The following is a 90547-nucleotide window of genomic DNA, read 5'->3' on the forward strand; positions in this document are numbered from 1 at the left end:
CCTTGCCGTTTTCCAGCGAGATCAGGGTGGCCAGCGTCTCGCAACGTTGCGTCATCAGCTCAAAGCAATTTCTGAGGATTTCGGAGCGCTTGCGGGGCGCCATCGTGCGCCAGCCATCGGCGGCCTTGGCCGCAGCCTCGACGGCGGCCGCGGCATCTTCGATCGTCGCATCGGGAACGGCGGCGATCACTGCTTCCGTGGAAGGGTCGACGACCTGGATTTCCCTGCCGTCGGCGGATTGGCGCCATTGGCCGCCAATATACAAGCCGTGGGAGAATCTATGGAAGCCGGCAGTGTCCTGCTCGTCCTCCAGCAGCTGATGAGATATGTTCATGGCCTGCTCCTCGATTGCTCACATGACAGAGGTGGCGAGGTCGCCATCATAGGCGGCCTGGATCAGGCCCCGCATGGCTGCCAGATCGAATGGACGCGGATTGTTCTTGATGAGACGGTCAATGCCAAGCGCCTGTTCGGCCGTCCAATCGAGCTTGTCGGCGGGAAGCCCGAGCTTGGCCAGCGTAGGCGTGATCCCGATCGCTGCAAACAGCCGGCCGATCTCGTCGATCGTCGCGTCGGCCATCTCAGCGGTGCTCCGGTCCTTGCCGTCGAGACCAAGGGCAAGGCCGATCTCGGTCATCTCGGCGGCCGCGGCGGTCTGGTTGTACTTCATGACATACGGCAGCATGGTGGCGACACCCAGCCCGTGAGCGGTGTGGGTAAGGGCGCCGACCGGATATTGCACCGCGTGCGCCGCCGCCGTTCCGGCCGTCCCGAACGCACAGCCGGCTGCAAGCGCGCCCATCATCACATCGGCGCGAGCGTCCTCGTCGGCGGGGTCGCGGTATGCCTTCTCGAGACTGCGGCCAAGCAGCTTGATCGCGAGCAGCGCAAAATGATCGGTCAGCGCGCTCTTGCCGATGAAGACATGCTGTTGCGGCAGGCTGGGGTCAGTGCCGCGCCTGGCGGCGGTGAAAGCCTCGACCGCATGGGTCAGCGCGTCTGCGCCGGCGATCGCCGTCAGCCCCGGGGGACATGTCATTGTCAGTTCCGGGTCGCAGATGGCGGCTGACGCGATCAGATGCGGGCTGGAGATGCCTACCTTCATGGCGCGATCCGGATCAGAAATCACCGCGACAGGGGTCACTTCCGAGCCGGTGCCGGCTGTCGTTGGCACCGCGATCAGCGGCAGCGTCGGACCGGGCACCTTGAACTCGCCGTAGTAGTCCTGGAGCAGGCCGCCGTGACTGATGAGCAACGCGGCGCATTTGGCCATGTCGAGACAACTGCCGCCGCCGATGCCGATCACCATGTCGGGCGCAAACTCCTGCGCCTCCTCGACGCAGACGGCAACCGTGTCGCGCGGCACATCGGGCTGCACACGATCGTGCACCAGCACAGCGATCGATGCGCCCTCGAGTGCCGCGATGATCTCGGTGAAGGCGACGGTTGCGGCAAAGCGCTCGTCCGTGCAGACGAGAGCGCGACGGCCGAGCCTGGCCGCAACGGTCGCAATGACATGGCGCTGGCCGTTGCCGAAGAGGATTTCACGCGGCAGCCTTATGGCAGCGAAAAGGCTCATGTTCTTGCGTCCCTCGATGATGGTGGAAAGCCGAAAGCTCGCCGAACTCGCCCAAAAATATCCTCTATTAAATCGTATATGATATAGGATTGTATTGAGCGAAGCATCGTGTTAGCCAGTGATCCTGTCAAGAGGCAAAGATGCAGGTCACGAACGCAAGCAATGCCCGAGAAGTCGACCCCGCCGGCGGGCGCATCCAGCGATCCAACAGCCTGGTTGAGGACGTCTATGAAGCGATCTTCGCGCAACTCATGTCGCTGAAGATCGCGCCTGGCTCACGGATCACCGTCGACAGTCTGGTCAAGGAACTCGATGTATCTCACACGCCAATCCGTGAAGCACTTGGCCGCCTCGAAGGCGAAGGCCTTGTGCTGAAGACACATTTGATCGGCTACCGCGCCGCGCCGCAGATAACCAGGCGCCGATTTGACGAACTCTACGAGCTTCGCTTGCTGCTCGAGCCGCATGCGGCGGCCAAGGCAGCCGCATTGATGGATGAGGCGAAACTTGCGGTGCTTCAGGAGTCCGCAGGCGGCATGGCGCGCCGCGAAGGCAAGGATGAACGCCTGCGTTACTCCAACTTCGCGCGGCAGGACGCCATTTTCCACGATCGGATCATGGAATTTGCAGACAACGGCCTCGTGCGCGAGACTCTTGCGTTCCAGCATACGCACTTCCACATCTTCCGCCTGATGTTCCATTCGCGCGTCACCGAGGAAGCGCTCGACGAGCATCAGGCCATCTTGGCCGCCTTCGCCGCCTCCGACCCCGCGGCGGCGGAACAGGCGATGCGCCGTCATATCGAGCATTCCCGTGATCGTTTGTTGCCGGCGTTCGATTGAGGCTGGCACAATGTTCGTCACCGTCGGGAGCGGCGCCGTCAAGCTGAACGCACCGTCGTCCCGGATCCCCTTTTCTAAAACCCGCGCCGCCGGGCGCGTGCAATGCCCTCCCGCCTTCCATTCACAAAACCCTTTCATCCACAAAACGAGGAACCGACCATGCCAGGCAAGAAAATACTGATGTTGACCGGTGAGTTTACCGAAGAGTACGAGATCTTTGTCTATCAGCAGGCGATGGAGGCGGTCGGCCACATCGTCCACGTTGTCTGTCCCGACAAGAACGCCGGCGACCTGATCAAGACGTCGCTTCACGATTTCGAAGGTGACCAGACCTACACCGAAAAACCCGGCCACTATGCTTTGCTGAACAAGACCTTTTCGGAGGCGGAAAAACAGCTCGACCAGTATCATGCCGTCTACTGCGCCGGCGGCCGTGGCCCCGAGTACATCCGCACAGATAAGCGCGTGCAGGCGATGGTCCGCCATTTTCACGAAAACGAGAAGCCGATCTTCACGATCTGCCATGGCGTCCAGATCCTGATCGCGGTCGACGGCGTCGTGCGTGGCAAGAAAGTAGGTGCGCTGGCCGCCTGCGAGCCGGAAGTGACCCTCGCCGGTGGAACCTATATCGACCTGTCCCCGACCGAGGCCTATGTCGACGGAACGATGGTCTCGGCAAAGGGCTGGACCGCGCTTGCTGCGTTCATCCGCGAGTGCCTGAAGGTGCTGGGAACGGAAATCCGCCACAACTGACTCAATCGGTCCGATGCATTCCAGACGGGATGCGTCGTGATTGCCAGGTCTGTCGCTGCAGGCGGGGCGCGGCAGGCCTGAGATGCGTCACGGCTGCGTCGGCGGCGTGGCGGCCGCCAGGGCGTCGATGTCGTCGTAGAGCGCCTGGCTGTGGTGGTAGAGCTGCTCGAAAACCGGTTGGGTGCGCCTGTAGATCTCGGCCCATCCGGGGTCCGGGAGGATTTCGGCGCCGTAGCTCACGAAGCGCTCGGCCGCCTGTTCGACGCGCGAGAAGCGGCCGGTCGCCGTCGCGGCCATCGCGGCACAGCCGACAATGCCGCATTCGGGCTCCCGCGGGACCAGGATCGGAATGTTGAAGGCACTGGCCTTGATTTTCAGCCAGAGTTCGGTGCGCGCCCCGCCGCCGGCGGCGATGACGCGCTCCAACGGCTTGTTTGACGCCTGTTCCATGATGCGGATGTGGCGCGTCATGGCAAAGGCGATGCCTTCCAGGATCGAGCGATGCAGATGCTCCATGCCATGCGCGGCGCCCAGTCCGAAGAACTGTGCGCGGGCGTTGCGGTGGCGCCCCAGACGCTCGCCGGTGAGAAAGGGCATGAAGAGCAGTGCGTCGCAACCGGCGGGCGCCTCGGCGGCGCGGGCGACGATCTCGTCATAGGACAGCGCGTTTTCGTGAAAGGCGCGACGTGCCCAGCGCATGCCGTCGCCGCCGGTCTCCAGCAGCACGAATTGCGCCCAGTTGCCTTCGATCGTCGCAACGTTCGAGATTTCCGGGTCAAGCAGTGGCCTCTCCGCGATCACCGTGATGATGGCGCCCGTGCCGGTGCTGTCGGAACCCATTCCCGGGCGACAAGCGCCCGAACCGAGCAGTGCCACGGGATAGTCGGCGCCGCCGACAAGCACGGGGGTTCCAGAGCGCAGGCCGGTGTCGCGCGCCGCCTGTTTGGTGACGTGGCCGAGGATATCCAGCGGATTGCGGATCGGCGGCAGCTTGGCGGCGTCAAGACCCATGCGCTCGATCATCATCGGCGACCAGTCGAGCCGCTCTGGGTTCATCAGGAAGCTGCAGGACGCGTCGCCTGTATCCATAGCAATCTCGCCGGTCAGCCGGTAGTTGATATAGTCCTTCGGCATGATGGCGACTGCGCTGCGGGCGTATGCGGCAGGATCGTTGTCTCGGACCCATTGCAGTTTGAAGCCCGGCCATGCGGGGGTCGGCGTGTTGCCGCTTTCGGGCAGGTAGCTGTCCGGCTCGTTCGCTTCCTCGAAACGACGGACGAGATCGATGGTGCGCTTGTCGTTCCAGAGCGGGGCTGTGTCGCGCGTCAGCGCTCCGTGCGCGTCGAGCAGGACCAGCCCGTGCATCTGCCCGCAGACGCAGATAGCTGAGATGTATTCGCGGGCGCCTTCGACGCGGTCCAGCACCGTCTTGACGCTCGCTCGCGCACCCTCCCACCAGTCGACCGGCCGCTGTTCGGCCCAGCCGAACTCCGGCACGATCTGGTCGTGCTCTCGCGACGCAAGTTCGAGGATCTTGCCGGTGACATCGATCAGTGCGGCGCGGACGCTGCCGGTGCCGACATCGATGGCGAGGAAAAGCTCGCCGCTCATTTCGGGAGAGTCCTGAGATGGGCAAACATGTGACCCTCCGTCTATTGGTCAGAGCGAGCACGGCGTGACGAGACCCACGGCATCAGCCTTTCGCCGCTTCGATGGCGATGCGCGACATCTCGTCGAAATCCGGCCCTGACACCGGGATCGCGATGTCGAAGACCTCTGCGATCACCTGCGTCCAGCCATGCAGGAAATATGTCCAACCATCCTCGATCTGCAACTGCTGTCGGGCCTGCTGCCGCCTGGCCTGGTCGAGGAAGATCAGGTCGCCGCGATAGTTGAGATCCCAGGCGATGCCGCGCTTGGGGAACACGCCGCCATCGGTGATCGGCGAGCCGGGCGCGTCCTTGCCAAGTCCGGTCGCGTTGATCGCCAGCGAGCCTGGTTTCAGCGCCGCCAGCGTCTCGTCATTGATCTCGGGTCGGTCTGCCAGGACATATTCGATCTCGACCGTCGACATCATATCTTTGTGGATGCGCTCGATTTCATCAAGACGCGGCTGCCAACGGTCGCTGACAATGATGCGCGAAGGCAAGTCGGCGCCACGCTGCTTGCGCATCAGGTGCCATGTGATCGCTATCGTCGATCCGCCGGCGCCCATCGACAGGACTTCCGCGCCGGTGTCCGCAAAATATCCCGCCGGAATGAAACCGTCTATCGCAAGGCCCGAAGAGATCGGATCCTTGGCATGGCAGATCAGCTTGCCGCCCCGCTTCGACAGGCAGCTGGTTTCGTGCATCAGGCGGGCGTGCGGATCGATCACGTCGAACAGGTCGCGCGCTGCGTTGAAAAGATCGATCTTGTGCGTGGTGACCAGCGCGCCAAGCGACAGCGGGTCGGATTTTATGAAGGAGACGACCTCACGGTAGGCCTCCGGATCGGCATGGAGTGGAAAGTCGATGCCCCTGAGAACCGCATCCCTAAGAACCGCATCCTTCAGCCCGAGGTGACGCGCCCATGCCGGGAAAACCCGCATGATCGAACTGCTCATCGTCGTGACGCCGATAAAATAGAATGTCGGCTGGGTAGCCGGCCGATAGCGGCTCATTTGCCGGTCTCCCGAATTTTCTCCGCGCGCAGTGCAGCACTGCGACGTGAAGCAGCGATCTCGAAGCGAGCCTTCATGCCGGCACCGTGCCGGATTGCCCATAGAGGGCGGAGATCAGCTTCGCGTCACGCGGTCGCCAATCCGGGTTGTCGACTTGCCTCCAGCCTCCATCGCCAGCGACGACGCGCGAGCGCATGCCTCCCGATCTCGCGATGATCTCGTAGTCCTGCCCTGAATCGGCGGGGTAGCAGAACAGCATCACCAGATCGTCGTCCCCGACATTGATCGAGCGGTGGATCCAGAACGGCGGAACATAACAGACGGTCTGAGCGTCGATCGGCACGATACGAACCTCGCCCTCCGGCGACTCCATCAGCATGAGGCCGTGCCCCTTCTGGCCATAGTAGATCTCGGGCCGGTCGGCCTGCCTGTGGATATGACCGCGCGTCATGAAATACTCGTCGCCGACCTTGCCGGGCGCCATGCGCGTGACGCCGAAAATCAGATCGCCCGACTGGTCGGTCGGTCGGAACTCGGAGACTTCGTAGACGATGCGCTCGCCCCATGTCGCGCGCATCGCTTCGAACGCCGCGGCGTCAGCATAGAGCCCGTCCAGATCGCGGAAGCGCTTCTGGTAGCTGCCGGTTGCATTTGCCATCGCACCAGTCGACAGATCGACCTTGCATCCAATGGGCTCAAACAATCTCGTCAAAGGACTACCTCATATCGCAGGTGGCATCGGCGCTGATCTGGCCCGCACCTCTGCTTTCGACAAGAACCACACTTGCTTTGCAGGGTACGATTGCACTCCCTATGCAGACCAGCTTGGAGGTTGCTGGATTATGGCAGATTTCGACTACGAAGCACACGACAGTAGGTTGGGCGTTGCCGTCATGCCGCACCAACTGTCTTAAGCGATCCGAGAGAACCGCCTTGCTCCTCCAAAGTCGCCTTAGACAAGCCTGAAACTGGAGGTCAACACGCTGGGCGAAGTGGTGCGGACTGGCCAACGGCTTATGGTGATCGTGCCGGATGCCACGGCACTCGAGATCGAGGCGATGCTGCTCAACCGCGACAAGGGTTTTGTGCACGAAGGGCAGGACGTGCGGGTCAAACTCGAAGCTTTCCCCTTCACAAAATATGGCACTTTGAGAATGGCAAGGTTCTGACTGTGTCCAATGATGCCATCCCGGCCGGCGCGCCGCAGGCATCCGCGGCCAAGGAAGAGACCGCGCGCGATGCCGCCGGGCCGCTCGTGTTCCCAGCGCGCATCACGCTCAACGAAGCGTCAATCCGCGTCGAAGACAAAGATGTCGTTTTGACACCTGGCATGTCGGTGACGGCGGAGATCAGGACCGGCAATCGCCGGGTGATCGAGTTCCTGCTCGACCCGCTGATGGAGATGACGGATGAGGCGTTTCATGAGAGGTGAGTTGGCCACAGTTGCTCGGAAAGCAGTGCCCTTTGCGGCGAAAATACTGTGTCTTGGCGGGCGGTGGGCAGCTTGCGCTTGGTCTCCGAGGTTGTAGTCTGGTCAAGAAGTGCGTGGCAATCTCCGACCCACAAAATGAAAAACAAAGCGTTCAAAGCGGCATCTTGCGTTATGCGCAGGGGGCGCAGCGCAGCCGGCGGCCAAAACATCAGAAGGACTCGTTGAATGGAGTGGTTATTTAAAAATCTGTGGGTGAAGATACCAGCAATAGTTTGTGCTATTAGTTTTTCTACGTCTCTAACTCTGTTCGTTTCTTGCTAATTGTACGATATGAACATATATATATGGTTGTATAACTAGATATGGGAGAGGACGCGACTAAGTAATTGATATCTTGTTTCTTGATGCCTTTTTAACCTTGGCGAACTTTCACGCCATGCTCAACGTTGACAGGCAAAATGCGAAATACACAAGCTTAGGCTATAATATTATGACCCGAGATGCTATTCGACGCGCTCAAGCTGTTGTCTCCATATTTCTTGCACTTCTATGCGTAGCTGTCACAATTGATGTTTGTCTAAACGGGAGGTGAAGATGGGTGCGGGGGCTCTATGGGGCGTAGCAGGAATTACGGTGACAGAGCACTTTTCCCCATGTTTGCCCGGCTGTGGCTGTGTGTAGATCGAGCGCCTAGCTCGATTTGCAGTAAGCCTCGCCGGTGCCGGCACCTGGACGGCCGGTGGACAGCGAAGCACTTCCGGCCAGGCGCCGAGCAAAACCGGAAAAGCCATGAAATGGGGAACCCGCCAGGCGCAAAGCAAAATGGTGCGCTGTCACCGCATTTTCTTTTTCGTCGGTTTTGCAGCGTAATGTTGTGGCCTCCACCGGAGTGGGGCGCTGTGCGCCTAATTTTTCCTGGAAACTGGATTCCACGCATATGCCGCCAAAGAGAGTAGGTTTCTATGCTTTAGGCGGTGGGAAGACGTGCCGCCGCCTTCGGCGCGACGGTCATCGTCGACACCATCACCGAGGCGGGCAAGGCAGAATTGCTTCCCTTGAACGCTGTCTTCCCCGAAAGCTTCGGCTACGTCGCGGTCCACTCGCCAACCGATGCGCGGCTGGCGGGCAACACCTCCACGTCGCATTTTGACGCCGTGAGAAAGATGCATGATCGCGGCTTTCTGGTTTCGCTCGCCGGCGGGATCGGCCCCGACACGCTGCAAGCGGTGATCGCAGTCGAGCCCGAAATTCTCGTGGTTGGCAGCGCCATCACAGAATCCGCAAGCCCGAAAGAGGTAGCACGATGGATTCGCGACAGATTGCCCAATCCAGGCCGTGGCTGGCCGTGGGACAGGAGATAACCGACCTTCTTGGCCGGATCGACGCCGACGCCTTCGCAAAGCTGGTGCAGGCGTTCGATGATCCCGATCAGCGATGGTTCTTTTCCGGGCAGGGACGCTCCGGCCTTGTCGCGCAGATGGGTGCGATGCGGTTCATGCATCTTGGCCGGATGGTGCATTTCGTCGGTGAGGCATCGGCGCCATCGATCCGCAAGGGCGATGCGCTGCTGATCATCTCCGGCTCCGGGGAGACGCCGGTCAGCATAGGCTTTGCCCGCATCGCCAAGGCGGAGGGCGCCAAGGTTGTTACGCTGACGCATAAGCCAGCCGGGACCCTGGCCGGCATTGCCGATGTCACGCTGCATGTCCCTGTCGAGAGTTCGAAACAGTTCGGCGGCAGCCTGTTCGAGCAGTCCTGCCTCATCCTGCTCGACAGCGTTGTGCTCGGCCTGGCGAAGCAGATACCCGAAGCGCACAAGCTGATGTTGCAGCGCCACACCAACCTGCAGTGACGCCCATGCCGGTGGTGAGCACCGGTGACGGGATTGTCGATGCGGTGGAGTTTTCTCAGCCAAGATCGAGGGGGGGTTCCTGGCGGCGGCGCGCTAAAACCGCTGCGTGCTTTGGGCGACATGCATTAGCCGGGAAGCCCGCTGGGCCCTCACCTTCCGTTGCGGCAAGGCACTGGACTCGCTGCGCGATGCCGATATTGTGCTTGAGGAGCGTTGGTGCCGTGCTCTGGCGACGGCAGCCGACGGGGAGATACCGGCGGCTTGGTTTTCGCAGGAACAAGTCCCGGTCAACACGGGAGGAAGTCTGATGAGAATTGGGGTCTTTCTGGCCGGCTTTTCGGCTTTTGCCGCGCTGGTCGGCGCACCTGCCTTTGCCCAGGACAAGCCGTTTGCGGGGGTTACCGTGAACGTCATTACGCAGACCGGTGCGATTCAGGAGCCGCTACAGAGGCGCGCGCCCGAGTTCGAAGCGCTCACCGGCGCCAAGATCAATGTCATCGCGGTGCCCTTCTCGGATCTCTATCAAAAGATTCTCACCGACTGGGCGAGCGGCACCAACTCGGTCGACGCCGGCGTGTTCGCCCCGCAATGGATGGTCGACTACATCGCCGGCGGCTACCTCGAGGACCTGACGCCGCGGGTCGAGGCCGACAAGGACATCCAGCAGGACGATGTGGGCGCGTTCTTCCGAGACTTCTCCGAGAAGTACAGCGGCAAGACATACATGATCACGCTCGATGGTGACTTCCACATGATGTACTACCGCAAGGACGTGCTGGAAGCGGCCGGCCTGGCGGTGCCGAAAACCTGGGACGAGTATCTCGAGGTCGCCAAGGCCACGCACGGCAAGGACATGAGCGGCGATGGCACGCCGGATTTCGGCTCGTGCATCGCCAAGAAGCGCAACGCGCAGAGCTACTGGTTCGTCACCGATGTGGTCGGCTCGATGACCCAGTCCAAGGGAACCAGCCAGGGCACCTTCTTCAACACCAAGGACATGACGCCGCTCGTCAACAACGACGCCTTCCGCAAGGCGCTCGACTTCCTGGCTGAATCGACCAAATACGGCCCGCCGGACGAGCTGAACCTCGACGTCAGCGATACAAGGCCGCTCTTCGCTTCCGGCCGCTGCGCGCTGAACCTCGACTGGGGTGATGTTGGCACGATCTCGATCGATCCGAAGCAGTCCAAGGTGATGGGCAAATGGGGCGCGGCGATCATGCCCGGATCCAAGGAGGTCCTGAACTGGGACACCGGCAAGCTAGAGGCCTGCACGGCAGAAAACTGCCCGCACGCGATCGACGGAGTGAACCATGCACCATTCGCCGCCTTTGGCGGCTGGGGCGGCGGCATCAACGCGGCGGCCGATCCGAAGGTGAAGGACGCCGCCTACGCCTACTTCTCGTTCATGACGCAGCCGGCACAGTCGAACGCCGACGTCACCGTCGGCGGCACCGGCTTCAACCCGTACCGTACTTCGCAGCTCGGCTACAGCGATCTTTGGAAGAAGGCCGGCATGAGTGAGGAGGAGGCCAAAGTCTACCTGGGCGCGATCAACGACAGCATGAGCAGCCCGAACATGATCCTCGACCTGCGCATCCCACAAAATCAGAAGTACCAGCAGGTCGTGCTCGACGAGGCGGTGTCGCGCTTCCTCGCCGGCGAAATCGACAAGGAAGCGACCGTCGCGGCGGTCGAGGAAGGCTGGAATGAGCTGAACGAAGAGGTTGGCAAAGACGAGCAGCTCAAACTTTACAAGGCGACCATCGGCGCCAAATAGGCGACAAGCAATCGACCCGGCGTGGCATCGGTCCGCGCCGGGTCTCGTGCGCACCACACGTTCCCGGGTTATGATGACCGCAACCGACACGATGCCAGAAGCTGCCGACCGCCGCAGCTGGGCCGAATGGCTGGACGGTCACTCGGGCCGGATCATGGTGCTGCCAGCCGTCATCGTGCTTCTCTGCTTCGCGATTTTTCCGCTCATCATCTCGGCCTATCTCGCGCTTTCGCGTTTTGCGCTCGCGTCGGGCGGATTCACGCTGAAATTCATCGGACTTTTGAACTTCCGCAAGCTGCTGGTCGGCTCACAGCAGTATCACCTGCTCGGCAAGTTCGGCACGTTCGGCTTTGTCCAATGGGCTTTGCTGGCGTTGATCGCGGCAGCGCTGCTGTTTCTTCTCGCCCGCTATCTCAGGCGCGGCAGGCCGACGATCGCCGGCATGATTGGTCGCCTTGTCGCGACGGCAGTGGCCATGGGGCTGGCGGTGCTTCCGCTGGTCACCATGGCGCCGGGCGGCGTGCCAGGGACTGTCGTCAACACGCTTCTCTACGTGTTCGTCGGCGTGTCCGTGCAGTTCGCACTGGGGCTCGGCCTCGCGCTGCTGTGCGGCCAACCGATCCGCGGCCGGAATTTCTTTCGCGTCCTCTTCTTCATCCCGCTGATGGTGACCCCGGTCGGCATCGCCTACACGTTTCGCATGCTCGCTGACATGCAGAAGGGACCCTTCGCCCCGCTCGTGCGCGCTTTCGGCATCAGCGAGTGGTCGTGGGCGACAGAGGCCTGGTCGGCGCGGCTGATGGTGTTGGTCGGCGACACCTGGCAGTGGACGCCGTTCATGTTCATCGTGCTGCTGGCGGCCATTGAAAACCAGCCGCGCGATCAGGTCGAGGCGGCGCGGCTCGACGGAGCCAACGGCTTTCAGATTTTTCGAGACATTACCTGGCCAGCGATTGCGCCGATTGCCGCTACCGTCGTGCTGATCCGGCTCATCGAGGCTTTCAAGATCATCGACCTGCCTAACGTGCTCACCGGCGGCGGCCCTGGCCTGGCGACGGAATCAATGACGCTCCATTCCTTCATTTCCTGGCGCACCCAGGATCTCGGCGGCTCCGCCGCTATCGGCTACATGCTGCTCTTCATCTCGACGATCATATGCGTCTCGTTCTTCAACTTCGTGGTCCGGCCGGCGCGCCGGTTCGAAGCATGAGCGCCGAGCCGCGCTCACTGGCGCGCCGGCTGTTCGAGCCGGCTTCGATCGACAGCCAGGCGCCGGTCGCCAGGATCGTGACCTATACGCTGCTGTTCCTGTGGGCGCTGGTTGTGGTAATTCCTCTCTACTGGGTGTTGATCACCTCCTTCAAGGGGCCCGGCGAGGTCGACAACGGGCCGTTCTATCTCCCGTTCATCGACTTTGCCCCCTCGCTGCAGGCATGGGACTTCATGCTCGTGCAGAACTACACGCTGCGCCCTTACATGAATTCGGTCGTTGTCGCGGTGGCCAGCACTCTGCTCGCAGTCCTGATCGGCTCGCTGGCGGCCTACGCGCTCGTGCGTATCCGCTTCCAGGCGAAGCTCGCCGCCGTTGCGATCTTCCTGATCCTGCTCACCGCAATCATCGTGGCGGTGGCCACTTTCGGCGTGCGGTGGGAGATCGCCATTGTCGTGGCGGCGGCTCTCTTCATCATTGCGCTGTTCACACTCGTTGGACGCACGCAGCTTGCCGTCGGCAACAACGACATCGAGTTCTGGATCATCTCGAACCGCATCATGCCGCCGATCGTCGCCGTGTTGCCGATCTACGTGATGTTTCAGCAGATGCGTCTGCTTGACACGCAGGTGGCGCTGATCGCCACCTATACCGCCATCAACCTGCCGATCGTCGTGTGGCTGACGCGCGATTTCTTCGCCGGCATCCCGCTCGACCTCGAGGAGAGCGCACAAATAGACGGGGCTTCCAAGTTCCGCGTTTTCTTCACCATCGCGCTGCCGCTGGTGCGGTCCGGTCTGGTCGCGACCTTCCTGCTGGTGCTGATCCTTGCCTGGAACGAGTATCTGCTGGCCCTCTTCCTTTCCAATGCCGACGCGCAGACCATGCCGGTGCTGGTATCGGCACAGAACACGACGCGCGGGCCGCAATGGTGGAACATGTCGGTGTTGATCACCGTGATGATCGCCCCCGTGATCGTCATCTCCAGCATCCTGCAGAAGCACATCGCGCGCGGACTGCTGGTCGGCGCAGTGAAGGGCTAGTCGATATGCGGGTCACCCTATCCGATATCTACAAGTCCTTCGGCGCGGTCGAGGTGGTCAAAGGGCTCGACCTGGAGATCGAGGACGGCGAGTTCCTGGTGCTGCTCGGCCCTTCGGGATGCGGCAAGACGACGGCGCTGCGCATGGTCGCCGGGCTTGAATCGGTGAGTTCAGGCCGCGTCCTCATCGGCGACCGCGACGTGACCCACGTGCTGCCCAAGTACCGCGACGTGGCGATGGTGTTCCAGTCCTACGCGCTCTATCCGCACATGACGGTCGCGGAGAACATCGCATATCCGCTGAAGCTGCGGCGCGTGCCGCGCGCTGAGCGCGACGCCTCCGTCCGCAGCGCCGCCGCCAAGGTCCATCTTGAGGAGTTCCTCGACCGCTATCCGCGGCAGCTTTCCGGCGGTCAGCGGCAGCGGATCGCACTCGCCCGCGCCATGGTGCGGCGGCCGAGCGTCTTCCTGATGGACGAGCCGCTCTCCAATCTCGACGCCAAGCTGCGTGGCCACATGCGCTCGGAGCTGAAACGCCTGCAGGCCGATCTGGGCGTGACGACGATCTATGTCACCCACGACCAGATCGAGGCCATGACCCTGGCTCACCGGGTTGCGATCATGAACCGCGGCGTCGTGCAGCAGATCGCGTCGCCCCGACAGATCTATGACGATCCGGCGAACCTTTTCGTCGCCGGATTCATCGGCTCGCCGCCGATGAATTTTCTCCAGGGCGAACTGGTCGAGGGAACCTTCGCCTGCGCGGAAGGACGATTTCCGACCAGCGTTGCCGAGAGCCGGAACAAGGTCACTGCCGGCCTCCGGCCGGAGGATTGCCGGGTCACCGGCCCATCGGAGGGCAAGATCGCGGCGCGGGTCTACGCTGTGGAACTGATCGGCGACCATACCTTGATCACCTGCCAGTTCGGTGGCGCCACCGTAACCGTGAAAGCCGACAAATCGGCGCACTACGATATGGATGAGCCGATCGGCATCACCTTCCAGGACGCCGCCGTCTTCCTGTTCGATGCGGAAACCGGAGCCCGCATCGGCGGCCGCGCCGGTAGACAGGCGGCCGCGTGACTCTCGCTAATTCTCCTCCACAAACACCTCTTCGCGCTTCTTCTTGACCGCCGGCAGGAAGACGATGACGAGGACGGCGAACGCGATGAAGAGCAGGCCGGCGCTGATTGGCCTGGTCACGAAGGTGGTCGGGTCGCCGCGCGCGAGAATCATGGCGCGGCGGAGGTTTTCCTCGAGCAGCGGGCCGAGCACGAAGCCGAGCAGCAGCGGCGCCGGTTCGCAGCGCAGCTTGGTCAGGAGGTAGCCGAGCAAGCCGAAGAAGGCGACGGCGTAGAGGTCGTAGATGTTGGTGTTGACGCTGTAAACGCCGATCGAGCAGAACGCCATGATGATCGGGAAGAGCACGTAGTAGGGGATCGTCAGCAGTTTCACCCAAAGCCCGATCAGCGGCAGGTTCAAGATGATCAGCATCAGATTGCCGATCCACATCGAGGCGATGATGCCCCAAAACAGCGCCGGCTGTTCGATCGCGACATTGGGGCCGGGCACGATGCCCTGGATGATCATCGCGCCGATCATCAGCGCCATGACCGGGTTGGCCGGAATGCCGAGCGTCAGCATCGGGATGAAGGAGGTCTGCGCACCGGCATTGTTGGCCGATTCCGGTCCGGCGACGCCTTCGACGGCGCCCTTGCCGAATTCGCCGGGGTTTTTCGATATGCGTTTTTCGACCGTGTAGGAGGCAAAGGCTGCAAGGATCGCGCCGCCGCCCGGCAGGATGCCGAGCGCCGAACCGATGATGGTTCCGCGCACGATCGGCGCCGCCATGCGGCGAAAGTCGTCGCGGGTCGGCATCAGGCCGGAGACGCTTCGGATCATCACCGAGCGCTCGTGCTCGTTTTCGAGGTTGCGCAGGATCTCGGCGACGCCGAAGACGCCGACCGCCACCGCGACGAAATTCAGCCCGTCGGCATATTCGCGGATGCCGAGCGTGAAGCGCGGCGTGCCGGTGTAGATGTCGGTGCCGACGATGCCGAGCAGCAGGCCAAGCACGACCATCGCCAGCGCCTTGACAATCGAGCCGTGGGCGAGCGCGACGGACGAGACGAGGCCGACGATCATCAGCGAAAAATACTCGGCCGCGCCGAATTCCAGCGCGATCGCCGTCAGCGGCGGGGCAAAGACGGCGACGAGGAAGGTCGACACCGTGCCGGCGAAGAACGAGCCTATCGCCGCGATCGCGAGTGCCGCCCCGGCGCGGCCGTTCTTGGCCATCTGGTAGCCGTCGATGGCGGTGACGGCCGACGACGATTCACCAGGCATGTTGATGAGGATGGCGGTGGTCGAGCCGCCATATTGCGCGCCGTAATAGATGCCGGCGAGCATGATAAGGGAGGAAACCGGGTCGCCGATCTGGAAGGTGATCGGCAACAGCATGGCGATGGTGGCGGTGGCGCCGATACCGGGCAAAACGCCGATCAGCGTGCCGAGAAGGACGCCGATCAGGCAGAAACCGAGATTTGCCAGCGACGAGGCCGTCGAAAAACCGAGCGCGAGGTTGTCGAGGAGTTCCATGTTCATCTCCTCAAAACTGCAGCCACGGGCCGAAGCGCCGGAACGGCAGGCCGAGCGCATAGCTGAAGACGAGGAACGCAAACAGCGTCAGGCCGGCGGAGAGCACGAGCGCGGTCAGCGGCCTCATGCGGCCGCTGGCAAACGATGCGATCAGCGCCGTCAGCAAGATCGAGGGGAGGAAGCCGAGGCCGCGCACGGTCAGGCCGAAGAAGATCGGGGCAGGCAGGATGAACAGCATGCCGCGCCAGGCTACATGGCCGATCGGCTCGCTTTCGAAGCGCACCGCTTCGACAAGGATGACGACGCCAAGCAGGATCAGCACAATCGCCAGGACCAGCGGGAAATAGCCCGGTCCCATGCGGAAAGCGGTGCCGATCTCCAGGTCGAGCGACTGCAGCGCGAAAAATCCGCCGAGGAAGATGAACAGCGCGGCGCATATGCCGTTGGTCGTGTCGATTGTGAAGGGTTTCATGACGTCCTCCCAGGCCCGCGCCGCGGGCGCGCTGGTTCCGGTGTGAAAATGGGCCGGTGTGAAAAAACGGGGCGCTGGTGGGCGCCCCGTTCAAAATCTTAGTCGGCGTACTGGCCGGCGGCTTCGATGATCGGCTTCCAGCGCGCGATCTCGCCTTCCAGCTTGGCCTTCAGCGCGGCCGGAGTTGCGTCAGCTTCAGATGATGGCTTGGTGCCGAGTTCGGCGAAGCGGGCGACGACATTCGGGTCCTTCAGTGCGACCTGAAGCGACTTCGAAAGCCGTTCGGTGACCTCGGCCGGCGTGCCCTTGGGCGCGTAGAGGCCGTGCCAGATGCCGACCTGCACTTCCGGAAGACCGGCTTCCGTCGTCGTCGGGACGTCCGGCAGAACATCGAGGCGTTCAGCCGAGGTTACGGCGTAGGCCTTGATCGTGCCGCCCTGGATCTGCTTGGTGGTGTTGGTCGACTGGTCACACATGATGTCGACCTGGCCGCCGAGAAGGTCGGTCATGGCCGGTCCGGTGCCCTTGTAGGGCACGGTGACCAGCGGCGTGCCGATCGCGCTCATGAACAACATGCCGCACAGATGCGAGGCCGCGCCTATGCCGGCATTGGCGACGGTGACGGTATCCTTGTTGGCCTTGGCGTAGTCGACCAGCCCCTTCAGGTCGGTCGGCTCGAGGTCCTTGCGGCCGACGATAGTCATCGGCACCTCGGTGACGAGACCGACATATTCGAAGCTGTTCAGCGTGTCGTATGCGAGCTTTCGGTACAGCGTGGCGCTGGTCGCCATGCCGATATGATGGAGGAGCAGCGTATAACCGTCCGGCTCGGCGCTCGCGACGCGACCGGCGCCCAGTGTGCCGCCGGCGCCGCCGACATTCTCGACGATGATCTGCTGGCCGAGATCCTTCGACATGGCTTCCGCGACGAGGCGCGTGACCGTATCGGTCGGGCCGCCGGCCGAAAACGGCACCACCACGGTGATGGTGCGTTCGGGATAGGTTTGCGCGCCCGCGGCGAACGAATGCAGCGTGACGGCTGCGGCGGCGGCCAGAGCGGCGGCGAATTTTCTCATCTTGATTTCCTCCCAGGATATGAATTCCCAACCGCCTGGAGTTCTTCTCAACACCGGCTGCGGGTGGACCAATAACTAACGTAACCTAGCGGATTGCAATCGGACTCAAGCCGCATGTTGCTATTATACACAAGTCCGCGCAAATGGGTGAAAAGCTGCCATCGAGCCGGAGGCGGACTGCCGGACGCCAATGGTCGAACGATGGCATGTTTAACGAGCACAGGTCACGGACCGGCCTGTGCCTTTCCCTCTGGATTATGCGGTGTAAGTTGAGATCGGCTCGCCTGATGTCGACCTGCGAATGGCATGTTCGACGCCGCGGAGCTCGGCCAATCCCTTGAGCCGGCCGATGGCCGGATAGCCAGGCTGCGCCCCGCGCGTCAGGTCATCGAGGATATCCTGGCCATGGTCGGGGCGCATCGGGATGACGGCGTCCTGGCGCCCTTCCGTCTTACGCCGCGCTTCCTCGTGGAGCAGCGCCGCCACCACCGCCACCATGTCGGTGTCGCCGCCAAGGTGCTCGTCCTCGTGGAACGAGCAGGGGGTGCCGGTCGCTTCCTTGCGCACATTGCGCAGATGGGCGAAGTGGATTTTTGGCCCGATCCGCTCGATCATCCCAGGCAGATCATTATCCGGTCTTGCTCCGAGCGATCCGGTGCACAGCGTTGCGCCGTTGGCCGGGCTGTCGACCGCGCCCAGAATGTAGCTGTAGTCGGCCTCGGTCGACATGATGCGCGGCAGACCGAGCAGCGGAAACGGCGGATCATCGGGGTGGCAGCAGAGTCGCAGGCCGAGGCGTTCGGCCGTGGGCACGACCTCCGCCAAGAAATCGACGAAATGCCGGCGCAGGGTTGTTGCGTCGATACGGTCATAGTTTGACAGTTGAGCCGCGAGGCCGTCGAGAGACGTGTCTTCGGTCGAGCCGGGCAGGCCGGAATTGACGTTTCTTGCCAGAATCTTGCGCGCACGGTCATCCATTTGCGCATATCGGCGCTCCGCCTCGGCGGCGATGTCTGGTGTGTAGTCGCCGAGCGCCGCTTGGCGTTTCAGGATATGGATGTCGAATGCGGCGAAGTCGATCAGATCGAAGCGCATGGTCGTGCCGCCATGCGGCAGGCGCCAGGCAAGATCGGTGCGGGTCCAGTCCAGCACGGGCATGAAATTGTAGCAGATGACCGAAATGCCGGACCGCGCCAAGTTTTCCAGCGATGTCCTGTAGTTGGCTAGATGGCTGCGCCATTCGCCGACCTGCGTCTTGATCGCTTCGGAAACCGGCAGGCTTTCGACGATCTCCCAGTTCAGTTCGCTTGCGCTTCCATCCGGCAAACACGCGACTTCGCGCTGACGCCTTTCGATTTCGGCGGGCAGCCAGACGGCGCCGTGAGGAACGTGGTGAAGGGCCGAGACGATGCCTTGCGCCCCGGCTTGACGCGCATCCGCAATGGTCACCTTGTCGACCGGGCCGAACCAACGCCACACATGTCTCATTCGAACACTCCGTTAAAAAGAATCGCCGCGCGGCTGCCCGCCCGGCTCCTGCTGCGGCGCTTCGCCATGCCTGGATTCAGGCTCGGCTGACACCGATGCCTGATCGGTTCGGCGGCTGGCGCATGTCGCGAACGATGCCCATGGCAATGGCCAGCAATATGCCTAGAGCAAAACCGGCGAAAGCTCCCAGGCCTGCAGTCAGAGGGGTGCGGGGCGGCCACGAGCGCCTCGGTGGCGGCACGGCGGTGGAAATCACCTGCACGTTCGTGGTGTCGATCTGCTCGCGCTCGGTGATTTGGCGCGCGCGAGCCAGGAAGCTTTCATAGACCGCCCTTCTCGAGGCGGCGTCGCGTTCAAGCGCACGCAGGGCGACCCGGGACTCGCTGTCGGTGAAAACGTTGTTCTTCAGATCGTTCATCTTGGAGGTGAGATAAGCCAAAGAGGCGTTGGCCTTGTCCAGGTTGGCTCTTGCCGTGCCGACCGTGCGGGAGAACTCTACCCTGAGTTGAGAACTGACGGTTTCGAATTCTGTCCTGAGCCGGACGATCGTCGGGTGGCGCGGACCAAAGGTCATGGACTGAGAATCGATTTGCTGCCGCAAGCTATTTGCCTTGTCGCGCAATGCTGAGAGTGCTGCCCAAACCGCGGGGTCAGGATTGGCCCCATTGACACCGGAAGCAACCAAGGCGTCGTAACTTGCCTGCGCCGCGATGACGCGCGATTGCGCCTCTCCAATTTCGCTATTGAGCTGCGTCATCGTCTGCGAACTGACAAGCTGGCCATTGCTGGCCGACAAATCGTGGCTGCGCCTGTAGCTCTCGACCTTCTCTTCAGCTGCCTGCACGTCGCGCTTGAGTTGGCCGAGCTGGCCCTCAAGAGCAACTGCGGTACGGCCAGCGCCAGCAGCATCGGCTTTGGCCAGTTCTTCCTGGAAAGCCTTTACTATGGCTTGCGAGATCAGGATCGCCTTGCCGGAGGTTTCGGCCGATACGCCGAGGGTTGTGACGAACGACGTTTCATCTGCAGCGACGCTGACCCGCTCCGCCAGGCTTTTTTGGGCGATTAGCTTCGGATCGGACTTGCCGCCACTCGCTGCAGCACCAGAGGTGGAAGCGGTCTGGTTCGGGTCGAAAAACTCCGAATCGTTGGCCAGACCGAGTTCGTCCACCACACGTGCAAGCACGTTGCCGGAGGTCAAGATGCGCTGCTTGCTGCGCGCGTTCAGTATTTGGCTGTCGACCTGGCCCGGTTGCGAGTAGACATCGTTTTCCACAACCTGCAAATTGGCAGGATTGATGAGGATTTCCGTCGTAACGGTGTAACGCTGTTTGCTCAGCAACCCATAGGCGGCACCGATGACGCCGCCGGCCGCTGCCAGCATCAATGCCCAGGCGAGCCCGGCACGCAGCCAGACAAACAGGCGTCGAAAATCGAGCTTGAGGAAATCGCCGATCTTGTCGAGCGTCACCGTTGGGACACGCTCGGGCGTGGGCGGAGTGACAGGGGCGGAGGTGCGTGCCATGACTGGAGCATCCTGTTGCAGCCTTGCCCTGCTGGCGCGCCGCGCATTGGCGGTCCGCTCGAGTGCGCTGATACCGGAATCCGCTGCAGGGGGAGGGGTTGTGCCGGAAGCGGTGGACATGGCGCTAACTCTGGTTATTCGCTACGCGGACCAGCACTACAGAAAGTTCGTTGACGTGTCATTTTCCAAGTTGGCATATTTTGCCGAGTCACGCACCGCGTCCGTTGTACGTGGTCGTCGACTATACGGCCGACGGTAGCTCATTCTACGGGAAACTGCATCTCGGCACCTGCTATGTTTCTGCTGCAGGGCGACGAAATTGGAATATTCAAGGGCTTTGATACCGCTCACAGTGCCGATTGCGTCTGAGATGGAACGACCCGCCAGACCTTGTTGCCGACATCGTCCGCCACCAGCAGGGCGCCGCGCCGGTCTATCGCCACGCCCACAGGACGGCCAAAAGCCTTGTCGTCCTCGCTCAGGAAGCCGGTGAGGATGTCCTGAGGCGGGCCTGAGGGCCTACCGCCGGCAAACGGCACGAAAATCACCTTGTAGCCGCTGTGCGGCCTGCGGTTCCACGAGCCATGCTGCCCGACGAAAGCGCCATTCCTGTATTGAGGACCGAACAGGTCGCCCGTGTTGAAGGTCAGTCCCAATGAAGCCGTGTGCGCCCCGAGCGCATAGTCCGGCTTGATCGCCTGGGCGACGAGGTCGGGCCGCTGCGGCTCGACCCGATCGTCGACATGCTGGCCAAAATAGCTGTAAGGCCAGCCATAGAAGCCGCCATCCTTCACCGAAGTCATGTAGTCCGGCACCAGGTCGCTGCCGATCTCGTCGCGCTCGTTGACGACGACCCAGAGTTCACCGCTTTCCGGGTGCCACGACAGGCCGTTCGGATTGCGCAGGCCGGAGGCGAAGAGACGCGTCTGTTTCGAGGCGAGATCGATCTCCAGAACGGCGGCGCGGTTCTGCTCTTCCTCCAGGCCGTTCTCGCCGACATTGGAATTGGATCCGACCGTCGCATAGAGCATCGTGCCGTCCTGCGAGGCGGTCACGTCCTTGGTCCAGTGGTGGTTCCTTCCGGCGGGCAGGTCGACGATCTTCTCCGCTGGTGCGGTGATCTCGGTCGCACCCTCCTGGTAGGGAAAGGCCACAATTGCATTGGCGTTGGCGACGTAGAGCTTGCCGTTGAGCAGGGTCATGCCGAATGGCGAGAACAGCCCGGTGAGAAAGGCGGTTTTGGTTTCCGCCACCCCGTCGCCGTCCTGATCGCGCAGCAGCGAGATGCGATTGGCGCTAGGCGTCCCCGCGCCGGCCTGACCCTGGAAGAAATCGACGAAGAAGCGGCGTATGCTGAAGCCCTCCTCCGGCCTGGGCGGCGCATTGCTCTCGGCCACCAGCACGTCGCCGTTTGGCAGCACATACAGCCAGCGCGGATGGTCGAGCCCGCCGGCAAACTCGTTGACTGCAAGTCCCTGGGCCGCTGTCGGCTTGGTCCCCTGCGGCCACGGCACGGCCTTGGCGACATGGACGGTCGGCAGCCAGGTCGGCTTGGGCTCCGGCAGGGTCGGGTTGGGGCCATAGGTCTCCGCGATCGGAACGGTCGCCTCTTCGCGCGACAGGAAGAAGATCGCTCCTCCGGCGATTACAAAAACAATGATCAGCATGAGAACGGCGGTAACCAAGTTTTTCACCAGAACCTCGAAAAAGTCGAAAGAATCCAAACGCACTTATCGCGTTGCGGTTGCGGACGGAGCGGCCGATCGGGAGAAGGAGGCCGCAAGCGCGCGGACGTCGTCGTCCGTCAGACCCTTCGCGGCATTGGCCATGAGATGGCCGAAGCGCGTTCCGCCCCGCTTTCCCGCCCTTTGGGCCGGAAGTGGCCGGAGCTAATGGCGCCGCAGAGGCTACGGACCCTTCGTCGACAGCAATCCCTTGATCATAGTTTCTGTGACCAGAAATCCTTGTGGCCGGTTACGATCTCTTCTTCGAGTTCAGGGAATGGGCCACGGATTGCTACATGGCGCCCTCCGGCGGCGAACACCTGATGACAACTCAGATCGAGGGTCAGATTCTGCGGGTTGTCTCCGGTCAGCTCGGCCAGCCGCCTTTCGCTGAGTCCGTAGACGACGGTGCCGATGCCAGCCCAGTAACAGGCCCCGGCGCACATGCAGCACGGCTCGACCGAGGTCACCAGCGTGCATCGCTCGAGAAAGGTCGGGTCGTACTGTTGCGCGGCCGCCCGGGCCACGTTTGCCTCTGCGTGGCCAACGCCGCGATCCCGCGCGTAGGTGTTGCCCGACGAAAGCAGCACGTCGCCTTCCGGCCCGACCAGGAGCGCCCCGAAAGGATGATTGCCACCGGCCCGGCTCTCGGTGGCGATCTCCACGGCGAGACGTAGATATTCGGTATCGCTTCTCATGGCCGCCTCCTTGGGATGCCCGTTCGTAACTGCACGCGTAAAGGCCCTTCGCCTGGTTTCTATGGTCTTGGAGCGCTTGGCAGCTGTCCAGTCATGGGCATTAAATTCATGGGCATTAAAGTCATGGGCATCAAATTCATGGCTGCGCAACCTGGCATGGATGTCGGTCGCTTTGTTCTCAACTGCCTCCGTCCGGGCGGTCGTTTTCCTCGCGATACAGTCGCTCGGTGGCCCGATCGCTTTCTCTGCGCTCTGCAGGCCCACGGCGTCGCCACGTAAGGAGTGCGTAGGCGAGCAGGATTGCCAGCAGCAGCGGGCCGCCAGCAACGACGATCAACCACATACTGTTCTCGAACATGGAACATCTCCTTCCCTCGTTTCCGAGCAGGAGCGAAACCGTTGCTGCCGGTGCAGGGTTGGACACCGCAGTGCAGCTCTCTTCGCCGAATCACCTGTGCGTCGCCATTCAACCTGCTAACGCGGGCAACCTGCTGAGCGCGGGCAACTGCTGAGCCCGGGCGGTTTATTCCTTCAGAAAGGCAGCTTGTACCCAGCCGGCTGTTGCACTCGGCAAGCGGTGGTGGAAGAATGGACTTCCCTCGGAAACGTTCCATTGTGCGAGCCATTCGCTGGCTGACTTCCAGGCGTTCACGATATCTGTCTCGACCCCTAACATCCGGTCGCAGACGCACTACGTGTAATAGGGAACCACAAAGGCTTTCCGACAGTTGAATGAAGAGGCGACAGCAACCAGACCGGCCGGGGCGAGGAATACCATGCGCGAGAACCACTCCGACGTCTTCGATCTGTTTTCGGAGATTTATACGAATGCGGCGCAGGAGGAGATAAGCATCCAGCAATATCTCCTTGCCTGCCGCGAGGATAAATCGATGTACGCCTCGGCGCCCGAGCGGATGGTCGAGGCGATCGGCGAGCCCACCCTGATCGACACCAGCATGGATGAGCGGCTTGGCCGCATTTTCTCGAACAGGACAATCAAGGTTTATCCCACCTTCTCCGAGTTTTATGGCATGGAGGACACGATCGAGCGCATAGCCGGCTATTTCCGCTATGCTTCTCAAGGGCTCGAGGAGCGCAAGCAGATCCTCTATCTGCTTGGCCCTGTCGGCGGTGGCAAATCCTCGCTCGCCGAACGGCTGAAGAAGCTGATGGAGGAGCGTCCGATCTATACGCTGAAGGTCGGCGACCAGATCAGCCCGGTTTTCGAATCGCCGCTCGGGCTTTTCAATCCTGACCGCATGGGCGACCTTTTGGAGGACAAATACGGCATCGCGCGGCGCCGGCTGAACGGCCTTATCTCGCCATGGGCGGCCAAGCGCCTCGACGAACTGTCCGGCGACATCTCCAAGTTCAGCGTCGTCAAGCTGATGCCTTCGCGGCTACGCCAGATCGGCATCGCCAAGACCGAGCCAGGTGATGAGAACAACCAGGACGTTTCGGCCCTGGTCGGCAAGGTCGACATAAGGCAGCTCGAGCATTTCAGCCAATCCGATCCGGACGCCTATTCCTACAGCGGCGGCCTTAACCGGACGACGCAGGGGCTGCTCGAGTTCGTCGAGATGTTCAAAGCGCCGATCAAGGTCCTCCATCCGTTGCTGACCGCTACCCAGGAAGGCAGCTATAACGGTACGGAAAACTTCGGATCTTTCCCGTATCAGGGCATCGTCGTAGCCCATTCCAACGAATCGGAATGGCTGCAGTTCAAGAACAACAAGAACAACGAGGCGTTCCTCGACCGTATCCTAGTGGTCAAGGTGCCGTATTGCCTGCGGGTCACCGAAGAAAGGCAGATCTACGAGAAGCTGCTGCGCGAAAGCGAATTGGCCTCCAGTTCCTGCGCGCCGGAGGTTCTCGACATTCTCAGCCGGTTCACCGTCTCGACCCGTCTGGCCGAGCACGACAATTCGCCGCTCTACACGAAGATGCGGGTTTATGACGGCGAGAACCTCAAGGACATAGATCCCAAGGCGAAGTCGGTTCAGGAATACCGCGATGCCGCCGGGGTCGATGAAGGCATGAACGGCGTCAGCACGCGCTTTGCCTTCAAGATCCTGTCGCAGACCTTCAACTACGACACCAAGGAAGTGGCCGCCGATCCCGTGCATCTGATGTACATTCTGGAGGAGGCGATCAAGCGCGAGCAATTTCCCAAGGAAACGGAAGCCGCCTATCTCGACTTCATAAAATCGGAATTGGCCACGCGTTATGCCGAGTTCATCGGCCATGAAATTCAGAAAGCCTATCTGGAATCCTACAGTGAATACGGGCAAAACTTGTTCGATCGCTACATCGCCTATGCCGATGCCTGGATCGAGGACCAGGACTACAAAGACCCCGATACCGGCCAGATCCTCAATCGCGAGGTGCTGGACAACGAACTGTCGCAAGTCGAAAAGCCGGCCGGCATCGCCAACCCCAAGGACTTCCGCAACGAGGTCGTGAAGTTCACGTTGCGCGCCCGGGCGAGGAACCATGGCCGCAACCCGTCCTGGACAAGCTATGAAAAGCTGCGCGAAGTCATCGAGAAGCGGATGTTCGGCCAGGTCGAGGATCTGCTCCCGGTGATCAGCTTCGGCTCCAAGCAGGACAGCGTAACGGAGAAGCGGCATACTGAGTTCGTGCATCGGATGGTCGGACGCGGTTACACCGAACGTCAGGTCCGCCGGCTGGTGGACTGGTACATGCGGGTGAACAAGGCGGGCTGAGTCCGGCCAGGATGGTTCCATGCCGATCTTTGTCGATCGCCGACTGAACCCAAAGGACAAGAGCCTCGGCAACCGCCAGCGCTTCCTGAAGCGTGCGCGCGAAGAGCTGAAGCGAAGCATCCGGGATCGGATCCGTACCGGCAAGATCGCCGATGTCGACAGCGAGCACGCCGTCTCGATCCCGGCGAGGGGCACAAGCGAGCCGAGCTTCAGCGATGCGAAGGACAGCGGCAGGCGGCAGCACATCCTGCCGGGCAACAAGCATTTCGCCCCGGGCGACCGGGTCCCCAAGCCCGGTCAGGGCGGCGGCGGCTCGTCTCCCGGGAAAACGGTTTCGGAGGACGATTTTCGTTTCGTGCTCTCGCGCGAGGAGGTGCTCGACCTCTTTTTCGAGGATCTCGAACTTCCCGACATGGTCAAGCTCAACCTCAAGGAGATACTTTCCTTCAAACCGCGCCGCGCCGGATTCGCCGCGACTGGTTCGCCGACCAACATCAATGTCGGGCGCACGATGCGAAACAGCCATGGTCGCCGGATTGCGCTCAGGCGCCCCAAGCAGGGGGAGCTTGATGCGATTGCGGAGCAACTCGCAATCCTGGAGGCAGAGCCGCAGAGCACGGCGCCGGCACGCCAGCGCATTGCAGCGTTGCGGGAAGAGTTTGAGCGACTTGAGCGCCGCCGCAAGCGGATCGCCTATGTCGATCCCGTCGACATCCGCTTCAACCGTTTCGACGCCCAGCCCGTGCCGAACGCCAATGCGGTCATGTTCTGTCTCATGGACGTATCCGGCTCGATGGGCGAACGCGAGAAGGATTTGGCCAAGCGCTTCTTCGTGCTGCTGCACCTGTTCCTGAAACGGCGCTACGACCGCACCGAAATCGTATTCATCCGCCATACGCACGAGGCGCAGGAGGTGGACGAGGAAACCTTCTTCTACAACACGCAAAGCGGCGGTACGGTCGTTTCCACCGCACTTGAGGAAATGCACCGCATCATCGCGCAGCGCTATCCCAGCAAAGAGTGGAACATCTATGCCGCCCAGGCGTCGGACGGCGACAATTTCGTCACCGATTCCGAGCGCTGCATCGGCCTGATGGACCGCCAGATCATGCGCCTGTGCCAGTATTTCGCCTATGTCGAGATCATCGACGAACGCGAGAGCCATATTTTCGGCAGCACAGACAATGGGACTTCGCTCTGGCGCGCCTACAGCGTTGTCAACCAGAGATGGCCGAATTTCCAGATGAGCCGTATCGCCAACGCAGCCGACATCTATCCGGTTTTTCGCCAGCTCTTTGCCAGGCAGCCGGTCTTGCAGAAAAGCGCTTGAGGGGAGCCGATGGCAAACCAGACCAGCATATCCGGCCAGATCAGCAAATCCGGCCAGACCAGCAAGTCGGGCCAAACCAGCAAATCAGGCCAAACCAGCAAATCAGGTTTGCTCTTTTCGGGGTCCGACTGGGATTTCAAGACACTGTCGCACGCCTACGAAGCGATCGAGGCGATCGCCATCGAAGAGCTTCACCTCGACATCTATCCGGTGCAGATGGAGATCATCTCGTCCCAGCAGATGCTCGACGCCTATTCCTCGGTCGGCATGCCGCTGATGTATCGCCACTGGTCCTTCGGCAAGCATTTTCTCTACCAGGAATTGCTCTATCGCAAAGGCGGGCGGGGGCTCGCCTATGAGTTGGTGATCAATTCCAATCCTTGCATCGTCTACCTGATGGAGGAAAACACCATGGCCCTGCAGGCTCTGGTGACAGCTCATGCGGCGCTTGGCCATAATCATTTTTTCAAGAACAACCATCTGTTCCGGCAATGGACGGACGCCAGCGCGATCCTGAGCTATCTGGACTTTGCCAAGGGTTACATTGCCCGTTGCGAGGAGCGGCACGGCGTCGCTGCGGTGGAGGCGATCATCGATGCGGCCCACGCGCTGATGGAACAGGGGGTGTTCAGATATCGCCGGCCGCCAAAACTGTCGTCGGAGCGGCAGCGTGAAGGCGTTCGTGAGCGCCTGGAGTACGAAGAGCGTTCTTACAACGATCTGTGGCGCACACTGCCGCGGTCGAAGGGCGGAGACAATGTTGGGGAAAGGAATTCCAACATCGCGGAGCGAAAGAAAACGCTCAAGCTGCCCGAGGAGAACCTGCTTTACTTCCTGGAAAAAAACAGCCTGGTCCTGGAACCCTGGCAGCGTGAAATCGTCAGGATCGTCCGCGTCGTCGCGCAATATTTTTATCCGCAGCGGCAAACCCAGGTGATGAACGAAGGCTGCGCCACCTTCGTGCACTACACACTCATGAACATGCTGTTCGATCGTGGCCTGATCAGCGAGGGCGCGATGCTAGAAATCCTGCGCAACCATTCGAACGTGATCTTTCAGCCGGGCTTCGACGACCCGCGGTTTTCCGGCATCAATCCTTATGCGTTGGGCCTCGACATGATGCAGGACATCCAGCGCATATCGACCGAGCCGACCGCCGAGGATCGTGACTGGTTCCCCGATATCGCCGGCAACGGCAATTGGCGCGAAACCCTGCTCGACGCGTGGGCGAACCATCGCGACGAATCTTTCATCCGCCAGTATCTGAGTCCCGCCCTGATGCGGAAATGGCGGTTCTTCATCCTCGCCGACGCCGCCAGCGAGCCGCATTACGAAGTCGCGTCGATACACAATGAGCGTGGCTACGAAAAGATACGCGCCGGGCTCGCCCAGAGCTACGACATCGGCGCGAGCCGGCCGGATATCCAGGTGGTGGATGTGGATCTGCTCGGCGACCGACAGTTGCGATTGGAGCACAAGGTGAAGAACGGCATCATGCTGGAGGAGGCCAGTCGCGACGCCACCCTGCGCCATATCCGGACCCTGTGGGGCTATGAGGTCAGCCTGGCGGCGATCGACGCGCAAACCGGCGGGACGCTCAACGAACGATCGACCAGCCAAATCGGGGAATGACCAAAACCGGAATGCCAAAACCGGAATGGCCGGCGACGGCGTCGTTCTACAGCCGGGTTTCCACGCTTGGGTCCAATGCTCTGGGGTCCAATGCTCCGGGGTCCAATGCTCTGGCCGTCGGACCGGGGAAGGTCGGTTCCGTAGGAATCTCCGGTGGTATATCGGGAGGAATTTCGACGGGTTGCCTTTCGGGGCTGGGAACGGGATCAGGCGACGGCGGAGGAACGCCCGGAGGCTCACCAGGCGGAGTCTCCGGCGGAGCAGGCGGCCGGGCAGGCCCGGGGTTGGGATTATCCGGTATCGGCACGGGATTGTTCGGATCTGGATCAGGATCAGTCATTGGACAAGGCTCCGAAGTTTGCTTCACGTCTCGTCGACGCCGATGTCTTCCAGCTCAATAGCTCCTGCGCTTGGGAGTAACGCAAACCGTGACTCGTTACACCCAGCCCATGCTACTTGTTCGTCCGCATCTTTTGCCTTGGATTGATCCCGCCAAGGGCGTTCGTGTCGTTCTCGACATCGCCTTCAATGGTGTTTTCGCCTTCGAGCAAGAGTTCGTCGCCTTCCTTGATCGTGCCCTTCGAGGTCCCGATACCGGGATTGTTCCTCAGATCGGCGTCGCTCGGCTTTTTCCACTTTGGATGTTTGGTTCCGCTCATGGCACAACTCCTTCGAAAAGGGTCCTGCTCTAGAAACAGCAGGGCCTGATGAATGTTCCGCCGAAACTCACCTTGACGCGACCCTGTCCGAGAGGCGGCTAAAGCGCGCCGCATTTGACCGGCCTCACGCGACGCGCTTTAGGTTGTTGTTTATGCATGTCGTTATCGCAAAACCGCTGCACACTTTTGCGCGACATGCATTAGAGCCCGAACGGATAGGTGTCGGGAACGCCGGTTCCGACATGCTCCGGCCCAAGCGGCGTCACCGCGACGGTTTCGTCAAACCAGACGAACGCGTCAAACTGCTGGGAAAGAGAGGCATCCGCGTAATGGCTGCGCAGTTCGGTTTCCGGCCGATAGATCACGCCGATGAAGCGCTCCAAGCGACGCTCCAGAAGCCGCTCGCGCAGCGTATCGTCGCGTTTGATATCGAGCAGGAAACGCGAGACGCCGCTATCATGGCAAAGCCGCTCGTAGCTGTCGTTGTGGGAAGGCCGCACCCGCTTGATCTCCATCTCGCTGTCCCAGTCGGAGGCCGCGGCGACTGTCCCGGAATGCGTGCTGAGCCCGATCAAGGCTGCCTCGTCGCCGAAGCGCTGGCGGCAGAGCTGGCCGATATTCACTTCGTCCCTGACAATCCCCATTTCGGTGTAGCGGGCGTCGCCGATATGGGAATTATGCGCCCACACGACCGCCTTGGCGTTGGACCCGCGAGCTTCCAGCAGATGCTCGAGCGTCTCGAACATATGGGTGTCGCGTAAATTCCAGGACTGTGCGCCGCCATAGTACATGATCCGGTAGTAGCGTTCGGCGGAAGCGATCAGCCGGGCATTCTGGGCCGCATCCAGGTAATCGACGCCGTCCTGCTGGGCATAGTCGAGCTGCCTGGCAAGCAGCTCGCGGCATTGTTCGAGCACGGCCTGCTCGCATTTCTCATACCCGGAGGTGAGCGCGACACGGCCGTAGGTGGATGGTTCATTTTGCCAAGGCGTCAGGCAGCCATAGCGTTCACGCGCGATCTTTGCTGCCTGCGGATCGACCCGGTCGAGATATTGCAGAACCGCGGCGATCGATCCGCTCATATTGTAGATGTCGAGGCCATAGAACCCCGCCAGTCGGGACGACAGCCTGATGCGCTCATCGTGTTGTCGCATCCATTCGACGAACGCGGCAACGTCGGTGTTGCGCCACATCCAGGTGGGAAACCGCCGGAACGGCAGATCGGCATTGGCGCGTGGCGGCCGGTGGCGGACGTAGCGATCGATTGTCGCCGCATCGGGCCAGTCGGCCTCGACCGCGACGATGGTGAAGCCGTGCTTCTCGATGAGCCTGCGGGTGATCGCGGCGCGGGCCCGGTAGAACTCCGACGTGCCGTGGCTCGCTTCACCGAGCAGCACCACGCGCCGGTCGCCAAACCGGTCGAACAATTCGCCGAATGCCGGATCGTCGAAGCCCGGCAGCGGTTTGGCCGCCGCGGCGATCATCTCCGGCAGGCTGCGCGTGCGTGCGCGTCCGGACGGACGATCATTCGCGATACGGTTGCCGCTCTCAGGCCAGCCCTGCTCGCCGATGAGAGGGACAAACCGCACGCCGCCAAAATCCTCCTCGCTGTAAGTTGCAGCGCCGGTTCGGGTGACCTTGAGGAGGCGCTGATCATGCGGCTCGTCGCCGACCGGGATGACGAGCCTGCCACCGACGTCGAGCTGTTCCTGAAGCGCAAGCGGCGCACCGGGTCCGCCGGCTGCGACCAGAATGGCGTCGAAGGGCGCTGCGTCCGGCCAGCCTTTAGTGCCATCGCCGGTGCGGACTTCGATATTGTCATAGCCAAGCTCTTCGAACCGCTGTCTCGCCGTTTCTGCCAACCCGGCGTGGCGTTCGATCGTGTAAATGTGTTCAACGATCCGGCTCATCACGGCAGCCGCGTAGCCGGAGCCGGTGCCAACCTCCAGGACATGGTCGCCCGATCCGATTTCTGCCATCTCGATCATCAAGGCGACGATATAGGGCTGCGATATCGTCTGACCCTCGGCGATCGGCAACGGCCCATCCTCGTAGGCGAATTCTTCAAAGCCGGGAGCGACGAATGCCTCGCGCGGAACCTCGCGCATCGCTTCCAGCACCTCGCGGTGCTGGATGCCACGTCGGCTGAGATGGACTTCGACCATTCGGTTGCGTGCGTGGGAAAGATCGAGCATCTTTTTGCTCCTCTTGCGAGCTGACGGGTCCGCGCCAATCGTGGCCAACGGCTCCTCGGCGACAATCCATTGATCGGCGTGCGCTCGGCAGCGCTTGATGTCATTTTCGGCGGCTCGTCTCCTTAATCGTTGGCGAGCTTCCAGGTTCCTGCAAAAGAGCGATTGGCGGGCACAACAGCGGCTCCAGCCGAACTTATTTCCGTGAAAATCCTTTCTCCAGGGCGATGTCACTCCAGATATCGACGGGCGAACGCATTCCGGAGACGTTTCGATGAACGATGAGGCTCAGAAAACTGCGACTACAACAGGTCTTTATCAGGTCGATCTCATGGACCGCTATTGGCGGGCCGCGAACTACATTTCGGTTGGCCAGATCTATCTGATGGACAATCCGCTGCTGCGCGAGCCGCTGAAAGCCGAACACGTCAAGCCTCGGCTGCTCGGCCATTGGGGCACGACGCCTGGCCTCAACTTCATCTACGTCCACCTGAACCGCGTCATCCGTCAACGCGGTCTCGACGTTCTGTTTATCTGCGGCCCGGGTCATGGCGGCCCGGCGATGGTGGCGAACACCTGGCTCGAGGGCAGCTACAGCGAAATCTATCCCGAAATCGGCCAGGGCGAAGACGGGTTGAGGAAACTTTTTCGGCAATTCTCCTTCCCCGGCGGAGTGCCGAGCCACGCTGCTCCGGAAACGCCCGGCTCGATCCATGAAGGCGGAGAACTGGGATATGCGCTGGTCCATGCTTTCGGCGCGGCCTTCGACAATCCCGATCTGGTGGTCGCCTGCGTCGTCGGCGACGGCGAAGCGGAAACCGGTCCTCTCGCGGCGGCATGGCACTCCAACAAGTTCCTCAACCCGGCATCCGACGGCGCTGTCCTGCCGATCCTGCATCTCAACGGCTACAAGATCGCCAACCCGACGATCCTTGCCCGCATGGATGACGTGGAATTGCGAGCCCTGTTCGCCGGCTATGGCTACGAACCTTTTTTCGTCGAAGGTCACGAGCCGATTCTCATGCATCGGTTGATGGCCACGAAGCTGGACACCGCGCTCGACAGAATCCGCTCAATCCAGAAGCGCGCCCGTACGCCGTTCTGGCAAGGAGAGCGTCCGCTGTGGCCGATGATCGTGCTGCGCAGCCCGAAGGGGTGGACGGGACCGAAGGAGGTCGACGGCAAGAAGGTCGAAGATTTCTGGCGCTCGCATCAAGTGCCGGTGTCGAACGCCCGCGGCAACGAAGGACACCGCAAGATCCTCGAAGACTGGATGCGGAGCTACGAACCGGAAAAGCTGTTCGACGACAGCGGGCATCTTCTTCCAGAGCTGGCGGCGCTTGCGCCAACCGGGCCCAAGCGCATGGGCTCAACCCCCTATGCCAATGGCGGATGGCTGAAACGCGACCTCGTGCTTCCCGATTGGAGAAACCTGGCGCTCGATGTGCCGCGTCCGGGTGGCGCCAAGGCCGAGGCGACGCGGATTCTCGGAAGCTATCTCCGCGACGTCATGCGCCTGAATGCGGATGCCAGGAATTTCCGGCTGATGGGGCCGGATGAGACATCCTCCAACCGCCTTGACGACGTCTTCGAGGTCACAAACCGGGTCTGGATGCAGCGGATCGAGCCCTATGACGTCCACCTCTCCCGTGACGGCCGCGTCATGGAAGTGCTCAGCGAGCATCTTTGCCAGGGTTGGCTGGAGGGCTACCTGCTGACCGGCCGCCATGGGCTGTTCTCATGCTACGAGGCGTTCATCCACATCGTCGATTCCATGGTCAACCAGCATGCCAAATGGCTGAAGACATCCCGTGAGCTTGCCTGGCGCAAGCCGATCGCCTCACTCAATTACCTGCTGACCTCACATGTCTGGCGGCAGGATCACAACGGCTTCAGCCATCAGGATCCGGGCTTTGCCGATTTCGTCGCCAACAAGAAGGCCGATACGGTCAGGCTCTATTTCCCGCCGGATGCCAACACGCTGCTGTGGATCACCGAGCATTGCCTGAAAACCTACAACCGCATCAACGTCATCACCGCCGGCAAGCAGCCAGCGCCGCAATGGCTGTCCGTCGAAGACGCAGAAGCGCACTGCAGGGCGGGCGCGGGGGCCTGGGAATGGGCTGGGACGGTTGCCAAGGGCGAGGACCCGGATGTGGTCATGGCCTGCGCCGGCGACGTGCCGACACTGGAGACGCTCGCTGCCACCGACATTTTGCGTTCGGCGCTTCCGGACCTGAAGGTTCGCGTCGTCAACGTGGTCGACCTGATGACGCTGCAGTCGAATTCAAAACATCCGCATGGTCTCGCCGATGAGGATTTCGACGCACTGTTCACGAAAACCAAGCCGGTCATCTTCGCCTATCACGGCTATCCCTATCTCATCCACCGCCTGACCTACCGACGCGCCAACCATGACAACATGCATGTGCACGGCTTTCGCGAGGAAGGCACCACCACAACGCCGTTCGACATGGTCGTACTCAATGAACTTGACCGTTTTCACCTGGCGCTCGCCGCGATCAAACACGTACCGGGGCTCGCCGAACGTGCGAAAGACCTTGCCGCCGAACTTCAAGCGAAGCTCGTGGAACATAAGGCCTATGTTCGCGAGCACGGCGAAGACATGCCCGAGATTCAGAACTGGAACTGGCCCGAAAACAGCGCGACGAAGGCTGGCGATTGATGCGACAGGCAATTCTTGCACTGAACGCCGGCTCCTCCAGCATCAAGTTCGGACTATACGACCTTGAGCCCTCCGCCGAGCTGCAACTCGTCTCGCGTGGCACGCTGGATCTAGGAGATGCGCCGAGGCTCAGCGCGAAAGCGGCCGACGGAACAGTGCAGTGTGATCGGCGGCTTGCCGGAGACGCACGCGATACGGGCATCGGCGATTTGCTCCGCTGGATCGAGAGCGAACTTGGTGGCAGGAAACTGGTCTCCGCCGGTCACCGCATCGTGCATGGCGGGCGCGAGTTCGTCGAACCCGTCCGCCTGACGCCGGTCGTGATCGAGGCCTTGGACAGGCTGACGCCGCTTGCGCCGCTGCACCAGCCCCGCAGTCTCGCGCCGATCCGCACCCTTGCCGCGCTGCGGCCGGATCTGCCGCAGGTCGGCTGCTTCGACACAGCCTTCCATCAGACGATCGATTCGACCGTGAGCCGCTTCGCGCTGCCGCGCAAATACGATGCGGACGGAATCCGCCGTTACGGGTTTCATGGTCTTTCCTACGAGTACATCGCCGGGCGGCTCAAGGCGATGTCGCCCGCACTTGCAGCGAAGCGGACGATCGTCGCCCACCTCGGCAACGGGGCGAGCCTGTGCGCCATGCGCGACGGGAGAAGCTTCGACACGACGATGGGCTTTTCGGCGCTCGACGGGCTGGTCATGGGCACGCGTTGCGGCGCCATCGATCCGGGCGTGCTTTTGTACTTCGTCCTGGAAAGAGGCATCGCTGGAGAGGCTCTGCAGCATATGCTCTATGAGGAATCCGGACTGCTTGGAATATCCGGCATCTCGGGCGACATGCGCACGCTGGAAGCGAGCGACAACCCGCACGCCCGCGAAGCGGTAGAGCTTTTTGCCTTCAGGGCGGCACGGGAAGCTGCCGCGCTCGCCAATACGTTGGGCGGCCTCGAATGTCTGGTGTTCACCGCCGGCATCGGCGAGCGCTCGGCGCCGGTCCGCAAAGCAATATGCGAAAGGCTTCATTGGCTTGGCGTGGCGATCGACGAGCCATCCAATGCCTCTCATGCCTCGATTATAAGCCAACCGGACAGCAAGGTCGAAATACGCGTCGTCGCGACCGACGAGGAAAGCATCATTGCACGCCACACGCGCATGCAGCGGAATGCTTGATAACGCATCAACGCTGCGGTTTTCCAAAGGCAAGGAACCCTGCGCGTCCGCGACCGTTCCCCTGTCTCTGATATCAGAAGGAGAGATCCAATGGCCGAAACCGCTAACACCGCCGGCGCCTCAAAGGCGGCAAACGACGCCCAGGAGGCGATGAGGAAACAGATCGCCGAGCTTCGTCGCGAAATCACCAAAATAAATCGGACCCTTTCCGACCGCGCAGAAGAGGCACAGGGCTGGTACGAGAGCGCCGCCGAACGGGCCTCACGCGCAGCCCGGCAATTGCGTAGCCAGGCACACACCGTGACTGAAACCGTCCAGCAGAATCCAGGCACAATCTCTTCGGCGATGATGCTTGGCGGCGTGCTCGGTGTTCTCTTGGGAACAGTGATTGCAAAGAGCTCCGAGCCTGAACGGCGGTGGTTCTAGAGCATTTTGCAGCCAAACGTCTTCGTTTGGCGTCCGACAAAATGCGTAAAACAAGGAGTTAGAGCGCGGTTTTGGGTCCACGAAAACGCAAAGCGCTCTAGGGACAGATCACCACCTTGCGATGCCCAGCCTAGTGGTCAAAATCTGACACTTGGTACCGGAGCCGTAGGGCCGCTCAGGGTGGAATGTTGCCATTCGTCTCGTCGACCGGAACGAGCAGGTAGCGCCATCTGCGGACCTTCAGGGGCGCTCCATCAAAGTGACGCTTTCAGACGTGAAGCGGTCGTTGACTTGGCGGCTGGCGCTGCCTCGCAAATCCTTTGTGAATGACGACGAACGCCAAGGCCAGCCACAGTCCGCTGGATTCTGGTTTGAACAGCCCATTGCCTTTGTGGTTTGAGTCGCCCATCGAGCGCCAGCGGGTCCGAGACAAATGGGAGCCGTGCGCTATGCCTCATCTCTGCAGTGTTGATTTTTCATCGTTGACTTATCGTTGCACAACTCTGGGTCACTTTTACAGACTGAGCAGTCAACCACTACGTTACCAACGTGAGATCGCATTCGCCAGCTTTGAAAGAAAATTGAGCAAGGCTCTACGAACGGAAAGTCGCTAGACCTGACCTGATTTCCGGTTCAGCGTCCACGCAAGTAGTCGAGAGCTTGGTTCGCACCGGGAAGCGACAGTCTAGATATTCACCGAGGGACAACGGAAGACTAATACCAATTAACATCAAGCAAATTCGTTTGAACATGAAGCTTAGGTTCTTTGCTTAAGCAACTCAGCTCTGACCGGATGTTAGGATAGCACGATGGACGCACTTTTTACATCGAAGCCCCTGTTGGAAATCATTCTCGGAACCTTGGGCATGATACTAGTAATCTTCGTGCACGGGATTGGAATCAGAATCATCAACCAGCGCTTCATCGGATCGTGGATACGAATAAGTGAGATCACGCCGCGGTGGAGAATCAACATAGTGCTAGCCTTCACAATAGGTTCTCTCGGCGCTCTCCACTTCTTGGAAACACTTTTCTGGGCAGTCCCTGTGTCTGCATCTGGGTTGATTCCGTCAATGCGTGACAGCTACTTTTTCGTGCTGGAAAGCTACACGACCCTGGGCGAAGGCAATGTCAGTCTGCCCGATCAATGGCGTCTGATCGGACCCATAATAGCCATGTCGGGGCTCTTTACGTTCGGTTGGACGGGCAGCGTCTTGGTCAACATAATGACGGAATTTGGCAAGGCCGACAGGAAGCGCGCTGAAGCGCGAAGCAACCGCCGATCCGGTGAATGACGACCTGCGTGACAGTCTCCAAGGTTCTCGCGCCCGGACCCCGTAGCCCGGACCCCGCAGAGTGTGGGGTCTCCAAGCGTAGAACGGCTAGTCCCAGCATCGCGCTGATGTACCCGCCCATCAGACACCCGTATCGGCCTTCACCCGGCCCGAGGCGACGGCGGCCTGGAGCGCCGCGAAGTCCAGCTCGTTCTGGTCGGCGTACGTCTCGGCGAACGAGGCCATCGCCCGGTCGAAGGCATCCGACTTGCCGAGGTACGCGCTGATCGCGATCCGGTCGCCCGAGCGTGCGTGGGCACGCGCGAGCGCCCAGCCACAGGCCTTCCCGTACGCGGCCAGGGCGGGCGGGCTCATCGCCTCGATCACCAGTGACATCTTCCAGTCCTTCAATTGGCGCACGTAGAAGTCTCGTTCCTGCCCGTCGAGCGGGGACTTGATGTGCTGCCAGCCGAGGAAGATATCGGTGGCGGCTTGCATCAGCTGCTGCCCTGCGACGACCCGCTCGCCGTGGGTTGCGTATTCGCTTTTGCCCACGAACCGCTCGAGTACCGACGGTTGCGCCTCCTTAACCTGTAGGAAGAGCGGATCTCGGTCGTCGGCGCCCAGGAAGAGGGCGATACGGTCGCGGGTGCCGACGCTCCCGACCCCGACCACCTTGCGAGCTTGGTCTACGTAGCGAAACTGCTCGAGCAGGACGCGCCGGTCGCTGGCCAGCGAGCGCCGGTAGGCACCGAACAGGTCTCGGATCTCATTCTCTATCTGGTCGCGGCTCTCGCCCGGGGGTATCAGCTCGACGGTCGGCACGATGAGCGGCGGGTCATTGATGATGCGGGGTTCGCCATCGACGAGGTGGGTCAGCTTCTCGTAGGAGTGCATGCTGTCGCGCGTGCGTGCCTTGGCGACGTCGGCCTCTGCCCGCTTAAGCTGTTTCACGTCGACCCCGGCCGAAAATTCGCGCAGCACCTGCTCCATCGGGAGGCTCGCGTACCAGACCTGAAGGTTGCGCATCGCGGCAAAGCCGTGCATCGCCTCCCGGTACGAGCGGATCGTGGCCAAGACGGTATGTGCTCGTTCCTTGTGCGAGAAGCTGTTGTCGCGGCCCGCGATCGCGAAGCTCGCCGCCAGGCGCTTCACGTCCCACTCCCACGGCCCCGGCGTTGTCTCGTCGAAGTCATTGACGTCAAAGACGAGGGTCCGCTCCGGCGAGCCGAACGCGCCGAAGTTGGAGAGGTGCGCATCGCCGCACAGCTGGGTGCGGATGCCTGAGTTGGGCGTCCGCGATAGATCCGTCGCCATGATCAGCGCGCCGCCACGATAGAAGGCGAACGCTGACGCGAGCATCCGACCGTACCGGGTTGGCACCAACTCGGGCAAGCGCGTGACAGCCTGCTCCTCGAGCAAGGCAACCGGATCCCGATCCTTTGAGATCTCGATCTCTGCATGGAGCGCCCGCGGTATCTCGACCCGCGCTGCCTTGCCGCGCGCCGCACGCTCGGCCGCGGTGAGGTGCGGGACGACCTTGGGCCGGCCTGCCTCGGCTCTGCTCATCGGCCCCCCTTTCTTTGTGGCGATGCCGTGCTCGAACTATCGCCCTTTGCCGTGCCGCCGTCAAAGGCTCCATCCGATCGCGCGCGCCCGCACGCCCAGCCGCCGGACGGGTGGCGTGCGTTGACGGAGCGTGAGGTGGCGAAGCGTCGGTCAGTCACCTTGCGACACGTGGAGGGCGAAGATCCATGGTGACAAGCCTCCCGCTCTCCGTTTCACGGTTGACCGCGTGCGGCTCCTTGCGTAGCGTTGTGCTATGCATACCTTAGGCCCGATCGTTCATCGAATTGCTGACGCTCACGTCCCCGACTGACGAGTAGAAGTCACTGTGATGAGTGCTCCTGACCAACATCTTATCCAAAGGTACGAGCAGTCGTTGGTCGACACGTTCGCGAACTTCGCCGATCCGAAGCAGGAGTGGCGCAGGCTGTTCTCCGAGGTGCTGGGGACGTTTTTCCTCGTCCTCGTCGCCGCTGGCGGCGGGATGATGGGGCAGGCGTTTCCCAACACCATCGACCGTAGCTCGGCAGTGGTCGCGCCCGGGCTGATGGTGATGGCGATCATCCTGTTTATGGGCAAAGTCTCCGGCGCTCACTTGAATCCCGCCGTCAGCGTTGCCTTCTCGCTCCGCGGCGACTTCCCGTGGCGCCGTGTGCCCGGGTACATCATCGCGCAGCTGATCGGCGCCACCCTCGCGGCGCTGTTCCTGCACGCTGTGATCAACGTCTCGGCGACCTACGGGTCGAACCATCCGGCGGCAGGCTACTCGGCGGGCAGCGCGTTCCTGATGGAGGCGGTGCTGACGTTCGGGCTCGTCAGCGTCATTCTCGGCACGGCATCCGGAGCGCAGAACATCGGCGTTTTCGGGGCGATCGGGGTCGGGGCCTACATCGCGCTCGCGGGCCTCTGGGGAAGTCCGATCTCCGGTGCGTCGATGAACCCCGCGCGCACGTTCGGGCCGAATCTTGTCGGCATCGATTTCACGAGCTACTGGGTCTACGTGGCGGGTCCACTGGCCGGCGCGATGCTCGCGGTGGGAGCGGCATGGGTGCTGCGAGGGCCGGGCGGGGGCCGCGCAGGGTCAGGCGCCGCCCAGGGCGACCTCTACACCGAGATCGAGCACCCCGACAAGGCCTGAAGCGGTATCGGGTCCGTCACTATTTTCCGCAATTGTGGGGGCTTTCCGGTACTTTGGAAGCTCACTTTTGCCTTTCGCGAATGCGAAGGTTCGACCCTCTCCTGACCTTCCCATCTACCCAAGGGAATGTCAGGGTTGGGTCATGGGCGTGAATTCAGCTGGGGGCGACCGAGCTTCCGCTTAGGGTCGGAACAGGTAATCCGTATCGGGTACCAAGCGCCAGATTTCTACCACTAGCGGCGCTCAAGCATGGCTTTTGCGCTGTCAGCATCCGTTACGACGACCGTCGCCAACCCGGCCCGCGCCACAGCTACAAGAATGGCACGTTTGTGCGTCCCGCCTGAGGCGATGATACGGCAGGGAATATTGCGGTAGTCGTCGAGCTCCGGCGAAAGCACCTGGCCGGTTGAGAGTGTGGTCGACAGGCTTGCCGTCGGCATCGGGATAGCGGCCCGGCCAATAGAACTCAACCGGAAAAACGCGCTGTTTGCGGGGCACGACACTGGAGCAAAAAACTGGGCCACCATCGCCGCGCTCGTCGAAACCTGCAAGCTTAATGGTGTCGATCCACTGGCCTACCTGACCGCAACGCTCACGTCGCAGCAGCTTATTGCATCCTCGTAAGCGCGTCGAAGGAGCTTTAGTCCTCTGTGGATTTGGCTTTCGGTAAGACTTGCGTATCCCATCACCAGGCCGAGGCACCTCCGATCCAATGTCTGATCGAAATAATGAGGCGAAATGGAGTGGATGCCGATTCCGAGCGAGGCGGCTTTCTCGATGAATGATGCCGCCATAGAGGGCGGCATGTCGCGGAACCAGACGACGACGTGCAGACCGGCCTGCGCGCCTTCGACCCGAACGAGATTGCGGAATTCAGCCTGCAGAGCGTCGAGCAGCGCTGCACGTCGGCGGGCATTTTGACGCCGGGCCTTGCGCACATGGCCTTCGTAGGCGCCGGATTCCACCAGGGTCGCGAGCGCCTCCTGTTCGAGGCTGGGGGCATGCCTGTCCGTCAGGCGCTTGGCATGGGCAAAAACCTCCTGCAACTCACGCGGAACGACGACGTAGCCGATCCGCAGCAACGGCGACAGTGTCTTCGAAACCGTACCGATATAGATGACGTTCGACGCGCCTCCCAGCGCGCGAAGCGGCGGTATCGGGTTCATGTCGAATCGATATTCGCTGTCGTAGTCGTCCTCGACGATGTAGGCCCTGTTCTCTTTCGCCCATCCTAGCAGTTGCTGGCGTCGACCCATCGACATTACGCTTCCCAGGGGAAACTGATGTGAAGGCGTGACGTAAGCCAGCCGCGCGCCAACATCCGCCAACAAGTCCGCCCTGATGCCTTCGGCGTCGACCTCCACCGGGGCGGCGATGGCTCCTGTCATCTCGAAGACGCTCCGTGCCATCGGGTAGCAGGGCTCTTCGATGGCGAAGCCGTCGCCCTCATCGAGAAGCAGGCGGGCGCAGAGATCCAGTCCCTGCTGAGAGCCGTTGACGACGACGATCTCGCCCACCTCGCACCGGATGCTGCGCGCTCGCCATAGATAGCCCTGCAGGGCGCTACGCAGGCGGATCAAGCCACAGGGGTCGCCATAGGACAGCTTGGGCGGCCGTCCCAGCGCAGCGTCGTTCATGGCCTTTCGCCAGGCAAGGGTCGGGAAGTCAGAGGCCGACATGTCGCCGTAGCGGAAGTCGGCGACGAGCTTCTCCGACGCAACCCGCATCGGGATGGCTCGGGATCGAAGCCTTTCTCCGAAAGCGGAGAGGCTGTGTGGCTCTGCGGCTGTATGAACGAGGTCTCCCGGCTCGTTGTACGTGATCTTGATGGCCACCCGTGGCCGGGCGCCATGTCGAATGACCACAAACCCCTCGGCGGCGAGCTGTTCGTAAGCGGACGTCACAGTCGTTCGTGAGACGCCAAGCTCGACCGCCAGCGCACGAGCCGACGGAAGCACGTCTCCGCGGCCGTACACCTGCGCCACGATCTGTTCCCGCAGGTTCTCATAGATCCCGCGCGCGCCCAATCCCGACGACGACGAATTTCCCGACGAATTCTGCTTGCGGGACTGGACCATCGCGATTACCCCAAATGAAGACGTTTCGTTGATCCAGGCATTACCGGGAAAACTCAGTCAGGCAAAGGCCTGAGGGCAACTGGACCAGAGCTTTTTATTCAAAACTGGTTCTAGGACAGGGCCAGTTGTGCGGGTATTGATGACGCCAGTTTGCACCTCCCGAGAAGTAAAATGCTGGCCGACCAATTCATCATCGTCTTACCGCCTACGTCATCGCTGCCGGCAGTCCCGGCCCGAGCAATATGCGCATCATGGCTGTCGCCATGAACGACGGCCGCGGAGCCGCACTGGCAATCGCGTCTGGCGTCGTCAGCGGCTCGATCTTTTGGGGCCTGATGGCGGCGACAGGTGTCTCGGCGATCCTCAGCCGATACGCGCAGGCACTCGTGGTCCTGCAGGTGCTCGGAGGCCTGTATCTTCTCTATCTCGCCTTCAAAGCAGGCAAGGCTGCGCTTTCTTCAGACAAGGATCAGCATCGCCCGAGCAACGAACGGAAGGCGACGGCGGCCACTCTCTACAAGCGCGGACTGCTAATGCATCTCACCAATCCGAAATCGATCCTGGCATGGGTCGCGCTGATGACGCTGGGACTCGGCCCTGGGTCGTCGTCGCATACGGTTCTGGTGATCCTCGCAGGCTGCGCGGTGCTGAGCGTCACCATCTTCTGTGGCTACGCGATCGTCTTTTCGACCGCTCCCGTGATCGCCCTGTATCGGCGGGCGCGGCGCTGGATCGAAGGCACGCTGGCGGTATTCTTCGGATTTGCCGGGCTAAAACTTCTCCTGACCCGCATCTGAAAGGTTTCTTCATGTCACTCTTCCAAGGCCTTTCAGCATTCCCGATCACCCCGGCGGACGCTTCCGGCAGGCTCGACACCGCCGCCCTCGCGCGCCTTCTGAAGAACATCGAGGAGGCGAGAGCGGACTCCATCGGACTGCTCGGCAGTACCGGCGCCTACGCTTTCCTCACGCGAGAAGAGCGTCGACGCGCGGTCGAAACGGCAATGGACACGGTCGGCGGCAAAATCCCGGTTATGGTCGGCGTCGGAGCGATCCGGACCAGCGATGCCGTGGACCTTGCCGGTGACGCGAAGGCTGCCGGCGCCGATGGCCTGCTTCTGGCTCCGGTTTCCTATACGCCGCTCTTCGACGACGAGGTCTTCGAACACTTCGCCGCAGTCGCCGATGCGGGGCAACTCCCGCTTTGCATCTACAACAATCCCGGCACGACCAGGTTCACCTTCAGCCTGGACCTGATTTCCCGCTTGTCGAAGGTGGCGAACATCGAAGCCGTGAAGATGCCTTTGCCGTCCGGTGGTGACGTCGCGTCCGAACTCGCCTCCCTCCGGTCTGCGACCGGGTCGGCGTTCAAGATCGGCTACAGCGGCGACTGGGGCGGGGCGCCTGCGCTGCTCGCCGGGAGCGACGCCTGGTTTTCCGTCGTCGCAGGACTTCTGCCGTCACCGGCCCTGGCCCTGGCGCGAGCGGCGCAAGCCGGGGACGCTGCGGCCGTCGAGCGACTTGACGCGGCATTCGAACCGCTTTGGGCGCTGTTCAAGGAATTCGGCAGTTTTAGGGTGATGTATGTCATCGCCAGGCTGCTGAACCTCTGCGACGTCGACCCGCCACGCCCCGTCCTGCCATTGAAGGACCAGGCACGGCAGCGCGTCGCCGCCGCTCTCGACCATCTCGATACGGTTTTCTCCACTGGTTCCACAGTTTGTATTGAACCTCGATAGACAGTCTTCATCAGGACATTTCCATGCTGGATTCCAACGCCTTCACCGTCTACCTGTTCACGGCATTGCTGCTGGCGATTACTCCGGGTCCGGGGATCTTCTATGTCGCCGTCCGAACCCTTTCCGGCGGTCGCTCGGAAGGAATCGCTTCGAGCCTTGGCAATGGTCTCGGCGGGCTGTTTCATGTCGTAGCCGGCAGCCTTGGCGTCTCGGCGATCGTGCTGGCAAGCGCCGAATTGTTCACGGCACTCAAGGTGGTCGGCGCGCTCTATCTGGTCTGGATGGGATACCGAACCATTCGCCATGCCAGGCTCGACTACAGGTCGCCGGGTCATTCGGAGCCGCCCGTCGGCACGATGCGGGCCTTCAGGGATGGCGTTCTTGTCGAAGTGATGAACCCGAAGACGGCCGCATTCTTCCTCGCCTTCATTCCCCAGTTTGTCGATACATCGTCGGATCATGTTGTTCTGCAGTTCCTGATCCTCGGCGCCATCTCGGTTGCCCTTAACACGCTCGCCGATATTGTCGTGGCGTTTGCAGCCGGAAGACTCCGCGACGGCGCGGCGTCCCGTGCGAATCTCGTTCGCCGTCTTCGTGAAGGCTCGGGCGGTGCCATGATCATGCTTGGATGTGGGCTGCTGCTGGCGAAGCGCCCGGTTGCTTGAGCTTGTGAGAAGGAGCAAAAGTGCATGACGACCGCTGGCCTGGCCGGACCCGCGATGACGGCCGAATTCACTTACCTCATCGACATCAAGTTCGTGACCAGACCTGCCTTGACCTCAAGCGCAGGCGCGGGCGCCTCGGCATGACCGATGTCCCTCAACCGATCGAGAGCTGATTTTCTCGATCGTGCCGGCATCACCGAGTGATGCGGCGCAGGGTCAAGGCAGCGAGAATGGTGGCCGCTGCCAGAAGCGGCAGCCAGGCTTGTGGATCGCCCATGGCATGGAGCGTCAGGCCGCTGAGCAGCAGCCACAGCAGCGGGATCGCCAACAGCAGCGGCACAAGCCCGCTGCTCGCCGCAAGCAGGACGCCGAGCGCCGCGATCGCCGTCGGGTCTGGCGCGATGCCGAAGACCTCGGCGCTCGCCCATGGCCGCCCGAAGAGCGGCGGCAGGAGGGGATAAACGACGAGGCCAACGACCGCGATCAGCAGCCCGAGCCTTGCTGCGAGGTCCCGCCGGTCAAAGGCGAGGCCGCGCGCACCGCCGAACGCCAGCAGCAGCGCCTGCAGGCCGAAGGCTGGCGCGACATAGGCGATTGCCCAGTTGATCGCGGCATAGCGGCTCCACAGGAAGGACCAGCCGACGAAGGCAAAGAGCGCGGCGAGGACGAGCGCAATCCACAGACTATAACGCGGCCGTCTAAGCACGAGCAGGACAATGGCGAGGCCGGCGGCGAGCGTCAGGAGATGCAGCGGCCGGAATGCGGCATTGGCCAACTCGAACATGCGCCAGTAGACGCGCGGCGAGAAGAGCAGGAAATCCTCCGGCCGGTAGGTCCACCATTCCGACATCTAAGCAGGTTCCGCAAAAGTGTCCCACGGTTTTGCGGCAAGAATCTGCGACAAACAACAGAATCCAAACAGGCATTCGTGGGCCAGCCCACGAATGCCTGCTTAGAGGTCCCGGACGTAGGCGGCCATCCGCTCGCGCATGGCCGCGTCGGGGAGGGGACCGGTCGCCGCCATCAGGTTCTCGCGCACGTGGTCGACGCGGGTGGTGGCGGGGATGGCGACGGTGACGGAGGGATGCGAAACGATGAATTTCAGTATGAACTGCGCCCAGGTCCTGGCACCGATCTCGGCCGCCCAGTCCGGCAGCGCCTCGCCTTGGAGCTGACGCGTCAGCGCGCCTTGCCGAAACGGCCGGTTGACGATGACAGCCATGCGGCGCTCGGCCGCCAGCGGCAGCAGCCGTTCCTCCGCTTCACGGTCGACGACGTTATAGGTGAGCTGCACGAAGTCGAGCGGATGCGCGCGCATGATCTGTACGAACAAATCGTGCCGCCGTCCTTCGGACGTCGTGATGCCGACATAGCGGATCCGCCCGTCCGCCTTCATGGCGAACAGGGTTTCGAGATGTGTCTCCCAGGCGACGAGGTTGTGGACCTGAACGAGATCCAAGCGCGGCACACCCCAGAACCGGCGCGACTGCTCGATCTGCGCGGGTCCGTCGGCGGCGGAGGAGGTCCAGATCTTCTCGGCGGAAAACAGCGCTTCGGGCCGGCCGAGCTTCTCGAGGCCATAGCCGATCACCGGCTGCGAGGAGCCGTACATCGGCGAGGAATCGATCATGCGGCCGCCTGCCGCGAAGAAGGCCGCCATCACCTCGGCGCACTCGTCGCGCAGCACCGGATCGTCGCCGACATTGAAGGTGATCCAGGTGCCCAATCCTACTGCGGGAAGCATCTCTCCCGAGGAGGGCACGGCCCGCATCACCGGCGCGGGCGGCGCGCCGCGCGCGGTTCCCGGCAACACCAGAGCCGCGCCGGAAGCGGCGGCAGCCTTAACGAATGTCCTGCGGGTGATGATCATAGTCTGCTGTACTCCATGTACTCCCGACCACGAGAATGGTTCCGGGCTACCGGCCGCCGCGAGGCCGATCGGCGGGGAGTGGTCGTCTCTGGCGACGGTTCGGATATAGAACGTCTGCCTGAAATAGGAACGAATGCTGCAGGGCCTGGGTTGCGCCAGTGAGCCCGATTACCTGGAACCGATCACCTGGATCCCGATTACCTGGACCCGATTACCTGGGGCTGGCCCCTGTCCTGACTTGATGGCGCTGGCGGGCATATGCCACGCAGCCGTCTACCGTGCTGACGCAGAGCGCATCGCGGTGGTTCGGCAGATTGTTGTCGCCGGCATAGGCCACCTCGGCAACATGGCCGTCGACGATTCGAATTTGCGTGTTGCAGTAGCCGCCGGGATCGACATTGAGCGATCCTCCAACCGCCGGGATCGCACCCACCGCCAAAGTTGGAATCACGACGTTGAGATTGCCACGTCGAACGGTACGCTGATAGGTCCAGATCTGGCCTGATCCGCCGGCATCGGCGGTGGCAGTCGGAAAGCCGGCGCACATTCGCACGTCCGCCTCGCTTAGCCCGACCATTTCCTTGCGGGCTGCTGCCGCTGTAGCGTCTTCCTTGGTCGCATTCGACGTGTCGTCGGGCGCGACGCAGGAGGACAGGATCGAACCGCCGGCGGAAAGAACAAGAAGAAAGACGAGCGTTCGGATGCGAGGAGATATCATACCGACTGTGGTGAATTTGCGCTGGGCCCCGAGATCTAGTTAAGCCAGCCCACAAGCGAGTCAACCTGCACAACTTCACGATGTCGTTTGTCGCCCGGCCGACCTTGAGCTGACGGCGCCCGACGCGCACGCGCCGCTATCGTGGGCGACCCTCGGAATTCGCTTTCGCCGCAGATATCGATCTGATGCCCGCAACGATGGGCATTCGGCCGCGCAGCGCGCCGACACCATCCGGCATCCATGCGGGACTGGCCGATCTGGAACGAGCGTCTCCGCTCCGTCAAATGCTACGAGTTTTAGGAGCGATTTTCAGCGGCGCATCATTTTCATCCGGATTGGGGACAGGAGCTTCGTCGGGAAGTCTGTCCGGGTCCGGCTCACGCACCGGCTTCGGGTCAGGAAACGGCGGCGGGGTGGGCGCGGGAGTGGGCGTTGGTTCGGGAGTGGGAAGAATGGCCATGGTGTGATTTCCTTCCGCTCGCACTCTGCCTTGGCGGGTCACCGAGGTCGGCTGGGATTTTTGAAGCCACCCGTTTCGATCGGTTTTCACGCGGGCTGACGCACGCAGAACGACCACGCATGCCTATGGTTCCGACGCGAGCCTGCGATGATCCCGCAGGCATCGGCATTCGTGGCCGGACGGGGCCGTCAGAAAAGTGATCGAATGGTCCGCCCATGAGGGCCTTGCCGGCGTCGTGGAGCGCCATAATTTCACTTTCAGGGTGGGACGAACTCACCCGCTGAATAGGAGGCGGCCGTGAAGCACCAAACACTTGACCAACTGCATACCGTTGCCGACGTTCACGCTGAAGCAACAGACCTCGTAGCGACTCGAAGCCAGCGTCTCGAACGTTGGGCGAAACTGCTGGAGAAAAATCCCGATCGACGTCTCGAAGCGTTGACGGGCACCGAGTACAAGTCTCCTGAGATACGCGAGAAAATGCGTTACAACGACTCGCCTCTCACGGTTGCCTTCGAGGACCCGATCTTTCGCGCGCAAGGCTTGAGAGATGACACCTACGGCGAAGCCAGGCGCTTCTTCGAACTGACCGACTGGCAGCTGCACGAAATCGTCTGCCATTGCCATGTCGGCGCCACGATACGAGCGCGATGGGCTGCCTCTCGCGTCCGTGCGGCAATGTCCGAGAGGTTTGGTTTCTTCGCCTGGCTGCGAGGAATATTCATGCATTGACGCGCGCTGCCGGCATTCACTCCAGGGGCCGGCAGTTCGGGTGATGGAGGCGGCGAAGTGATTTCCACGCCTCGTATCAGTGGTCGTTGATGAGCGGATAAGCCGTTTCGGCGGCGATCCGCCATCGGCGAAGCTCGAACCATAGGCTCGACACCACAGGCATGAGCGGATTTCAGCCAGCTGGCGCCGTGTAGCGGCGATAGGCCGCTTCCGCACGGCCGCACCCCATTTTCTAGCCGATGATCCTGAATCCGTTCGGCTCCTGGCCGGCATCGACGTCTTGGGATGTCACGCTGGAGACCGACGCTCCGGTCGGCCCTTTCCAGAACCGGTTCATCATGGTCGAAACCGCGCCTTCGGCTCCGACGATCAGTGCCGTTACGGATCCATCCTCCTCATTGCGAACCCATCCGGACAGACCGAGCCTCTCAGCCTCGATCCGTGTCCACACGCGAAACGAGACGCCCTGCACCCTTCCACTCAGTCTGACCCGTACCGCCTTGCGCCCGTCCTCCATTGGTCACCTCCGTGAAGTTGGTTTGTTCCCACCTTCAACTCACCAGTGGCGAAAAAGGCTCCGCCATCACATTTTACGCATTATGTCGGCAACGGAACCATGCGGCGGCGGCTTTGTTTAAAGACGGACAGCTGCAGGGTGCTGGGCTTCGGAGCCACGATTTCATGACCAACGATTCTCCAAAGGGAGGCGCCATCCCGGCATCCGTTCCGACGATCGACGCAAAAGCGGAGCCGACGCTTCGCTACGCCGACGCCGAGGTCTTCTACACCGAGGCGATCCGCGAACTCGCCGCGACGGACATTCCCTTTCTTGTCGCCGGCACCTACGCGGTGAGCGCCTACACCGGCGTCACGCGCCAGACGAAGGATCTCGACATTTTCTGCAAGGCCGGCGATTACGCCCGCATCCTCGCCCATTTCAAGCAGGCCGGTTATGCGGTCGAGATATTGGATGACCGGTGGCTCGGCAAGGTCTTCAAGGGCACGCATTTCTTTGACGTCATATTCGCATCGGCGAACGGCACCATGCCTGTCAGCGACGAGTGGCTGGAGCACGCAAGGCAAATCGAATTGCTAGGCAGCCGGGTGCGGATCGTCGGTCCGACCGAGCTTATCTGGTCCAAATGCTTCATCCAGGACAGAGGCCGCCATGACGGCGCTGACATCGCTCACACCATCCTCAAGGCGCAAGATCAGATCGATTGGCACCGGCTGCTTTCCTACCTCGAAGTCCACTGGGAGGTGCTGCTGATGCAGCTTCTGAATTTTCGATGGATCTATCCGAGCGAGCGCGATCACATTCCCGCCTGGCTGCTCGACGAATTGCTTGACCGGCTCGCCAAGCAGAGGGAGTTGCCTACTCCCCGGATGAAAATCTGCCGCGGGCGCCTGCTTTCGCCGACCGACTACGAGATCGACGTCAAGGAATGGGGCTTTGCCGGCGTCGGCGGAACAGGAGAATTTCGTGATGGCTGAGAGGAACAAAGCTGCCACGGCAACGGTTGGGAACGGCGGCACCGTCAAGATTGCGGCTGTCGGCGACCTGCATGTGCGGGAAGACGCCCAGGCCTCCTGCCGTGATCTCTTCGGCGAAGTCTCGCGCGAAGCAGACGTCCTCGTGCTCACCGGCGACCTTACCAATCTCGGCAAGCCGCGTGAGGCCGAAATCCTTGCGGAGGATTTGCGCGCCTGCGCAATCCCGGTCGTCGCCGTGCTCGGCAATCACGATTATGAATCCGGTGCAGTCGAGGACGTCGCCCACATCCTTCGGCAGGCGGGCGTCCATCTTCTCGATGGCCAGACGACGGAAATCAAGCAGGTCGGCTTCGTCGGCGTGAAGGGTTTCGTCGGCGGTTTTGGATCACGCATGCTCGGCTCCTTCGGCGAGCCGGCGATCAAGGCGATGGTCGCCGAAAGCGTCAGCGAATCGATGCGGCTCGAAAACGCAATGCGGCAGGTTCGCACCGAGCGTACGCTTGTCGTCCTGCACTACGCTCCGGTGGTCGAGACGGTCGCTGGCGAGCCATTGGAGATTTTTCCGTTCCTGGGCTCGTCGCGCCTGGCGGAGACGATCGACCGCTTCAAGGTCAGCGCGGTGGTGCATGGTCACGCGCATCGCGGCGTCTATGAAGGACGTACGCCGGGCGGCGCCCCGGTGTATAACGTCGCCATGCACGTGGCGAAGCCGACTGGCCGTCCCTACGCACTGCTCGAAATCTGAAACACCCCGCGCCTCGTCAGCGATCGATCTCGCCGAACACGATATCGAGCGACCCGATGATCGCTGCGACGTCGGCGATCATGTGCCCGCGCGACAGAAAATCCATCGCCTGCAGATGGGCAAAGGACGGCGCCCGGATCTTGCACCGATAGGGAGTATTGCTGCCATTTGACACCAGGTACACGCCGAACTCGCCCTTCGGCGCCTCCACGGCGGCATAGACCTCTCCGGCGGGCACGCGAACACCCTCCGTGTAGAGTTTGAAATGGTGGATCGTCGCTTCCATCGAGCGTTTCATCGTTGCCCGCGGCGGCGGCGTGATCTTGTGGTTCGGAATTGCCACCGGCCCTTGGCCTTCGGGCGATCGCAATTTCTCCAGGCATTGCTTCATGATCCGCACCGACTGGCGCATTTCCTCCATGCGGACGAGATAGCGGTCATAGCAGTCCCCGTTCTTGCCGATGGGAATGTCGAAATCCATCTCGGGGTAGCATTCATATGGTTGTGCCTTGCGCAAGTCCCACGCCGCGCCCGACCCGCGCACCATCACGCCGGAGAAGCCCCAGGCCCAGGCGTCCTCCAGCCCGATTGCGCCGATGTCGACATTGCGCTGCTTGAAGATGCGGTTTTCGGTGAGCAACTCGTCGAGGTTGCCGCAGACCTTGAGGAACGGATCGCAGAAATTCCAGATATCGTCCAAGAGTTTCGGAGGCAGGTCCTGGTGCACGCCGCCGACCCTGAAATAATTCGCATGCATACGGGCGCCGGAGGCGCGCTCGTAAAACACCATCAGCTTCTCGCGCTCGGCAAAACCCCAGAGCGGCGGGGTCAGCGCGCCGATATCCATGGCCTGAGTCGTGACGTTGAGGAGATGCGACAAAAGCCGGCCGATTTCGCAAAACAGAACACGGATGAGTTGTCCGCGCTTCGGGACCGAGATTTCCAACAACTTCTCGGCGGCGAGGCAGAACGCATGCTCCTGGTTCATCGGCGCGACATAGTCGAGCCGGTCGAAATAGGGCAGGGCCTGCAGATAGTTCTTGTACTCGATCAGTTTTTCGGTGCCGCGGTGGAGCAGCCCGATATGAGGATCGGCGCGATCGACGACCTCGCCGTCCAGTTCGAGCACCAGCCGCAGCACGCCGTGGGCAGAGGGATGCTGCGGCCCGAAGTTGAGAGTGAAGTTGCGAACTGCGGCTTCGGCCATGACGCTGCTCCGCTGTACCGGGTTTTCAGGGCCGAAGCCGGGTGGTTCCGGTCCGCCACGCCCCGACCACCGATCAGGTCCCGCCATCACGTGCCCACCAATCAAGTGCCCGCCGATCAGGTAGTTGTTTGGATGATCAGCGTCAGCATGCCGTCGCCATCGATGTTGGCAGCGACGACCTGCGAGGAATCCAGTCCGCTCGCCGCCAGCGCCGTCGCTGCCTGCGGCGACGCATCGATCGAGCTCTGCAAGGTAAGCAGATCTTCAACGCTGGTCTGGGTGATCACGGCCTCGGCTTGTGTCTTGAGTTCCGGAGGCAAATCCTCGAGGGCGACGATGGCAATGCCAGTAAAGTTCTGATCGGCGAAATCCTGATCCGGCAAGGCTTGGTCAGGCAAGGCTTGGTCGGGCGGCGTTTGGTCAGGCAGGGTTGGATCGGGCAGGGCTTCCGGGGCCGGGGGTGCGATTTGGGGAAGCTGCGGGTCGGTGGATTGCGCGTGGATCGGCTGCGCCAGAGCCAACCCCGAAAGGGCGGCAATTGTCGTCAACATGCGCATGATCATTCCTTCCGTTTCCGTTTTGCTCGAGGAGGATCACTTGGTGACCACTCAACCATCGTGCCGGGTTATGGTTCCCGTCCGTCATGGAGATGGCCGTCGGCGGGGTTGGAAAGGGAGCGGCGAAGCTCCACCACCGCGAGGTGGGCCAGCCTGGCGATCATCCTCCCGAGCCGAGATCGCGGGCCGCAACGCACCATTCGGCGGCGCCGGCGCGGCGCCGGTGGCCGTCGTTGAGGAAGTCGGCGATCCTTGCCGCCGACTTCGCCGAGGCGAAAGTCAGCAGCCGATCGTGATGGACGCCAGGCTCGCCGGTCTCATCGTCCCAGATCTCGAACCGGCAGCTTGGGTTCGGTATGGCTTCGAAACGGATCTTCATATCGATGGCCCCGGTGATCGACGGAGCAAGGTTCTGCGATCCCGGCTTATGGATGGCTTACGGGCGTCTGGGATTATGCTTTTGGCAGCGGGCGGGCTCGCCGATGTCGCCTCGGCTAGCTTGTGTTCGGCGCGAGGCGCTGCGCGACATGGTCGGCGATCGCCAGGCTGGAGGTCAGGCCGGGGCTTTCGATGCCGAACAAATTGACCAGGCTCCCGACGCCGTGAACCGCCGCGTCCTGGATGACGAAGTCGGCATTGGCTTCGCCGGGACCGGAGAGCTTCGGCCGGATGCCGCTATAGGCCGGCTGCAGGCTGCCATCGGCCAGGTCCGGCCAGTATTTGCGGATCTCGTCGTAGAAGCGCTCGCCACGCGTTGGCTCGACGCGATAGTCGAGTTGATCGGTCCATTCGACGTCAGGCCCGAAGCGGGCGACGCCGTCGAGGTCGAGCGTCAGATGGACGCCGAGCCCGCCGGGTTCGGGCACCGGATAGACCAGCCGCGAGAACGGCGCCCGGCCGGCGACCGAAAAATAATTGCCCTTGGCATAGCGAAGTCCTGGCACGAATTGCCGGTCGAACCCGACAATCGAGCCGGCAAGTGCCGTGGCGCCAAGCCCGGCGGCGTTGATGAAGCTCGTGGTGGCGATTTCAAAGCGCCCGCCACTGGGGCCGTCGATCGTGTCGAGCACGATGCGCTCGCCCTCGATGCGGCCGCAGACGATGCGGGTGTTGAGGCTGAGCGCCGCGCCGTGCTCCTCGGCGTCGCCTAGCAGCGCCAGCATCAGGGCGTGGCTGTCGATGATGCCGGTGGCGGGAGACTGCAGCGCCGCCGTGCAGCGCAGCTTCGGCTCCAGCCTGCGCGCCTCAGCCTCGCTCAAGGGCACCAGATCGCCCGCGCCGCAAGCAGCGGCATTGGCCAGGATCGAAGCGAGCACCGGCTCCTGTTCGGTATTCGTGGCGACGATGAGCTTGCCGCAGCGCGCATGCGGCACCGCCCGCTCCTGGCAATAACGGTAGAGCTTTTGGCGGCCTGCCACGCAGAGCCGGGCCTTCAGCGACCCGGCCGGATAGTAGATGCCGGCATGGATGACCTCGGAATTGCGCGAACTAGTCCCGGTGCCGATAGCGTTCTCGGCCTCGAGGATCAGGGTATCCATGCCGCGCCGCGCCGTCTCTCGCGCGATCGCGAGGCCGATGACGCCGGCGCCGGCGACGATGCAGTCGACATGGTCCACGATCAGGCCACCTCAGCCTTGTTGTTGTGCCTGCTGGTGAGCCGTTCGGGGATCACGTCTCGGCAATGCGCACGGCCGGCTTGGCGCAGGCTCCGGCGTTTAGCAGCCTCGCGCTGAAATTTTGCATGTCTTCCGTCCATCCGCCAGCCCTCCGAAATGGCTTGACTCCCTTACAATAAACAGATGCACCAAACACCATTAGTGCCAGAAGAGACCTGCCGACGCGCCGAACGGCGGCAGGACCCACGTCTCGGCATGCACGACAGGAGCCATCATGGACGCTCGACCGAATTCTCCCGAAGCCCGCGACATCAGCTACCACATGCACGGCTATACCAATGCCCGCAAGCATGAAGAGGCAGGGCCGCTGGTCATCGAGAAAGGCGACGGCATCTATGTCGAGGATCTCGCCGGCAACCGCTATATCGAGGCGATGGCCGGGCTTTGGAGCGTCGCCGTCGGCTTCTCCGAGAAGCGGCTGGTCGATGCGGCGGTGCGCCAGATGTCCAAGTTGCCTTACTATCACGACTTCGGTTCCAAATCGCATTCGCCGCTGATCGATCTGGCCGAGAAGCTTGTGCAGATGGCGCCGGCGATGAGCAAGGCGTATTTCACCAATTCCGGCTCCGAGGCCAACGATACGGCCATGAAGATGATCTGGTACCGGTCGAATGCGCTCGGCCAGCCGGCGCGCAAGAAGATCATCAGCCGCATTCGCGGCTATCACGGCGTCACCATTGCCGCGGCAAGCCTGACCGGGCTGCCCAACAACCACATTTCCTTCGACCTGCCGATCGCTAACGTGCTTCACACCTCGACGCCGCACCATTGGCGCGAGGCGCTGCCAAATGAGAGCGAAGCAGGGTTTTCGAGCCGGTTAGCCGACGATCTGGAAAAGCTGATCCTGGCCGAAGGACCGGAAACCATTGCCGCCTTTTTCGGCGAGCCGATCATGGGTGCCGGCGGCGTCATCGTTCCGCCGGCCGGCTATTGGGAGAAGATCCAGGCGGTGCTGTCGAAATACGACATCCTGCTCGTTGCCGACGAAGTGATCTGCGGTTTTGGCCGAACCGGCGAAATGTTCGGCTCTCAGACCTTCGGCATCAGGCCCGACATCATGGTGCTGTCGAAGCAGATTTCTTCGTCCTACCTGCCGATCTCGGCCCTGCTGATCAACGAGAAGGTTTTCGAGCCGATTGCCGACGAAAGCAATCGCATCGGTACTTTCGGCCACGGCTTTACCGGCGGCGGCCATCCCGTTGCAGCCGCGGTCGCGTTGGAGAACCTGAAGCTGATCGAGGAGCGCGATCTCGTCGGCAATGCGCGCACGGTCGGGGCGCATATGCAGAAGCGGCTGCGCAAGCTCGCTTCGCACCCGCTTGTCGGCGAGGTGCGCGGCGTCGGCCTGATCGCGGCGGTCGAACTGGTCGGCGACAAGGCGAACAAGACGCCGTGGGAGACAGCCGGCGCGCTGGGCGGGCTGGTCAACGGTTTCATGCAGCAGAACGGCGTCATCTCGCGCAACATGGGCGACGCGATGGCTTTCTGCCCGCCGCTGATCATCACCGAGCCACAGGTCGATGAGATGATCGACGCGTTCGAAAGATCGCTTGAAGCCGCGGTCAAGCAGGTCCCGTAATTGGCGCGCGCGTTTGCCCTACAAAGCGGGGCTGGCAGAAGGCCGCCCTCCACACCCGTTGCTGCCGTTTAGTCTCCCTGCTTTGTTTTCGCAGATGAGCCGCTGAATCCTTCCAGTTCCTCGCCGATTCTTGAAAGTGCGTTGACGATCGTTGCCTCGACGTCGCCACGCTGTTTCTGGGGTATCAAACCAAGTCCTTTTTGTATCGCTTCACGCCAATGCTTCCCCCTGGCCCACGCTTCCGAAAACGCAATGGCGAGATCGTCCTGGCGACGGGTGGCTTCCAGCGCCTCGACCAGGAGTGCTGCCTGGTGGACATCCTTTTCCCGCTTGGCCACGCCGTTTGCGTTGTTCTGTCGGCGCGAGGCGACGATCAGCTTGTGAACCGCATATCGTCCGGGCGACGGCACCACGACAGGCACCCCCGATCGATGCAGCAGCACGGTTCTGATTGGTTCTTGGATCAGAAAATCGAGAAACCGAAGCGGCTGCGCGGACGCACCGCCCAAAGACGGCATTGGGCTTGCATGATCGGCGTAATCATCGCTGCCCGTGTTCGGCGTAAGGAACTCGATCTTGTATCGAACTGCGTTCTCGAATTGCGTCGCGTGTCCGGGATCCGATCTGTGCGGGATTTCCCTGAAGGTTGGGTCGATCTCCCTCAAGATTTCGAGGATCGGCGGCAGGCTGTCCTCGACCGCGGCCGACACGGAATGGAATTGAGCGAAGTCTGCATCGCTGGTCTGCAACGCTGCACCGGGCAGCTTCACGCCCAGATAGCCCGCGTATGACTGAAAGGCGACCGTGCCGACCAGGACGCCGCGCAAGCGGAAGATGCCAGCCTTCCCCAGCGCCTCGACGACATCCCCGGTAAACTTTTCGGGTTCTGTCAGCCCTGCCTCTCGCACGAGCGTGGATACCAGCTTCCTGCGGGCGCGGAGATCGTCCTTGATCTGACGGAAGGATTTGACGCGTTTTGCAATCTCGGGATCGCTGTCAGGTCCGACATACCGTCGCGTCTTCGTCGGCTGCGTTTCCTCGAAATACCAGTAGACCTTGTCCTTGACGGGCACTTTGACGAAGTTGCCCGTCGTCGGGAAATCCGTTTCGAAGGCTGCGTCCAAGGATCGCTGGACGAGGTCCGCATACATCGTGCGGTAAACGAGGTCGACCGTCTTCATATCAGGCGGCTCCAGTTATAAGAAAAATGCGGTTCTCTTATAACGGCATGATCTCGAGCGACGCAAGCGGTGTTATAAGAAAATTGCGAAAAACTTATAACGCCGCAGGAGAGGATCAGGAATCCTTGTTTTTCAGCCAAATCAGAATGGTTTTGCTGCGGCATCCAGTCTTCCGCAGGGGGAGATCGGCAGCTTCGGAGGCGGCGCCACGATCGGTAATTGGCCCGAAGCGCCAAACCACCAAGTTTGAAATAGGACGCTGTCCGCGAAGCTGCCGATCTCCCCCCAAGTGGGGGAGATGCCGAGTCTTGGCAAAGAGTGGCAGGACAGAGGGGGCGCGAAGGATCGCTACAGAGCGCTTTTATTCTAAGCCGCTGCATTCTTCGGCTGAGGTAACAGTATGGATCCTAGGGCCTGCGCCGCGTCGCTTCGCTCCTTGCTTCGCCCTAGGAAGACGAAGGCGCAGGGGCTTACGGCTAATCGCCAGCGTTGGAGATGGCGGCCGGAGGCCGGCCGACAGCGACCGTCCACAGTCGCTTTCAGGACTAGGTCCCTTCATCTTGTTGGAGGTCCGCAACGGCGTCCGGAACGACCACCAGTTTGCCGACAAAATCCTTGGCAATGAAATCCGCCTGGGCGCGGTGGAAATCGGAGAGCTTGTAGACACCGCCGACCAGCGGCCGGATCTTCTTCTCCTCGATGTAGCGGACGATACGGCGGAAATCGTGTCGCGTGCCCTGGCTGGAGCCGTGCAGCTGTAATTGCTTGAGGTACATGGTGCGCAGATCGAGCTGCACGACTGGGCCGGCAATCGCGCCGGCGGTGGTGTAGCGGCCTTCGGGCCGAAGAATGCGCAGGAGGTCATTGAAGATCGCACCGCCGACGAGGTCGGCAACCACGTCGATCGGCTGGCCGCCGGTCGCGTCGTTGACGGCTGCGGGCAGATCGGCGACGCCACGGGTGATCACCGCCTCGGCGCCGATGTCGAGCACCGCCTGTTCCTTGCCCATGCCGACGACGGCATAAGGAATGGCGCCGCGCGCCCGCGCCAGCTGCACGATACCGGAGCCGACGCCGCCCGAGGCGCCGGTGACCAGCGCGCGCTCGCCGGCCTTCAATGCGGCGCGTACCAGCATCTGTTCGCCGGTGAGGTAAGCGCAGCAGAAAGTGGCGAGTTCGACGTCAGTCAGGTCGGTAGCGACGACATGGGCATTTTCGGCCGGCACGGCCTGGTACTCGGCATAGCCGCCGTCGCGGCCGTGGCCCATATAGTCGATGTCGGCGAGTGAATCATCGTCGCGGTTGTAGATGGAGAAGTCGACCATCACCCGCTCGCCGATGCGGTCCGGCGAGACACCATCGCCGACGGCGACAATGTGGCCGACCGTGTCGGCGCCCTGGATGCGCGGGAAAGTCAGCGTGTTGCCCTGACGCCGCCAGGTCGACACCGAGGCAGCATCTTCCTCCGTGCCGTAGGCGCCCTGTCGCACCCAGACGTCGGTGTTGTTCATGCCGCAAGCGGTGACCTTGACCAGCACCTCGCCCGGGGCGGGCGAGGGCACTTTCACATCGGTGCGGTAGACGAGCTTTTCCGGCCCGCCGTGACCGGTCAGCTGCACGGCGGCCATAGTGGCGGGGAGGGAGGGTTTTGCGGTCATCGATGTTGCTTCCAGATATTTGCAGGTTGGCGCTGCCCCTCACCCTTACCCTCTCCCCGTGAAGAACGGGGAGAGGGGGCGCCGGCGCTGGGTGCTTGACACTTCTCCCCGTCCTTACGGGGAGAAGGTGCCGGCAGGCGGATGAGGGGCAGCGCCAGCCATCGACAATTAGAGATTGGCAAACACGCTCTTCACCGCATCGGCGGTCTTCGACACGACGATGTCGGCCTCTTCGCGCGTCAGGCACAGCGGCGGCGCGAAGCCGAGGATGTCGCCCTGCGGCATGGCGCGGCCGATGACGCCACGCTCGGCAAGCGCGGTCGCGACCTGCGGCCCGATTTTTTGCGCGGCATCGAAGAACACGCGGTCGTCCCGGTCGGCGACGAATTCGATTGCCGCCAGCATGCCGTCGCCGCGCACCTCGCCGACATGTTTGTGGCCGCCGACGGCTTTCGCCAGTTCGGCGCGGAAATAGGCGCCGGTCTCGCCGGCGTTGGTCACCAGGTCCATCTCGTCGATCAGTTCCAGGTTGGCGACACCGGCGGCGACGCAGATCGGATGCGCCGAATAGGTCCAGCCATGGCCTATGCTGCCGAGTTTGTCGGAACCCTGGACCAGCACCTGCCAGACCTTGTCCGAGACGATGACGCCCGACAGCGGCGCACAGGCCGAGGTGAGGCCCTTGGCGATGGTGATCAGGTCGGGCTTGACGCCGTAATGGTCAGAGCCGAACATGGTGCCCAGCCGGCCGAAGCCGGTGACCACTTCGTCGGCGACCAGCAGCACATCGTATTTGTTCAGAACCGCCTGGATCTTTTCCCAGTACAGAGCGGGCGGCGGCACGATGCCGCCGGTGCCGAGGATCGGCTCGCCGATGAAGGCGGCGACCGTGTCCGGGCCTTCGGCCAGGATCATCTCTTCGAGCTTGTCGGCGCAGTATTGCGAGAACTGTTCCTCGCTCATCGAGCGGTCGGCGCGGCGGAAATAGTAGGGCGCCTCGGTGTGCAGGATCGGCGCACGCGGCAGGTCGAAGGCGTTGTGGAACAGGTCGAGCCCGGTCAGCGATCCGGTCATGACACCAGAGCCGTGATAGCCGCGCCAGCGTGAGATGATCTTCTTCTTCTCGGGACGGCCGAGCACGTTGTTGTAGTACCAGATCAGCTTGATGTTGGTTTCGTTGGCGTCGGAGCCGGAGAGGCCGAAATAGACCCTCGACATGCCTTGCGGCGCCCGGTCGATGATCATCTTGGAAAGCGTGATCGAGGCCTCGGTGCCGTGGCCGACATAGGCATGGTAATAGGCAAGGTTCTTGGCCTGGGCGGCGATGGCGTCTGATATCTTCTGGCGGCCATAGCCGACATTGACGCAATAGAGCCCGGCGAAGGCATCGATGCTCTTGCGGCCGTTATTGTCCCAGATGGTGACGCCTTCGCCGCCGGCGATGATGCGGGTCGGCGATTCACCTCGTGCATGCGTGCCCATATGGGTCGAGGGATGGAAGAAGTGGTCGCGGTCCCAGGCGGCGAGTTCGTTGGACTGGTCGAGCATTTTTTTGACTCCTGAGGAAAAGACCGGGCGCGGCTTACGCCACGTCCAGGCAGAGATATCTAAGATCGGTAAAGGCTTCGAGCCCGTGGCGCGAGCCCTCGCGGCCGATGCCGGACTGCTTGACGCCGCCGAACGGGATCGGCGCGCCGGTGATCTTGACGCGGTTGATGGCGACCATACCGTAGTCGAGTGCGCGGCCCATGCGCAATTGGCGGCCGCCGTTCTCGGTGACGACATAGGCGACGAGCCCGTACTCGGTGGCGTTAGCGCGGGCGATGACCTCGTCTTCGCTGTCGAAGGGCGTCACCGCAGCGACCGGACCAAAGGTTTCCTCGCGCATGATCAGCGCGTCGTCGGTGACATCGGCGAGCAGGGTCGGCCGGTAGAACAGCGACCCGGCCGGATGTCTGCCGCCGCCGGTTAGGCAGCGCGCGCCATGGGCGAGCGCATCGGCGACTTGCTCCTCGACCTTGTTGACGCCGCGCTCATGCATCAACGGCCCGATGTCGGTGTCATCGGCCAGGCCATTGCCGGTCCGCAGTGCCTCAATGCGCCTGGCGAAGGCGGCGCAGAAACGATTATAAATCGGGCGCTGGACATAGATTCGGTTGGCGGCAAGGCAATCCTGGCCGGAAGTGGCGAATTTGGCGTCGACAGCGATGGTCACAGCCTTGTCGAGATCGGCGTCGGCGAAGACGATCAGCGGCGCGTGGCCGCCAAGCTCCATGACCAGCCGCTTCATCGTCGGCGCGCTTTGCGCGGCGATAAGCCTGCCGATCTCGGTCGAGCCGGTGAAGCTCATGGCGCGGACGCGCGGGTCTTCACACATCCGCCCAACGATGGTCGAAGCCTTGCCGGTGAGTACGTTGAAGACGCCAGCCGGCAGGCCGGCGCGTTCGCCGAGCTCGGCCAGCGCCAGTGCCGACAACGGCGTTTCCGAGGAAGGATGCGCGACGATCGTGCAGCCGGCGGCAAGCGCGGCCGCCGCCTTGCGGGTCAGCATGGCCGCGGGAAAATTCCATGGCGTGACGACGCCGACGACGCCGAGCGGTTCGCGCCGCACCATCATCTCGGCGTTTGGCAGATGGCTGGTGACACTTTCGGCGTTGAGGCGTTTTGCCTCCTCGGCATACCACTCGACGAAGGAGGCGGCGTAGTCGATCTCGCCAAGCGCTTCCCTAAGCGGCTTGCCCTGCTCGAGCGTCATCAGCAGCGCCAGATCGTCCTTGGCGGCGATGATCAGATCGAACCATTTTCGCAGGATTCTTGCGCGTTCCTGTGGGAGAGCCGCGCGCCAGGCGGGAAAGGCACGCGACGCCGCGTCGATCGCCTTGCTCGTCTGCCTGGCATCGAGCGCGGCAACCCAGGCAACAGTGGCGCCCGTGGCAGGGTCGGTCACCTCAAAACTCTCGGCCGCCTCACTCGCCGTCCAGTGGCCGTCGACATAGGCGAGTTGGCGCAGCAGCCGCCGGTCGGCGAGCCGGTCAAGCGCTTCGCGGCGGTGTGGGCGGGCAAAATGCGCGGACATTTTTTGAGGTCTCCCGGTTTCGGAGTGATACGGAGAGACTATGCGCGCGGCGCAGACAGAGAGGCTGTTTCGGCGCCCACGCGTAGAGAGATTGTCTCTATTGGGCTGTCGGAACGGACAATCTGTCCAGCTTTAGGCTGGGCTATCGCATCTGGGCAGTGCCCCCTCACCCGGATTGCCAACCGAATTGAAAAGGGCAATTCGGGGCAGCGCCGACGCCCCCACCGGGGAGAAAGGCCGCCCACGGGTCTTGCCTCCGGCAAGCCCGAGGACAGGCTCCGCGGCCGGATGAGGGGGCTCTTTTCGATTTGCTCAGACTTCACGACGGCGCCGGCAACAGATCCGCCACCGGCAAGGCGACCTCCTCCTTCACCGTCTTGGTGACGATGTAGGTGAAATAGCGGTCAATGCCGATCTCGCGTTCGAGCAGGGCGTCGACGAGCCGCTGGTAGGCGTCGATGTCGCGCGCCATCACTTTCAGCAGATAGTCGACGCCGCCGCCCACCGACCAGCAGGCGACGATTTCGGGGACGTCGCGGATGACGCGCTCAAAACGGTCGAAATCGGCCTGGCGGTGGCTGGCCAGCGTCACCTCCATCAGGACGGTGGCGACCGGCGCGACGGCGCGCATTGCAACCTTCGCGTGATAGCCGGCGACGATGCCGGCCTTTTCCAGCTTGCGCAACCGCATCCAGCACGGCGTCGGCGACAGGCCGACCTTGTCGGCGAGCGCCAGCTTGGTGATGCGCCCGTCGCGCTGGACCGCGTCGAGGATTTTCAGGTCGATCTGATCGAGTTTCAATGCGGCCATGAGCGTCCACTTTTTTCGTCCGCGACACCATGACGGTGCATTATTTCGATTGTCAATTGCACTGATTTCGATCTCTAATATGTCATGACATTGTGGCGTCCAGATCCCGCGCTCATCCGGCGGCCGGCCTATCAATCGCTTGCCGACCAGTTCGCACGCGCCATTCATGACGGGCGGCTGGCCAACGGCGCGCGGCTGCCGACGCATCGCCGGCTGGCCGACGATTTGAAGCTTTCGGTGCAGACAGTCAGCCGCGCCTATGAGGAACTGATCCGCCGGGGCCTGGTCTCCGGCGAGATCGGCCGCGGCAGCTTCGTGCAGACGCAGCGCCGCGAGCCGGAGCCGCCCTATCTGCCCGAACGCCTTGGCGAGGTCATCGACCTGTCGATCCTGAAGCCGGTCTGCGAGCCGATGCATCTGGAGCGGCTGAAGCAGGCGCTGGGCTGGCTTGCCGAAAACCTGCCGTCGACCTCGGCGCTGTCGTTTAGGCCGAACATGGTGTTTCCGCGCCATCGCGCGGTGGCGGTCGAATGGCTGCGGCTGTGCGGTCTCGACGTGTCGGCGCAGAATGTCAGCCTGACCAACGGCGCCACGGCCGGGATGACGGTTGCGCTGATGAGCGTGGCGCCGGCGGGGTCGACCGTCGCCACCGAGGCGATCGGCCATCACACGCTGATCCCGCTGGCGCGCTATCTCGGCTTCAACCTCGAGGGCCTGCCGATTGACGACAACGGCCTGATCCCGGAGGCGCTCGACGAGGCGTGCCGGCTTTCCGACATCCGCGCCGTGTTCGTGCAGCCCTCGGTGATCAATCCGACTGCAACATTGATGAATGCCGCGCGGCGCGAGCAGATCGCTGCGGTGGCGCGCAGGCACGACATCGCCATCATCGAGAACGACGTGCTTGGGCCGCTGGTCGAGGGCCGTCCGCCGCCGGTCGCCGCCTTCGCGCCCGAGCGCACGCTCTACGTCACCTCCTTCACCAAGATCGTGGTGCCAGGCCTGCGCATCGGTTACCTCGCGGCGCCCGACCGCTATGTCGCTGCCGTCGCCAACCGGCATCTCGTCTCCAACTGGATGGCGACGCCGATGGTGGCGGAGATTGCGACAAAATGGGTGACCGACGGCACGGCGATGGAACTCGTCCGCTGGCAACGGTCGGCGCTGCGGCGGCGGCAGGAGATTGCCGCCCAGGTGCTTGCCGGGGTCGACTACCGCGTCCATCGCGACGGACTGCATCTGTGGCTAGAACTGCCCGGCGAGCGCGCCGAGGAGGGCTTCGTCTCACAGGCCCGCCTGCAGGGCGTGGCGATCGCACCAGGCACATCGTTCCGTATCTCGGCGGCGCCCTGGCAGCCGGCAGTGCGCATCTCGCTGGGCTCGACCACCGAGGGGGAACTGCGCGCCGGCCTCAGCGTTGTCACCAAACTTCTGCTCGGCGACCCGGAGCATCTCCTGCTGGCGATCTAGGCAGGCATTGCCACGAAATGCTGCGGAGTCAGAAACATTGTCATGAGTTTATTTTCCCGATTGACATGATTTGGCACGTTCCGCATCGTTAAGGCACAGCTTCTCCAGCACGGGGAATTCATTGTCCGCACCCATCATCAAGATTGACGCCATTTCGAAAAGCTTCGGCACCTTCAAGGTGCTGGACGGACTGTCGATGCAGGTCATGCCGCGCGAGAAGCTGGCGCTGATCGGCCCATCCGGCTCCGGCAAGACGACGATCCTGCGCATCCTGATGACGCTGGAGAGGATCGACAGCGGCCACATCCAGATCGACGGCGAGCAGCTTTACCACATGGAGCGCAACGGCCAGTTGCTGCCCGCCGACGAACGGCATCTGGCAAGAATGCGCCAGAAGATAGGCATGGTCTTCCAGCTGTTCAACCTGTTTCCGCACAAGTGCGTCATCGACAACGTCACGCTGGCGCCGATCCTGACCAAGGGCATGCCGCGCGCCGCCGCCGAAAAACGGGCGATGGAACTGCTCGACATGGTCGGCATGGCCGACAAGGCGAAAGCGATGCCGGCGCAGCTTTCCGGCGGCCAGAAGCAGCGGGTGGCGATCGCCCGGGCGCTGGCGCTGCAGCCCAGGATCATGCTGTTCGACGAGGTGACATCGGCGCTCGATCCGGAACTGGTCGAGGAGGTGCTGAACGTGTTGTGGCGGCTCTGCTCCGAGACCGACATGACCATGCTGCTGGTCACCCACGAAATGGGTTTTGCCCATGATTTCGCCGACCGGGTTCTGTTCTTCGACCGCGGCAAAATCGTCGAGGAAGGCAAGCCGGACGAGATTTTCCGCAATCCCAAGCAGGAGCGTACGCAAGCTTTCCTGAAGAAGATCATCGCGGCCGGACATCGCGTCTGACTGCTATGCCCCGGGCGGCAACGCCGTCCCGCATACTCAAAGAACGACCAAACCGCGAAGAGAAACAAGGAGTTGGGAACAATGAAGAAACTTGGCATTCTGGCCGGCGTGGCCGGTGTTGCAATGACCGCAATTCTGGCCGCTTCGACCGCGGGATCGGCCGACGACAGCAAGCTCGAAGAGCTCAAGGCACAGGGCTTCGCCCGTGTCGCCATCGCCAACGAGCCGCCCTATACGGCGGTTGCGGCTGACGGCAAGGTTTCGGGTGCGGCGCCCGACGTGGCCCGTGAAATCTTCAAGCGTCTTGGTGTCAACGACATCGTCGCCTCGATTTCGGAATATGGCGCGATGATCCCCGGCCTGCAGGCCGGCCGTTTCGACGTCGTCACCGCCGGCCTGTTCATGAAGCCGGAGCGTTGCGCGGCGGTCGCCTATTCGGAGCCAGTGCTGTGCGACGCCGAGGCTATGCTGGTCAAGAAGGGCAATCCCAAGGGCTTCAAGAGCTACGAGGATGTCGCCAAGGATGCCACCGCGACGATCGGTGCGCCGGGCGGCGGCACCGAGGAGAAGCTGGCGCTCACTGCCGGCGTGCCGCGTGATCGCGTCATCGTCGTGCCGGACGGCCAGAGCGGCCTGAAAATGCTGCAGGACGGCCGCATCGATGCCTATTCGCTGCCGGTGCTGTCGATCAACGATCTGGTCAAGAAGGCCAACGATCCGAACCTCGAAGTCGTCGCCCCGGTGGTCGGCGCGCCGGTCTATTGCGACGGCGCGGCGTTCAAGAAGGGCGATGAGGCGCTGCGCGACGCCTATGACGTCGAATTGGCCAAGCTGAAGGAATCCGGCGAATTCGCCAAGATCATCGAGCCCTACGGTTTTTCGGCAGCGGCGGCGATGTCGACCAGCCGTGACAAGCTCTGCTCGGCAAAGTAGGCGCTTTTTCCTTCTCCCCGTTCACGGGGAGAAGGTGTCACGAAGTGACGGATGAGGGGCGGCGCAAAGTTCTGCCAAGCTGGCGCTGCCCCTCATTTGCCTGCCGGCATCTTCTCCCCGTGAACGAGGAGAAGGGGGCCAAGACTGCAACCGTAAAACGCTGGAAATTCTTGACTTCATGACCCAATGGTCCGGCTATTTCGGCCTGATATTGCAGGGAGCGCTTGTTACCATCGAGCTGACGCTGATGGGGTCGGTGCTTGCCCTGATCATGGCCTTTCTCGCCGGGCTGGGGCGGCTGTCGCGTTTTTTCGCCATTCGGGCGCTGGCCACCGCCTATATCGAATTCTTCCGCGGCACCTCGATCTTCGTTCAGCTGTTCTGGGCCTATTTCGTGCTGCCGTTCATCGGCATTTCGCTGACGCCGCTGCAGGCCGGCGTGCTGGCGCTTGGCCTCAATGTCGGCGCCTACGGCGCGGAGGTGGTGCGCGGCGCCATCCAGTCGATCGGCCGCGAACAGTACGAGGCCTGCATCGCGGTCAATCTCGGCCGCTGGCAAGCCATGCGCCATGTCATCCTGCCGCAGGCGCTGCTGGTCATGCTGCCGACCTTCGGCAACAACGCCATCGAATTGCTCAAGGCCACCGCCGTGGTTTCGCTGATCTCGCTCACCGACCTGACCTTCCAGGCCCAGGTCGTGCGCTCGCAGACCGGCAATACGCTGGTGCCGTTCACCACCATTCTCGTCATCTATTTCACCCTTGCGCTGATCATTTCCTGGGGTGTGCGTTCGCTGGAACGCCGCATGGCGCGCGGCCTCGACGGGGTGCGCGTCTGATGGATCGGGCCTCGTAATGGAATGGGATTGGAATTTCGTCTGGGAGATCATGCCGACCCTGATCGAGGGCGTGAAGATCACCATCCTGGCGACGCTGCTCGGCTCGGTCCTGGCTGCGATCGTCGGCCTGGCTATCGCGCTGGCGCGGCGCTCGCCGAACAAGGGCTTGTCGCGCACCGTCGGCTTCCTCGCCGAGTTCATTCGCGGCACGCCGCTCTTGGTGCAGCTCTATTTCATCTTCTACGTGCTGCCGGATATCGGTATCCTGCTGCCGCCACTGGTGGCGGGCGTCATCGGCCTCGGCCTGCACTACGGCACCTACACGGCCGAGGTCTATCGCGCCGGCATCGACAATGTGCCGCGCGGCCAGTGGGAAGCCGCCAAGGCCTGCAATTTCAACGCCAGGCAGACCTGGACCCACATCATCATGCCGCAGGCGATCCCGCCGATGATCCCGGCGCTTGCCAACTATTTCATCGCGATGTTCAAGGAGACGCCGCTGCTGTCGGCGATCACCGTGCTGGAACTGATGAACCAGGCCAAGAGCGTCGCCAACACCTATTACCGCTATGTCGAGCCGATGACCTTGGTCGGCGCCTTCTTCCTCGTCATCAGCCTATTCTCGGTCGTGCTGCTGCGCTGGCTGGAACGCCGCTACGGGCGGATCGAAAAATGACAGCGGTTCCTGCGATGCTTTCGCTTTATGGCAAACCGTCGGCAAGGAGAGCCTGGTGACCGCTCCAGTCGACGTCCGCTTGCACTCGACACGGCCGGCGCTCGACGCGCGTCCGCTGGAAAAACGCGTCGGCCTGATCATCCTTGCCACCGACCATACGACCGAGCCGGATTTTCGCCGCATGGTGGCAAGCGACCGGATCGGCGTCTATGTCGCGCGCATCCCCTATGCCAATCCGACGACGCCGGAGAATTTGCGCAAGATGCAGCCGTCGCTGACGGCGGGCGCCGCGCTCATCCTGCCCGATGAGTCGCTCGACGCGATCTGCTATTCCTGCACCTCGGCCTCGGTGGTCATCGGCGATGCCGAGATCGAGGCGGCGGTGCAGGCGGCCAAGCCAGGCGTACCCGTGGTTACGCCGCCGATGGCAGGCGTGCGCGGCTTGAAGGCGCTGAGCGCCGGAACGATCAGCATTCTCACTCCCTACACAGTCGAGACCAGCCGGCCGATGGCAGCCTATTTTTCAGCGCACGGTTTCGAGATCGCCAGCTTCTGCTGCCTCGGCTTCGACGACGACCGCGAGATGGCGCGGATTGCACCGGCCACGCTGGTCGATCTGGCCCGTGAGTCTACCGATGCGCAAGCGGACGCACTGTTCGTCTCCTGCACGGCGCTGCGGGCAGCACTTGCCGTCGTCGGCATGGAGGAGGCGATCGGCCGTCCGGTGGTGACCAGCAACCAGGCAACGGCCTGGAACTGCCTGCGGCTTTGCGGCGACGAGGAGCCGCGCGCCGAATTCGGCCGTCTGATGACGCTGCCATTGGGACAATGAGGCCAATGACACTTGCGCCTATCACCCTCTCCGATATCCGCGCCGCCCGTGAGCGCATCGCCGGCAAGGTCGAGCGCACGCCGACCGTGCCTTCCCCGAATCTTTCCGGGCGCTTGGGCGTGCCTGTTTATCTCAAGCTCGAACATCGGCAGACTACCGGCAGCTTCAAGCTGCGTGGCGCCTCGAACGCCATCGCTTCGCTGAACCCCGAGGAGAAGGCGCGCGGCGTGGTCGCCGCCTCGACCGGCAATCACGGCCGGGCGCTGGCCCATGCGGCGAAGCTCGAAGGCATGCGTGCGTCGATCTGCATGTCGCGACTGGTGCCGCAGAACAAGCTCGACGAAATCCGCCGGCTCGGCGCCGAGATCCGCATCGTCGGCAACAGCCAGGACGATGCGCAGCAGGAGGTCGACCGGCTGGTCGCGGAAGACGGTCTGATCATGCTGCCGCCCTTCGACCACCCCGATATTATCTCCGGGCAAGGCACGCTTGGGCTGGAAATCATCGAGCAGGTTGCGGACGCTGCCCTGGTGCTGGTGCCGCTGTCCGGCGGCGGGCTGGCGGCGGGTGTCGCCGCTGCCGTGAAGGGCGTCAGCCCCAGCACGAAGGTCGTCGGCGTTTCGATGGCGCGGGGTGCGGCGATGAAGGCAAGCCTTGATGCCGGACATCCGGTTTTGGTCGAGGAACTGCCGACGCTGGCGGATTCGCTTGGCGGCGGTATCGGCCTCGACAATCGGCTGACCTTCTCGATGTGCCGCGACCTGCTCGACGATGTTATCGTGCTCGGCGAGGACGAGATCGCCGCCGGTATCCGCCACGCCTATGAACAGGAGCGCGAGATCGTCGAAGGCGCCGGCGCGGTTTGCATCACCGCCGTGCTTGCCGGCAAGGTCAGGGCGAGCGGCCCCACGGTGCTCATTCTGTCCGGTCGCAATATCGACATGACGCTGCACAGGAAAGTCGTTTGTGGCGAAGCAATTGAGGAGAGCGCCGCATGAGCCGGATGACGATACTCACCGAAACCGAACTGCGCGCGATCGTGAAGCTCGATCTCGACGCCGTCGCCTGCGTCGAAAATGCGTTCCGAGCGCTTGCCACCTTGCCGGTGGCGATGCCGCCGATCCTGCGGCTCGATATTCCCGAGCATCGCGGCGAGGTCGACGTCAAGACTGCCTATGTGCCAGGGATCGACGGTTTTGCCATCAAGATCAGTCCCGGCTTCTTCGACAATCCGAAGCTCGGCCTGCCCAGCGTCAACGGCATGATGGTGCTGCTGTCGTCAAAAACAGGGCTGGTCGAGGCTCTGCTGCTCGACAACGGTTATCTTACAGATGTCCGCACGGCGGCGGCCGGAGCGGTCGCGGCGAAACATCTTTCGCGAGCCGACTCCTCTGTCGCAGCGATCTTCGGCGCCGGCGTCCAGGCGGGGCTGCAACTCGAGGCGCTTATGCTGGTGCGGCCGATCGCCGAGGCGCGGATCTGGGCCAGGGATGCGGCCAAGGCCGACGCTGCGGCAGCCACATTGCGCGAGCGGCTGGGCATCGTCGTGCGCGCCGAGCCCGACGCGGCGAAGGCGGCGGCCGACGCCGACATCGTCGTCACCACGACACCATCGACCGAACCGCTGATCAAGGCCGGCTTCGTCTCGGCCGGCCAGCACATCACCGCTATGGGCTCGGACGCCGAGCACAAGAACGAGATCGCTCCGGCGATCCTGCGCATGGCCGATCTCTACGTCGCCGACAGCGCGAAGCAGACGCGGCTGCTGGGCGAATTGCATCATGCCATCGCGACGGGGGTGATGGCGGCCGATGCCGAGATCACGGAGCTCGGCCAGATCATCGCCGGCGATAGACATGGCCGCCGTTCGGACAGCGACATCACCATCGCCGACCTCACCGGCACCGGCGTGCAGGACACGGCGATCGCCACGCTCGCCCGCGACCGTGCCCAGGCGGCCAACACCGGGACAATTTTCGAAAGCTGATACCGGCCGCAAGGCCCAACAAACGAGGACCAAGAACAATGCAGCCCAATTTGAAATTCTCGCGCGGCGAATATGCGGATCGCCTCGCCAAGACACGGAAGGCCATGGAAGCCAAGGGCGTCGATCTGCTTGTTGTCAGCGATCCGTCCAATATGGCCTGGCTGACCGGCTATGATGGTTGGTCGTTCTACGTGCACCAGGCGGTCATCGTGCCGCCGTCGGGCGAACCGGTGTGGTACGGGCGCGGCCAGGACGCCAACGGCGCCAAGCGCACCGCCTATCTCGCGCACGACAATATCGTTGGCTATGCCGATCACTATGTGCAGTCGACCGAACGCCACCCGATGGATTTTCTCTCGCAGGTGCTAGCCGATCGCGGCTGGGGCAAGCTCAGCATCGGGGTCGAGATGGACAATTACTGGTTCTCGGCCGCTGCCTTCGCATCGCTGCAGAAACACCTGCCCAATGCCCGCTTCATCGACGCCACAGCACTCGTCAATTGGCAGCGCGCGGTGAAGAGCCCGACCGAAATCGACTATATGCGCACGGCGGCCCGCATCGTCGAAGCGATGCATCAGCGCATCGTCGACAAGATCGAAGTCGGCATGCGCAAATGCGATTTGGTCGCCGAGATCTATGATGCCGGCACGCGCGGCGTCGACGGGCCTGAGGGAAAGATTGGCGGCGACTACCCGGCGATCGTGCCGCTGCTGCCGTCGGGCGCCGATGCGTCGGCGCCGCATCTGACCTGGGACGACCGGCCGATGAAATCGGGCGAGGGCACCTTCTTCGAGATTGCCGGCTGCTACAACCGCTACCATTGTCCGCTTTCGCGGACTGTATTCCTCGGTAAACCGACGCAGGAATTCCTCGATGCCGAAAAGGCGACACTGGAGGGAATGGAAGCGGGGTTGGCCGCGGCAAAGCCCGGCAATACATGCGAGGACATCGCCAACGCCTTCTTCGCGGTGCTGAAGAGATACGGCATCGTCAAGGACAACCGCACCGGCTATCCGATCGGGCTTTCCTATCCGCCGGATTGGGGCGAGCGCACAATGAGCCTGCGATCCGGCGACCGCACCGAGCTGAAGCCCGGCATGACCTTCCATTTCATGACCGGCCTGTGGCTGGAGACGATGGGGCTCGAGATCACCGAATCCATCCTGATCACCGAGACCGGCGTCGAGTGCCTGGCCAATGTGCCGCGCAAGCTGGTGGTGAAGAATTGAGCCCGATGTCCAGCCTTCGTCCATCGCCGATCACGCCGACCGTCGATTTCGACCGCGACGGCGTACAGCACGGCTTCCTGCGGCTGCCTTACAGCCGTGACGATTCGGCCTGGGGGTCGGTGATGATCCCGATCTGCGTGATCCGCAACGGCAGCGGGCCAAGCGCATTGCTCACCGGCGGCAATCATGGCGACGAATATGAGGGGCCGCTGGCGCTCTACGATCTCGCCCGCACGCTCGATCCCAAGCAAGTCAGCGGCACGGTCATCATCGTGCCGGCAATGAACTATCCGGCGTTCCGCGCCGGCACCCGCACCTCGCCGATCGACAAGGGCAATTTGAACCGCAGCTTTCCCGGCAGGCCTGACGGCACGGTGACCGAGAAGATCGCCGATTACTTCCAGCGTGAACTTTTGCCGCGCACCGACATCGCGCTCGACTTCCACTCCGGCGGCAAGACGCTCGACTTCGTGCCGTTCTGCGCCGCCCATATCCGGCCCGACAAGGAGTTGGAGGCGAAGGGTTTCGCCGCGGTCGAAGCGTTCTCGGCGCCGTGGTCGATGAAGATGCTGGAGATTGATGCGGTCGGCATGTTCGACACTGCCGCCGAAGAGATGGGTAAGCTGTTCATCACCACTGAACTTGGCGGTGGTGGGACTTCGCGCGCGGAAACGGTGCGGATCGCCCGTCGCGGCGTGCTCAATGTTCTGCGCCATGCCGGCATCGTCGCCGATGCGGTCGAGATGCAGCCGACCCGCTGGCTCGACATGCCGTCTGGCGATTGCTTCTCGTTCGCCGAGGACGACGGGATGATCGAGACGATGATCGATCTCGGCGAGCCGGTCGAAGAGAGCCAGGTCCTGGCGCGCATCCACTCAATCGGCCGCACCGGTGCCGCACCTCAGGAGATCAGGGCAAGGATGTCGGGTCTATTGGCTGCCCGCCATTTCCCCGGACTGGTCAAGGCGGGCGACTGCACCGCCGTGGTCGCCGTGCTGGTCGATTGAAGGCAAGGCAATCGAAACTGCCTGCGACAATGCTACTCGATCAGCAGCAGGCCGCGCTTTTTGTCGCCATCACTATCGATTGTGTTCATGGCTGAGAACAGGCGCTCACGCTCGACCAGCCAAGGCTTGTAGTCCTCGTTTACATCGAGGACGAAAACCATGTCCTCGGCCTCCAGATATCCTCCGACCGGGGAAAAATGGCCGGCGCCGGCGCCGAAAATCTTCTCACGGGTGAAGTTGACGATGTAACGGCGGTCGGGATCGTTGGCGCGCTTCATGTGCTCGCGAAACGCATCGGCGCTGAGATTCCGAAGCACCGAGACCTTCCGCTTGGTGTTCGTTTGAGCGACCTCGGCAAGCTCGTCCAGCGTGAGGCCGATGATGCAGAAGCCCGTCCAGCACTTTCCGGTTCCCGCGAGGACTTCGGCTTCGGTTGTCTCCTCCTGGCCGATGGAGCGGAATGTGTTTGCGACACTTGCCGGGCCGCACCTTGATCCGTTTGATTGCCATGTGACGTCGGCATTGAACGTGGCAGCCACGGGCAGCTTCCAGGCGCTGTCGATCAATTCAGGGGTGCGGGTAACCGACGACTGGATTGCGTCTTGCGAAACTCTGGACTGGCCGGCAATCAAAAGTGCGGCGCCGCCCAGCAGGCCGACGACGGCGATGACCATCACACCGAAAGCGAGACCGCGCTTCATTGCTGAATCTCGGAGCAGGCAGCAACAGGAGAATGAAGAAAAGGCACCGCAACGTCAATCGGCGCCGCACCCGGCCAATCGCGATCTGGTCCTGCAGCAGCCGTAGCCGGCCGCTTGCCAAGCGGGCTGCCGCCGCTCATCGCCGTGAGCGCTGGGTCTGGGAGAGTATGGATCGGGCAGGGAACTTCGCCGGTGAAAGAGCGGGGTCGTTTCGTTAGCGCCAATAGCTGCTGCGCCTGCAAACCTCAGGCTTCCAGAGACGACCCAAATTACGACCTGCTCGGCGTAGGCGTCGCTAAAGGCGAAACCTAACGAAGGCCAAGGAAGCTGAGTATCGCAATTACGATAACGACGGCCCCGACCAGCCAGATGATATTGTTCATGCAGCTCTCCTTTGAGTTTGCCGCGAGCCTTTGGCGGCTCGCGATAATTATGGCGAACGCCCTCACGGCATTCTCGTTCCAAAACTGAGCCTTAAGCCGCCAATTACTCTTGGGACCGGAGGCCCGCGCCCTCTGGAGGAGCGCGGGCCGACCGGGGTCCCGGTCCAGCAGCCAACATCCGGGAGATATTCGCTGTCACCCTACAATCGTTAGTATGCGCTAATGTTCCATCGCTCAGAAAAATACCGCGCCTACCGAGGGCCGGAAGCAATGGCGCCTCGGCCCGAAGCGCGGGCCCTTCGGTGGACGCCTCGGCAATGGAGCCTATGTTCCTAATGCCGGCGAACCGCAGCATCGCCTGGCAACAGCACAGGTGGGATGAAATCAGTTCTCAGAAACGTTCATCAACAACACTCAATGCCTGCTGCCCGACACCTGGTGCCGATGACCAAACAACCTCCGGCCGTGGTTCTAAAAAATACCGTGCGCGACGCCGAGGAGACCGAATATGCCGGCCAAAGCGTATATTAACCGGATCGCGACGGCGGTCCCGGAGCACGAGGTTCATCAATTCTATCTGCGTTTCGCCGCCTCCATGCTTGCGGCCGATCGCCGAAGAATTTTCGAACGCATGGTTGACGTTGCCGGCATCGAGCACCGCTATTCCTGCTTTGCACCTGCCGGCGACCCCGAAGGACCATCAGCAGATCTGGCCGGGAAGTTCATCCGGGGCGCCTTTCCTGGAACGGCTGAGAGAATGGCAATGTTCTGTCATGCCGCACCTGTTCTGGCGCAAAAAGGCGTCGACGGATTGGAGCTTGGTGGCGGCGCTTCCCGCATCACCCATCTCATCGTTACCACCTGCACCGGTTTTTCAGCGCCAGGCATCGACCTGGAGCTGGTTGCGCGATGCGGCCTGCCGGAAAGGGTCGAACGTACGATGATCGGGTTCATGGGCTGCTACGCGGCGATCAACGGCCTCAAGCTTGCCCGCCACATCGTCCGCTCCGACCCGCAGGCCAGGGTCCTGCTGGTCAATATCGAACTCTGCACGATGCATCTGCGGGAAACCAGCGAATTGGAAAAGCTGCTGTCGTTTTGCCTCTGGGGCGATGGCTGTGCGGCTGCGCTCGTTACCGCCGAGCCGCACGGCATCGAGCTCGAAAGCTTTTACGCGATCGTGGCGGACGAGCGACGGGATCTGATGAGCTGGAGCATTAGTGACCACGGCTTCGAAATGGTTCTTTCCGGCCAGGTCCCGGCAGCAATCCATGAAGCGTTGCGGAGCAATCACGACGCCATCCTCGGCGGCCGGCCGACCGAGGCGATCGACCTCTGGGCCGTGCACCCGGGCGGACGTTCGGTGCTCGACGCCGTCGAACGGGCCCTGGAACTCGCGCCCACCGCGCTGGAGCCATCGCGCGAGGTGTTGCGCCGATATGGAAACATGTCGTCGGCGACCGTCATGTTCGTGATGAAAGAGATGTTGAAGGCGCCACCAGGCCTACTCGGCTGCGGCATGTCGTTCGGACCCGGGCTGGCGGCCGAAACCATGCTTTTCCGAACCGCGTCATGAGCAGCCTGAAGCACCGCCGGCTTGCGCCGGAAATCCTCGACGGACTTGCGGCCGACGATCCGCGAGCGCTTGCGGCGCGGCGCGACCTCCGTCGCATCAACGCGCTGATGTTTCAGGCCAGGATCATGGCGTCGCTGCTCAGGAAATTTCTGCCAGCGCAGCCGCGCCGGATTCTGGAGATCGGCGCCGGCGATGGCTCCTTCATGCTGGCGTTGGCGCGGCGCATGGCCGGACATTGGCCCGGGGTCGAACTGGTAATGCTCGACCGCGTCGACCTCATCACCGCGCAATTGCGTTGTGATTTCGACAGGCTGGGATGGACGGTCGAAGGTGTCACCGCCGATGTCTTCGACTGGGCGAGAAAGAATGAGGGCACGCGCTTCGACGCGATCACCGTCAATCTGTTTCTGCATCATTTCGACGATGGCAAGATCGTGCGTCTGTTTTCGCTGATGGCGCCGAAGGCACCACTGCTGTTGGCGACAGAGCCGTTGCGGACCAAACTGGCATTGGCCGCGACCCGCCTTCTCCCGGCAATCGGCGCCAATGACGTCACACGAAACGACGCGGCTCAAAGTGTGCGTGCCGGCTTTCGCGGCAGCGAGCTTTCCGGTCTCTGGCTCGCAGCAAACGGCAAACCGGTCGAGGAACGGCGCGCCGGCCTTTTTACCCACATTTTCGTCGGCGCCAGCGCCGGTCATGACCTATGACGCGATTGTCGACCCATGACGCGATCGTCATAGGCGCCGGCCCGGCGGGCACGTCCGTCGCGCTGACGCTGGCCCGGTGCGGATGGGCCGTGGCTATTGTTGAAAAAAGCGTGTTCCCGCGCCGCAAGGTCTGCGGCGAATATATATCGGCAAGCAATCTTGCGCTTCTGGACCAGCTGGAAATCGCCGATGCCTGGCGTGCCAATGCCGGCCCCGAAATCCGCCGCGTCGGCTTGTTTTCCGGCGAGACCTGCGCCGAGGCGCCGATGCCTCCTGCGAAAGATGGGCCTCCTGCGAAAGATGGGCCTCCTGCAAAAGATGGGCATCCTGCAAAAGATGGGCCCCGCGAGAAAAAAGATGGTTTCGGCCGGGCGCTCGGCCGGGATATTTTCGACTGTCTGCTTTTGCAGGCGGCGCGATCGGCGGGCGTCGAAATCTTTCAGCCTTGCCGCGCCGTCGCCATCGACCCAGATGGCGAGGCGCAATTGGTGCGAATTCAAGCCGGAAACGAAACGACGATGTTGCGCGCGCCGGTGATTGTCGCCGCACACGGCTCCTGGGAGCCAGGACCGCTGCCCAGCCAGCTCGGAAAGACCAACCGCCCTTCGGACCTGTTCGGCTTCAAGGCGCATTTCACCGGGTCGTCCCTGGCGCCTGATTTGATGCCCCTGCTGGTATTTCCTGGCGGTTATGGCGGCATGGTTTCGGCGGATCATGGCCGGCTGTCGATCTCGTGCTGCATTCGGCGCGATATGCTCGCACAGTTGCGCAAACATCCCAGACAGCAGAGCCATTTGTCGGCCGCCGAGGCAGTCTCTCGTCATCTGATGGAATCATGTCGGGGCGTGAGGGATGCACTAGAGTCAGCTGCCGCCGACGGGCCGTGGCTTGCCGCAGGTCCGATCCGGCCGGGAGTTCGCTCCTGCTACGAACGCGACATCTTTCGCGTCGGCAATGCAGCCGGAGAGTCTCATCCTGTCATCGCCGAGGGCATCTCGATGGCGCTTCAGTCCGGCTGGCTGCTGGCTTGCGAACTCTCATGCGTGCCAGGCGGCCGCGCAGGGCGTGAAACGGCCGGCAGACGCTACGAGGCGGCCTGGAATAGTCTGTTTTCAACTCGGGTCTACGCCGCCGCCGCACTTGCCGGGATTGCCGTTAGTCCAGGCAGCGCCACCTTGATGGCGGCAATTATACGGAATTTCCCGCAGGCGCTAACGTTGGGTGCGCAACTGAGCGGCAAGACAAAGCCGGTTCCCGGCTTTGTCTAACAGGTGGCGCGGCGCGTTCATGCGCTCCCAAGGGTAGTAGCGACCTCAACAGCGCCAGCTCACTTGGGGCAATTCTCCATGTCCGCAGTTGCAGTGCCACTGGCGGAGTTTGTATTCGCATTCGCATCGGCGCCTGCGGTTTCCTTGCACCGATCACCCATGCCGTCGCCGCCGTCGGTTGTTGAACCGGTTACGTTCGGATCGGCAGGAGTCGCATTATCGGTGCCGGGAGCCATGGTGCCAGTGCCTGTCCCAGTGGTCGCTCCCGGATCGTTGGTGCCGGATCCAGTACCGTTCGATTGCGCCATCGCCGAAGTGGCGAGGGCGATGCTGAGTACCGTTGCAGAAAGAATTTTCTTCATCATGGTGGGTCTCCATTAGAGTTGCATCGCTGATTGCGATGGTTATCCAACGAGCTTTTTTTGGAGTTGTTCCGTCAGACAGAAATCGTGATTGACGGCCAACTCCGACGCTGGCGACTAGCCATGGCCCAACCACGCATTGTCATCCCAGGGCGAAGCAAGGAGCGAAGCGACGCGGCGCATACCGGGGGATCCATTCTGAGCCGCTGCATTCTTCGCTGAGGTACCGGCATGGACGCGCCCATGAGCGCTGCCGTTCAAGGCTCGTCGATATCCTGCTTCGAGGGGTTACGCGAGAGGGCGCGTTCCTCTTCGTCGTCCGGCAGCGCCTCGTCGCTCTCCTGGTACGGATTGTCGTCGTCTTCCTCCGGCAGTTCAGCCTCCTTCTCGAGGTCGTAACGGATGTCGCCGTTTCCCGGCACACTGTCTGGTAGAATTTTACTGCCTTTGATCGCGTCCCAATCCTGCTGTTCGATGGTCGGGCCTTCGGCTGGATCGTCGGGTTTTCTGCGCGGTGCCATCAGAGCTCTCCTCTGCATTGGTTGCTCATAAGCCTAACTCCGCGGGCCGCTGCGCAGTTCCTCCGATCGAAGCGACGAGATCATTTGCAGCGATCCAAGCACTCATCTCGGCTCGGCCTACCGGCGGTTTTTACCTCAGTGAGAGCTGACCGTTATGCGGGTTGCGCAATGCCGGCCAGCGAGCGATCATGAACTTGCGCGACTTCTAATATAAAGGCAGACTTGGGAACGGGTGGAGGGAAAACGGATCAAAAACAATCGGGAGGAAAGCCATGGATAGTATGAGCCTCACCACGCTTGAACGCGGCAAGACGACGGTCGATGCCGCGGCCCTAGAGGCGCTTTCGGCGCAAGTGCGCGGCACCGTGCTGAGGGAAGGCGACGCCGCCTATGACGAGGCACGCAGCATCTGGAACGCCATGATCGACCGGCGGCCCGGGCTGATCGTGCGCTGCGCCGGCGCCGCCGACGTTATCGCCGCCGTCAATTTTGCCAGGGAAAACAGGCTGCTCGTCGCGGTTCGCGGCGGCGGCCACAACATCGCCGGCAGTGCCGTCTGCGACGGTGGCCTGATGATCGATCTGTCGCCGATGAAGTCGGTGCGGGTCGATCCGGCGACGCGGCGGGCATGGGTGGAACCTGGCGCGACACTCGCCGATGTCGACGCGGAAACACAGGCCTTCAGACTGGCGGTGCCGACCGGCATCAACTCGACCACCGGCATTTCGGGCCTAACGCTGGGCGGCGGCTTCGGCTGGATCACGCGGAAATTCGGCCTGACCATCGACAATCTTCTCTGCGCTGACGTGGTTACCGCCGACGGCAAGCTGCTGCGCGCCAGCCAGACCGAAAATCCGGACCTGTTCTGGGCGCTGCGCGGTGGCGGCGGCAATTTCGGCATCGTCACGGCCTTCGAGTTCAAGCTCCACCAAGTCGGTCCGCAGGTGCTGTCGGGCCTCGTCGTTCATCCCTTCACTGACGCCGAAAACGTGTTGCGGGAATACCGAGCGGCGCTCGAAGCAGCGCCCAATGAGCTGACCTGCTGGGTGGTCATGCGGCAGGCGCCGCCGCTGCCGTTCCTGCCGGCCGAATGGCATGGCAAGGAGGTGCTGGTCCTGGCCATGTGCTATTGCGGCGACCTTCAGGAGGGTGAGAAGGCGACACAGAGGCTTCGCGCCATCGGCACACCGATTGCAGACGTGGTCGGTCCCAACCCGTTCACCGGCTGGCAGCAGGGATTCGATCCGTTGCTGACGCCTGGCGCCCGCAACTATTGGAAGAGCCATGACTTCACCGAGCTTTCCGACAGCGCGATCGAGGTCGTCACGGCGGCGATACCCAGGCTTCCCGGCCCCGAATGCGAGATTTTCATCGGCCATGTCGGCGGTGCCGCCGGCCGGGTGACAGCGGATGCAACGGCGTTTCCGCAACGCAGCGCGCACTACGTCATGAATGTCCACGCCCGCTGGCGCGAACCGGAAATGGACCAGGCCTGCATCGACTGGGCGCGGGGTCTCTATGAAGCAGCCAAGCCCTATGCCGCCGGCACGGCCTATGTGAACTTCATGCCCGGGGACGAGGTCGACAGGGTCGAAGCAGCCTATGGCGGCAACTATCGGCGGCTGTTGGAAATCAAGCAGCGATATGATCCGCTGAACCTGTTCCGCATGAACCAGAATTTGCGGCCGATGGAAGCGCAGCGCGCCGCATAGGCTGCGCAGGCATGACAAGGCCCGCGCCTCCGACGGAGGACGCGGGCCTCGTTTCGGGCCATGCGCTGGCAGGTATCAGCCTTTAGCTGACGCCGCCCAGACATGGTCTAATCCTTTCGCTTTGTTGACTCAGCCTGCAAAAACGGGCAGCAAAGCCTGGCATGGAGGGCATTTCCGCTATTTTCATAGTTTTGGAGGGAGCCTTTTTTGACTTAGACCTTCGCCTAATCGGCGATCGGTAGAGGGATTGGTTAACCAAGTTTGTCCATCTTTTGATTCAATCGGCAACAGACGTGAAGCGTGCCGGGGGGCACCAGGCGACTGTGATTGTGACGGCTGCGAGCCCGCATGCCGCAAGGCCGATTGAGGTTTGGTTGTATGGCGTTGATGCGTTTGAATAACCGGGGTGACAATCCTGATAGTGGATTGCCCTCGATGAGGCCCGGCCTGCGCTGGGTCGCGATTCCCGTTGTTGGCGCTGCGATCGCTCTGTGGTCGGCCGCGACCGTGGCCGGCCTCCATTCGGTGGGAACTTCGCTCACCGCCGTCTCCAACAGTCTTCCGCAAAACCTGCTCGCGCCGCGCTCCATGGCGCTCGCCAATCCCCGACACACACTTGCCAATTCACGGGCCAATTCGTGGGCGCCGTCACTGGCAAGCCGGCAGCGTGCGGCATCACTGCTCAGCCGATGCGACGCCGGCTGCGCGCACGCCGCCGCGAGCTTCGTGCATGAAGGCAAGGTAGCGCGTCTCAAGCCGTTAGCGCGGCCGGATACTGCGCAGCTTGTCGCCGAAATCTCACCGCAAGCGCGCTTCGACAGCGTGGTGGCGAAAGCGGCGCTATCACCGCAAAAGATTGCTGCTGCCTTTGCCCGCGCCTCCGGCGGGGCCGCGCCGTTTGCAGTCGTAAGTTTGCCGACGGCCCAGCGCTTTGCGGAGCCGGTGCGCCTGGCCGATCAGCATGGTCCCGCGTCCGTGCGCTTCGGGCCCGAGGTTGCGGAATCCGAACGATCCTCCCGTCTGGCGCTGGCGCTTGCGAATGCATTGCCGGAAGCGATGATCGACGTGCTGCCGCAGGCGACGACGGCCGATCCTGCTGCCACGCAAGAGGGCGAGGTGCAGATGGCGTCGCTGCCGCCGCAGGACGACATGGCTGATAGCGTTCCCTTGCCGAGATGGCGTCCGCAGGCGGAAATCGATCAGTCAGACGAGGCCCCTAGGGTCGAGGCACCTAAGGTCGAGGCACCCAAGGCCAAAGCGCCCACGGTCCAGGCATCGAAGGCCGCCAAGGCCCAGTCTCAGCCGTCCAAAGCCAACAGGATACAGACCGCCACCGCTCCGGAGGTCGAGATGCCCCGGGCGCCAGCCTTGTCGCCGAGGATCTCGTCACCGGCGACGATACCAAGCATGCAAGCCAACCAGGACATGCGGGGCAGCCCGGGCATGCCGGCCAAGCGGTCGAAAGCCCAGGACATGCTGGCCTATGCCAAGCCCGACAGCCCGGCGGGCGGCGGCGGGGTCTTCGGCAACCTGTTCACCAGGCCGGGCAGCGGCGTCGCCGTCTACGACATTTCCTCGAAAACCGTCTATATGCCGGACGGCTCACGGCTCGAGGCGCATTCGGGGCTGGGCTCGATGGCCGACCAGCCACGCTACGCCAACCGGAAGAATGCCGGTCCGACGCCGCCCCACACCTACGATTTGACGCTGCGCGAATCGCGCTTCCATGGGGTGGAGGCCCTGCGTCTCACTCCTATCGACGGCAAGAACAAATATGGCCGCGACGGCTTTCTTGCGCACACCTACCTGCTGCGCGGCGGCCGCGCGGAATCGAGCGGCTGTGTCGCCTTCAAGGACTACGCCCGCTTCCTCGCCGCCTTCAAGAAGGGCAAGGTCAAGCGTCTCGTGGTGCGCAGTTAACCAAAGCCGCTGATGTACCGCTCCTTCGCGACCCCCTCTGTCCTGCCGGAAAGAGGGGGCGCTGTCCCGCCGACTTCCACCCAATTGTCAGCAGCCAGCCTCGAAGCCGTTTTCATTCCCGGCCGAGGATACTATGACTGACCGGGCCGGGGCGGCGGCTTCAACCGATCAAGAGGATGTCATGACGATACGCGCTGTCGTTTGGGGCGAGAATATCCATGAGCGGACCAATGAGGTGGTGGCGGGGATCTACCCCGAGGGCATGCACGCAACGATCGCCAATGCGCTGAAGATCGACCCCGAAATTTCCGTATCGTGGGCGACGCTTGAGCAACCGGAGCATGGCCTGCCGGTCGACCGTTTGGCGCAAACCGATGTGCTCGTCTGGTGGGGACACAAGGACCATGGCGCCGTCGCCGACGAAGTCGTCGAGCGCGTGGCGCGCCGCGTCTGGCAAGGCATGGGGCTGATCGTGCTTCATTCCGGCCATTTCTCGAAGATATTCAAGCGCTTGATGGGTTCGCCTTGCACGCTGAAATGGCGCGAGGCGGGCGAGCGCGAGCGGCTCTGGGTGACGAGCCCCAACCACCCTATCGCTGCCGGGATCGGCGAGTATTTCGAGCTCGAGAACGAGGAGATGTATGGCGAGCAGTTCGCCGTGCCTGAGCCGCTGGAAACCGTGTTCATCTCCTGGTTCCAGGGCGGCGAAGTGTTCCGGTCGGGGCTGACCTATCGCCGCGGCGCCGGCAACATCTTCTATTTCAGGCCAGGTCACGAGACCTATCCGACCTATCACGACGCGAATATCCAAAAGGTGCTGCGCAATGCGGTGAAATGGGCGTACAACCCGCAGGGCGCGCATCGTGCCATCCTCGACGCGCCGAACGTGCCAGTGGAAAAGGCGCTCGAGCCGATCGTCGAGCGCGACGGAAAACTCCATGCCGAGGGCGAAGCCGGGTTTCGCTAGACCGCTGTCGGCGAAGCTTCGGTTCTGAAAAATCCACGATCGAACAAGAAGATAAGCCCTCATCCTAAGGATAAGAATCATGCGTCTTTTGATACTCGGCACCGGCTGGATGGCGGAAGAGCATGCCAGGCAGTTCAGCAGGATCGAAGGCGTCGAACTGGTCGGCGCCGTCGATCTCGACCGCGCGCGTGTCGACAGGTTTTCGGACAACTACGGAATCCCCAACCGGTTCGCGTCGCTGGAAGACGCGCTCGCATGGGACAAGTTCGACGCGGTGGCGAACGTGACGCCAGACCGCATCCACCATCCGACCACCATGATGCTGATCGCGGCGGGCAAGCCAGTGCTGTGCGAAAAACCGCTGGCCGAAAATTACCAGCGGGCCAGTGAGATGGCCGATGCCGCCGAGCAAGCCGGCACCATCAACATGGTCAACCTGACCTATCGCAACGTCGCCCCGCTGCAGCGGGCGCGCGCCATGGTGCTTGCCGGCGACATCGGCACGGTGAGGCATGTCGAAGCGTCATATCTGCAGAGCTGGCTGGTTTCCAAATTCTGGGGCGACTGGCGTACTGACCCGAAATGGCTGTGGCGGCTGTCGCGCGGCCACGGCTCCAATGGCGTGCTGGGCGATGTCGGCATCCATATCCTCGATTTCGCCAGCTACGGCGCGGCGCTCGACATCGACCATGTGTTCTGCCGCCTCAGGTCCTTCGACAAGGCGCCCGGCAACCGGATCGGCGAATACGAGCTCGACGCCAACGACAGTTTCACCATGGCGCTGGATTTCAGCAACGGCGCCTTCGGCGTCGTCCATGCAAGCCGCTGGGCGACGGGTCATCTCAACGAATTGCGGCTGCGCATCTATGGTGACAAGGGTGGTATCGAGGTCGTGCACAATCTGACCGACTCGGAACTGAAAGTGTGCATGGGCGAGGACATCGAGAACGCCAAATGGCAGGTCCTCGATGCCGGAACGGTGCCGACCAACTACCAGCGCTTCGTCGATGCGGTGCGCAGCGGCGTTCAGGCCGAGCCGTCGTTCCGCCATGCGGCCGAATTGCAGAAGGTGCTCGACCTTGCCGTCGTCTCCGACGAGAAGAGGGCTGAGCTCAGGGCCCATGCCGAAACCCATTGATGTTCGCTGAAAGGGGCCAGCCCATGGTCACGCGCCGCGCCCAATGTTCCTGCGGTCAGCTGTCAGCCACCTGTTCGGGCGAGCCTGTACGCGTCTCTGTCTGCCATTGCCTGGCCTGCAAGCGGCGCACCGGCAGCGCGTTCAGCTTCAATGCGCGGTTTGCGGAGAATGATGTGTCGATCCAGGGACGAGCGGCGGAGTTCACGCGCGTTGGCGACGAAGGCGGCCGTGTCATCTACAGTTTCTGCCCGGATTGCGGCACCACTGTCCATTACCGGATCGATGTCCAGCCCGGTCTGATCGCCATTCCGGTGGGGGCTTTCGCCGACCCATCGTTCCCGCCGCCCTTCCTGTCCTTCTATCACGACAGCCGGCGCTGCGAGTGGGTCGAGGTCCGCACTGAGCCTCTGGCGACGTTCGGCTGAAGCCGTCGGCCACCTTCGGCTGACGTTTTTCGACGGTTCAGCCTGCTGATCCAGGGCGAGCCAACGATCGCTTGTTCGATGAACTGGAACCGTCCACACTCTCCACGCATTCGATGGACTGTGAACACGATGACTTCCAACAATGATCCGGGCAACAATGATCCGGGTGGATCACCGGCAGGCTGGACGATCAAGCTCGGAGAGTCGCCTATAGTCGGTACAGCTATCCACAGCGGCACCGACGTTGGCAGGGCTTGTCGATCGCTCATGTGTCTCTCCGATCCTGACCGGCGTCGAGAAGAGGACCCGTTCACCGAGCGTTTCATCGCCGATTTTCCTACCCAGATCATCGTTCATCGGTCACGCTTCCAAGTGGATCTGAACCGTGCGCGAGACGCTGCGGTCTACCGGTCGCCGGACCAGTCCTGGGGCCTGAAAGTCTGGCGAGAGCAGCCGGACGAGGACATCGTTACGGAGTCTCTCTCCTTTCACGACGCCTTCTACAGTGAGCTGAACCGTGTCCTTGCCGGTATCGAGAAGCGCCATGGCAGGTTCGTTCTCGTCGACGTCCATAGTTATAATCACCGGCGCGACGGACCGGAGGCTATGCCTACGTCCCGCGACGTCGCGCCCGACATCAACATCGGTACGTCTTCCATGGACCGCGAACGCTGGGCACCGGTCGTCGACGCTTTCATCGAGACGCTTCGCGGCCAGCGTCTCAACGGCGAGCCGATCGACGTGCGCGAGAATGTGTCCTTCCAGGGCAAGGGCGAACAGACCCGTTTCGTCCATGCCAATTTTCCGGAAACCGGGTGTGCCATCGCCGTCGAGTTCAAGAAGATTTTCATGGACGAATGGAGTGGCGAACCCGACTGGGGAACAATCGAGCGGCTGCGCGCCATGCTGGCGTCTACGGTGCTCGTCCTGGAGTCGGCGCTGCGGGCCATGCGATGAAGCCCAAGCTCGTTGAGCCCGCGCCTCCATTGGCGCAAATCGAATCGGACCTGGACGCGCTTTTGCGGGACGGCAAGCCAATCCGCCGCGATTTCGGCAATGGCAACCGTTTGCACATGGATCGGCCGCTGCCCTTTCTGTGTGTCCATGTTGGGTCGCATCAGGATGCGGCATTCCACGCCGTCTCCGCCAACGCGTCCTATCTGATCGCGGCCGACATCGGCCTCGCCGGCGAGGCCGCGCGGCTGGTGGTGCGAAGGATGCGCGATCACTGCGGCGCCTTCCTCATGCTGGACATCGGCGAGTTGGCCGAAGACCGGTTCCTGACCGAGGATGTTCCGTTGCTGCCGCCCTTCGAGATTGCGCTGGCCTGCGGCGGCACGGCGGCGGAGAAGGCGGCACTCAAGCGCTTCGCCACCGCTGCGTCCGCACGCGAAGCAAAATACCGCACGCCCCGCGTCGACGAACTCAACCCCACGACACGCGCCGAAGCACGGCTTCTGGATGATCTCGGTGATGCGGCGTGCCTGACGATACGCTTCGCACCGATTTACCGGGTGCCTGGCACCAAGCGCGTCTACCCCGAACTCCACGACCTTGTCGTCGCCAACGTGGTCGATTCCGCGCTTCAGGCCGTCAGCGCCTTCCTGAAGGCATCAAGGCTGGAACAGCCGGCAACCCATCGTTCGCTGGGGCGGCGCGCCTATATCGACGCAGTGGTGCGCGCTGATCGGGCGATCGACAACGTCGCGTCGACATTCGATTTTCTGCTTGCCGTCACACCGATCAATGCCGAACCAGCCTGGCTGGAATTCCAGGCAGGCGCCTTCGAGCGTGTGCCCGTACTGCTCTACAGGCCGCTCGAGTTCGAGGTCGCCGGCCAGAAACGGAAGCTCTATTCGGTCTCGCTCGATCATCTGGAAGATCCGCTGCTGACCACGCTGCTCTCGCAAAAGCAGCAGGAACTCGATCTCCAGCTGTCGATGCTCGCGGCGCGCGAAACGCCCCGCTTCGTCGAACTCGGACGAGCTCTCTATGGTAGCGTCGAGCCGAGCCTGGCGGCGCGAGCACGCGCCATTCTTGAAAGGCTACCGCCAGTTGCTTCGGCGGCCCGGCAGACGGGCCTGGGTGCTGACGCCGTTGCCGCGGCCGCGCGAGACATGATCGCCGGCTACCGGGCAGCCTATCCCGAATTCGATGCCTCCGTGGATATCCGCGGCGACCTGCCGGCCGGCCTCCTCGTCTCTCGAAACCGGCTGCTGGTTTCACGCGATACCAACCTTCCACCGGAGCGTCTGACTGCGCTGCTCAGTCACGAGATCGGTGTCCATCTGCTGACCTATTTCAACGGCGATGCGCAGGGGCTCGCCATCTTTCGCAACGGGCTCGCCGGCTATGAGGGCATGCAGGAGGGACTGGCCGTGCTGGCGGAATATCTGGTCGGCGGCATGACCGCAGCGCGGTTGAGGCTGATCGCGGCCAGGGTTATCGCCTGTCAGGCGATGCTCGACGGAGCAACATTCGAGGAGACCTTCCGCATCCTCCACAGGGATTTCGGTCTCGACGATCGCGGCGCCTTCAACGTCGTTCTGCGTGTCTATCGAGGCGGGGGCCTTGCAAAGGACGCCATCTATCTGCGGGGCATGGTGCAGATCCTCGATCATCTGAAGGACGGCGGCAGCCTCACGCCGTTCTGGATCGGCAAGATCTCCGCCGCGCATTTCGGAGCGATCCAGGAACTCAACGCGCGCGGCTTGCTGCGGGCGCCGCGCCTCGAGCCCGCGTTCCTCTCTTCCGACGCGGCGCGTCCGCGTCTCAAGAAAGCGATGGCGGGAATCGGTCCGATCGATATGCTTGAAACTTGAGCGGAGTCTCCTCGATGCGCATTGCGTTCTTTGTCAATTCCATTGAGAGCGAGACGCCCGCCTACACGACGACAGCGTTGGCGCTGGCCGCCGTCCAGCGCGGCCATTCCGTTGTCTATGTTGAACCAGGCGACTTCATACTGCGTCCGGATGACGGTCTGTCTGTCAGCGTAGCGGTTCTGCCGGATGCTTCCTACAAGACGTCCGACAGACTGCATGCTGCCCTGAAGGATGCAGCGAAGCAGAAAAAGACCTTGGCGATAAGCGATATCGACATTGTGTTTCTGCGCAACGATCCGTCGCTGGACGCCACCGATCGGCCATGGGCCGCCAACGCAGGCGTTATGTTCGGGCGGCTCGCGGCGGCGCGCGGCGCGATTGTCGTCAACGATCCGGATGGCCTGGGACAGGCGCAGAGCAAGCTCTACCTTCAGTCTTTTCCCCAGGCGGTCAGGCCGGCTACCCTGATATCGCGCAGCATTACCGAGATCCGCGCATTTATCGACAAACACTCGAAGGGCTGCATCGTCAAGCCACTCCAAGGATCGGGTGGCAAGAACGTCTTCCATATTGCAACGCCCACCGATTCCAACCTCAACCAGATTTTCGAAGCGGCCAGCGGTGACGGCTATCTCATCGCGCAGGTCTACATTCCGGAGGCCAAGGCTGGTGATGTGCGTCTTTTCCTGATGAACGGTCTGCCGCTGGTGCGCGACGGCAATTACGCAGCCTTTCGCCGCGTTCCAGCCAAGGGCGACGTCCGGTCCAATATCCATGCCGCCGGAACAGCCCGCAAAGTCAAGGTAACGGGCACGATGTTGGGCATTGCCGAGATGGTGCGCCCCAAATTGATCAATGACGGCATGTTTCTGGTTGGGCTCGACATCGTCGGAGACAAACTTCTGGAGATCAACGTCTTCACGCCAGGCGGGCTGACACGGCTCGCCGTCATGTACAAGACGGATTTTGCCACAAGCGTCATCATTGCGCTGGAGGAGAAGCGGGTGCTGCGGCAAGCCTATGGAACGGCCATGACAAATTCGCGGCTGGCGACGCTCTGAGGGATGCAGGCAAGCCGGCTAGCAGGCCAACTAGGACCGCAAGTGGGTTGAGGTTCGCACTGAGCCTCTGGCGACATTCGGCGGAAGACGCCGGCCGGGTCTGTCCAGACTAGGGCAGAATCCAATCACTCTGAACGACCGAGTTCAATCCTTGTCTGCCCTTCGTTCGGAGAACTTCTACGGCAAGTTCTGACCCAATCCCGACCTTCCTGCGTTGGAATCTTTCCCAAAAGCCGACGTTGGGTGCGACCGGCGCTCATGACGCGATCCGCATCTTGCCACACGCGCCCGGCCTCGTTTTTGAATGCGTTGCCACGCGTGTGAGAATTCCCACAGACGAACCTACCCACTCCTCATATGCTTTGCGCACCGATCTTGTTCTGACCTGTTCGGTTGAGGAGGAAAATATCATGTACAGATACACGGTCCTTGCAGCGCTTTGCGTGACGACGGGCTACGCCTCTGCAGGTGAACTGGACCCCCTACAAGGAGGGAGTATCGATCTCGGCGGTTTTCAAGGCGTCGTCTATTATACGGAAGCCGATAACAGCTTCCGGGTGGTCACCACGATCGCTGAAGGCGAGGCGGGCTTGCCTGTGCGCTTCGAGGCAACCCTCGATGAAGGCCAAAGCCTCACGATCTCGGTTCCAGGCAGGTTGGACGAGCGCAGCCAAACCGTCGAGATTTCGCGGGCCGGCGGCAAACTCTTCGTGGCAGGAGCCGAGCCCCCTCCCGAACTCGTTCGTGCCGGCCATTGAATCTGTCGCCTCCGAGGACGAACTCGATCTCCGCGAAGGAACAAGACAATGCTTTATACGCTCGTCATTCTGGCTTGCCTGACATCCGCTCCGGAGGCCTGCGAGTCGCGCGAGTTGATCGTCGGCGATTTGGCCATCCATCCCGGGGCCGCTTTTATACAGGCGCAACCACTTGTCGCCCAGTGGACCGAAACGCATCCCGCCTTTTTCGTACAACGTTGGCGACTGCTACCTGGTCGTGGGACATGAATGCTGCACTCGTCTGCAGTTCCGTGCCGGCACAGGGCACGACCGCACAGCCGATTCGGCGGTCGGGCGTAGGTCGGGATTGCCAACGCTCCGTGAATGTCGGCAAATGGCGCTCTGTGCTCGTTGCCGCCGACCGATTCAAACGGCAGGGCCTAACCCATCTCGGCCATTCGCGGCATAGCCAGAATGACTGAGTTTTACCCTAGTCTTCCTCCCGAAAATCCTGCAGCGAGGCATGGCGCAGATTCTCCTCGCCGCGGAGATGCTTCACGCGGCCGATCAGCCCCGGCTTGACCCATTTCGTCGCCGGCCGTTTCATCCCGTTTGGCGGGGCTCCTGCATGCTCCTGCACCCGTTTCCAGAGCCGTTCGCGCAACTCCCGGTTCAAGGTGATGAAAGCCGAGCCGACATAGCGTCCGGTGCCGCGCTCGGCCATGAGCGCGAATGCCGGCTTGCCTGCCTCGCGCTCGACGCCAAGCAGTTCGTATTCGTCGATCGAATAGGCCTTGGTCTTCAGCCAAGCAGTGGAGTTGCCGCTGCGATATTTGCTGTCCTTGCGCTTCGAAACCATGCCTTCGAGCCCCGCCTGGTCTATCAGGTGGAAGATCGCCTTAGCCTCGCCGGGAGGCGCCTGGCTGAATTGGATACGGCCACCGTCCGGGATCATCTCGGCAAGGATCTCGCGGCGGTCCTCCAGCGCCATGTCGCGCGGGTCGTGACCATTGAGATGCAGAAGATCGAAGGCGACGAATAGAGGTCGTGCTGGCGTCGGGTGATGGCTTTCCGCAAGGCTCCGAAGTCAGACAGGCCAGTCTCGTTCAATACGACGATCTCACCGTCGATGATGGCGCTTTCCACGTCCAGTTCAGCGGCGGCCTTTGCGAGGGCGATGCCGATGGCGAAACTGTCCGAAGGCGACACGATCACGATGACTGGCGAGGTGACGCTTGTTCACGATGACGGGACCGTCAAGGTTCGGCTTCACGGCTACGACGTTTCGGTGACGACGCGCGGGGAACGCCTCGCCGAAATACCGGACCTCTCCACCGCGTCCGCCCTCGGCAATCGCGACAGCATGCTTGGCTTTCGACACATCGACACCGACGTAAAAAACGTTATCTTGCTCCATGGCCCGTCCTTTCTTCGCTTGGGGCTCGGCTCGGCACTCCCGAGCAACCCCCGTTTGCTAAACAGCTGCAAAGCCTAAGGGCGGGCCGCCGCTCAGACCACGGTCATAACGTCTAATAGCCATCGCAACCTTACCCGCCAAATCGTCCTTGTTGCGCCAATATTTGACGAGCTTCTTTTCATACAGCTTTCGGAATCTCTCGAGTTTGGCCTTTTTCTCGAACTCGCCCTTTTCCGCGGCCCACGTCTTGCGAGCACCGCCTTCGAGCAAAAACGCTACGGTAGGCACGCCTTGGGCGACGGCGTACCCGTACTCCATCTGGGTGTAGCTCTTACCCTTCAACTCTGAGCCGTACCGCTCTGCTACGATGAGTACGTAGTAGTCGCTGTCATCGATGCGCCGCTTAATGTAATCCCATTGAGTGTCGTCGCTGGCTTGGAATGCCGCCATCCCCACAGGAATATGCCCGAGGTTAAGAACGGCCTCGATGACCGACCGTCTTTCGTCCACCAAATCGGCGTAGGTCGAGCTGACGAAGATTTGGTATTTAACGTCCACGCGGCTTCACCCTTCGATCCGCCCTTGTAAGTCTGCAAGCAGGCTGGGGGATAACGTTCCGTGCCCGCGTCAAGAAGCCGAGTCATGATTCTTGCAAGGGTGAAGCGATCAAAGCCTGACCCGCGCGCTGGCACGCTAGGTTGCCCGGTTTGCCGGAAGGAATAATCACTTGCGGCCGAGGAGTATGAAACGTGCGGTGCCCCCCGCCGCAGCGACAGCCTTCGCTATTCCTTCTTGTCGACCAGCGCCCGTAGTGCCGAGACGTCATGCAGCAATAACCTGCTGCCGCGCTTTTCGATCAGGCCTCTCTTGGCGAGGTCGCTCATTTCGCGCGAGACCGCTTCCCTGTGCGTGCTCATCGTTGCCGCCAGCTCGGAGTGCGTCGGTGCCGGGCTTATGGACACCTCGCCGTCCACGGGTGCGGCTTTCTCCGCCCGATGCAGGAGCTCGACGATCAGCCGTTTTCGCACGACCAGAGTGCTGTATTCGAATACCCGCTCGGTCATGCGCCGGAGCTGGGCAGACAGATGCTCAAGCAGCACCCAGGCAAAAGTCGGGTGGGTCATCACGATATCCCGGAATGCTGTGCCGGACAGCCGTGCAGCGCGGGTTGCCTCCAGTGCGACTACGCT

86 protein-coding genes and 3 pseudogenes (1 of these 89 cut by a window edge) are annotated in these 90547 nt (G+C 62.2%); 49 read left to right on the forward strand and 40 right to left on the reverse strand.

Annotated elements, in window-relative coordinates:
- Together AC0L16_RS04920 and AC0L16_RS04925 are read right to left on the reverse strand one after the other, a co-directional pair.
- Positions 1-334, reverse strand: a pseudogene (locus AC0L16_RS04920) (NAD-dependent succinate-semialdehyde dehydrogenase); it reaches 1149 nt to the left of the window's first position.
- An 18-nt stretch (positions 335-352) separates the two neighbouring features.
- Positions 353-1579 carry an iron-containing alcohol dehydrogenase gene (locus tag AC0L16_RS04925; protein WP_473619338.1) on the reverse strand — a complete coding sequence of 409 codons (1227 nt, stop codon included), beginning with the start codon at positions 1577-1579 and terminating at the stop codon, positions 353-355.
- 140 nt (positions 1580-1719) lie between these two features.
- Here AC0L16_RS04925 and AC0L16_RS04930 point away from each other — a divergent pair, with 140 nt between their 5' ends.
- Positions 1720-2421 (forward strand): GntR family transcriptional regulator, encoded by a 702-nt coding sequence (locus tag AC0L16_RS04930; RefSeq protein WP_473619339.1) that lies wholly within the window; start codon positions 1720-1722, stop codon positions 2419-2421.
- Positions 2422-2580: 159 nt separating this feature from the next.
- Positions 2581-3174, forward strand: coding sequence for a DJ-1/PfpI family protein (locus AC0L16_RS04935; protein WP_473619341.1), 594 nt, complete (start codon positions 2581-2583; stop codon positions 3172-3174).
- A gap of 87 nt (positions 3175-3261) precedes the next feature.
- Here the strand turns inward: AC0L16_RS04935 and AC0L16_RS04940 are convergent, their stop codons facing one another.
- The 3 genes from AC0L16_RS04940 to AC0L16_RS04950 all read right to left on the reverse strand — a co-directional run bounded on the left by AC0L16_RS04940 (position 3262) and on the right by AC0L16_RS04950 (position 6548).
- Positions 3262-4785, reverse strand: a complete 1524-nt coding sequence (locus tag AC0L16_RS04940; RefSeq protein WP_473619342.1) for a xylulokinase — start codon at positions 4783-4785, stop codon at positions 3262-3264.
- 82 nt (positions 4786-4867) lie between these two features.
- The gene (locus AC0L16_RS04945) at positions 4868-5836 is read right to left on the reverse strand and encodes a shikimate dehydrogenase (RefSeq protein WP_473619343.1); all 969 of its coding nucleotides are present in this window, start codon (positions 5834-5836) and stop codon (positions 4868-4870) included.
- Positions 5837-5909: 73 nt separating this feature from the next.
- The gene (locus AC0L16_RS04950) at positions 5910-6548 is read right to left on the reverse strand and encodes a glucose-6-phosphate isomerase (RefSeq protein ID WP_473619345.1); all 639 of its coding nucleotides are present in this window, start codon (positions 6546-6548) and stop codon (positions 5910-5912) included.
- A gap of 304 nt (positions 6549-6852) precedes the next feature.
- Between AC0L16_RS04950 and AC0L16_RS04955 the strand changes: the two genes are divergently transcribed.
- Together AC0L16_RS04955 and AC0L16_RS04960 are read left to right on the forward strand one after the other, a co-directional pair.
- Entirely contained in the window at positions 6853-7005 is a 153-nt protein-coding gene (locus tag AC0L16_RS04955; protein WP_473619346.1) for a hypothetical protein, read from the forward strand.
- Positions 7006-7007: 2 nt separating this feature from the next.
- Positions 7008-7268 carry a hypothetical protein gene (locus AC0L16_RS04960; protein WP_473619347.1) on the forward strand — a complete coding sequence of 87 codons (261 nt, stop codon included), beginning with the start codon at positions 7008-7010 and terminating at the stop codon, positions 7266-7268.
- Positions 7269-7958: 690 nt separating this feature from the next.
- Here the strand turns inward: AC0L16_RS04960 and AC0L16_RS04965 are convergent.
- Positions 7959-8201: a hypothetical protein gene (locus tag AC0L16_RS04965; protein WP_473619349.1), complete on the reverse strand. Its 243-nt coding sequence runs from the start codon at positions 8199-8201 to the stop codon at positions 7959-7961.
- 41 nt (positions 8202-8242) lie between these two features.
- Between AC0L16_RS04965 and AC0L16_RS04970 the strand changes: the two genes are divergently transcribed.
- From AC0L16_RS04970 to AC0L16_RS04995, 6 genes are all read left to right on the forward strand, one after another.
- A complete protein-coding gene (locus tag AC0L16_RS04970) occupies positions 8243-8629 on the forward strand; it encodes a hypothetical protein (protein ID WP_473619350.1) in 387 nt (128 codons plus the stop codon).
- Positions 8572-9120, forward strand: coding sequence for an SIS domain-containing protein (locus tag AC0L16_RS04975; RefSeq protein WP_473619352.1), 549 nt, complete (start codon positions 8572-8574; stop codon positions 9118-9120). Before AC0L16_RS04970 ends, AC0L16_RS04975 begins: the two co-directional genes overlap by 58 nt.
- Positions 9121-9427: 307 nt before the next feature.
- Positions 9428-10900 carry an ABC transporter substrate-binding protein gene (locus AC0L16_RS04980; RefSeq protein WP_473619353.1) on the forward strand — a complete coding sequence of 491 codons (1473 nt, stop codon included), beginning with the start codon at positions 9428-9430 and terminating at the stop codon, positions 10898-10900.
- Positions 10901-10973: 73 nt separating this feature from the next.
- Positions 10974-12110 (forward strand): carbohydrate ABC transporter permease, encoded by a 1137-nt coding sequence (locus AC0L16_RS04985; protein ID WP_473619355.1) that lies wholly within the window; start codon positions 10974-10976, stop codon positions 12108-12110.
- Positions 12107-13153 (forward strand): carbohydrate ABC transporter permease, encoded by a 1047-nt coding sequence (locus tag AC0L16_RS04990; protein WP_473619356.1) that lies wholly within the window; start codon positions 12107-12109, stop codon positions 13151-13153. The genes AC0L16_RS04985 and AC0L16_RS04990 overlap by 4 nt, the downstream gene beginning before the upstream one ends.
- Before the next feature lie 5 nt (positions 13154-13158).
- A complete protein-coding gene (locus AC0L16_RS04995; RefSeq protein ID WP_473619358.1) occupies positions 13159-14235 on the forward strand; it encodes an ABC transporter ATP-binding protein in 1077 nt (358 codons plus the stop codon).
- A 6-nt stretch (positions 14236-14241) separates the two neighbouring features.
- Here AC0L16_RS04995 and AC0L16_RS05000 read toward each other — a convergent pair whose 3' ends face one another.
- The 8 genes from AC0L16_RS05000 to AC0L16_RS05035 form a co-directional block, all read right to left on the reverse strand.
- Complete coding sequence (locus AC0L16_RS05000) at positions 14242-15750, reverse strand: tripartite tricarboxylate transporter permease (protein ID WP_027151366.1); 1509 nt, start codon at positions 15748-15750, stop codon at positions 14242-14244.
- Between the two features lie 10 nt (positions 15751-15760).
- Positions 15761-16222 carry a tripartite tricarboxylate transporter TctB family protein gene (locus AC0L16_RS05005; protein ID WP_473619359.1) on the reverse strand — a complete coding sequence of 154 codons (462 nt, stop codon included), beginning with the start codon at positions 16220-16222 and terminating at the stop codon, positions 15761-15763.
- A gap of 98 nt (positions 16223-16320) precedes the next feature.
- On the reverse strand, positions 16321-17298 hold the full coding sequence (locus AC0L16_RS05010) for a tripartite tricarboxylate transporter substrate-binding protein (RefSeq protein WP_473619361.1): 978 nt from the start codon (positions 17296-17298) through the stop codon (positions 16321-16323).
- Positions 17299-17553: 255 nt separating this feature from the next.
- Positions 17554-18786, reverse strand: coding sequence for a mannonate dehydratase (uxuA, locus tag AC0L16_RS05015; protein ID WP_473619362.1), 1233 nt, complete (start codon positions 18784-18786; stop codon positions 17554-17556).
- A gap of 76 nt (positions 18787-18862) precedes the next feature.
- Positions 18863-20308, reverse strand: coding sequence for a GumC family protein (locus AC0L16_RS05020; RefSeq protein ID WP_473619363.1), 1446 nt, complete (start codon positions 20306-20308; stop codon positions 18863-18865).
- Positions 20309-20655: 347 nt separating this feature from the next.
- Positions 20656-21975: a PQQ-dependent sugar dehydrogenase gene (locus AC0L16_RS05025; protein WP_473619452.1), complete on the reverse strand. Its 1320-nt coding sequence runs from the start codon at positions 21973-21975 to the stop codon at positions 20656-20658.
- Positions 21976-22247: 272 nt separating this feature from the next.
- Positions 22248-22730 carry a nucleoside deaminase gene (locus tag AC0L16_RS05030; RefSeq protein ID WP_473619365.1) on the reverse strand — a complete coding sequence of 161 codons (483 nt, stop codon included), beginning with the start codon at positions 22728-22730 and terminating at the stop codon, positions 22248-22250.
- Between the two features lie 178 nt (positions 22731-22908).
- Positions 22909-23088, reverse strand: coding sequence for a hypothetical protein (locus AC0L16_RS05035; protein ID WP_473619366.1), 180 nt, complete (start codon positions 23086-23088; stop codon positions 22909-22911).
- Positions 23089-23506: 418 nt separating this feature from the next.
- Here AC0L16_RS05035 and AC0L16_RS05040 point away from each other — a divergent pair, with 418 nt between their 5' ends.
- Genes AC0L16_RS05040 through AC0L16_RS05050 form a run of 3 tightly spaced genes read left to right on the forward strand, consistent with a single transcriptional unit; the run spans position 23507 to position 28418 of the window.
- A complete protein-coding gene (locus AC0L16_RS05040; RefSeq protein WP_473619367.1) occupies positions 23507-25456 on the forward strand; it encodes a PrkA family serine protein kinase in 1950 nt (649 codons plus the stop codon).
- Between the two features lie 19 nt (positions 25457-25475).
- Positions 25476-26786: a YeaH/YhbH family protein gene (locus AC0L16_RS05045; protein ID WP_473619369.1), complete on the forward strand. Its 1311-nt coding sequence runs from the start codon at positions 25476-25478 to the stop codon at positions 26784-26786.
- Between the two features lie 9 nt (positions 26787-26795).
- On the forward strand, positions 26796-28418 hold the full coding sequence (locus AC0L16_RS05050) for a SpoVR family protein (protein ID WP_473619370.1): 1623 nt from the start codon (positions 26796-26798) through the stop codon (positions 28416-28418).
- A 452-nt stretch (positions 28419-28870) separates the two neighbouring features.
- Here AC0L16_RS05050 and AC0L16_RS05055 read toward each other — a convergent pair whose 3' ends face one another.
- A complete protein-coding gene (locus AC0L16_RS05055; protein ID WP_029350518.1) occupies positions 28871-29077 on the reverse strand; it encodes a hypothetical protein in 207 nt (68 codons plus the stop codon).
- Positions 29078-29277: 200 nt separating this feature from the next.
- Positions 29278-31272, reverse strand: coding sequence for a protein-L-isoaspartate(D-aspartate) O-methyltransferase (locus tag AC0L16_RS05060; RefSeq protein WP_473619371.1), 1995 nt, complete (start codon positions 31270-31272; stop codon positions 29278-29280).
- A gap of 271 nt (positions 31273-31543) precedes the next feature.
- Between AC0L16_RS05060 and AC0L16_RS05065 the strand changes: the two genes are divergently transcribed.
- From AC0L16_RS05065 to AC0L16_RS05080, 4 genes are all read left to right on the forward strand, one after another.
- A complete protein-coding gene (locus AC0L16_RS05065; protein WP_473619373.1) occupies positions 31544-33955 on the forward strand; it encodes a phosphoketolase family protein in 2412 nt (803 codons plus the stop codon).
- On the forward strand, positions 33955-35127 hold the full coding sequence (locus AC0L16_RS05070; RefSeq protein ID WP_473619374.1) for an acetate/propionate family kinase: 1173 nt from the start codon (positions 33955-33957) through the stop codon (positions 35125-35127). The genes AC0L16_RS05065 and AC0L16_RS05070 overlap by 1 nt, the downstream gene beginning before the upstream one ends.
- Positions 35128-35217: 90 nt before the next feature.
- The gene (locus AC0L16_RS05075) at positions 35218-35553 is read left to right on the forward strand and encodes a hypothetical protein (protein WP_473619375.1); all 336 of its coding nucleotides are present in this window, start codon (positions 35218-35220) and stop codon (positions 35551-35553) included.
- An 809-nt stretch (positions 35554-36362) separates the two neighbouring features.
- Positions 36363-36848 carry an ion channel gene (locus tag AC0L16_RS05080; protein ID WP_473527808.1) on the forward strand — a complete coding sequence of 162 codons (486 nt, stop codon included), beginning with the start codon at positions 36363-36365 and terminating at the stop codon, positions 36846-36848.
- A 120-nt stretch (positions 36849-36968) separates the two neighbouring features.
- Here the strand turns inward: AC0L16_RS05080 and AC0L16_RS05085 are convergent, their stop codons facing one another.
- Positions 36969-38396, reverse strand: a complete 1428-nt coding sequence (locus AC0L16_RS05085; RefSeq protein ID WP_473619376.1) for a DUF2252 domain-containing protein — start codon at positions 38394-38396, stop codon at positions 36969-36971.
- A 373-nt stretch (positions 38397-38769) separates the two neighbouring features.
- On the opposite strand from AC0L16_RS05085, the gene AC0L16_RS05090 reads away from it, so the two are divergent.
- Positions 38770-39531, forward strand: a complete 762-nt coding sequence (locus AC0L16_RS05090) for an MIP/aquaporin family protein (protein WP_473619378.1) — start codon at positions 38770-38772, stop codon at positions 39529-39531.
- A gap of 233 nt (positions 39532-39764) precedes the next feature.
- Here the strand turns inward: AC0L16_RS05090 and AC0L16_RS05095 are convergent.
- A pseudogene (locus tag AC0L16_RS05095) lies at positions 39765-39984 on the reverse strand (sugar-binding domain-containing protein); the annotation flags it as partial.
- Between AC0L16_RS05095 and AC0L16_RS05100 the strand changes: the two are divergent.
- Positions 39985-40155 (forward strand): annotated as a pseudogene (locus AC0L16_RS05100) (transposase domain-containing protein); the annotation flags it as partial.
- On the opposite strand, the gene pdxR reads toward AC0L16_RS05100, so the two are convergent.
- Complete coding sequence (gene pdxR, locus AC0L16_RS05105) at positions 40107-41558, reverse strand: MocR-like pyridoxine biosynthesis transcription factor PdxR (RefSeq protein ID WP_473619379.1); 1452 nt, start codon at positions 41556-41558, stop codon at positions 40107-40109. The pseudogene AC0L16_RS05100 and the gene pdxR sit on opposite strands and share 49 nt — an antisense overlap.
- Positions 41559-41851: 293 nt before the next feature.
- Here pdxR and AC0L16_RS05110 point away from each other — a divergent pair, with 293 nt between their 5' ends.
- From AC0L16_RS05110 to AC0L16_RS05120, 3 genes are read left to right on the forward strand one after another with little or no spacing between them, the layout of a single operon-like run.
- A complete protein-coding gene (locus tag AC0L16_RS05110; RefSeq protein WP_473619380.1) occupies positions 41852-42406 on the forward strand; it encodes a LysE family translocator in 555 nt (184 codons plus the stop codon).
- Positions 42407-42417: 11 nt separating this feature from the next.
- Positions 42418-43347: a dihydrodipicolinate synthase family protein gene (locus AC0L16_RS05115; RefSeq protein ID WP_473619382.1), complete on the forward strand. Its 930-nt coding sequence runs from the start codon at positions 42418-42420 to the stop codon at positions 43345-43347.
- Positions 43348-43370: 23 nt separating this feature from the next.
- Positions 43371-44012: a LysE family translocator gene (locus AC0L16_RS05120; protein WP_473619383.1), complete on the forward strand. Its 642-nt coding sequence runs from the start codon at positions 43371-43373 to the stop codon at positions 44010-44012.
- 193 nt (positions 44013-44205) lie between these two features.
- Here AC0L16_RS05120 and AC0L16_RS05125 read toward each other — a convergent pair whose 3' ends face one another.
- The 4 genes from AC0L16_RS05125 to AC0L16_RS05140 form a co-directional block, all read right to left on the reverse strand.
- Complete coding sequence (locus AC0L16_RS05125; RefSeq protein ID WP_473619384.1) at positions 44206-44862, reverse strand: DUF6064 family protein; 657 nt, start codon at positions 44860-44862, stop codon at positions 44206-44208.
- Positions 44863-44964: 102 nt separating this feature from the next.
- Complete coding sequence (locus AC0L16_RS05130) at positions 44965-45882, reverse strand: aldo/keto reductase (RefSeq protein ID WP_473619385.1); 918 nt, start codon at positions 45880-45882, stop codon at positions 44965-44967.
- Positions 45883-46093: 211 nt separating this feature from the next.
- Positions 46094-46600 carry a hypothetical protein gene (locus tag AC0L16_RS05135; protein ID WP_473619387.1) on the reverse strand — a complete coding sequence of 169 codons (507 nt, stop codon included), beginning with the start codon at positions 46598-46600 and terminating at the stop codon, positions 46094-46096.
- A gap of 280 nt (positions 46601-46880) precedes the next feature.
- Complete coding sequence (locus tag AC0L16_RS05140) at positions 46881-47060, reverse strand: hypothetical protein (protein WP_473619388.1); 180 nt, start codon at positions 47058-47060, stop codon at positions 46881-46883.
- Between the two features lie 297 nt (positions 47061-47357).
- Between AC0L16_RS05140 and AC0L16_RS05145 the strand changes: the two genes are divergently transcribed.
- Complete coding sequence (locus AC0L16_RS05145; protein WP_254019787.1) at positions 47358-47792, forward strand: hypothetical protein; 435 nt, start codon at positions 47358-47360, stop codon at positions 47790-47792.
- A 232-nt stretch (positions 47793-48024) separates the two neighbouring features.
- Here AC0L16_RS05145 and AC0L16_RS05150 read toward each other — a convergent pair whose 3' ends face one another.
- Entirely contained in the window at positions 48025-48309 is a 285-nt protein-coding gene (locus AC0L16_RS05150; protein WP_473619389.1) for an acylphosphatase, read from the reverse strand.
- A 164-nt stretch (positions 48310-48473) separates the two neighbouring features.
- Here AC0L16_RS05150 and AC0L16_RS05155 point away from each other — a divergent pair, with 164 nt between their 5' ends.
- Positions 48474-49286, forward strand: coding sequence for a nucleotidyltransferase family protein (locus AC0L16_RS05155; protein WP_473619391.1), 813 nt, complete (start codon positions 48474-48476; stop codon positions 49284-49286).
- Positions 49279-50031, forward strand: coding sequence for a metallophosphoesterase family protein (locus AC0L16_RS05160; RefSeq protein WP_473619392.1), 753 nt, complete (start codon positions 49279-49281; stop codon positions 50029-50031). The genes AC0L16_RS05155 and AC0L16_RS05160 overlap by 8 nt, the downstream gene beginning before the upstream one ends.
- Positions 50032-50047: 16 nt before the next feature.
- Here AC0L16_RS05160 and AC0L16_RS05165 read toward each other — a convergent pair whose 3' ends face one another.
- From AC0L16_RS05165 to AC0L16_RS05180, 4 genes are all read right to left on the reverse strand, one after another.
- Positions 50048-51238 (reverse strand): NADH-quinone oxidoreductase subunit D, encoded by a 1191-nt coding sequence (locus AC0L16_RS05165; protein ID WP_473619393.1) that lies wholly within the window; start codon positions 51236-51238, stop codon positions 50048-50050.
- 116 nt (positions 51239-51354) lie between these two features.
- Complete coding sequence (locus tag AC0L16_RS05170) at positions 51355-51801, reverse strand: hypothetical protein (RefSeq protein ID WP_473619394.1); 447 nt, start codon at positions 51799-51801, stop codon at positions 51355-51357.
- 154 nt (positions 51802-51955) lie between these two features.
- Positions 51956-52174: a hypothetical protein gene (locus tag AC0L16_RS05175; RefSeq protein ID WP_473619395.1), complete on the reverse strand. Its 219-nt coding sequence runs from the start codon at positions 52172-52174 to the stop codon at positions 51956-51958.
- 115 nt (positions 52175-52289) lie between these two features.
- Complete coding sequence (locus AC0L16_RS05180; protein ID WP_473619396.1) at positions 52290-53411, reverse strand: NAD(P)/FAD-dependent oxidoreductase; 1122 nt, start codon at positions 53409-53411, stop codon at positions 52290-52292.
- A 274-nt stretch (positions 53412-53685) separates the two neighbouring features.
- On the opposite strand from AC0L16_RS05180, the gene AC0L16_RS05185 reads away from it, so the two are divergent.
- Positions 53686-55050: an aspartate aminotransferase family protein gene (locus AC0L16_RS05185; protein WP_473619398.1), complete on the forward strand. Its 1365-nt coding sequence runs from the start codon at positions 53686-53688 to the stop codon at positions 55048-55050.
- Positions 55051-55118: 68 nt separating this feature from the next.
- Here the strand turns inward: AC0L16_RS05185 and AC0L16_RS05190 are convergent, their stop codons facing one another.
- From AC0L16_RS05190 to AC0L16_RS05215, 6 genes are all read right to left on the reverse strand, one after another.
- Entirely contained in the window at positions 55119-56231 is a 1113-nt protein-coding gene (locus AC0L16_RS05190; RefSeq protein WP_473619399.1) for a nucleotidyltransferase family protein, read from the reverse strand.
- Positions 56228-56395 carry a hypothetical protein gene (locus AC0L16_RS05195; RefSeq protein WP_473619400.1) on the reverse strand — a complete coding sequence of 56 codons (168 nt, stop codon included), beginning with the start codon at positions 56393-56395 and terminating at the stop codon, positions 56228-56230. The genes AC0L16_RS05190 and AC0L16_RS05195 overlap by 4 nt, the downstream gene beginning before the upstream one ends.
- Positions 56396-56776: 381 nt before the next feature.
- Complete coding sequence (locus tag AC0L16_RS05200; protein WP_473619402.1) at positions 56777-57889, reverse strand: alcohol dehydrogenase family protein; 1113 nt, start codon at positions 57887-57889, stop codon at positions 56777-56779.
- Positions 57890-58057: 168 nt separating this feature from the next.
- The gene (locus AC0L16_RS05205; RefSeq protein WP_473619404.1) at positions 58058-59437 is read right to left on the reverse strand and encodes an aminotransferase; all 1380 of its coding nucleotides are present in this window, start codon (positions 59435-59437) and stop codon (positions 58058-58060) included.
- A 34-nt stretch (positions 59438-59471) separates the two neighbouring features.
- Positions 59472-60965: an NAD-dependent succinate-semialdehyde dehydrogenase gene (locus tag AC0L16_RS05210; RefSeq protein ID WP_473619405.1), complete on the reverse strand. Its 1494-nt coding sequence runs from the start codon at positions 60963-60965 to the stop codon at positions 59472-59474.
- A 319-nt stretch (positions 60966-61284) separates the two neighbouring features.
- Positions 61285-61767, reverse strand: a complete 483-nt coding sequence (locus AC0L16_RS05215; protein ID WP_473619453.1) for an Lrp/AsnC family transcriptional regulator — start codon at positions 61765-61767, stop codon at positions 61285-61287.
- 93 nt (positions 61768-61860) lie between these two features.
- On the opposite strand from AC0L16_RS05215, the gene ehuR reads away from it, so the two are divergent.
- From ehuR to doeB, 10 genes are all read left to right on the forward strand, one after another.
- Positions 61861-63246: a MocR-like ectoine utilization transcription factor EhuR gene (gene ehuR / locus AC0L16_RS05220; protein WP_473619406.1), complete on the forward strand. Its 1386-nt coding sequence runs from the start codon at positions 61861-61863 to the stop codon at positions 63244-63246.
- A gap of 121 nt (positions 63247-63367) precedes the next feature.
- Positions 63368-64153 carry an ectoine/hydroxyectoine ABC transporter ATP-binding protein EhuA gene (gene ehuA, locus AC0L16_RS05225; protein WP_473619408.1) on the forward strand — a complete coding sequence of 262 codons (786 nt, stop codon included), beginning with the start codon at positions 63368-63370 and terminating at the stop codon, positions 64151-64153.
- 81 nt (positions 64154-64234) lie between these two features.
- Complete coding sequence (gene ehuB / locus AC0L16_RS05230) at positions 64235-65086, forward strand: ectoine/hydroxyectoine ABC transporter substrate-binding protein EhuB (RefSeq protein WP_473619409.1); 852 nt, start codon at positions 64235-64237, stop codon at positions 65084-65086.
- Between the two features lie 178 nt (positions 65087-65264).
- The gene (gene ehuC, locus AC0L16_RS05235; RefSeq protein WP_473619410.1) at positions 65265-65924 is read left to right on the forward strand and encodes an ectoine/hydroxyectoine ABC transporter permease subunit EhuC; all 660 of its coding nucleotides are present in this window, start codon (positions 65265-65267) and stop codon (positions 65922-65924) included.
- 16 nt (positions 65925-65940) lie between these two features.
- Complete coding sequence (gene ehuD, locus AC0L16_RS05240; RefSeq protein WP_473619412.1) at positions 65941-66600, forward strand: ectoine/hydroxyectoine ABC transporter permease subunit EhuD; 660 nt, start codon at positions 65941-65943, stop codon at positions 66598-66600.
- A 55-nt stretch (positions 66601-66655) separates the two neighbouring features.
- Positions 66656-67432 carry an ectoine utilization protein EutA gene (gene eutA, locus AC0L16_RS05245; protein WP_473619413.1) on the forward strand — a complete coding sequence of 259 codons (777 nt, stop codon included), beginning with the start codon at positions 66656-66658 and terminating at the stop codon, positions 67430-67432.
- A 5-nt stretch (positions 67433-67437) separates the two neighbouring features.
- Positions 67438-68430, forward strand: coding sequence for a hydroxyectoine utilization dehydratase EutB (eutB, locus tag AC0L16_RS05250; RefSeq protein WP_473619414.1), 993 nt, complete (start codon positions 67438-67440; stop codon positions 68428-68430).
- On the forward strand, positions 68427-69419 hold the full coding sequence (gene eutC / locus AC0L16_RS05255) for an ectoine utilization protein EutC (RefSeq protein WP_473619416.1): 993 nt from the start codon (positions 68427-68429) through the stop codon (positions 69417-69419). Before eutB ends, eutC begins: the two co-directional genes overlap by 4 nt.
- A gap of 38 nt (positions 69420-69457) precedes the next feature.
- Complete coding sequence (gene doeA, locus AC0L16_RS05260; RefSeq protein WP_473619417.1) at positions 69458-70648, forward strand: ectoine hydrolase DoeA; 1191 nt, start codon at positions 69458-69460, stop codon at positions 70646-70648.
- Between the two features lie 5 nt (positions 70649-70653).
- On the forward strand, positions 70654-71655 hold the full coding sequence (gene doeB / locus AC0L16_RS05265; protein WP_473619418.1) for a N(2)-acetyl-L-2,4-diaminobutanoate deacetylase DoeB: 1002 nt from the start codon (positions 70654-70656) through the stop codon (positions 71653-71655).
- A gap of 32 nt (positions 71656-71687) precedes the next feature.
- On the opposite strand, the gene AC0L16_RS05270 is transcribed toward doeB, so the two are convergent.
- Positions 71688-72356, reverse strand: coding sequence for a phytochelatin synthase family protein (locus AC0L16_RS05270; protein WP_473619420.1), 669 nt, complete (start codon positions 72354-72356; stop codon positions 71688-71690).
- Positions 72357-73247: 891 nt separating this feature from the next.
- Between AC0L16_RS05270 and AC0L16_RS05275 the strand changes: the two genes are divergently transcribed.
- The 3 genes from AC0L16_RS05275 to AC0L16_RS05285 are packed head-to-tail and all read left to right on the forward strand — an operon-like array spanning position 73248 to position 76293.
- On the forward strand, positions 73248-74315 hold the full coding sequence (locus tag AC0L16_RS05275; RefSeq protein WP_473619421.1) for a type III polyketide synthase: 1068 nt from the start codon (positions 73248-73250) through the stop codon (positions 74313-74315).
- A complete protein-coding gene (locus tag AC0L16_RS05280) occupies positions 74312-75025 on the forward strand; it encodes a methyltransferase domain-containing protein (protein ID WP_473619422.1) in 714 nt (237 codons plus the stop codon). The genes AC0L16_RS05275 and AC0L16_RS05280 overlap by 4 nt, the downstream gene beginning before the upstream one ends.
- Complete coding sequence (locus AC0L16_RS05285; RefSeq protein WP_473619424.1) at positions 75022-76293, forward strand: NAD(P)/FAD-dependent oxidoreductase; 1272 nt, start codon at positions 75022-75024, stop codon at positions 76291-76293. The genes AC0L16_RS05280 and AC0L16_RS05285 overlap by 4 nt, the downstream gene beginning before the upstream one ends.
- Positions 76294-76352: 59 nt before the next feature.
- Here AC0L16_RS05285 and AC0L16_RS05290 read toward each other — a convergent pair whose 3' ends face one another.
- Together AC0L16_RS05290 and AC0L16_RS05295 are read right to left on the reverse strand one after the other, a co-directional pair.
- Positions 76353-76658 (reverse strand): hypothetical protein, encoded by a 306-nt coding sequence (locus tag AC0L16_RS05290; RefSeq protein WP_473619425.1) that lies wholly within the window; start codon positions 76656-76658, stop codon positions 76353-76355.
- 254 nt (positions 76659-76912) lie between these two features.
- Complete coding sequence (locus tag AC0L16_RS05295; protein ID WP_473619427.1) at positions 76913-77176, reverse strand: hypothetical protein; 264 nt, start codon at positions 77174-77176, stop codon at positions 76913-76915.
- A 272-nt stretch (positions 77177-77448) separates the two neighbouring features.
- Between AC0L16_RS05295 and AC0L16_RS05300 the strand changes: the two genes are divergently transcribed.
- From AC0L16_RS05300 to AC0L16_RS05340, 9 genes are all read left to right on the forward strand, one after another.
- Positions 77449-78888, forward strand: a complete 1440-nt coding sequence (locus AC0L16_RS05300; RefSeq protein WP_473619428.1) for an FAD-binding oxidoreductase — start codon at positions 77449-77451, stop codon at positions 78886-78888.
- Between the two features lie 435 nt (positions 78889-79323).
- Entirely contained in the window at positions 79324-80808 is a 1485-nt protein-coding gene (locus AC0L16_RS05305) for a DUF2778 domain-containing protein (RefSeq protein ID WP_473619429.1), read from the forward strand.
- A 181-nt stretch (positions 80809-80989) separates the two neighbouring features.
- Positions 80990-81775 carry a ThuA domain-containing protein gene (locus AC0L16_RS05310; RefSeq protein WP_473619430.1) on the forward strand — a complete coding sequence of 262 codons (786 nt, stop codon included), beginning with the start codon at positions 80990-80992 and terminating at the stop codon, positions 81773-81775.
- Positions 81776-81854: 79 nt separating this feature from the next.
- Positions 81855-82913 (forward strand): Gfo/Idh/MocA family protein, encoded by a 1059-nt coding sequence (locus AC0L16_RS05315; RefSeq protein ID WP_473619431.1) that lies wholly within the window; start codon positions 81855-81857, stop codon positions 82911-82913.
- A 23-nt stretch (positions 82914-82936) separates the two neighbouring features.
- A complete protein-coding gene (locus AC0L16_RS05320) occupies positions 82937-83338 on the forward strand; it encodes a GFA family protein (protein ID WP_027155694.1) in 402 nt (133 codons plus the stop codon).
- Positions 83339-83467: 129 nt separating this feature from the next.
- Complete coding sequence (locus AC0L16_RS05325) at positions 83468-84295, forward strand: N-formylglutamate amidohydrolase (protein WP_473619432.1); 828 nt, start codon at positions 83468-83470, stop codon at positions 84293-84295.
- Positions 84292-86160, forward strand: coding sequence for a flavohemoglobin expression-modulating QEGLA motif protein (locus AC0L16_RS05330; protein ID WP_473619433.1), 1869 nt, complete (start codon positions 84292-84294; stop codon positions 86158-86160). Before AC0L16_RS05325 ends, AC0L16_RS05330 begins: the two co-directional genes overlap by 4 nt.
- Before the next feature lie 14 nt (positions 86161-86174).
- Positions 86175-87221 carry a glutathione synthetase gene (locus tag AC0L16_RS05335; protein ID WP_473619435.1) on the forward strand — a complete coding sequence of 349 codons (1047 nt, stop codon included), beginning with the start codon at positions 86175-86177 and terminating at the stop codon, positions 87219-87221.
- Between the two features lie 410 nt (positions 87222-87631).
- Complete coding sequence (locus AC0L16_RS05340; protein WP_254026881.1) at positions 87632-87979, forward strand: hypothetical protein; 348 nt, start codon at positions 87632-87634, stop codon at positions 87977-87979.
- Positions 87980-88430: 451 nt separating this feature from the next.
- Here AC0L16_RS05340 and AC0L16_RS05345 read toward each other — a convergent pair whose 3' ends face one another.
- A complete protein-coding gene (locus AC0L16_RS05345) occupies positions 88431-88931 on the reverse strand; it encodes an ATP-dependent DNA ligase (protein WP_473619436.1) in 501 nt (166 codons plus the stop codon).
- Between the two features lie 192 nt (positions 88932-89123).
- On the opposite strand from AC0L16_RS05345, the gene AC0L16_RS05350 reads away from it, so the two are divergent.
- On the forward strand, positions 89124-89435 hold the full coding sequence (locus AC0L16_RS05350) for a hypothetical protein (protein WP_473619437.1): 312 nt from the start codon (positions 89124-89126) through the stop codon (positions 89433-89435).
- On the opposite strand, the gene AC0L16_RS05355 is transcribed toward AC0L16_RS05350, so the two are convergent.
- Together AC0L16_RS05355 and AC0L16_RS05360 are read right to left on the reverse strand one after the other, a co-directional pair.
- Entirely contained in the window at positions 89415-89915 is a 501-nt protein-coding gene (locus tag AC0L16_RS05355) for a DUF4062 domain-containing protein (RefSeq protein WP_254026883.1), read from the reverse strand. The genes AC0L16_RS05350 and AC0L16_RS05355 overlap by 21 nt on opposite strands.
- 224 nt (positions 89916-90139) lie before the next feature.
- Positions 90140-90547: Crp/Fnr family transcriptional regulator (locus tag AC0L16_RS05360; RefSeq protein ID WP_473619439.1), on the reverse strand; the 408-nt coding region annotated here is incomplete at its 5' end.

It is taken from the genome of Mesorhizobium sp. WSM4848, assembly GCF_055811375.1.

Bases quoted from the DNA above. Each gene is read 5' to 3' on its own strand.
- AC0L16_RS04925 (WP_473619338.1), bottom strand. From the start codon at position 1,579: ATGAGCCTTTTCGCTGCCATAAGGCTGCCGCGTGAAATCCTCTTCGGC.
- AC0L16_RS04930 (WP_473619339.1), top strand. From the start codon at position 1,720: ATGCAGGTCACGAACGCAAGCAATGCCCGAGAAGTCGACCCCGCCGGC.
- AC0L16_RS04935 (WP_473619341.1), top strand. From the start codon at position 2,581: ATGCCAGGCAAGAAAATACTGATGTTGACCGGTGAGTTTACCGAAGAG.
- AC0L16_RS04940 (WP_473619342.1), bottom strand. From the start codon at position 4,785: ATGAGCGGCGAGCTTTTCCTCGCCATCGATGTCGGCACCGGCAGCGTC.
- AC0L16_RS04945 (WP_473619343.1), bottom strand. From the start codon at position 5,836: ATGAGCCGCTATCGGCCGGCTACCCAGCCGACATTCTATTTTATCGGC.
- AC0L16_RS04955 (WP_473619346.1), top strand. From the start codon at position 6,853: ATGGTGATCGTGCCGGATGCCACGGCACTCGAGATCGAGGCGATGCTG.
- AC0L16_RS04975 (WP_473619352.1), top strand. From the start codon at position 8,572: ATGGATTCGCGACAGATTGCCCAATCCAGGCCGTGGCTGGCCGTGGGA.
- AC0L16_RS04980 (WP_473619353.1), top strand. From the start codon at position 9,428: ATGAGAATTGGGGTCTTTCTGGCCGGCTTTTCGGCTTTTGCCGCGCTG.
- AC0L16_RS04985 (WP_473619355.1), top strand. From the start codon at position 10,974: ATGACCGCAACCGACACGATGCCAGAAGCTGCCGACCGCCGCAGCTGG.
- AC0L16_RS04990 (WP_473619356.1), top strand. From the start codon at position 12,107: ATGAGCGCCGAGCCGCGCTCACTGGCGCGCCGGCTGTTCGAGCCGGCT.
- AC0L16_RS04995 (WP_473619358.1), top strand. From the start codon at position 13,159: ATGCGGGTCACCCTATCCGATATCTACAAGTCCTTCGGCGCGGTCGAG.
- AC0L16_RS05000 (WP_027151366.1), bottom strand. From the start codon at position 15,750: ATGGAACTCCTCGACAACCTCGCGCTCGGTTTTTCGACGGCCTCGTCG.
- AC0L16_RS05005 (WP_473619359.1), bottom strand. From the start codon at position 16,222: ATGAAACCCTTCACAATCGACACGACCAACGGCATATGCGCCGCGCTG.
- AC0L16_RS05010 (WP_473619361.1), bottom strand. From the start codon at position 17,298: ATGAGAAAATTCGCCGCCGCTCTGGCCGCCGCCGCAGCCGTCACGCTG.
- uxuA (WP_473619362.1), bottom strand. From the start codon at position 18,786: ATGAGACATGTGTGGCGTTGGTTCGGCCCGGTCGACAAGGTGACCATT.
- AC0L16_RS05020 (WP_473619363.1), bottom strand. From the start codon at position 20,308: ATGGCACGCACCTCCGCCCCTGTCACTCCGCCCACGCCCGAGCGTGTC.
- AC0L16_RS05025 (WP_473619452.1), bottom strand. From the start codon at position 21,975: ATGCTGATCATTGTTTTTGTAATCGCCGGAGGAGCGATCTTCTTCCTG.
- AC0L16_RS05030 (WP_473619365.1), bottom strand. From the start codon at position 22,730: ATGAGAAGCGATACCGAATATCTACGTCTCGCCGTGGAGATCGCCACC.
- AC0L16_RS05035 (WP_473619366.1), bottom strand. From the start codon at position 23,088: ATGTTCGAGAACAGTATGTGGTTGATCGTCGTTGCTGGCGGCCCGCTG.
- AC0L16_RS05040 (WP_473619367.1), top strand. From the start codon at position 23,507: ATGCGCGAGAACCACTCCGACGTCTTCGATCTGTTTTCGGAGATTTAT.
- AC0L16_RS05045 (WP_473619369.1), top strand. From the start codon at position 25,476: ATGCCGATCTTTGTCGATCGCCGACTGAACCCAAAGGACAAGAGCCTC.
- AC0L16_RS05050 (WP_473619370.1), top strand. From the start codon at position 26,796: ATGGCAAACCAGACCAGCATATCCGGCCAGATCAGCAAATCCGGCCAG.
- AC0L16_RS05055 (WP_029350518.1), bottom strand. From the start codon at position 29,077: ATGAGCGGAACCAAACATCCAAAGTGGAAAAAGCCGAGCGACGCCGAT.
- AC0L16_RS05060 (WP_473619371.1), bottom strand. From the start codon at position 31,272: ATGCTCGATCTTTCCCACGCACGCAACCGAATGGTCGAAGTCCATCTC.
- AC0L16_RS05065 (WP_473619373.1), top strand. From the start codon at position 31,544: ATGAACGATGAGGCTCAGAAAACTGCGACTACAACAGGTCTTTATCAG.
- AC0L16_RS05070 (WP_473619374.1), top strand. From the start codon at position 33,955: ATGCGACAGGCAATTCTTGCACTGAACGCCGGCTCCTCCAGCATCAAG.
- AC0L16_RS05075 (WP_473619375.1), top strand. From the start codon at position 35,218: ATGGCCGAAACCGCTAACACCGCCGGCGCCTCAAAGGCGGCAAACGAC.
- AC0L16_RS05080 (WP_473527808.1), top strand. From the start codon at position 36,363: ATGGACGCACTTTTTACATCGAAGCCCCTGTTGGAAATCATTCTCGGA.
- AC0L16_RS05085 (WP_473619376.1), bottom strand. From the start codon at position 38,396: ATGAGCAGAGCCGAGGCAGGCCGGCCCAAGGTCGTCCCGCACCTCACC.
- AC0L16_RS05110 (WP_473619380.1), top strand. From the start codon at position 41,852: ATGCGCATCATGGCTGTCGCCATGAACGACGGCCGCGGAGCCGCACTG.
- AC0L16_RS05115 (WP_473619382.1), top strand. From the start codon at position 42,418: ATGTCACTCTTCCAAGGCCTTTCAGCATTCCCGATCACCCCGGCGGAC.
- AC0L16_RS05120 (WP_473619383.1), top strand. From the start codon at position 43,371: ATGCTGGATTCCAACGCCTTCACCGTCTACCTGTTCACGGCATTGCTG.
- AC0L16_RS05125 (WP_473619384.1), bottom strand. From the start codon at position 44,862: ATGTCGGAATGGTGGACCTACCGGCCGGAGGATTTCCTGCTCTTCTCG.
- AC0L16_RS05130 (WP_473619385.1), bottom strand. From the start codon at position 45,882: ATGATCATCACCCGCAGGACATTCGTTAAGGCTGCCGCCGCTTCCGGC.
- AC0L16_RS05135 (WP_473619387.1), bottom strand. From the start codon at position 46,600: ATGATATCTCCTCGCATCCGAACGCTCGTCTTTCTTCTTGTTCTTTCC.
- AC0L16_RS05140 (WP_473619388.1), bottom strand. From the start codon at position 47,060: ATGGCCATTCTTCCCACTCCCGAACCAACGCCCACTCCCGCGCCCACC.
- AC0L16_RS05150 (WP_473619389.1), bottom strand. From the start codon at position 48,309: ATGGAGGACGGGCGCAAGGCGGTACGGGTCAGACTGAGTGGAAGGGTG.
- AC0L16_RS05155 (WP_473619391.1), top strand. From the start codon at position 48,474: ATGACCAACGATTCTCCAAAGGGAGGCGCCATCCCGGCATCCGTTCCG.
- AC0L16_RS05160 (WP_473619392.1), top strand. From the start codon at position 49,279: ATGGCTGAGAGGAACAAAGCTGCCACGGCAACGGTTGGGAACGGCGGC.
- AC0L16_RS05165 (WP_473619393.1), bottom strand. From the start codon at position 51,238: ATGGCCGAAGCCGCAGTTCGCAACTTCACTCTCAACTTCGGGCCGCAG.
- AC0L16_RS05170 (WP_473619394.1), bottom strand. From the start codon at position 51,801: ATGATCATGCGCATGTTGACGACAATTGCCGCCCTTTCGGGGTTGGCT.
- AC0L16_RS05175 (WP_473619395.1), bottom strand. From the start codon at position 52,174: ATGAAGATCCGTTTCGAAGCCATACCGAACCCAAGCTGCCGGTTCGAG.
- AC0L16_RS05185 (WP_473619398.1), top strand. From the start codon at position 53,686: ATGGACGCTCGACCGAATTCTCCCGAAGCCCGCGACATCAGCTACCAC.
- AC0L16_RS05190 (WP_473619399.1), bottom strand. From the start codon at position 56,231: ATGAAGACGGTCGACCTCGTTTACCGCACGATGTATGCGGACCTCGTC.
- AC0L16_RS05195 (WP_473619400.1), bottom strand. From the start codon at position 56,395: ATGCCGCAGCAAAACCATTCTGATTTGGCTGAAAAACAAGGATTCCTG.
- AC0L16_RS05200 (WP_473619402.1), bottom strand. From the start codon at position 57,889: ATGACCGCAAAACCCTCCCTCCCCGCCACTATGGCCGCCGTGCAGCTG.
- AC0L16_RS05205 (WP_473619404.1), bottom strand. From the start codon at position 59,437: ATGCTCGACCAGTCCAACGAACTCGCCGCCTGGGACCGCGACCACTTC.
- AC0L16_RS05210 (WP_473619405.1), bottom strand. From the start codon at position 60,965: ATGTCCGCGCATTTTGCCCGCCCACACCGCCGCGAAGCGCTTGACCGG.
- ehuR (WP_473619406.1), top strand. From the start codon at position 61,861: ATGACATTGTGGCGTCCAGATCCCGCGCTCATCCGGCGGCCGGCCTAT.
- ehuB (WP_473619409.1), top strand. From the start codon at position 64,235: ATGAAGAAACTTGGCATTCTGGCCGGCGTGGCCGGTGTTGCAATGACC.
- ehuC (WP_473619410.1), top strand. From the start codon at position 65,265: ATGACCCAATGGTCCGGCTATTTCGGCCTGATATTGCAGGGAGCGCTT.
- ehuD (WP_473619412.1), top strand. From the start codon at position 65,941: ATGGAATGGGATTGGAATTTCGTCTGGGAGATCATGCCGACCCTGATC.
- eutB (WP_473619414.1), top strand. From the start codon at position 67,438: ATGACACTTGCGCCTATCACCCTCTCCGATATCCGCGCCGCCCGTGAG.
- eutC (WP_473619416.1), top strand. From the start codon at position 68,427: ATGAGCCGGATGACGATACTCACCGAAACCGAACTGCGCGCGATCGTG.
- doeA (WP_473619417.1), top strand. From the start codon at position 69,458: ATGCAGCCCAATTTGAAATTCTCGCGCGGCGAATATGCGGATCGCCTC.
- doeB (WP_473619418.1), top strand. From the start codon at position 70,654: ATGTCCAGCCTTCGTCCATCGCCGATCACGCCGACCGTCGATTTCGAC.
- AC0L16_RS05270 (WP_473619420.1), bottom strand. From the start codon at position 72,356: ATGAAGCGCGGTCTCGCTTTCGGTGTGATGGTCATCGCCGTCGTCGGC.
- AC0L16_RS05275 (WP_473619421.1), top strand. From the start codon at position 73,248: ATGCCGGCCAAAGCGTATATTAACCGGATCGCGACGGCGGTCCCGGAG.
- AC0L16_RS05280 (WP_473619422.1), top strand. From the start codon at position 74,312: ATGAGCAGCCTGAAGCACCGCCGGCTTGCGCCGGAAATCCTCGACGGA.
- AC0L16_RS05285 (WP_473619424.1), top strand. From the start codon at position 75,022: ATGACGCGATTGTCGACCCATGACGCGATCGTCATAGGCGCCGGCCCG.
- AC0L16_RS05290 (WP_473619425.1), bottom strand. From the start codon at position 76,658: ATGATGAAGAAAATTCTTTCTGCAACGGTACTCAGCATCGCCCTCGCC.
- AC0L16_RS05295 (WP_473619427.1), bottom strand. From the start codon at position 77,176: ATGGCACCGCGCAGAAAACCCGACGATCCAGCCGAAGGCCCGACCATC.
- AC0L16_RS05300 (WP_473619428.1), top strand. From the start codon at position 77,449: ATGGATAGTATGAGCCTCACCACGCTTGAACGCGGCAAGACGACGGTC.
- AC0L16_RS05305 (WP_473619429.1), top strand. From the start codon at position 79,324: ATGAGGCCCGGCCTGCGCTGGGTCGCGATTCCCGTTGTTGGCGCTGCG.
- AC0L16_RS05310 (WP_473619430.1), top strand. From the start codon at position 80,990: ATGACGATACGCGCTGTCGTTTGGGGCGAGAATATCCATGAGCGGACC.
- AC0L16_RS05315 (WP_473619431.1), top strand. From the start codon at position 81,855: ATGCGTCTTTTGATACTCGGCACCGGCTGGATGGCGGAAGAGCATGCC.
- AC0L16_RS05320 (WP_027155694.1), top strand. From the start codon at position 82,937: ATGGTCACGCGCCGCGCCCAATGTTCCTGCGGTCAGCTGTCAGCCACC.
- AC0L16_RS05325 (WP_473619432.1), top strand. From the start codon at position 83,468: ATGACTTCCAACAATGATCCGGGCAACAATGATCCGGGTGGATCACCG.
- AC0L16_RS05330 (WP_473619433.1), top strand. From the start codon at position 84,292: ATGAAGCCCAAGCTCGTTGAGCCCGCGCCTCCATTGGCGCAAATCGAA.
- AC0L16_RS05335 (WP_473619435.1), top strand. From the start codon at position 86,175: ATGCGCATTGCGTTCTTTGTCAATTCCATTGAGAGCGAGACGCCCGCC.
- AC0L16_RS05340 (WP_254026881.1), top strand. From the start codon at position 87,632: ATGTACAGATACACGGTCCTTGCAGCGCTTTGCGTGACGACGGGCTAC.
- AC0L16_RS05345 (WP_473619436.1), bottom strand. From the start codon at position 88,931: ATGGCGCTGGAGGACCGCCGCGAGATCCTTGCCGAGATGATCCCGGAC.
- AC0L16_RS05350 (WP_473619437.1), top strand. From the start codon at position 89,124: ATGGCGAAACTGTCCGAAGGCGACACGATCACGATGACTGGCGAGGTG.